The organism is Thomasclavelia spiroformis DSM 1552 (assembly GCF_025149465.1).
Classification (GTDB): domain Bacteria; phylum Bacillota_I; class Bacilli_A; order Erysipelotrichales; family Coprobacillaceae; genus Thomasclavelia; species Thomasclavelia spiroformis.
In genome coordinates this window covers 346029-461371 of sequence record NZ_CP102275.1, presented here as the reverse complement: position 1 = coordinate 461371, position 115343 = coordinate 346029, and the positions used below count along the sequence as shown (strand labels likewise).

Below are 115343 nucleotides of genomic sequence, written 5' to 3'. Positions count from 1 at the left end.
ATTTTTCTTTCAATTGATCAAGTTCAGGTAAAACAATACAATCATTATCTTTTATTCGTCCGCGTAATGTTTCACTAATTACATAAGGCTGTTCATGAATTTCTTTTAACATAAAAGTATCATAACCACCTTTTTTAGCAGACTCATTATCATAAGGAATATGAGTAGGTTTTTTACTAATTTCTATTCCCTCTTGATTATAAAAAGTAAGATTATTCTTACACAATTTAACTATTTCATAATCTTCAATAAAATAAACATCTTTAGTATAATCAAGCAAAGCGGGAATATCACTAGCTCCAAAACTAGCATGATTATTTTTTCCTAAAACAAGTGGACTATCTTTTTTTGTAACATAAATACAATCAGGTTCTAAAGTTGAAACAATGCATAATGCATAACTTCCTTGAATTCGTTTAATTACTTTTTTTAATGACTCAATCATATTACCATCATAATAAAAATCAAGTAAATGCACTACAACTTCACTATCAGTTTCACTATGAAAAAAATAACCATTATCTATTAGTTCCTTTTTTAAATCTCGATAATTTTCAATAATTCCATTATGAACCAAAGAAATTGTATTATCATTATTCGTATGAGGATGTGAATTAAGATTGGATGGGATTCCATGAGTTGCCCAACGAGTATGCCCAATTCCAACGCACCCTCTTGGTTTAGCCTGATCAAGACGCTCAATTAGGTTTTGCAATCTTCCTTTTGTTTTAATAGTAAAAAGTTTATCTTTATCTACAAGTGTAACTCCTGCTGAATCATATCCTCGATATTCAAGCCTAGAAAGCCCTTGAAGTAAAAATGGTAAAGCTTCTTCTTTACCAGAAAACGCAGTAATTCCGCACATAAAAATTCCTCCATAATATATTCAATTTTCTATTATGTTATTAATGGAGGATACCAAATGAATTTGTTTAATGATCACTCATTATTTTTGTTCATCGTTTAGGTAGTATCATACCTCTAGACCACCCGCCGAATATTTCGAAAAGTCTAGTCCTCGTCAACTAATAAATTAGTCCTGGCGCTATTTTATAAATCAATCTCCACAATAACTTGTTGCCATTATATACAAATAAAAATAAAAATGCAACTACTTTAATATATGAAAAAAACATTCTTTTGATTCAATTTTCTAATAATTTTTAAACTTATCATGATTACATGTATTTAATTAGTAATTAATAATATATATAAAAACAGGACAAATTACCCATATAAAAAGTAATTTATCCAGCTTTTAATGATGCTCTCTATCTTTTAATCTTGGTATAAATCTACTTACAAAATTTCCTTTCCCACGATTCACTACATAAAAATAACCAAAAACAGAAAATACTATTGCTCCAATAAAATTAACAAACAAATCATACATCGTATCAATTAAACCTATATCTATATATCCCCCAACTCCTAACGCTTTTCCGTTAATAATAACTTCTTTAATTCCATCAATAGTTATTGGTACATTTGTTTTAGTGGGATCAAGTGTCACCGATGTAATGTGGTTAATAATAGTATCTTTTTGCATATCTAATCCAGCAAAAGTATCCATCGCAAATTCAAAAAATTCCCAAATCACTCCAATAGTCATCGAAAAACAAAAGGCTACAATAGCCATAAATAACGGAGACAATTGAAACTTAATTCTCGTATCTTTATTCATTAAATCAACAAGTGAAAAACCAATAGCTGCAGCTAAAAAACCATTTAAAGTGTGCAAAATTGTATCCCACATTGGAAATTTAATATAAAAAGATTGAATTTCACCAAGAATTTCTGCACTAAATATAAATAATAAAATAATTATTTCTAATGTCGATGGCAATTCTATTTTGAATTCTACTTGAATAAAGCTTGGTATTATCATTAAAAATAATGTAAGTATACATAAAAATGCATTTTCATAATTTTGATTAAAGATTTGTAAAACCATAGTAATCAATACTAATGTTCTTAAAAATATATATACGAAAAATGAAGATCTATGTTCTCTAATTTCTTTTTTTATTGCCTCTTTTGAAGCTCTTAATCTTCTCATTGACATCCCCCTTTGATTACAATAATTTTTTATACCTTTAAATATCAATATTCGATTTATAATCATACCACAATATTTTTATTTTATCTAGTATTCTATTTATTTCATTTATAATAAAGAAGACAAAATAAAAATATTGTCTTCTTTAACTAATATTTTATTCCAAAATCATTTTCATATTTTAAAACTTTTAAATTTTCACATTCAATTTTATTAATATTAATAAATTGGGTATGCTTTAACTCATTAATTAAATAATCAATTACTTTCTCTTCTCCTTGAAAACAAGCCTCAACTGCACCATTTGATAAATTACAAACCCACCCTGTTAAACCTAACTTTTTAGCAAGATGATATGTTGTAAAGCGAAAACCAACTTCTTGTACTCGACCATAAAACAAATAATGTCTTCTAATCATTGTAATATCACTCCTTGTTATAGTAATTATATTATAAGTAATTTTAAACATCAATTTTATTATCTTTTAATCAAACTTATTGATAATTTGTTTAAAGCTTCATTATTTTTTCAAAACCTTACATATCTTGACAAATTTATCGAAATTAACTTGAAAAAATAATATATAGTGGTAAAATACATTCGTCAAAATAACCATAGGGGGAAAAGCAATGAAACCATTCACTAAATTAAACAAAAAAGAATTGTTAGAAATAAAAAATACATTAGATTTACAATATCAGGAATTTAAAAAACAAAAATTAAAACTTGACATGTCTCGTGGTAAACCATGTAGTGAACAATTAGACTTATCAATGTCTATTCTAGATATAAAACAATACTCAATTGATAATATTGACTGTCGTAATTATGGTGTTTTAGAAGGTTTACCATCAATCCGTAAACTATTTGCCCAGTTATTAGAAGTTAATGAAAAAAATATTATTATTGGTGGAACATCTAGTCTTACATTAATGTATGACTACCTTGCCCAAGCAATGTTATTTGGTGTTTGTGGAAGTAAGCCATGGTCTAAATTAGATAAAGTTAAATTTTTATGTCCAGTACCTGGTTATGATCGTCATTTTACTATTTGTGAACATTTTGGTATTGAAATGATTAATATTCCAATGAATGATGAAGGACCTGATCTTGATTTAATAAATGAACTAATTCAAGATGATAGTGTAAAAGGAATGTTCTGTGTTCCTAAATATTCTAACCCTCAAGGAATAACATATAGTGACAATACTGTTAAGGCATTGGCTGCATTAAAGCCAGCTGCTAGTGATTTTAGAATTATTTATGATAACGCATATTGTGTTCATGATTTATGCGATAATGGCGATATACTTTTAAATATTTTTGACGAGTTACCAAAATATAATAATGATGATTTAATTATTATGGTTGCTTCAACTTCAAAAATTACTTTTGCTGGTGGTGGTGTTTCTTGTATTGTTGCCAGTGATAATAACATTAACGATATTAAAAAACGTTTATCTGTTCAATCTATCTCAAAAGATAAAATGAATCAGTTACGTCATTTTAAGTTTTTTAATGATGTAAATGGAATTAAACAACATATGAAAAAACATGCTGCAATATTAAAACCGAAATTTAATTGTGTACTTGATATTTTAGATAATGAATTAAAAAGCAAAGATATTGCCTCATGGCATAATCCTAAAGGTGGATATTTTATTAGTTTAGATGTGATGCCAGGATGTGCTAAAAGAGTTGGTATGCTATGTAAAGAAGCTGGAGTTGTTTTAACAACTATTGGAGCTACTTTCCCTTATGGAAAAGATCCTCAAGATTCTAATATTAGAATTGCACCATCATATCCATCAATTGATGAATTATCTAAAGCTGCCAAATTATTATGTGTTTGTGTACAAATAGCTGCTATTGAATGCTTATTAAATAAAAATTAATATTAAAAAAGGTTTAATTCTTATAATAGAAATTAAACCTTTTTTAATGATTAACATAATTTATTGTTTCTTTGATTTAATATTATATTTCCTTAACTTAAATTCATGAAAATAAATTTATCTAACTATAATAGTTCATATATAAAAAGGGCTTTTAATATCATGCTTATTTCATAACTCTATTTTTACAATAAAAATTATTAGTGACATTCCGGTTATTTATAATATAATTCCTAAATATTTTAACAAATAAAGAAAGTTTTATTACTAACATATAAAACTAAGCTAAGAGACAACATACTTCCTGCAAATACATCACTAAAATAATGTACCCCAAGATAAACACGACTTAAATTAACCAAAATAATTACTAAAACACATAATATAATTAAAACATTTCTATAATTAGGCTTACTACGATATATATAACATATAATTAATGCATATAAACAAGTAATAGCCATTGCATGGCCACTTGGAAAACTATAATTACTTACTTCTACTAAATGCTCTACACTAGGTCTTGGTCTTTTAAAAATAATTTTCAATATGTTATTTAATATTTGTTGTAAAACAGATAAAGATAAACAACTTAAAGCAAATCTACGATTAAACAGAAAAATTAATATAATAACAGCCGTAATTCCAATAAAACCACCTAAATGAGTTATCGTTGTAAACATATTTGTCATAAACGGAGATTTAAAATAATGTAAAAATTGATATACATATAAATCAATAACTGCAATTAACCCTGTTTCAATCAATATATAATCAAGAATAAATAAACCTAAAGGGATTAAAAATAACCATTTCTTATAATTCTTTATTAACTCTAACACCATTTTCTTTTACAATAAACGCTGGTACACCAACTACAGTACAATTATCAGGAACATTTGCTAAAACAACCGTTTGTGCCCCTACAATACTATTATTACCAATCGTTACATCTCCTATAACCTTTGCTCCTGCAGAAATCATTACATTATTCAATAATGTAGGATGACGTTTTACTTTATGTTCTCCTGTCCCTACTCCTCCTAAAGTTACTCCTTGATACAATACACAATCGTCACCTATAATTGTTGTTTCACCAATTACAACTCCCATACCATGATCAATAAATAGTCTTTTACCAATCGTTGCACCAGGATGAATTTCAATACCAGTGAAAAATCTCGCAATTTGACTTAATAAACGTGCTAAAAATTTTAAATGCAATTTTTTCCATAGAAAATTATTAATTCGATAACAAAACATTGCATGCACACCAGGATAATTAATAATAACATTTAAAGCATATCTAGCAGCAGGGTCTGTTTCTAATACTTTTTTGATTAAGCTTTTTTCTTTCATACTTATCCCCATCCTTTCTAGTAAATATAGCGATTATTTTAAAATAATGCAACTAATATATTAATATTTTATGATTTAATCACCTTTTTGTTACAAAAGTAGTCAATTAGATAATTGAATAGGGGCTAAGAATTAAAATCTTTCGCCCCTTTCACAACACCGTGCGTAGGGTTCCCTACACGGCGTTTCATAAGTTTATAGAGTTGTAATAATCTAGTGCACTTATAAATCCGTATATTTTTAATACTTCATTTGTAAGTGTCCTTTTTAGTATGAAGCTATTGGCGATGTGCCAGTAGCTTTTTCTTGTGTTTGCCCATTCCCATGCCTTACTTTTATTAATACCTAGTTTTTGTAAATTTCTATACCTTGTTCTTACTAACTTCCATCTTTTCCAATATATCATTCGTATTCTTCTTCTCATCCATGAGTCTATTTCCCTTAGATGTTTACTCATATTCGCTATCCTATAGTAATTCACCCAACCTGTAATGTATTCTTTTAACTCTTTAGCTAATTCCTTACTTGATATTGGTCGGTTCCTTTTGGTGATTTCCTTTATTCTCTTTTTCATCTTTTCTTTAGATTTCTTGTGAACAGTGATTCGTACATTACCACTCTTCTCTATATAAAATCCAAAGCCCAAGAATTTTATATCAGTAATATAGGCTACCTTTGTCTTCTCTTGGTTCACTTTTACAAATAATTTCTCTTCTAAATATCTTGTCACTGTTTCTTTGACTCTCATTGCACTTCTTTTACTTTTGAATAGTATGACACAGTCATCTGCGTACCTTACAAATCGATTTCCTCTTCTTTCCATTTCTTTATCAAATTCATTAAGATATATATTTGATAATAATGGGCTGAGTGGCCCACCTTGGGGTACTCCTTTTGTAGTTTCTTCAAACTTATGTTTTACTATGACTCCTGCATTGAGATATTTATGTATGAGTGATATAACTCTTCCGTCTTTAATAGTTTGTGACAATATCTGTATAAGTCTTGAATGGTTGACTGTATCAAAGTACTTCTCTAAATCTAGGTCTACTGTATATCGATATCCTTCATTGGCGTATTCGACTACTTTTCTTACTGCTTGATGGGCATTTCTTCTTGGTCGGAACCCATAACTATTGTCACTGAATTGGGGTTCAAATATTGGTGTCAGTACCTGTACTATCGCCTGTTGTATGACCCTATCCGTCACTGTTGGAATTCCTAACTCTCTTTTCTTTCCGTTATCTTTTGGTATTTCTACTCTTTTAACGGCTTGTGGACTATAATGTCCCTCCATGATAAGTTTCTTTAGATAAGACCAGTGTTGTGCGAAATGCGTACGAACTTCTGCGACTTGCATTTTATCTACACCACCACTTCCCTTATTACTCATAACCCTTTGGATTGCCTTTTCTATATTGGCATCCTCCATAATTGTTTCAAGTAACTTCTCATGTACTACAAATCTATTGGTGTTCTTCGTATGTGATATCTCTTGTTTTGATGTAGGATACACTTCTCCACTATTGTCGTATTCCGTACTATCTTCATAGAGTAAGCCTAATGATAGTTGACAGTATCCTATTTTATCTTGAGTATCTTTCATTTCCAGTTCACCTCCTTATGTTCGGTCCTTCGCTAGATAACCATTACAGTTATCATCATCACTACTATGACCTCGGCTGACTTCCTAGGACAAACGTTTCCACCATGATTACATTTTCATCATGTTCCTAGGACCTCCCACGGTAAGACATAACACTTTCATCCTATGTACCCACTATCTTTACACTGCTTATTCCGTCGTACTATTGGACTTCGATTTGTTTAGCAATCTCATCCGATAAGCTTCTGCCTAAAATAGTTCGTATTCCTTGGGTCAGGACTTTGCCTCCAACTTCCTCCCGTTCACACCTTACGATGGATACCTTGTCTTCGGCTAGTGGTTGGTAGTACGAAACCCCCACAGTGGACTTTCACCACCTAGTCTTATGTCATGCGTGGCACACTAAAAATAAACAGAACTCTTCCCCATTGAGTTCTGTTTATTATATATTGATACATATAATGTGTACCACTCTTCCCCTTATAAACCATAAAAATGATTTATGAACATAATTATATATAATTTTATTAAATTGTCAATACTTATATTGAAATAAGCTAATTTTATATATATAATTTAGGATTAACGTAAATATTATGATGAATATATATTATTTGTATACAATTATAAATAATTTATTTGCTTCTAAATATAGATAATATTGCAATTAATATAAATTTATGTTATTTTATTATGGTAAACATAAAAGGAGATTGGCTATGTATTTTGTAATAAATTGTTTTATTAGTGCAGTATGTATAGCTTCTTTAATCCTATTTACTGAAGTTTTTCCTAAATGGATTAAATTGTTAGTTGGAGCAGTTCAAATAATTACTACTTCATATGCAATTGCTATTTTAATCAAAAAAATTGGTGAATGGACTTCAATTTGGTCAGGGGATCCTGCTTTAATTAGAACATATTTTCTATGTGCATTACCAATTATTGCAATAATAACAATTGCTATTGCATACATCTGCAACAAAAAATCTAAAAAAGCAAAATAAAAACATGAATTATATAATTCATGTTTTTATTTTATTTCTTTTTCTAATCCAATTTGTTTTAATACTTTAGCAATTCTATTTAAAGCATCAACTACTATTTGATTATCACGATATACCCCTAAAACAATTCTTAAATGACCTTCTCCGCCTGGTCCATAATTAATCCCATCATTAACTACTACCTTTGCATCCTCTTTTAATCTTTTGCATATCGATGAACTATCGCCTAACTTACTGACATCAATCCATCCTAAAAAACCAGATTCTGGTAATTTCATTTTAACCCCAGGTACAGCATTAATTATTTCATATGCTTTATGACGACGAAAATCATATGCTTCTTCAAATTCTTTCATAAATTCTGGATGTTTAAATGCTTCAATTGCGGCTACTTGACTAACTGTATTAGTTGCACCTATCACACTTACTGCACATCCGTATAATATATCCATAATCTTATCATCTGCAATAATATATCCAACTCGATATCCACTTAATCCCATTCCTTTGGATATTGAACAAACCGTTATAGTATGTTCAAACATTTCATCCATAGCCATAGGAGCTATAAATTCATTTTCATATGTAAAATCTTCAAATGCTTGATCACAAACTAATACTAAATTATATTTTAAAACAATCGTTTTAATTGCTTCTAAACTTTTACGGTTAAATACTGTGGTTGTTGGATTATTAGGATGCGTTAAAATAATCATTTTGGTTTTATCTGTAATTAGATTTTCTAAATCATCTAAATCTATCTGATAATTTTTTTTGCTATCTAATTGTAATATTATTGGTGTTGCTTGCATCATTTTAATATTCTGCATATTATTAGGATAACTTGGGCATGGAATAATTACTTCATCATCTTTTTCTAGAAATGGAAACATTGCAAAAAATAATGCACTATCACTCCCAGGTGTGATAATAATATTGCGACGGAAATCTAAATTCATCTTATATCGATCATTAATACGACGACAAATAATTTCTCTTAGCTCCATATTGCCTGTAGGCGCAGTATAATGGCTAGAAATAGGTGTACTAATAGTTTCTATCGTCTTTTCTAAAACATGGCTAGGAATCGAAAAATCAGGCATAAATGGATCAGCCCAGCCCATCAAAGAAAATCCTGATTCTTGCATCATAGTATAGCTATCACCTACATCAGCTTTTTCAACTTGGCTAAATAAGCCACCTTCAAAATTAATAAATTCTTTTTTCATTCTATTTTTCATATATTTATCCACCTATTTAATAAAATATATATGCTCGCGCCCAGGATATAAATATATTAATCCTTCTTTAGTAAAAGCAACTGTTTCTTCAGTATAGAAATAATAATCATATCCAAAAACTTTTGCCTTGGTATTTAATTCTAATGCATATGTAGTATCATATGACATTAAAACATCTCCTTTTATCAAAACTTTATCCTGATTATTCCATAATCCTATTGTTGGTCCCGGACCATGTCCATAAAAATTACATGGATGTGAATACAACATTGCTTCAATCCCTTCATCACGTGCTATTTTCAATGAATCCTTTAAAACATCATTTCCGCTTTTATTTTCTTGCATACAACTAGCAACTATATCTTGAAAACGGTTGTTAATCTTCATTCCTTCAATCAAATCAACGGGTAAGCAGTCTTCATCATCTTTTGCAACATACGCAAGTCTTTGCGTATCGCTGCAAATATTTAAATATCTAATTCCAAAATCACAATGAAGCAAGTCACCTTTTTCAATAACTCCAAAATGTCGTGGATTATTTAATCCTGGTCTTTGTAAATCAACCGTTGGCTCAAACCAATAATCCAAACCTAAATCTTTTACTTTTTGCATCATTAACCACTGTAAATCTTCACAAGTTGTTTTACCAGGTATAATATTCTTTTTACTAAAAACATCTTCAATAATAGAAAATGCAACTTTCATAACTTCAGGATGTAATTTTAATTCAGTTGGTGTTCTAAGCTCCATTAATTTAATTGCAAGTAAATCATTTCTTATAATTCTATCAGTATATCTTTGATCCATTTTACTAGTTATCATTTCATATAACCCCTGAGTTAAACCATCACTAAATGCAAAATTATCAGAAACATTAATTGCAATATTTTTAGGGTCATATTCAAAACATAAACGATTTAAACATGCCATTTGATCTTCATGATTAAAATCAATCCAGTAACTAGTATAATATGGATCAAGTTCCTCACTTGGCATACATAATGAATAACGATGAATATTACCATTTTCTCTTACAAATACAAAAATTGAAATTCTTCTTGCAGTAGGATAATTTGCAGGTGTGATTGCATGAAATAGAGGATCTTCATTATACTCTTTAGAAGCACAAATCCACATATCAACATCATTATCAGACATAACTCTAGGTAAAATCATTTCTAATCGTTCTTTTAAACAAATATCTTTTAGTTCGTATTGTTCTTTTATCAACTTAATATTACTCATATTAAACCTCCTATCAAAATAAGGTACACTAATAATGTGTACCTTATTAATTAAATTTTATTTTTCAATTTTAGCATATGCCAATTGATAATGACCTTCTGGTGAATGAGTAACACCACTTACTTTAGATGATAATAAATATGGTTCAGTATATCCAAATAATGGAATAATATAATGTTGTTCACCTACTAAATAGTTTTCAGCTTCATGTAAAGCATTCATACGAGCAGTTTTATCATCAATAGCATTAGCTGCTGCAACCATTTCTTCAAATTTAGCATCATCAACAGTATTACCTAAAGTAGTTTTACCAACATACATTGATAAATAAGCCATCGGATCAATAAAATCAGCAGTCATTGCATGACGGCATAATTCAAAATCACCTTTATCACGTTCTGCAAAGAAAGCTTCACCTTCATTAGCTTGTAATTCAAGATTGATATATGCTTCTTTCATTGAAGCTTGAATAGATTGAGCTACATTTTTATGCATTATACTATCGTTATATTTATATGTTAAATTTAACATATTATCTTTACTATAACCTTTAGATTCCATAATTGCTTTAGCTTCATCTAAATTATATTCAGCTAATTTTTTAACTGCATCTTGTTCTTCACGGAAATCTCCAGTTGACCCTGGAATACCTTTTGGAATTAATCCACTTAATTCATAAGCGTTTTCACCATATCCAAGTGCCTTTAATACATCTTTACGATTGATTGATAATCCAATTGCATTACGAATATCAGGATCTTTTAATACTTCATTTGTATTTTCATCACCAGCATTTACTAAAATATAGTAATTACATACAAATGGATCAATTTTCCAAGATTGTTTCTTTAAATCAGCTTTTGCATTAATTGTATCAATGTTACATGAAGTTGCAAAATCGATATCTCCACTTTCAAAAGCACTAGTTTGAGAATCCATATCAGCCATTACTTTAAATGAAATAGAATTTAATGACACTTCTTTTGCATTATAGAATTCTTCATTTTTAACCATAAATACTTCGTCTTTAGTATTTACAGAAGTAACTTTAAATGGACCATTATAAGGTACATCATCATTATTTCCCCAGTTAGGATCAGTAATATCTCCATCTTTAGCATTTTCTTTTAAGTAATCTTCTCTAATTGGATAGAAAACTGTGTTAGTTAATAAAGATGTGAAATATGAGCATTTAGCTTTTAAAGTAATTTGAATAGTAGTATCGTCTAAAGCTACAGCTCCAAAGTCTTTTAATTCACTCATTTTAGTAAATGGTGTATCTTCTTCGACACCAGTTTTCTTATTTTTTACCATGTGAGAAGTACCAGTGATATATTGCCAGATAAATTGAGTGTAATAACCACCAGTAGTTATCGCACGTTTCCAAGCATATACAAAGTCAGAAGCTTTTACAGGTTTACCATCACTCCATTTTGTATCCCCACGCATTTTAATTGTGTAAGTTAACCCATCTTCACTGATTTCAGGCATATCAGTAGCTATATTAGGTAAAACATTACCATCAGTATCAAGTTTATATAATCCATCATAAACTTGTGCTAAAATATTTGCAGTTACAGAGTCATCGACAATAGCAGGATCTAGATTTTCTGTGTCTTTTCCAACTGCAACTCTTAAATCGGCCTGTTCTCCCCCGCCACAACCTGTTAAACAAGTTAATGCCATAAGGAAAGAAAGACCATAAGCCATTAATTTTTTCATGTTTTTTCCCCTTTCAATTATTTATCATATAAGAAACATGCAACTTGACGATTTCCAACATTTTTCAATGTAGGTTTTTCTTTCGCACATCTCTCAGTTGCCTTTGGACAACGTGTCCTGAATACGCAGCCACTAGGCGGATTTATCGGACTAGGAAGCTCTCCTTCCAGTACGATACGTTCTTTAACACGAGCAGTTTTAGGATCCGGAATTGGAACCGAAGATAACAACGCTTGTGTATATGGGTGTAACGGATCATGATAAACATCATCAGCTTCCCCAACTTCAACAATATTTCCTAAATACATTACCCCAATACGATCTGAAATATGTTTAACCATACTTAAATCGTGAGCAATGAACAAATATGCAATTCCCATTTCTTCTTGGATTTTTTCAAGAAGATTAATAACTTGTGCTTGAATCGAAACATCAAGAGCTGAAATCGGTTCATCACAAACAATAAATTTAGGATTTAATGCAAGAGTTCTTGCAATTCCAATTCTTTGTCTTTGCCCTCCAGAAAACTCATGAGGGTAACGACGAATATGATCTGGCTTTAACCCTACAATTTCCAATAATTCACGAACTCTTGCTTCACGTTCTTCTTTAGTATTTAAAATACCATGAATATCCATTGGTTCACGAATAATTTCACCAACAGTCATTCTTGGATTTAAACTTGCATATGGATCTTGAAAGATCATTTGCATATCTTGTCTAAATTTCTTTAATTTTGCACCTTTGATTTTAGTAATATCTTCACCTTCAAAGATTATACTACCAGCAGTTGGCTCATAAATTTTAACTAAAGCTCTTCCTGTAGTACTTTTCCCACATCCAGATTCACCAACTAAACCAAATGTTTCACCTTCAGCAATTTCAAAATCAACGCCATCTACAGCTTTAACAATTTGTTTTTTAGCAAGAAATCCTCCTGAAACTGGGAAATGTACTTTAAGACCCTTTACTTTTAAAATTGGTTCACTCATCTTTTATTCCCCTTTCTTTAATGCCATTGGATTTCCTAACCAACATGAGCAAATATGTGTAGCTGAATATTCACGATATTCATCCATTTTTAATGGACAAATATTCATTGCATCTTCACAACGATCTACAAATGGACATCCATCAGAAATATTTAATAAATCAGGTGGTGACCCTGGAATTGGATGTAATTCTTTTCTTTCCGTATCTTCAGGATTTGAAATACAAGATAATAAACCTTTTGTATATGGATGTTTTGGACTATAGAAAATTTCATCTGTTGTTCCCATTTCTACAATCTTACCACCATACATAATTGCAATTCGATCACAAATACTTGCAACAACACCAAGATCATGAGTAATCATAATAATTCCTGAATCAATTTCATCTTTTAAACTACTAATCAATTCTAACACTTGTGCTTGAATAGTTACGTCTAATGCTGTCGTAGGTTCATCAGCAATAATAATTTTAGGATCACAAGCAAGTGCAATTGCGATAATAATTCTTTGTCTCATTCCACCAGAAAATTGATGTGGATACTGACTAATACGTTTTTCTGGAGAAGGAATTCCTACTTTTTTCATCAAATCAATTGCTTTATTACGAGCATCTGTTTTTGAAATTCCTGGATTATGATTAATAATTGGTTCAATTAATTGAGTTTCAATTTTAAGAGTTGGATTTAAGAAAGTCATTGGATCTTGAAAAATCATCGCCATATCATTTCCACGAATATCATCCATTGTAGTTTCATATTTTTTATTCGAATCAAAGCTTAATGGCGAAATTTCTTTACCATCAATTTTAATAGAACCATTAGTTACTTTACCATTAGCGGCAAGTAACCCCATGACTGAAAACATTGTTTGTGATTTACCTGATCCAGATTCACCAACAATTCCTAAAACTTCACCTTTGTCTACATAAAAAGACACATCACGAACAGCTTTAACTGTTCCGTTTTCTGTACTAAATTCAGTAGTAAGGTTATTAACTTCTAACATCTTCATTTTACGACTACCCTCCTACTTCTTTTTAGGGTCAAGGGCATCCCCTAAACCATCACCAATAAAATTCAACGCTAACATTGTTAAACAGATTGCAAGAACTGGCCATACAACTTGTAACGGTTGTGAGCTAATCATTGCTCTTGCATCGTTAGCCAACGTACCCCAACTTGCCTGTGGAGCTGAAAGACCAATTCCTAAGAAACCTAATGTTGCTTCATAGAAAATTGAACTAGGCACTAGCATTGAAAATGATACAATGATAGGTCCCATACTATTTATAATCAAGTGTTTTAATAAAATACGTGATTTACTAGCGCCTAAAACAAATGCAGCTAATGAAAACTCTTGTTCTTTTAAAGTCATAACTTGAGCACGTACCTGTCTTGCCATCCCCATCCATGAAGAAATACAGATTCCAATAATAATTGATTGGAAATTTGAACCTAATACTACTGTAATCATAATTAAATACAACATGTCAGGAATTGAATATAAAGCATCAACAATACGCATCATTACCATATCGATTTTACCACCAAAATATCCGGCAATAGCACCATAAGTAACTCCTACTAATAATGAAATACTAGCAGCAGAAAAACCTACAGCTAATGAAATTCTACCACCATACATAATTCTAACTAAGACATCACGGCCAAAGCGATCTGTCCCTAAAAAATGTTCAGCTGATGGTTTAGCAAATGTATTTGCCATATCTTGTCCATCATAAGTATATTGAGAAAACATTGGAATCAAAATACATGCAAGTGCCATAATCGCTAAAAAGCATAAACCTACTAACGCTAACTTATTTGATTTAAAACGATTCCAAGCATCAGCTAAATATGTTTTACTCTCATATGAAATTTTTTCACTATTCTTTTTTGAATCATCTAACTTCTCAAACATTTCAGGAGTAAGTTCGATGTCCATAACATTATTTCTTTCCATCTTGCCCCTCCTTATTTCAATTTAATACGTGGATCAACTATTGCTGATAACACATCTGTAATAATATTAAATGTAATAACTAAAAATCCTAAGAAAATAGTAAGTCCCATAATCATCGGATAATCACGCGTTTGAATACTAGAAACCATTTCACGTCCAATTCCTGGAATTGCAAACAATGATTCAATTACGAAACTTCCTGTAAGCATATATGCAAATGCTGGACCTGCATAAGTAATAACAGGTATCATTGCATTTTTAAGTGCATGTTTAATTATTACCTTTTTATATGGTGTTCCTTTTGAACGAGCTAAAATAATGTAATCTTGTTTCATAACTTCAAGCATACTGCTTCGAGTTAAACGACAAATCATCGAAATCGGATAAAAAGCAAGTGCCATTACTGGCAATACATAATTCGCTGGTGTATCTAATCCTACAAAAGGCAGGACTTTCAAATTGACCCCCAAAATTATAATTAGTAAAATTCCTATCAAAAACGATGGTACAGATACCCCAATTGTTGCAATAAACATACAAACATTACTAACCCATTTTTGCTTTGACAGTGCCGCAGCGGTTCCTAAAGAAATTCCCACAATTATTGCTGTTGCAAAAGCAATAGAACCTAATTTAGCAGTAACTGGAAAGCTTTGTGTGATTGTATCTGATACTTCACGTCCAGAACGTACTATACTTTCACCCAAATCACCATGTACTAAATCAGTCATATAAATTTTATACTGTTCAAATAATGGCTTATCTAAATTATACTTTTTCATCATCAATTCACGCTGTGCAGCGTTTTTAAATTTTTCACCACTAATTGGCGACCCTGGTGTTGCTTTCATCAAGAAAAATGTTGCAGATGAAAGTAAAAACAGAGTAACAATTCCAATTAGCACCCTTTTTAAAACATACCTTAACATTTAATCACCTATTCCTTTACTATATATTTAAAAGAATACCTTAAAATTGCCCAAATTTCAAACATTTTTTTACATTTAGCTTCCTGATTAAACGATTAAAATTCCAAAAAAACCGCTAATTGTATACGATTATACAGAATTTTATTAGTAAAAAAATTTTTTAAAAATTTTATTTTTTTCTTTATAACTATCCAATATTTTTTAAAAACACTAAATTTATAACTAAAAAGTGCAACTTAATTTTCACTATAAATTCCCCTATTCTCCATCCTTGCTTCCTTATCTGCATTAATAATAAGCTCACTATAAGTATAATCATAGCCATAATCATAAAACTTTTCAGCTAGGCCTTCTTGAGCCAATTTTTTCTGTAACAATTCACCATCAACAAATACCCAAGCTAATAATCTTCCATATTTATCTTCACTATCTCCATCGTTATTTAACTCTAATTCAATCGTGTTTGCGTTAGATAATTGTTCTTTTGTATAATCACTTGCTTCCTTTCCATATGGTTCAATTTGATTCGTTGATTCAGGTGTGTCAATATATAAAAATCTTACTTTAGTTTTTTTTCCATCAATATCAAACCATGCCGTATCTCCATCAACACATTGATTCAATGTCACTTCAAAGCGCTCTGAACCTGATACTGGTTTATATTCCTGATAAAAATTAAAACCTAAAATACCTAAAATTACAATTATTCCTAACCATGATTTAGATAATTTACGATATTGTCCTTTTGTCATTTTTATTTTTTTAACCATTAATCCCTACCGCCTTTTTAGCCAACATATCTGCCTTTTCATTATAAAAATCTCCACTATGAGCTAGTACTTTGACAAAGATAATTTCTAAATTTTCACGATATTTAGAAACTTTTTTTTGATATTCTTGAGTTCCTTTTTTATTAGCTTTCCACGTAGCATTAGCCCATTTTTCAATTCCTTCATAATCATAATAAATGCAAATTTGTTTATATCCATTACTATTAGCATACTCCATAGCACAGATGCTTCCTAAAATTTCTCCAGCCACATTACGCATAGAAACGTAATTTTCATCATTGCCTTTACCATACATTTCTTTTATAACCTGTTGTCCTTCAATAATCACACAACCAAATCCATATTCTTTAGTTTTAACATTATAACTACCATCAACATATGCAATTAATCCATTATTAAAATGTACTTTCTTTTCTTCAATAAACATAAGAGCATCTTCTTTATTACTAAATGATTTATAAACAGCCCCTTTAAACTTATCTACTTGCATTTTACATTCATCCCAAGAATTGTAAATTCCAGGTTTTCTCCCTATTTTTACCGCATAAAATTTTGCCATTACATTCTCCATTTCACTATTTAATAATATTTAAAAAAACTTAATTTTTAGGATAATTATAATATCACTATCAAAATATTTAGTGTTTTTTTAAATATACATTATTTTAAACTAGAAAAATTAAATAGTAAAGAGTCAAGGTTGTTTAATCAATAATATTGAGTATAATTAAAGTATTAGAGTTAAAGGAGAAAAAATATGAATATTGAAGAAAGATTTTTAAAATATGTCAGCTATGACACACAATCTGATGAGTACTCAAACACTACTCCATCAACATTAAAACAATTAGAATTAGGAAAAGCGTTAGTCAAAGAAATGTTAGAAATTGGAATTGATGATGCTCATTTAGATGAATATGGTATTGTTTATGGAACTATTAAAGGTAATGGAGGTACAGGTGATATTATTGGATTTATTGCCCATATGGACACATCACCAGATGCTAGCGGTAAAGATATCAAACCACAAAAAATAACTAACTATGATGGTTCAATTATTGAATTAAATAAAGAATTAGGATTATTATTAAATCCTGAAGAATTTACAAGTTTAAAAAAAATGATTGGACATGATCTAATAACAACTGATGGTACTACATTATTAGGTGCTGATGATAAAGCCGGTGTAGCAATAATTATGGATCTTGCTGATTACTTATATCATCATCCTGAAATCAAACATAACGATATTAAAATCGCTTTTACACCTGATGAAGAAGTTGGACGTGGAACAGATAATTTTAATGTAAAAAAATTCAATGCTAAATACGCCTATACTGTAGATGGTGGAGATATAGCTGAATATAATTATGAAAATTTTAATGCATATAGTGCTGATGTTGAAATTACTGGTAAATCAATTCATCCTGGTAATGCTAAAAATAAAATGGTAAGTGCAATCAATTTAGCAATCGAATTTGAAAATATGTTACCAGAAGACAAAAAACCTTACTATACTGATGGTTATGATGGTTTCAATCATTTACATCATCTAGAAGGTAACTGCGAAAAAGCTAAATTAGAATATATTATTAGAAATCATGATTTACAATTAGCTAAAAAGCAAATTGCAGATTTTGAAAGAATTAAAACATATTTAAATGATAAATATGGTTATGATGCAATTAAATTAACCATTAATGAATCATATTTAAATATGGCTGAAATAATCAAAGAAAATTACTATATCATTGAAAAACTACAAACAGCAATGAAAAAAGTAGGAATAGACGGCTATGCTAGTCCAATTAGAGGCGGAACCGATGGAGCACGTTTAACATTTATGGGATTACCTTGTCCAAATATTGGTACAGGTGGTGAAAATTATCATGGTCCTTTTGAATTTGTATCACTTACAATGATGAAACAAGCAGTAGAGATTATTAAAGAATTAGTTAAAGAATAAAAATATGAAACGTTGTCTATTTATTATTAATCCATCATCTGGTCAACGATCAATACAAAATAATTTAGATAAATTAATTGGTCAATTAACCTTAAAAAAAATAGTTAATCACATTGATGTTTTTTTCACTGCAAAAAAGGATGATGGTTATTATAAAGCCTTAAAATGCAAAGAAACAAATTATGATTTTATCACTGTAGTAGGTGGAGATGGAACTATCAATGAAGTTGTAAGTGGCATGGTAGAAAGCAATAAAACTATTCCACTTTGTATTTTAGCCGCTGGCACTGTTAATGATTTTGCAAATTATTTAAACCTTCCTACTAATATTGATGATATATGTAATTTAATTAATAATTTTAATACTATATGCTGTGATGTGGGTAAAATTGATAATCATTATTTCATGAATGTAGCTGCAGGAGGAATGTTTAGTGATATTTCTTTTACTGTTAGTAAAAATGAAAAGAAAAGATTAGGTCCTTTAGCATATTATCTTAATGGACTTGCAAACTTACCTAATCAATTAAATACAAATATTAATCTTAAAATTGTACTTGATGATGTAAATGTAATCAAAGAGGAAGCTAAGATGTTTATGATTACAAACACTAATCGTGTAGGTGGTTTTGAAAATATCATTCCTTTAGCTGATATTCAAGATGGTTTATTGGATTTAATTATTATAAAAAAATGTTCCATCACTGATCTAGTAGCACTTTCTAAAGATTATATTTTAAAAAAACATGCTAACAGCCCTTTTATTTCATATTATCAGGCTAAAAAAATAGAAATTTCTAGTAAACAAGATGTGATAATTGATATAGATGGTGAAGAAGGTTCATTATTGCCAGTAACTATTCAAGTTATTCATAAAGCAATTAATATTTTAATTCCATAAAATATCAATTAAAGTAAAATAGCTTTTTATAAGTTATTTTACTTTTTTTATTAATAAAATTATTTAATAAACACATCTCCTTTTTACTCTAAAATTTCTACATTAAATTAATTCTTTAAAAAAAAATAATATTTTTATAAGAATTTGTTAATTATTTTAATTTATTCAATAATTTTCACATAAATGTATATAATAATTTATTTATAGGAAAGTAAGTGTGAAAATAAAATTTGTTATTAATCGAAAAAATAAAGAAATAGTAGATATTACTTGTGAAAAAAACAAATTGAATAGTAATATCCTAAAATTATTTAGATTAATGATAAATTAAAATTTTTATCACATGTTTGTGTCCTACCGACGAAAGTGGACGGAAATGGAGGAAAATATGAAAAAAATAAAATACTTAATTATAACATTATCAATAATTAGTTTAATTCTTATCTATTTTTATAATAATAATAATAGAATGATTACAAAAGCTTCTAGTAACGATAAAAACAGTATACTTTATCTAGAAATGAACGATACAACAACCGAACCAAAAACAATCTATAGCGAAAAATATCAAAATAAAATCCAACAACAAATAGATAGAGCCAAACAAAAGAATAATTATACATTCAAAGAACCATTATTAATCGAAAACCCTTATGGAACAAATACTACAGGGGTATATATGTACTTTACAACCGATAAAGATTATCAAGCAACTTATACAATTAGTTGCAATGGCTATGAAGACTTCACACAAACTTTAAACACCAATACATCTAGTGGATATACTAAAGAACATGAATACCTATTAGTTGGTTCAATTCCTAGTGAAAAAAACATAATTACTGTTACATTACATGATACCCAAGGCAATGAAGTTGATACATTAACTTGGTCGTATCAAGCACCTGATTTATTAGGAGGTAATGAATATATAACTGTTGAAACTGAAACATATGATACTAATGCTTCTCTTACAAATGGTCTATATACAGTATTAGGTAATGATGTAACAGAAGATAGTGATACTCTTGCATACATGCGTCTTTATGATAACTATGGAATTATTCGAAGTGAAATTCCAATTATTTCATATCGTAGTCATCGTTGTCTTTTTGATGATAATACGATGTATATAAGTGTTTCGAGTACAAAGATTGTTGGAATTAATCAAACTGGTTATGTCTCTACTATTTATGATACTGGTGATTATAAATTGCATCATGACTATATTTTTGACGACAATAAAAATCTAATTGTATTAGCTTCAAAGAAAGATACCGAAACAAGTGAAGATAAAATTATCATGATTGATCATGATAGTGGCGAAATATCTGAATTAATTAATTTAATTGATTTATTCCCAGATTATTATAAATTAACATCAAAACCTAAATCTGCTGATAATCTTGATTGGATGCATATTAATTCATTAGAATTAATCAATAACGATAGTTTAATTATTAGTTCGAGAGAAACATCTACTATTATTAAAATTAATGATATTTATAGTGAGCCATCTGTTGATTATATGATTGGATCAGATAATTTCTGGCAAGAAAGTGGATATGATAATCTTCTATTAACAAATGCTAATGATTTTTCACTCCAAGCAGGTCAACATTGTGTCACTTACGCAACTGATAGTTCTTTAAGTGATGGTCAATATTATTTATACTTATACAATAATAATATTGCTGTTAGTACAACAAGACCCGACTATAATTGGAAAGAAGATCCTAATTATACAAATGTATCTTATGATTCTAAAGATGGTGTTTCTCATTACTATAAATATTTAATCGATGAAAATACTAAAACTTTTGAGCTTATTGCCGATATTCCAGCTGAATATTCTGGATATGTTAGTAGTGTTCAAGAAATAGATAATAATGTTATTATTGATAGTGGTATGGCAATGACATGGTTTGAATACGATAAATCTGGTTCATTAATCAAAAAATTTACAACAACTGGAGGTAAATTTCTCTATCGTGTTTTTAAATATACTTATAATGACTATTGGTTTCAATAACCAATAGTTTTTTAAATAAAAAAGTTCCTACTTTTATTAAAGTAAGAACTATTCAAATTATTTATAATTATCTACATGTAATAATTTATTTGCGTTATCTACTCTTTCTTGAGAAGGTGGATTGACACCTTCTAATTGATATGGAATATTTAACTCCTCCCATTTAAATGTACCTAAAGTATGATATGGTAAAACTTCAACCTTTTTAACATTGTTTAAACTACTAATAAATTTATCAAGTTCAATCAAATATTCATCAACATCACTTATTCCTGGAACAAGTACATGACGAATCCATACAGATTTATTTATATCAGAAAGATATTTTGCCATATCTAAGATATTATCATTTGGTTTTCCTGTTAACTCTTTATGTTTTTGACTATCAATATGTTTAATATCTAATAATAACAAATCAGTGTATTTCATTAATTCATTAAATTTATTAAAAAATGGTTCTTCACGAGTAAAATTAGCACCACTAGTATCAATACAAGTATTAACACCTTCTTTTTTAGCTAATTTAAATAACTCAATTAGAAAATCAATTTGTAATAATGGTTCTCCACCACTAATTGTAATTCCACCTTCATTACCCCAATAGGTCTTATACTTTAATGCTTTTTCTAATGCTTCTTGTGGCGTCATTTCCATCGTTTCTTTACTATTTGCCCAAGTATCTGGATTATGGCAATATTTACAACGCAATGGACAACCATGTAAAAATAAAATGTAACGAACACCAGGCCCATCTACCGATCCAAAACTTTCAATTGAGTGGATGGCACCTACAACTTTATTTTCCATATTTTTCACTCCTTTTATAATTTGATAAAATATTTATTTTCATTAAAACAGCCTCTTGATTAAAGAGGCTGTTTGATTAATTCAAGAAATTATTACATTGATTTATGGCAAGTTCTTGAAATAACATCTAATTGTTGTTCACGAGTTAAATCGATAAATTTAACAGCATATCCAGATACACGAATTGTAAAGTTTGCATATTCTTCTTTTTCTGGATGTTCCATAGCATCGATTAATTTTTCAGTTCCAAATACGTTAACGTTTAAGTGATGTGCACCTTGATCAAAGTATCCGTCTAATACTCTTGCTAAAGTATTTTTACGTTCTTCATCATCATGACCTAAAGTATCAGGACTAATTGTTTGTGTATTTGAAATACCATCTAATGCCCATTCATATGGTAATTTAGCAACAGAGTTTAATGAAGCTAATAAACCAGATTGTTCAGCACCATAAGCTGGGTTAGCACCTGGTGATAATGGTTCACCAGCTTTACGTCCATCAGGTAATGAACCAGTAGCTTTACCATAAACAACGTTAGAAGTAATTGTTAAGATAGAAGTAGTTGGTTCTGAATTACGATAAGTATGATGTTTTTTGATTTTTTCTAAGAATGTTTGTAATAACCATACTGCAATATCATCAGCACGATCATCATCATTACCATAACGTGGGAAATCTCCTTCAGTTTCATAATCAACTACAACGCCATCTTCATCACGAATTGTTTTAACTTTTGCATATTTAATTGCACTTAATGAGTCAACAACATGAGAGAATCCAGCAATACCTGTAGCAAATGTACGTCTTACATCAGTATCAATTAATGCCATTTCAGCTGCTTCATAGTAATATTTATCATGCATATATTGAATTAAGTTAAGTGTATTTACATAAATATCAGCTAACCAATCCATCATTTGATCATAAGCTCTCATTACTTCATCATAATCTAAATATTCAGAAGTGATTGGACGATATTCTGGAGCAACTTGTGTCTTAGTTTTTTCATCGATACCACCATTGATAGCATATAATAAGCATTTAGCTAAGTTAGCACGAGCTCCAAAGAATTGCATTTCTTTACCAGTTTGAGTTGCAGATACACAACAGCAAATTGAATAATCATCTCCCCATACTGGACGCATTACACAGTCATTTTCATATTGTACTGAACTTGTATCAATTGAAATTTTTGAAGTATATTTCTTAAAGTTTTCTGGTAATCTAGAAGAATATAATACTGTTAAGTTTGGTTCAGGAGAAGGTCCCATATTTTCTAATGTGTGTAAGAAACGGAAATCGTTTTTAGTTACCATTGAACGACCATCAGAACCAATACCAGCTACTTCCAATGTTGCCCAAACTGGATCGCCTGAGAATAATTGATTATATGATGGAATACGTGCAAATTTAACCATTCTACATTTCATTACAAAATGATCGATTAATTCTTGAGCTTCTTCTTCTGTAATAACTCCAGCTTCTAAATCTCTTTCAATATAGATATCTAAGAAAGTAGAAACACGTCCAACTGACATAGCCGCACCATTTTGAGTTTTAATTGCAGCTAAATAACCAAAATATAACCATTGAACTGCTTCATGAGCATTTTTTGCAGGTTCAGAAATATCATAGCCATAGATTTCAGCCATTTTTTTCATACCATTTAATGCTCTAATTTGTTCAGCGATTTCTTCACGACGACGAATGATATCTTCTGTCATTGAACCACTACCACAAACAGCTAAATCATGTTGTTTAAATGCGATTAATTCATCAATACCATATAAAGCAACACGACGATAATCACCAACGATACGTCCACGTCCATAAGTATCTGGTAAACCAGTAATAATTTTATTACGACGAGCTAATCTAATTTCAGGTGTATAAACATCGAAAACTCCTTGGTTATGAGTTTTATGATATTCAGTAAAAATCTTGTGTAATTCAGGATCTGGTGTATATCCATATGTTTCACAAGCTTGTTCAGCCATTTTGATTCCACCAAAAGGCATAAATGCTCTTTTTAATGGTTTGTCAGTTTGTAATCCAACTACCTTTTCTAAATCTTTAAGTTCTTCATCAATATATCCAGGACCATAAGAAGTTAACCCAGAAACAACATGTGTTTCCATATCAAGAACTCCACCTTTAGCACGTTCTTCTTTTTGAAGTTCTTGTAATTTCCCCCATAATTTATTTGTAGCTTCTGTAGGACCAGCTAAGAATGATTCATCACCATAGTATGGTTTATAGTTATTTTGGATAAAATCACGAACATTGATTTCTTCTTTCCAAAGTCTACCTTTAAAACCATTCCATTGTTCTTTTTTTAACATGTCTTTTTTTCCTCCTCGAAATTTTAAATAACTGTTAGTTAAGCTTTTACAAAGTTTTAAATAATAGTCAATCGTTTTGCAAGGGATATCATTTAAACTATTATTGCCACTCGTCACAAAGCATTAATATTTTAAGAATAACACACACTATATAGGAAAAATATATCTTCCTCTGTTATCCACGCTTGCATTATATTATATTTTGTTTTTACAATTCAAGTAGTTTGCACCAAAAAAACAAATTATTTTCTACAAATTTAATTTACCTCATAACAAGCATTAAAATCGATACCTGATTAACGCTTACAAAAAAGATTTTATTGCATCATAATTTTAAATATTATTGCTAATTAACTTAGCTTTTTAAAAAAATAAATAAATTTAATAGTAGATTTTTTTTTAAAAATATTATATAGTTATAGCTAAGTTATCAGGAGGAATAAAAATGACTTCAACATCCAATACAAATATTGATTTTGAACAAATTCAAACAATTATTTCAAATATTATAAAAAATACTATAGATGACCTTAAATTGACACTTTCTACTAATTCAATAAAAAATTTAGCTGTTCATTTAAGCATTGCTATTATCAGATTACAATCTGATAGTTATATACCTTTAAGCAATGGACAAATTGCTTCATATAAACAAGAAGATAGCTATACTTGTGCAAAAAAAATATGTAATCACCTTTCAAAACAATTCAATATCGAATTCCCAGAAGATGAGATATCTCTAGTATCGATGTATTTAACTAAAAATCAAAAATTAGATTTAGAAATAAACTCTGGATATGATTTATTAGATGATAGTATCTATAAAATCATTGATGAAACAATGACTTGTATTTATAAAGAATATAATAAAGACTTTAGAAAAGATGATAAACTATTTGTTGCTATTGGATTACATTTGGAACCTGCACTTGAAAGATTATCAAATGTCCAAACTATTAAGAATCCTTTGAAAGATGAAATTATTAGACGTCATCAAGAAGAATTTAATTATAGTAAGGTTTTAAATAAAATTATAAAACAAGAAACAAACTTATCATTTGATGATGATGAATTAGCATATATCACATTACACTTTGTAGTAGCTAATAATAAAATGAATAAACTTTATAAAACAAAAGAATAAGTGATAATATAAGGGCTGTAACGAATAAAGATTTTTAATCTTTAGACGTTACCCCTTTTTTTACCTAAAATAATATATTTAGATAACTTTTTTACTTTACATGTTTTTATTTAGCTTTTTAGAAAATTGATATTTCCTTCTTTTTCATCTTTTTAATGTAATCTGTAAATCATATTAAAGCCATAGCCTCTATCTCTATGATGGCAGTTAAAATACTTTGAAGTATTAATTCCTTTCATAATTTCTACGAATGATATCTTGAATCATCTATAAGAACAACTGTAAAAAATCTTGTGAAAATTTTTATTAAAATGTATTATAATAAGAATTTTTAATCAATTAATTTGGTTCCATTATTTTTATATTTTATATAATCTAATTATATCAAAAATAGCACTTATGCTCATTTGAGTTTAAGTGCTATTTTATATAAATCACTATATCCTTTTACTTACAAATAATAATCTTAATTTTCTTACTACCAATTTCAAATCATTAATATTATAAATACTGCCCAAAACATTTATCTTAACTTATTCTAGCTATCTTTTTCATTAATGTCACAATTTCAACTGTAATACTATTATCAATTACATTTTTTATTAAAAAGCTTTAACAATACCAGTATTAGTACCTAACGAAAAGCTAATAACGATGCATAGCTTAACATCAGAATCAAACACTTTTTATAATAACTAACCCATACCGGATCAATGTATATTCAAGCAATATTTTTTTGCATTATTAATGAGTTTACCAAGTATATGATCTTATTATTAATCATTTTCTCCATATATACGTTCAATTGCTTCTTTTACAATTGTACTATCTCCTGGATAATCGACATGACCTACTTCAAGTGAAATAAATTTTTCATGTCCTTTACCCAAAATCAAAATAATATCATCCTTACAAGCTATTTCGATTGCTTGTTCGATGGCAACTTGTCGTGAGGGAATAATAACACTACTAATATCAACTATTTCTGCTTGAATTGTTTTACAAATATCATAAACATTTTCACCTCGATCATCTAATTGTGTTAATATTACATGATCTAGATACTTATTTGCAACTTTACCTATTTCTCTACGCATTTTATAATTTCGTTTCCCTGGTGCCCCTAATACAGCTATTAAACGTCCTTTATTTTGTCTAACACTATCTACAAACTCAAAAATTTGTTCATAATTATTAATATGCTGACAATAATCAATAATTACCGAAAAATTCTGTTTAGCTTTAATTAATTCCATTCTTCCTTCTACCGGCTTTACTTCCTTTACTGCCTGTAAAACCATTTTTTCATCACATCCCATTGCGATTAAAGTACAAACTAAAGCTAAAACATTATAAATATTAAACTTTGCTAATACTGGTGAAGATACGTGATAAGTGTTTCCTTTAAAACTCAAATCAAATTCACTATGATCTAAAAATAGCCTAAAGCTTTTAGCCATCACATCACTTTGATTATTAATTCCATATGTTAATATCTTCCCTTTAGTACTATTTTTAATTCTTAAAAAATTTTCATCATCACTATTTAAAACTACCCATCCACTAGGTTTAATCATTTCAAATAATTTTTGTTTAGCTAAAATATATTGTTCTCTAGTACCATGAAAATCTAAGTGTTCAGCTCCAATATTAGTCATTACCGCAACACTAAAATTTACACTATCAACCCTTCCTAATGCTAAGCCATGACTCGATGCCTCCATTGCTACAACCTTTACACCACCACGATTCATCTTATACAATTTACGTTGCAAATATAAAGTCTCTGGTGTTGTATATGGACAATCTTCTTTAAAACCATTATACTCAAGCGAAATAGTACCGATATAGCCAGTATTACAATATCTAGACATTGCATCCTTAATCATAGAGGCTACCACTGTTTTCCCACTACTTCCAGTAACACCTATTATTTTCATTTTATTACTAGGATAGTCATAAAAAATATTAGATACACGATTTAACTCTTCTAAAGTATTTTCAACTAAAATATAGATAATCCCATTTTTCTTTTCTAATAATTCTTTAGAATGAACAATTACTTTAGCACCTTGAAAAATCGCATCATCAATATATCGATGACCATCTACACTTAATCCTTCTATACAAAAGAAAATTGAATAAGGTTTAACATAACGTGAATCACTATGAATTGAATAAATTTTCATATCATTATCAATATCATACAATTCATTCAAACGCTTCATTAAACTACACTTCCTTCCAATATCCCTTCATAATTATTAATTTTAACTTCAACAATTTCACCGATCAAATTATCAGTAGTTTTTACTTTAACTTTTAAATAATCACTAGCATGACCTACTAGATAATCACCATCTCTCTTTTCAAATAATACTTTTAAAATCTTACCTATTTGTTTTAAAGCAAAATCACGATTTAATTTCTTTGATAACTCTAACAATCTATTAACTCTTTCATGTTTAATTTTATCATCTACTTGATCTTTCATCTTAGCTGCAGGTGTATTTCTACGCAGTGAATAAGGGAATACATGTAATTCACTATAATTAACTTCTTTAATAAAATTATAAGTCTCTTCAAATTCCTCGTCACTTTCACCTGGAAATCCAACAATCACATCCGTAGTAAAAGCAATATTGGGTAGATAATTACGAATTTTATTAATTTTTTCTAAATATTGACTTGTTGTATATTTACGATTCATTCTCTTTAATGTAGCATCACAACCTGATTGTAATGGAATATGTAAATGATCAACAATTATATCATTAGAGCCAATCAAATTAATTATTTCATCACTAATCTGACTCGTCTCAATTGAAGATATTCTTAATCTTTTAAGACCATCTATTTTAACCAAATCAACTAATAAATCATAAAAACTATAATTATCCAAGTCTTCTCCATACCCTGCTGTATGAATTCCTGTCAAAACAATTTCAACATAACCATTAGCCACCAGGGTTTTGGCTTGATTTAAAACACTATCTTTATCCCTTGAGCGAACCCTACCCCGCGCATATGGGATAATACAATATGTACAAAAATTATTACACCCATCTTGGATCTTTAAAAAAGCTCTAGTATTTTTAAAACGATCAATATTTAAATCCTCAAACTTTTTCAAGTTCATAACATTATCAACTTTAATAACCGGTTTCCCTGTTTTCAAATATTCATCAACATATTTAACAATATCTTTTCGATGTTGAGTTCCTAAAACAACTCCAACCCCTTCAATTTGTTCAATTTCTTCTGGTGCTATTTGACTATAACACCCAGCTACACACACTGTAGCTTGAGGATTTTTACGAATTGCTTTACGAATCATCTGTCTTGATTTACTATCACCTGTATTAGTGACAGTACATGTATTTATTACATATACATCTGCAATTTCTTTAAAATCAACTTCTTGATAACCTGCTTCGTTAAATATTTTTAACATTGCATTTGATTCATATGTATTTACTTTACAACCTAATGTATGAAATGCTATTGTTTTCATTTACTCACCTATTTTAATTTTCTTTTTATTTTTTTATGGGTCTTTTCCCCAATTAATTCATGTTCATATAAATATTCTAAAATATTTTCATCATCTTCTTGCTTAATAATTTTATCAATTACATCTTTAATATTTTGTAAATCAGGATATTTTTTTGTATACTTATCAACTAAACATATTTCATTTACTATTTTATTATTCTTAAATTGATAAACCACTTTAAAATCATCATGATATAAATATTCATTTTCTTGATCTTTACCCACTAGCTGTAAAGAAGAAAAATCTGATTCATATGGTTGCATATCATATAATTTAATAAAAATATCAATATCTTTAGAAAAATCATTAATATATTGTATATGATGTTTTAATGTTACCAACATATAATCATTAAGATAATATTTATTTATAAATGGCTCTAAGTATGGTATATGGATAATTTCCTTACTATTACGATCAACAAAATTTATGAGATCTTTTGTAATCTTATTTATATCATACTTAAAAATACTTTGTCGTTGTTTATAATTGATATGTTCAAATAAATCATAGTTATTAGCTATAAAATTATTATAACATTGATCAATTTCTTTTTTTGCTCTAATACCTTTTAAAATAACTTCATAAGCAAATAAATCCCATGGATTTTTAACTTTATAAACGAAACCTTCTTGTTCAATTTCTTTACTACCATTATTAACAAATTCAAATAATTTCGTTTTATTTAATTTCACTTCATAACGATACTTATATAATAACTTTAATACTTTCATTTACCAATCTCCCTAGCAAAACCAATAACACTTAATAAGTACAATGGTGCAGTTTCGCTTCTTAAAATTCTTTTTCCTAAAGAACAAGCATTTATATTCATTGATTCCATCATACTAATTTCTTCATAATCAAAACCACCTTCACTGCCTACAATAATTGTTATTTTATCACCAGGATTCAATTGTTTCAAACATTCTTTTAATGCAAAATCGGTATCATTTTTTGCCTTTTCTTCATAGGCAACTAAATTATAGTCACCTAAATATTCTTTAAGTTCATCTAATTTTATTACATTAACTATTTCTGGAACTTTATTTCTTCTTGACTGTTGCGTAGCTTCTTTTAAGATTTTTTCATAACGAGTTAGTTTTTTAGAAAATTTTGCTTTATCACTTTTAACAACACATCGTCTTGTAATTAAAGGAACAATTCTACTAACTCCTAGTTCTGTTGTTTTTTGTAAAACCAATTCAAATTTATCACCTTTAGGTAAAGCATAAACTAAAGTAACCTCAACATCCAATTCATTATTTTCATCCAATTCCTCAACAATCTTGATCAATCCTTGATCCAAATCATCTAGTACACAAAGATAAACCATACCATTTATATCAATACAAATAATCTTTTCACCATTTTTACTTCTCATAACATTTTTCAAATGATGTAAATCATTACCTGTTAATATCAAACAATCTTTATCTTTTAAATCTTCATCTATAAAATATCGCTGCATAATATTCCTCCGCTACCATTCTAACATGTTTAATACACGGATAAAAGAATTTTAATCTATCAATAAAAAATAGACTTTATACTAAAGTCCATTTTTTAAACTATTTATAAATTTAATAACTTTTCTAATTACCCAACTACCACTATTATAATACCATGATCCCTTATATTCAGGTTTTTTTACATATTTAGTATATTCATGATTCAAACAATATCCAAAATAAATAATACTAGAAATTAAATAAATTGAAATTAATAAAACTACAATGCTAGCTAATGGTCCATACAAAACATCATATCTTGTATAATTATCTATAAAATATATAAATCCGATACCAACAATCATTATACCGATACATGTAAATAACGAACCAACTATTCCATAAGTAATAAATCTTTTTTCAAAAGATAAAAAACGATAAAAAAAATAAAACAATACCAAAAAACCTATTCCAATAACAATTATACTTCTTGTAAAATAATTAATAAATGCCAATAATATTAAGCCTATAATCAACGATATAAACATTATAATTGCTTTAATTCTAATCAAAATATTATAAGTATTAAAATCTTCATCATCCTTTGAAATCAACATAAATGAATAAATTGCATTACTAGCTAAATAAATTGATAATCCCATCGAGATTATTAACGATAAATACGTATCATAATGTTTTGATAAAACATATTCGATAAACGGAGAAATTAATTCTTTTGGTAAATACCAATATAAAAACTCAACTAATTTAGGATTATTTAATATTTCATTTTGAAAAATTCTCAATACAATAATCAAACCTGGTAACAATCCTAGTAACATACAAAAACTAGAAGAGTAACGAAATAAATTTCCTTGAGATGAAAAAAATTTTATAACAACCCGTTTAAATCTATGCATTATGACACCTCGATATCATTATTTATTTATATTTTAACCAGCTTATAAAAAAATAAACAAAGGCTAGAAAGTTACTTTCTAGCCATATTTTAACTAATTAATTTAAATCCATCATCATAATCAACAGTTACGGTACTTCCATTTTTTATTGTTCCTTTAATCATTTCACGAGCAATTAAAGTTTCAATATTAGATTGAATAAATCTCTTTAATGGACGAGCTCCAAATGTCACGTCATAACCATATTCACTAATAATTGCCTTAGCACGATCAGTTACATTAATAGTTATCTTTTTATCCTCTAAACGATGTGATAATTGATTAATGAATTTATTAATGATTTTGTTAACAACACTTTGATCAAGAGAATTGAAGTAAACAATTTCATCAATACGATTTAAAAATTCTGGTTTAAAATGATTTTTTAATTCATTATCGATTGCTGCTCTAGTTTCTTCATTATTTCCTTCTAATAAATAGTTGGAACCAATATTTGATGTCATAATAATGATAGTATTTTTAAAACTTACCAAATTACCTTTAGAATCAGTAATACGTCCATCATCTAAAACTTGTAATAAGATATTAAACACTTCTGGATGTGCTTTTTCAATTTCATCTAATAAAACAATACTATACGGATGACGACGTACCGCTTCAGTCAATTGCCCGCCTTCTTCGTAGCCTACATATCCTGGTGGAGCTCCTACTAAACGAGATACACTAAATTTTTCCATATATTCTGACATATCAATTCGAACAATATTTTTTTCAGTATCAAACAATTGTTCAGCAAGTGATTTTGCTACTTCTGTTTTACCTACTCCCGTAGGTCCTAAGAATAAGAAACTTCCAATTGGACGGTTTTCATCATTAATACCTGCACGTGATCTTAAAATTGCATCAGTAACTTTTTCAATTGCATCATCTTGTCCAATAACTCTAACTTTCAAAGCTTCATCTAGGTGTAATAATTTTTCACGTTCAGATTCCATAAGTTTATTTACAGGTATACCAGTCCAACGAGCAATTACTTCGCTAACTGTTTCTACAGTTACTTTTTCCTGTAATAAATCATCTTCTTTTTTAGATGCTTCAAATTGACTTATTTCTTTTTCAATTTGAGGTAATGTTTGATATTTGATCTTAGATGCTTCTTCTAAATTACCTTCTGTTTGATATTTTTCTTTTAACGCTTCTAAACGAACTTTTTGATCTTTTAATTCTTTAATATGATCCAAAGATTTCTTTTCTTCTTGCCATTTATCACTTAAACCTTTTACTTGTTCATCTAATGAAGCAATACGACTTTTTATTTCATTTAAACGCTTTTCATTATCTTCACTTTTATCCTCTTTTTCAATTGAAATACGTTCCATTTCCAAACGATTTTTCTCACGTGTAATCGTATCAAGTTCCTCTGGCAAAGAATCAATTTCCATACGAATTGAAGCACATGCTTCATCAATTAAATCAATTGCTTTATCGGGTAAAAAACGATCAGTAATATATCTTTGTGACATATTTACAGCACCAATGATCGCACTATCAGTTATTTGAACTCCATGATGTGATTCAAATGAATCTTTTAAACCACGTAAGATTGCAATTGTATCATCTTGATCAGGTTCATCAACTTGAACTTTTTGAAATCTTCTTTCTAACGCTACATCTTTTTCAATATACATACGATATTCATCTAAAGTTGTTGCACCAATACAGTGAAGTTCACCACGTGCTAACATCGGTTTCAATAAGTTTGCAGCATCCATTGCCCCATCAGTTTTACCAGCACCAACTAATTGATGAATTTCATCGATAAATAAGATAATATTTCCTTCTGCTTTTTTTATTTCATTTAAAACAGCTTTTAGACGTTCTTCAAATTCTCCACGATATTTAGCCCCTGCAACTAATGCACCTAAATCCAATTCATATAAAGTTTTATTTTGCAAAGAAACTGGTACATCGTTTTTAAAAATACGCCATGCTAATCCTTCTACAATCGCAGTTTTACCAACACCTGGTTCTCCAATTAAAATCGGATTATTCTTAGTTTTACGTGATAAAATCTGAATCACACGACGAATTTCTTCATCACGCCCAATGACTGGATCAAGTTTACCATCAGCTACATCTTTAGTTAAATCACGTCCATATTTTTCTAATACTTCATATTGATTTTCAGGATTTTGATTATTTACCATATTTCCACCCCGCATTTCATCAATAACTTTCTTTACATCTTTTCGATTTAAATGAAATTCATTTAATAAATCTTTGACCCATGAACTATTCAAATCAAATAAAGCCATGATCAAATGTTCTACACTTAAATACTCATCTTTAAACTTAGACATTTGCTTATCAGCCAAACCAAATAACTGATTTAAATCATAAGAAAGACGTATGCTATTTATATCCACATTATTTACAATCGGCTTATTTTGCAATCTTGCAGTTAAGCTATTTTGTAATCTAGCAATATCAACATTACATTTTACTAACACACGATACATAATACCCGCATTATCTTCTAGTAATGCTAATAAAAAATGTTCTACATCTACTACTTGATGATTCATTTCACTAGCCATTTTAATAGCTTTTTGAATCGCCTCTTGCATCTTAGTTGTCCACTTTTCAATGTTCATTGTCATCACTCCTTTAGCACTCTATCTATCCAAGTGCTAATTATATTATACACAAAATTCTAGCACTGTCAACACCTGAGTGCTAAAAATATTTTATTTTTATCTATCTACTAATATTTTGTTTACTTGATATTTTTTTACATTCAAAGTAAAATTAATATGACAACATTATTAAGGGGAGCTTGTTGTACAGGCTGAGAGGAAGGTATTACCTTCGACCCATAACCTGATTTGGATAATGCCAACGTAGGGATAAAATACACTATAATTTTAGTGAGTATATCTGTTTGGTATGCTCATTTTTATTTTATTGCTAACCCTTATATAATTTTGTCAAAAATAGATTATATGGAGGTAAAATATGCTTGGGGAAAAACTAGAAAATGTAAGAAAACTAAATCCGTTAGTACATAATATTACTAATTATGTAACTGTTAATGACTGTGCAAATATTTTAATTGCCTGTGGTGGAGCACCAATTATGTCAGATGAAATTGAAGATGTTAAAGAAATTACATCAATTTGCTCAGCACTAAATATTAATATTGGAACACTTAATCACCTTACTATCCCTTCAATGCTTGAAGCTGGAAAAATTTCTAATAAATTAAATCATCCTATTTTATTAGATCCCGTTGGAGCAGGTGCATCTACATATCGTACCAATACTGCCAAAAAATTAATTGAAGAAATTAAATTTTCTGTTATTCGTGGAAACATTTCAGAAATCAAAGCATTGGCAGGAAATAATTCTGCAACTAAAGGCGTTGATGCTAATGAAGATGATGCAATAACTCTTGATAATATTGATCAAATTGTATCTTTTGCTAAAGAATTCGCTAAAAAAACTAATTCCATAATAATTATTACTGGGGCTAAAGATATCATTGCAAATAATGAGATTGCTTATGTTGTATCGAATGGTCATCCTATGATGAGTAAAATTTCCGGTACGGGCTGTATGCTTAGTGCAATGACTAGTGCTTATATTGCTGCTAATCAAGACGATATGATTGGAGGATGTCTATCTGCAATTTGTGCTATGGGAATTTGTGGTCAAAGAGCTTTTGATAAATTACAAAAAAATGAAGGAAATCTTACTTATAAAAATAAAATTTTCGATGAAATTTTTAATTTAACTAGTGATATTTTAGAAAAGGAAGCTCAATATGAAATTAAATAATAAATCTCTTTTACTATATGCTGTTACTGATCGAAGATGGAGTTACAACGATACTTTTTACAAACACATCGAAGAATCTCTTGAAGGTGGAGTAACTTTTCTTCAACTTCGTGAAAAAAATTTAGACATAGATTCTTTTTTTAAAGAAGCTATTAAAATAAAAGAGCTTTGTAAAAAATATAACGTACCATTTATTATTAATGATAATGTTGAAATAGCTTTAAAATCTAATGCTGATGGTATTCATGTTGGGCAAGATGATATGGGTGTAGAAGAAGTACGAAAACTAATTGGAAAAGAAAAAATTCTCGGTGTTTCTGTTCAAACTGTAGAACAAGCACTTCTTGCACAAAGCCAAGGTGCTAATTATTTAGGAGTTGGATCAATCTTTACAACAACTTCAAAAGATGATGCAAAAAGCGTAAGTATTAATACATTAAAAGAAATTTGTAATGTTGTTAATATTCCTGTAGTTGCAATCGGTGGAATTGATGAAAATAATGCTAAACAACTCTCTAAAACTGGAATTAGCGGTATTGCTGTTATTAGTGCCATATATGCAAACAAAAATATAAAAAATGCAGCAATGAAACTTAAAGAACTTATTGAAGAGATAGTAAAATGATAATTACTGGTGCAATTTTTGATATTGATGGTACACTTATTGATTCCATGAAAATTTGGGATAATTTAGGTGAAAGGTACTTACTAAAACTTGGTATTCAACCTGAAAATAATCTTTCAAAAGTATTATATCCAATGACTTTAAATGAAAGTTGTCTTTATTTAAAAAATCATTACTCTTTAACTTATTCAACAGATAAAATAGAACAAGATCTTTTAAAAATCTTAAATGACTTTTATTATTTTGAGGTTCCCTCAAAAAAAGGAGTTAATAATTTTTTAGCAACACTAAAAAAATTAAATATACCCATGGTTTTAACCACTTCAGGCAACAAAGATTTAGCTATAGTAGCTTTAAAAAGGTTAAATCTTTTAAAATATTTTAAAGCCATTTTTACATGTGATGAAATGCAAACAACAAAAAAAGAGCCTTATATTTTCGATAAAGCTGCTCATTATATAAATAGTAAACCTCAACATACATTAGTTTTTGAGGATAATTTAGATGCGATAAATACCGCAAAAGAAAATGGATTTATCACTATCGCAATAGAAGATACATTTAATATTTATAATAAAGAAATTTTTCAAGCATCTGTAGATTATTATTTAGATGACTTTAGTAATAATGAAATTTTTACAAAATATTTTAAAAATAATATACGAGAGGAGTAAGAATATGAAAACAGCATTAACAATTGCTGGAAGCGATTGTTCCGGCGGTGCAGGAATCCAAGCGGATATTAAAACAATGTCAGCTCATTATATTTATGCAATGAGTGCAATTACGGCATTAACTGCTCAAAATACATTAGGAGTAACTGATATCCTAGAAGTTTCTCCATCATTTCTTTTAGCACAACTTGATGCGATATTTACAGACATCTTTCCTGATGCAGTTAAAATTGGTATGGTTTCTTCAGCTAAACTAATTGAAGTTATTGCAGAAAGATTATGCTGCTATAAAGCACAAAATATTGTAGTTGATCCTGTAATGGTTTCAACATCTGGTTCAAAGTTAATTCAAGATGATGCCTTAGATGTTCTAAAGGAAAAACTATTTCCTATTGCTACAGTCATTACACCTAATGTCTTAGAAGCAGAAATTCTTTCAGATATTAAAATAGATACTAACCTTGATATGGAAAACGCTGCAAAAAAAATTGCCAATAATTATAATTGCTCCGTTTTAATTAAAGGAGGGCATAATATCAATGATGCAAATGATTTCCTTTTTAAAAACGGAAAAGGATATTGGTTCTATGGTAATAAAATAGATAATCCTAACACACATGGTACAGGTTGTACACTATCTTCAGCTATTGCATCTAATCTTGCTAGTGGTATGGAACTTAAATTAGCTGTTGAAAATGCTAAAAAATATATCTCAGATGCTCTTTTAAGTCAACTTAATTTAGGAAAAGGATCAGGTCCATTAAATCACTTTTTCATTTTTGATAAATAAAAAATAAGAAATACTATCTACTATAAATGTAAATAGTATTTCTTTTTATTTATTAAACAATTATTATTTTCCAAAATATCTTTCAAGTAAACCTTGGAAAGCTTTACCATGTCTTGCTTCATCACGTGCCATTTCATGTACAGTATCATGAATAGCATCTAAGTTAGCAGCTTTAGCTTTTTTAGCTAATTCAGTTTTACCCATAGTAGCTCCATTTTCAGCTTCAACACGCATTTCAAGATTTTTCTTAGTAGAATCAGTTACTACTTCTCCTAATAATTCTGCAAATTTTGCAGCATGTTCAGCTTCTTCATAAGCTGCTTTTTCCCAATATAATCCAATTTCAGGATATCCTTCACGATGTGCAACACGTGCCATAGCTAAATACATACCAACTTCAGAGCATTCACCTTCAAAATTAGCTCTTAATTCTTTTTTAATTTCTTCATCTACATCTTTAGCTACACCAACAACATGTTCAGAAGCCCAAGTCATTTCTCCAGTTTGTTCTACAAACTTATCAGCACCTACTTTACATACTGGACATTGTTCAGGTGCTTTATCTCCTTCATAAACATATCCACATACAGAACATACAAATTTTGCCATTATAATTTCCTCCATTTTATATTTTTATCGTTATCGATAACGATTACTAATATTAGTATACTATTTTTTTTATAAAAGTCAATACAAATAAATAATTAAAATATCATTTTTTATGTCAAAAATAATCTTCATTTCGACAAAATATACCATATTTATAATTATACTCTCTCTAAATTTTATGTCCATTAAAGAATCAAAAAACGGTTATGAAAATTCATAACCGTATAGCGTATTAATCTTCTTTTTTTCTAAGTACTGTATATCCAGCTACACTTAATAATGCGATTGTTGCAAACATTCCCGCTAAGCTTTCATCTCCAGTTTTTACACTTGTAGTTGTATCACCATTATTTACTGGTGTACTTACTGTGTTATCAGTTGTTACTGTTTGTAATCCGGCAATTGCTTTGGCTAGAACATCTTTTGCATTGTCTACTTCTTCTTGTGTTGCATTTGGATTTTCATATACTGCTTTTGCTTCATTTAATGCTTTTGTTAATCCATCAAATGTTGCTTTTGTATAATTTGCACTATTTAATCCATTTGCTTGATTGATTAAGTCTTCTAATAAGCTCTTATCTGGAATTAATCTTAAGTTCAAGAATGCTGTTACTAATTCACTGTATGCACTGTTTACTTCTTCTTGCATTGCATTTTCATCGTTATATACAGCAATTGCTTCATTTAATTCTGTTTCAAATGCTGTCCATGTAGTTTCTGTATATTTAGCAGCTTCTAATCCGCTTACTTTATCGATGAATGCTTTTAATGCTGTTTTATCTCCTTTTACAAAGTCTAACATATGCATTGCATTTGCAAGTCGATCAAATGCATTATTTACTTCTTCTTGAGTTGCGCCTCTATCACCATAAATAGCATTAGCTTCATCTCTTGCTGCTTTGAATTCATCAGCTACTGCTGGTACAACATTAGTTAAATCTTCATCAGTGATTGCATTTGCTAGATCAATTGCAATTTTTAATGCTGTTTTATCAGCTTCAACACTAGGAACTAAGTTTTCTACAGCTGTTTGTAAATCAGCTAGTGCATTATCAATAGCTTTTTGATTACTGTTATTATTAGCTAATACTTCATTAGCAGCAGCTAATTTTTCAGCAAATACTTGATAAGATTCTGGTGTATATTCATCTTCATCAATATTTAAACCATTAATATATTCTTGTAATACACTACGATTTGGTAGTAATGCATCATCATTCATAAGGACAATTTCAGAAATTGCCGGAACACTATTTGCATCCCATTCAATTTTTAATTCATAAATATTTTCCCAGAATGGTAAATAAATTTCATTTAATGATTTATTTAAAGTACCTATTTGTACCCATTCTCTAGCACTTTCACCATCAACTAAAGCTAATAACTTAGCATTGCTAACAGTACCTGTTTGAATAATATTTATCTTAGTTACATCAAGTTTTTCAGAAAGTGTATAACTAATATATCCTGCTTTAATAGTATCAGGACGATAAGATGTTGATAAATTACCATCAAACATATCTTGGGGTTCAAATCCTTGTTTTTCAATAGCACTTGAACTAAATGTTGGATCGTTAATTACAGGTACATATTCACCATCATTAATAACGATTTCATTAAATAATACTGCACGTTCTGTATTAGGAGCAGTCATAACAATTTTAATATAACGTGCCTTAACACTATCAGCACTACCTTCAACATAAACTTTATTTGGATAAGTTGTAGAAGCTTTATAACCTGCATCAGAATTTATACAAGTAACATTCGCTTCATCAACATTTTCTATACCATCACCAATTGTAATAACTTTTGTCCATTCGTCTAAATTATCAGAAACAAAAATTTCAGCATCACGAATATAATTAACTGCACTATCTTGACAATACATTGCTAATTTATTAATAGTTCTTTCTTGACCTAAATCATAAATAATATATTGTCCTTTTTCAACAGTAGAACCAAACTCAGTAGAAGTGTCCATATCACCATCAAATGCAGCTCCATTTTCACGACTATCTTCAGCCACCCCCCAGCTTGGATCAACACCAATATCAGAATCTAATAATAATGGTGCAGAGATTTCATTTGAATATACTTCAAATTTTTCAATTCCAAATGTAATTGAATCTGCTGTTTTATTTATTAATCTTACATATCTAGCATCTGGTAAATCAGTACTACTTGCATCAACATCTACCCAATCAACATAATTTTTTGATACTTGTAATGTTAATGCATCTCCACCTACTAATTGTAAATTAATATTAGATAAATCTCTAATTCTTGGTAAAATAATTCCTAAATATTCATTTTGATTTAAAGTTGCTGATTCAACTGTTGCAACTGAAGCAACACTTGTATCAATCTTAGTTGCAATTTCTTTTAAACTATCGTTGTTTGTATCAACAAAAGTATCATTTGGTCGATTGACTCTAAAATCAGACATCTTTAACCATACATTCTTAGGTTGGGTATTTCTAACTCTTACATAACGAGCTTTAATACCTGTTAAATCAGCAGTCACTGTTTTCTTTTCAAGATTTTGTGTATAGCTTTCAAATACAGTATAACTTTGCCCGTCTGTTGAATATTCTAAGTCATAAGCATTCCAGTAATCGTTTCCACTATTACCCATGATAAATCTTACAACTCCTAGAGGTACAACTTCTCCTAAGTCAAGCCCTACATAATCTCCAACTTTAGTATTTTGGTTATACCATGTAAATGTATTATCATCATCATCAAGCATATTTGCTTCACCATATGATCCATAAATACCATAATTTGGTGATTTAATTACAGTACCTGAATATTTTTCGCCAGTACTTTCATCAACACCTTTTCCATTTACAACAATATCACGAATACCTAACCAAGTATTAGCTTTATCAGCAGTAGCAATCATTCTAATTCCTTTTACATCTTTTAAATCAAGATCACTTATAGTAACTTCTTGTGGTAATTCATATTCTTCACCATTAACATCTTGCCAAGTTTTTCCATCAGTTGTATATTCAACCTTCGCTTTAGCAAATGTATCTCTTAAGTTACCACTTTGTCCTAATCTAAAAGTAACACTGTTAACATCAATTGCCTTACTATAACTAATACCTACATATGTTCCAGTAGAAATAGTATTTGGACTCTTATATGTTAATTCAGTAGATGCATTATTATCTAATGCACTTTTAGTAGAACCAGTTGGTGTATCAGTACGATTTGTAATAAATGTAACAATTTGTTGATCTGGATTTACAATAGTACCTACTTTAACAGATAAAATTGTATCTAAGTTTTGCATAAATGGATAGATATATTTTCTACCTACTTTTGCATATTCAATATGATCAACGTAATTAAATCCATGTGTTCTAGATTTATCAAATTCTGCTTGACCTGTTGAGAATTTATCCCATATTTCATCATTATCAGCACCATTTTGTAATCCTTTTGCTGCTTCTAAATAATTGATAATTGCTTCTGTTGTATCTTGCCAGCAATCTAACCAATAGATAATTTGATCTCTTGTTCTTTCATTACCTGGATTTTCACGATATGTGTTAGCGCTATCTTGTAATAGTTTAAATTCACCAATTAAATCATCTGCGCTAGCAGTAATATCACTACCTGAATTCAAAGCATTGATGAAACTTGATAATCTATCTTTTAATTCAATTGATTCTTCATTACCAATTTGTTGAGAATTCATCATGTGTTTACTTAATTCACGTAATGCGATAGAAGCAGGTGTATCTTCGATAGTTCCATGATCCATATAATTAAATGAATCATGCCAAACTTTTTCGTAATGACTTGCCTCTTCCCAAATATTCCATGCATAATCTGCATTAGTAAATAATGCTTCTTTACTTGGTTCAGATTGTTGCATTGGATTTAAAACAATACCTTCTACAGTTTCTGGGCGAACATTTGGTTTTAAAACAGCTTCAGCTCCACCCATAATTAATCCATCTTTAGTATTATCACTACATGGCCAATTAATCCACATATAAGCTGGGCGTCCCATATTACTATAAAACTGTTCGTTGAAGTTTGGACCAACTTCTCCCCAAACTCTACCACCTGTTTGGATAATACTTACAGAATCTGGTAATTGTTTTAATGTTTGCATTTGTGCACTAGTACCAAATCCTGTGTAATCATTTGGACAGAAAATCATATCTGATTTTAACCCTGATACAGTTGCTTGTTTTTCAATTAACCAGTTTGTTAAATCTGTCATCAAACGCACATAGCATTGAGCACCTTGAGCAGGAACAGCTGCATCATCTGCTAAAATTGCAAATTGTTTAACTCCTGCACCCATCAATTGTTCAAATTTTGTTTTGATAACATTTAAATCATTTTGATAGTTTTCTTCAGTATCAAATCTGATTGGATTATACATAAATGTATGTAATGCATAAACATAGTAACATTTACTTTTATTACCAGCTTCAGCTAACTTACGAACTTCAACTAGTTCATCTTCAGTATATAAACCTCTCCAATTTGAATTATGTTTTGGATCATCTTTTGGAGCATAAATATATTGATTTAATTTATAATCTCCTCCAAAAGTCATTAAATCTGCACGATCTTCATTAGACCATGGATTACCATAATATCCTTCAATAAATCCACGTCCTTTTACATCGGCATAATCATTGATTTTTAATTCTAAAATGTTATTATCTTTAATTTGATTAAAGATATGTTTTAGAGATGTTATTCCGTGGAAAGCTGCATCAGTATCTCTACCTAATACTGCAATAACATTGTTATCAACATTTAGAATATAAGAATCGCTATGAGTGAATAAATCTTCACTATCAATTAAAGCATTGTCTTTAAAATATTTATCAGCATAATCATCTGAATTATAAGTCCCAACAATCAAGTTTGTTTTACTTTCATCAATTGCATCACTTACTGTATTTGTTTTTTCTAAAATATTTAAAACATCTACAGCATGATCTTTAGTAAAACTATCAATAGCATCACCATACACAACATTAACATCATCAGAAATTGCAAACTCACTATCATCATATACAACTTCATGAGGTGTTGGATAAATTGTGTATTCAGACACTTCATTTTCAGCATTTACTGGTTGTAAAATTACCAATGAACTAAATGTCATTGTTAAAGTTAAAACAGCAGCCAATACTTTTTTAAACGTTCTTTTCATTCTTTTCCCCTTTCCCGTAAATTTTAGATAAAATTAGTCCACGTTTACTAATCATCAAAACCCACGTATTATATAGGATTATCATAAAATTAACTACAAATTTTATATTTTTAGATATTTGTAAATTAAAAACAATCCTACCATATTTATTATATCATCATACATAGTCATGTCAAATAAGCACAAAATAAAAAAACGGTTCTTTACCGTTTAAATATTTTATAAAATTACTAATTATTAGTATTGGTATTCTTTTTTATATGAATACAAAGATATGTCTGTTCATCAGGTGATAAGTCATAATTATATCTTTCTTTAATCAATTTAACAATTCTATTAATGCACAAAGCTAACCTAGCATCTTCCTTAAGCATTTCACGAATATCAGAAGTAGTATCTACGACACTACTAGCATCATCCCGAAAAATTCTTTCTGCTAAAAATTTAAGATGCGTGGAAATACGAGTATAGCCAATTGAATCCTCTTCTAACTCCACTTTCATTGTCTTTTTTATCAAATTCAAAACTTCTTTTGTAAGAGTAACAATTTTCATAGCATTATTTGCATTATTACTAAGTGAAAAATTAACTAAATGTAATGCTAAATACCCTGCTTCATCTTCATCTAAGCGAATGCCTATTTTATTTTCTATATAATTCAATGCCCATAATCCTACTTTATATTCTTCTTTATATATTATTTTTGTTTCATTTAAAATAATGTTTGGTAAATAAATATTTTCTTTTTTTCTTTTAACTGCAAAAGAAAGATGATCACTTATAGCAATAAAAATCTCACCACTAAAATCAACTTTTAAATCTTTCACTGCTTTAGAAACAATTTTATGTGCTATTTCATAATAAACAGCAGGTACTTCTGCAATAGACTGTTCAAAACGCTTTTTTTGGTCATCTTTAAATAAATATGTTTTTTCTATTTTAGTTTGATCAACTAAATCACCCGCTTTTTTTTGAAAGCCTATTCCTGAACCTGTTAATATAATATCTCCCAAGTCATCAGAAATCGCTGCTACACTGTTATTGTTAAAAACTTTTAATATTTTCAACTCAATCACCTCTTACTACATTAAAATATCATTTATTGAATCAACAATAAAACCAACTTTAGTTCCAATAATAATCTGAATACTATTTTTTCCAACCTTTACTATTCCAGTTGCTCCAGTTGATAAAATTTGTTGTTCATTTACCAAATCAAGATTTTTTAATTCTACCCTTAACCGTGTAATACAGCTATCAACATACATAACATTACTACGCCCTCCCAATGCTTCCAATAAAATAATTGCCAGTTCATCATAATCATCACTAACTAAAATAACATTAGATTCATTTTTATTAATTTCTTCTACAGAGTCATCAATTTCTCTTCCTGGTGTCATAAGATTATAGCGAATAATCATAAATCTAAAAATACAATAATAAATAATCCCACATATAACTCCTAAAGGTATTAACATAAAAATATTATGTGCATAAGGTGAGCGAATGCTTAAAATATAATCGATTAACCCTGCTGAAAAACCAAATCCCGCTATCCATTGAAATAATGCAGCAATAAACATCATTATTCCTGTCATTAGAGCATGTATAACATATAAAATTGGCGCGACAAACATAAATGAAAACTCTAATGGTTCGGTTACTCCTGTCAAAAAAGATGCAAATCCTGCTGATAATAAAACAGCTACTACCTGTTTTTTCTTTTCTGGTCTTGCACAGTTATAAATTGCAATTGCTGCAGCCGGTAATCCAAACATCATCACAGGAAAAAATCCTGCTTGATACATGCCTGTTTCTCCTACTACACTTCCAGGTATTGTTCCCCAAAATTTTCCTATATCATTAATTCCTGCACTGTCAAACCAAAATACAGAATTCAATGCATGATGTAAACCTGTTGGAACTAATAATCGATTAAAAAATCCATATAATCCCGCACCAATCGGTCCTAAACCAGATATTGCTTCGCCAAAACTAATCGACATACTATATAAAGCTGGCCATACAACCATCAATATTCCTGATATCAAAAGCATCATTACTGTTGAAATAATTGGAACAAAACGCTTCCCTCCAAAAAATGATAAAGCCATTGGTAATTGAATTTTTGAAAAATGTGTATAATTAAATGCTACAACCAATCCCACTAATATACCAACCAAACTATTTGCAGAATTCTCAAAGGCTATCGGAACTTCTTCAATAGGAATATCTCTAATTAAAGAAACTGTTTCAACAGATAATAATCTAGCTACTACTAAATACGAAACAACTGCACATAAACTTAGAATCGTATCTTTTTCTTTTACCATCCCTACAGCTACACCAATCGCAAAAAAAAGTGGTAAATTATCTATTATTGCTGAACCCGACTCAATCAAAAAAGCAGAAATTAAATTATTGCTACCCCAACCAACAGGATCAATCCAATAACCAATTCCTTTTAATAAAGCTGCTATAGGCATTACAGAAACCGGCAACATTAAAGATTTTCCTAATCGTTGAACATAGCTCATAGTCTCCCTACCTTTCCAACTTATCATCTACTCTTATCTTTGAAAATTATACCCTTTAATATCAAAATATGTCAACAAAAACAATAATATCAAATAGATAGTTGACAGCAACAAAATTAAAAGATAAAATTTAAATATAATGTTACTATTAAATTAGGCATTAGCAGTTATTACTCATAACAGCTAATGCCTTTTATTCTAAAAGAGGTGGTTATCATGGATATATTATCAAAATTTATTTCTCATAATAAAACTAAATATATATGTGCTCCAGCAACCGGTAAAATAGTCCATTTACAATTCTTAAATGATAAAGCTTTTTCTAATAAATTGATCGGTGATGGTCTAGCTATCGAAATAAATTCAAACTGTATTTATTCTCCATGTAAAGGAAAAATAAACATAATTGCCCCGACTAAACATGCATTTGGTATCATTACTGCAGATGGTGTTGAGATTCTAGTACATATCGGTATACAAGCTTTAAAACCAGATCCTTCAAATTATATATATCACATAAAAGTCGGGGATGAAGTAAATATTGGTACACCAATTGTAAAATTGAGTGATAAATTATTAAAAAAATATAATTACAAAATAATAACTCCTGTTGTTATTTGTAATTATCACAATCACCCCATTAAAACAATGACCACTGCCTCATCAATTAAGAGTGGCAAAATCATCTATACATACAAATAACTGTTGAAAATCAACAGTTATTTGTATGTATCTTTAGTTCTAATTAAAATAACATTTTCACTATTTTTTATATATGCAAAACCATCAATCACTTGATTAGAAACACATAATGGATCATCATGCTTTAAATAATAATTATCTAATTGGTATTGAGCATGCTTAATATCAATATAACTACCATTACATGCAAATAAAGAAAAATATTTATATTCATCTCCATAAACTTTATGTCTTCCCGGCTTTAAAAGTTCAATAATATTTTGATTATCAATTATTCTAATTTTTATATCTGAATATTTTTCAAGTAAACACATAGCTCCAAAAAAATGATCTAATCGTCCTCCAGTAACACCATAAATATCAACTTCATCATAACCTTTATCAATTACATACTCAAGTGCTGCATGTGTATCTGTAACATCTTTTCTTGTTGGCAAACGCTCTATTTTTAAATTCGATAATAAATTTTCATCTCTAATTGAATCAAAATCACCAATTGCATAAATTGGTTTTATTCCTTGATCAATTAAAACTTCAATACCACGATCAACTCCAATATAATCTAAAGAAATATCAATTTCTTTAGCCATGGCACTACATATTCCTATTTTCATTTCAACGATTCAATTGCTTTAGTATAATCATCACTATTAAAAACATAGCTTCCAGCAACAAGTACATCAACACCTGCTTGTCTACATAACTTAGCAGTGGATTCATTTATTCCGCCATCTACTTCAATTAAATAATGATAATTATTTTCTTCTCTAAGCTTTGCAAGTTTTGAAATTTTTTCTATTGCACTGTGATTAAATGTTTGTCCACCAAAACCTGGTTCAACTGACATTACTAAAACTAAATCTAACTGAGATAAAAATGGTTTTAGTACATCCTGGCAAGTATCCGGTTTAATTGCGATTCCAACATCAATATTATTATTTTTAATATGTTTAATTAATTTATTTATCTCATTTTCTTCAACAGCTTCATAATGAAAAACAATTAACGAAGCATTACTTGCAATAAAATTATCAACATATTTAAATGGATCACTAATCATTAAATGAACATCTAAATATTTATCAGTAACCTTACTAACATCTTTTAAAATACTATAACCAAATGAAATATTTGGTACAAAATGACCATCCATTACATCATAATGAATCCATTCAGCTACTTTAATTTTATCAATTTCTTTTTTTAAACATGCAAAATCCGCTGATAACAACGAAGGCGCAATTTTAACCATATTTACGTTCCTCTTTCTTTTTAACTTCTTGTAAACTTAATAAATAATGCTCATATCTCTCTTTAGAAATCATCCCATCTTCAACTGCCTTTTTTATTGCACATCTAGGTTCACTATCATGAAGACAACCTCTAAATTTACAATTTTGACTATATTCTTCAAAATCATGATATGCAACTGCTAATTGCTCTGGTGTCATATCTAATTCTAATGAAGAAAAACCTGGTGTATCACCAATATACCCACCATACATCTTGATCAATTCAACATGTCTAGTAGTATGCTTACCTCGTCCTAATGCTTTTGAAATATTATTTGTTTCTAAATTCAAATTAATATCTAAAGCATTTAATAAACTGCTTTTACCCACTCCACTTTGTCCAGTAATTACAGTTACTTTATCTTCAAAAATAGATTTTATTTCATCAATTCCATAATTATCTTTAGAACTAATTTCATAAACTTTATATCCAGCTTTTCGATAATCATTAACATAACTTTCGATACTGCCATCATCTAAATCCATTTTAGATAAAACAATTATTGGTTCAATATTTAAATGTTCCACTACCAATAAAAATTTATCCAATAATGTTGATGAAAAATCAGGTTCTTTACATGCACTTACTATCAATGCCTGATCAATATTACATATTGGGGGACGAACCAAGAAATTATTTCTAGGAAGTAATTTCATAATATAACCATCTTGATATTCAACAAAATCTCCTACAAGAGGTTTTATTTCATCTTTACGAAATTTACCTCTTGCACGACATTCAATAATATTATCATTATCTTCGACATAATAAAATCCCGATAAAGCTTTAACTATTCTACCTTGAAACATCAATTACCTCCTATTCATCTTCAGGTATTTCCGGTTTTTTATCATAATAATCCAAAGTAACAGTTTCTCCATTTTTAGTAACGGTACTAAAGGCATCTGGACTTTGTCTTACAACTCTATTAACAACAATTTGATTTATCTCTTCTTCAGTTAAAGAATCAGTAGACAACTTATTAAGAACTACTACAAATCCTTTACTTTCCAAACGACTTTTAGCTGCATTTATATCCATTCCTACAACATTAGGTACTTCAATTTTAATCCCAGATGAAACTGTTAAAGTAATTGTTCGATTAGTTTCATCAGGATCAACTTTGTGACCACTTTGTAAACTCTGATCAATAACTGTTCCAACAGGCTTTTCTGATTCTTCTTCTTTAACAACTACCTCAAAGCCTAATTTTGCTAAAGCTTCTTTAGCTTTTTCTACATCCATACCTAAATAATCACCAATAATAGTATAGTTACCTTTAGATACTGTTAATGTTATCTTTAATTCTTTTTTCTTAGTTGGATCTAATTTTTCTCCCTCATCAATACTTTGATCAATAACTGTTCCTCTCGATTTTGAAGAAACCTCTTCTTCTATTTCTACTTCAAGACCAAGTTTTTCTAAAGCCTTTGTTGCTTTTTCTTCATCCATACCAATATAATCATCGATAACAATATACTTTCCTTTAGAAATTGTTAACTTAACAACATCACCCTCTTTAATAGTAGTACCCTTTTTAGGATCAGTTTCAAGAATTTTACCTTTATCATATTCATCTGATAATTTCTCAGTAACATCATCACTAATAGTAACGTTGTAATCTTTCAACAAAGCAATTGCCTGTTTTCTAGTTTTACCCTCTAAATCTGGCATTAAATTTGTATCTGGGCGAATATTTGCATAAAGAAAGAATGCAATTACTGCAACAACAAGAACTATTGCTGCAATAATTCCCACTTTTGCTTTGGTACTTAAACTCTTAAATTTATTAATTAACTTTTTAATACCTTTATCTTCCTTAGCATCGTCATCTTTAATTGCTTCCTTTGATGCAATATTTCCTGTATTTTCACCACTAAATACTTCACGTGAATCAAGTACAATTGTTGGTTCAGGTTCATTATCATAAGAAAAAACTAATTTTTCTTCATTTAAACGATCTAAACAAGTATTTAAGTCATCCAACATCTCAGTTGCATTATGATATCGGTCATTTAAATTCTTAGCTGTCGCTTTTATAATAATATTTTCAACTGATTGAGGAATAGATGGATTAAATTCCAATAAAGATGGTAAATCATCTTGCATATGTTTTAATGCAATATTAACAGGAGACTCCCCATTAAATGGAACTTCACCTCTTAATAACTCATAAAAAGCAATCCCTAAAGCATAAATATCACTTTGCACTGTGGCTTTTTCACCACGTGCTATTTCTGGGGCTAAATAATGTAATGACCCCATTATTACATCAGTTTGAGTAACTTGTTCTAGTGATTGCATCGATGCAATTCCAAAATCAGCAATCTTTGCAACACCACTATCAGTAACTAAAATATTTTGTGGTTTTAAATCTCGATGAATAATACCAAGTTGATGAGCTTTAGCAATCCCGCCAACTACCTGTTTCATAATATCAATGGCCTCTACATAATGAAGAGCTCCACGCTTTAAAATCAGTTCTTTTAATGTTGTTCCAGGAACATATTCCATTACAATATAATATTTATCTTCATCTTCACCTACGTCATATATTTCAACAATATTCTTATGTGAAAGTGCTGCAGCCGCACTAGCTTCACGCTGAAATCTAGTTACATAAATTGGATCTTTAGCTAAACTAGTACGTAATATTTTAATTGCAATTGTTCGATTTAATATAATATCTTTAGCTAAATAAACATCAGCCATTCCACCTTGTCCAATTAATTCCAATAACTCATAACGTTCTGCAATAATTTTTGACATTCTATTTACCTCCCCTATTATCAATAATAGCTACAGCAATATTGTCATATCCACCATTTTCATTGGCTAAATCAATTAATCCATTTACCATATCAGTAACTTTTACATCTTTTTTCAAAACACTAATTATCTTTTCATTATCAAGGGTATTATACAACCCATCACTACAAAGTAATAATAAACTATCCGCAAACTCTAACTCAATTAAAGAAGGGGTCAATTTAGTATCTGCGCCTATCGCTTGTGTCAAAACATGTTTTTGACTATGATTCTTACCTTCTTCTTCACTAATTACTCCACGTTCAATCAATTCATTAACCAACGTATGATCCATAGTTACTTGAATCAATTCATCATTTTTAAAAACATAGGCACGACTATCACCAACATGTGATATATACAACATTCCATTCATAAAAACTGCAATTACAATCGTTGTTCCCATACCACGATGTTCTTCATTTTGCATTGCCATCTTTTTTACAATAATATTAGCTTCTTCAATTGTATCTTGTAACCATTTTTTAACTTCTATATCATTATCAAAAGGCGGTATACAATTAAAACAGCTCATCACATGTTCTATCACTACCCTTGAAGCAATTTCTCCAGAGCGATGGCCACCCATACCATCACATACTACAGCAACAATTTGATCTTTTATATTAACAATCACCATTGCTTGATCTTGATTTTTACTTCTTACTCTTCCAATGTCAGTATTTGCATAATAGTTCATTATTTCACCCCACTTCTTTTAGCCCGTAGTTGCCCACAAGCGCCATCTATATCACGACCATGCTCTTTTCTCATTGTTACATTTATATGCAATCTAAGCAATTCACTTTTAAATAATTCTGCTTGTTCTTTTTTACTTGGCTGATAACCATGTTCATCAACACTGTTATATGGAATTAAATTTACATATGCATTTAATCCTCTTAAATAATGAGCCAACTGTCTTGCATAAATTATATCATCATTAATATCTTTTAATAATATATATTCAAATGTAACTCGTCGATTAGTTTTATCTATATAATCACTAACTACCTGTCTTAATTTATCCATTGGATAAATCTTATTAATTGGCATTAATTCATTTCGAATTTCGTCATTTGGTGCATGTAAAGAAATAGCTAAATTAGTCTGAATTCCTTCATCACTATATCTTTCAATTCCTTTTATTAAACCACATGTTGATATTGTAATATGTCTTGCCCCTATTGCTAATCCATTTGGATGATTAATAATTCTTACAAAATCCATTACATTATCATAATTATCAAATGGCTCACCAGTTCCCATAACAACAACATGACTAATCCGTTGATTGGTATCCTGTTGTATTTTAATAATTTGACTAACAATTTCGCCTGGTGATAGATCTCGTTGTTTATTAAGCAATCCACTTGCGCAAAATTTACATTTCATATTACATCCAACTTGGCTTGTAACACACAATGATTTACCATAATCATGAATCATTAATACCGATTCAATCAAGCTTCCATCTAATAATTCAAATAAATACTTAATCGTCCCATCTCTAGATACCTGTTTTTCTTTGATTTTTAATATATCAAAATTGAATTCATCTTTTAAACTGTTTCTAAGCTCTTTTGATAAATCTGACATATCATCAAATGAACGCGCATCTTTTTGATAAAGCCAACTAAAAACTTGTTTGGCTCTAAATGGCTTTTGCTTGATTGATTGAAAGTATTCAGTTAATTGTTCTAAAGAATAATCATATATATTTTTCATCTTATTTTCCTTTTTCTAATTTACACATATAAAAACCATCGCTATCATAAACAAATGGTAAAATTTTTCTTTCCTCAACTATCTTCATATCAGGATATTTATCAAGAAATTTTTTTATCATCTGTTCATTTTCTTTTTTATTTATAGTACAAGTACTATATACCATTTTACCATTATTTTTCAATAAATAGTAGGCATTGTCTAATAATTTTGCTTGTAATGGAATAATTGTATCCATTACACTAGAATCATGATATTTAATTTCTGGTTTCCTTTTCATTACTCCTAAGCCACTACAAGGAGCATCTAATAAAATTTTATCAAACGTTCCTTCTAGATATTTTTCTTTTAAAGTAGTTGCATCTATTGCATGTAATTCAACATTGCTAATATTCAAACGCTTTAAATTTTCTTTAACTAATTTAATTTTATGTTCAAACAAATCACATGCAATGATCTTTCCTTTATTATTCATCAATGCCGCTAGATGTGTTGTCTTACTTCCTGGAGCACAACACATATCTAAAACCAAATCATCTTCACTAGGCGATAATAAAGGTGCTACTAATTGACTCGACTCATCTTGAATCGTAACCAAACCTTCTTTAAAATACGTACTTTCAGCAATATTTCCAGCATTATATAAAAGGGCATCAGGTGCTAAATTTCCATTTTCAAAACATCCCTCTTTTAATAATGTATTTTTATTTGTCTTTAATGTGTTTACACGTGCCGTTCTACCTGGCGGTGTATTATCATGAATACAAATTTTTTTTGCTGTTTCATAGTCATATTGTTTAGTAAACATTTTTACTAACCATAATGGATGACTCGTTTCAATAGATAACTTTTCTAACTCATCTTTAGTTTCAATTTTTCTTTTTCCATTACGAAGGTAATTACGTAAAATTGCATTTACAAACTTTCCAGCATAAAAATTTTTCTTTTTAGCTAATTTCACTGCCTCATCAATGATTGCATATTCAGGTACTTTATCTAAAAATATCAATTGATACAAAGACATCAATAAAATCATTTTCTCTCTACTTTTTACCTTCTTATTTTTTATATACGGTTCTAATTGATATTCAAGATATATCATATTTTGAACTGTACCATATACGATTCGTGTAACTAAATCCTTATCATTCCTAGATAATGTACTATTTTTTAAATATTCATTTAAAGTTATATTTAAATAACTATGTTCATTATGATACTTCAATAATATTTCTAATGCAACTTCTCTTGCCATAATTTTTCCTGGTATATTGAAGTTACTCATACAAAGAGTAATAAATCTAATATACCAATTCTCCTTTCTACCTGAATTATTTGGTATCACTTCAGGTTGTGTTAAAATGTGTAATTGTGAATGTGGATTTGTATTTTTTTCCTTATTGCTTTGACTTTTCAGAAAGGATCTTACCACTTCTTTGTATCGCATTTATTATTAGTTGTATGAGTCTTTTGAATTCTGAACACACCAGGTTTTTGATACCTTTGAAGTGGATCTGATTTCACAATCACAAATCATCTTAAGAAAGGAATTGATAATTATGAAACTTGTTGGAATTGACATTGCCAAATATAAACATGCCGCTTTTATCATGGATGCTTCTACTGGCGAATCTTTATGTGATCCTTTTTTATTCAAAAACAATAAAGATGGATTTCAAAAATTTTATGACGAACTTAATAAATACACACAAGATGAACTTTTAATCGGTATGGAAGATACCGGACACTATAACTTTGCCATTGAAAGCTGCTTATTGGCTAAAGGTTATAAAGTTGCTTTAATCAATCCTATTACCACTAAGAACCTTAGAAAAGCTTCTTTAAAAACTGTTAAAAGCGATAAAGAAGATGCTATTTTAATTACCAAAGCTCTCCTAGATAAAGATTACTATCGCATCATCTCTATTCAAGATGAGAAATTAAAGGAGGCCAAAGAATTAACGCGCTATCGTACACAATTGACAATTGAAATGAATCGTAAGAAGAATATTCTTCAAAGACATATTGATATTGTTTTTCCTGAATTTAATACATTATTTAATAATGAATACACCATTACATATTTAAATATTTTAAGAAAATATGGTGATGCCTATACCATTGCACATACAGATATTCGTTCTTTAAGAAAATGTTTTAAATACTGTAATATCTTCTCAGCAGAAGACTTAAAAGAATTAGCTTCTAATTCTGTGGGTATTCATGATGTTTCTATTTCTTTTATCATTCAATCGGTTATTTCCAGTATTGATTTAATAAACTCTCAAATTGAAGAATTAGATAAAAAAATAGAAGAACTCGCCATCACACAAGATTCTTCTATCACATCAATACCAGGAATATCAATTATTACTGGTACTTCTATTTTAGCTGAACTTGGTGATATAAGTAAATACTCAAATGCAGGAAAATTAATTAAATTTGCAGGTGTGAATCCATATATCAGTGAATCTGGCGAATTTTCAGCTGATAAAACAGCCATAACCAAGAAAGGTTCTAAATATCTAAGGGCAACACTTTATCGAGTCATCATACCTGTAATACGCCACAACCCTGCATTTAATAACTACTATCATTTAAAACGAAGTCAAGGTAAAGGACATCTTTGCGCTTTAGGTCATTGTGTTAGAAAACTTTTAAGAATCATTTATCATCTTGAAATAAATCATATTACTTTTGATATAAATTCTCTTAAATAATCAAAATATTTATCGAACTAAATTCTATTAAAATAAGCTATTTTTACGATAGTTCTTTTTAACATTTTTTCATTCACAATTTCAAAGATCAAATACTATATTTTCAAGTAATTTATTTTCATACTATTTCATAATCTACTACTTGACTTTAATATAGTTGTCTTTCTATATTTGATTATATGGATTAAAATCACATACTACATTTACTTTATGTCCCGTTCTATTATAAAAATCATTTAATTTAAATAATACCGGATACAATGTTTTACTATTAGTAAATTTAATCAAAATTCGTTTACGATAAATATCATGCATGCGATAAATCAAACTATTAGCTGGCCCTAATATTAATACATCTTTTAACTGTTTTTGAAAATATGTTTTAATTTGTGTCGTACATTTTGATACTACATCCTCATCTTTACCTTGAATCAAAACACTTACTAAATGTACATAAGGAGGATATTTTGCTAATTTCCTAAATTCCATTTCTTCATTAAAAAATTTCAGATAATCATGTTTTTTTACGCATTGCAAAACAAAATGATTAGAATTATAAGTTTGAATCATTACCATTCCTTCTTTTTTACCCCGTCCACTTCTTCCTGAAACTTGTTCTAATAATTGAAATGTCCTTTCATTAGCTCTGAAATCAGGAATATTCAAACTTATATCAGCATTTAAAACACCAACAAAAGTAACATTTTCAAAATCTAACCCTTTAGCTATCATTTGTGTACCTAATAAAATATTAGCTTCTTTTCTTTCAAATTTTTCTAATAACTTTTGATGACCATCTTTTTGTTTAGTAGTATCTACATCATATCTAATTACCTTAGCACCATTAAAAATACTATTAATTTGTTCCTCTATCTTTTGGGTACCACTACCAACAAATTTCAAATTATGTCCATTACAGTTAGGACAACTTATAAACATATCCCTTTGATACTCACAATAATGACAGCGTAATTTATTATCATGTTTATGATAAGTTAAAGTAACATCACAATGAGGACACTTTATTACCTCACCACAATCAAGACAACGAACGTATGTAGCATAGCCACGCTTATTTAAAAACAAAATAATTTGTTCATCTTTATCAATGCAATCTTGTATCTTTGCTTTCATTGCTGTAGAAAATATTGAATAATTTTTATGCCTAATTTCATCAGCCATATCTATTAATTCAATTTTAGGTAAAGGAAATTTATTGATTCTGTTATTTAGTTCATATAAATCATATATCCCCTTTAACGCTCGACTATACGACTCTAATGAAGGAGTCGCACTTCCTAATACAACTGGACAATTATGATATTGACCACGTATTCGCGCAATTTGAATTGTTTGATAACGCGGTTTAGTTTCCTGTTTATAACTAGCATCATGTTCTTCATCTAAAATAATCAAACCTATTTTTTCTAATGGTGCAAAAACAGCACTACGCGCTCCAACAACAATCTTAACATCTTTATTTAAAATCCGGCGATATTCATCATATCTTTCACCAGGCGAAAGCTTAGAATGAAGAATTGCTACTTGATTTTTAAAACGATGTTTAAACACATTAACCATCATTGGGGTCAAAGAAATCTCTGGAACAAGTATTAAGACAGTTTTTCCTTGGTTGATCACATGTTTAGATAAATGCAAATACACCTCTGTTTTACCTGAGCCAGTTACTCCATGAATCAAAGCCGTATGAAATTTATCAATCTTTGCTCTAATTCCATTAACAACTTGTTGTTGATCATCTGTTAAAATAAATTCTTTTTCATCTTTACAATTATCTAAAAACGGATCACGATAAATTTCTTTTTCAATGATTTTAACTGCATTTTGTTCAATTAAATTATTAAGTAATCCCCGACTATATGGAAAATCTTTTAAAAATGCCTCATCATGATTTTTTAAATACTCAAGAGCTTCTTTTTGTTTGGATGTTTTTACTTGATTACTTAAAAACTTAATTGCTTTTTGATATTTAATTCCTGTACTTTTATTACTACTAGGCTTTAATTGTGGCGGCAACATTGCTTGAAAACAACTAATTCGAGGCGATAATGTTAATTTAGACAGCGTTAGCGATAATTCTTGTAATTCATGATTTAAGAGCGGTTTATCATCAATTATTTCACTAATATAACGATATTTAAAACCTGCCTCTTTTTCTAACTCATCTTTTGATAACTTACTATATTGACAATTAATTACATATCCTATGATTTTTTGATGTCCAAAATCAATTTTAACTCTTACACCTTTTAAAACTTCTTCATTAGATAAATAATCAAAAGCTGTATCTAAAGCATGAGTTGGATGCTCAACTAATACTTGTACAATATACACTACAATCATCTCCGTTTTTCCTATTTTATCATAAAATAAAATAGACTTCATTATTTAAATTTGTACAATCAATAATATCCCTTAAATAAATTAATATACATTATTAAATTAGTTTTAAGATATAAATATAATATCTTTAACTTATTAAATTCACTTGGATTATCAGCAACTACCATCGCATAATTTAATTTATTTTTTCTAGCATAATGATTAGCTTTACGTAAATGCCATCCATTTGTAACAACCAAACAACTATTAAAATTATGTTCATTCATTATTTCAGTACAATACAACAAATTATGAAAAGTACTTATTGCTTTGTTTTCTTTGATAATTATTTTTTTATCTAAACCTAATGATATTGCATATTTTTCCATAATCGCTGCTTCTTCATAAGTATTATGAACTTTGCCACCAGAAAAAATAATATAATCGATTTTATTATGACAATACAATTCTATTGCTTTTTCAACACGTGATTTCATAATTAATGAAGGACTCCCATCACTATTTGCAGGAAAACCACAGACTATTGCACAATCATATTTACTTTGTTTTTGTCTCTTTTGAGTTTTTTTAAATACCGTGATAAAAATCAAAACATTAATTAAAACAAAACACAAAACTACATATTTAAACATTTTATCACCTTCTTTCAATATTTCCTTGGAAATACGACAAGAGGGGAATACTCCCCTCTAAATTATTTTTGTTTCATATCTATAAAATAACAAATTCCAAATAAAACCAACCAAATAATAAAAACAATAATTAAATTAACACTAACATTATTATTTAAATAAAAATATACTTTTAAATCATCATATAAACTCATCAACAATACTAATAAAATAATAAAAATAAACATAAACGATAATTTATATCTACCATCATCTTTCTTTATTTTTTTAATCAATTTACTTTCAGAAATTTTATACATATCAAATATTACATATAAAATCAAAACAACTGCCATAAAAGCTAAATCAGTTGGACAAAAAATCAAATTAATTCCTAAATTTCCTTCAAGTATTTGTGAAAGATATAAAATAAAAACAATACCAGGATAAAAAATATATGTGAATAATTTCAAATAATCTTTTACTTTTTCCATTTTACCTCCTACTAAAAATCAGGGATATTTACCCCTGATTAGTACGATGATTTCTAATAATATCTGCAATTTTATTTTTAGCAGCAATTAAATCATCATTTTCAACAACATATTTATATTCATCCTTTGTTGCAATTTCTTTTCTTGCTTTAGCTAAACGTTGTTGAACAATTTCCTCATCCTCTGTACGACGACCACGTATTCTTCTTTCCAATTCTTCTAGACTAGGTGGTACAATAAAAATAGTTGTTGCATCAGGACATTTTTTCATAACCTGAAGAGCACCCTGAACTTCTATTTCCAATACCACATTTTTCCCTTCATTTAGTAATTGATCAACATAATCTTTAGGGGTTCCGTAGTAATTACCAACAAACTGAGCCCACTCCAAAAGTTTTCCTTCCTCAATTTTATTTTTAAACTCTTCCTCTTCTACAAAAAAATAATCAATTCCATCTCTTTCATTTGGTCGTGGTTTTCTGGTTGTCATTGAAATCGAATAAGCTAAATTTAAACTATCATCTTTAAACAATTCTTCTCTTACTGTTCCTTTACCAACACCACTAGGCCCACTAAGTATTATCAACATTCCTTTTTGCACACTCTACACCCCTTTTTTTGATATGTCCATCATACAAAATACTATCTATAATGTCAATTGTTTTCAAACTATATAATATCAATTATTTAGAATATATGTTATACTTACATCGGTGATAAAAAATGGCTTATGATGGAATAATGATGCATCAAGTAATCGATGCTTTAAATAAAACAATAACTGGTGGTAGAATCAACAAAATCTACCAAATCTCAAAATACGAATTATTAATCCAAATAAGAAATAATCGTATTAACTATAAACTTTTACTTTCTTGCCATCCAATGTACGCAAGAATTCAACTGACAAATTTAGATTATCCTACTCCTGAAAGTCCAAATCCTTTAACTATGTTATTTCGCAAACATTTAGAAGGAGGATATATTAGAGCAATTGAACAAATTGAATTAGATCGAATTTGTCATATTCTTTTTGGCTGTCACAATGAATTTGGTGATTATATTGAATATCATTGTTTTATAGAAATAATGGGCAAACATTCAAATATTATTCTTTGTAATCATGATAAAAAGATTATTGATTGTTTAAAACGAATTACCCCAAATATCAATAGTGAAAGATTTATTCAACCAGGAGCAATTTATCGATTACCTCCAATGGATAAAACAAAACTAAATCCTTTTACTAGTGATTTCATTGAAAATAATAATTTAACAAAAATATATCAAGGTATTTCTCCTATTCTTTCAAAAGAAATTCTTTTTAGACATGATAATGGTATATCATTTAAAAATATTATGACAGAGATTAAAAAAAGTTCTACATTATATTTATGTAAAACCGAAAACAAAGAATACTTTCATTTAATTCCTTTAACACATTTAAATGCTCAAATATCAAACTATTCACTATTTGATGGTTTAGATCAACATTTTAATTTGATTGATCAAAAAGAAAGAATAAAACAACAAACCTCAAACTTATTAAAATTCATTTCCAATGAACATCAAAAAAATGTTTCTAAATTAATTAAACTACAAGCAACATTAGAAGACTCTAAAAACAGCGAAGAATATCGTATTATTGGTGATTTACTATATTCAAACTTACATATAATAAAAAAAGGAATGAAGCATGTAGAATTAGATAATTATTATGATAATACTAAAATCATGATTGATTTAGATGAAAAATTAAGTCCTAAAGAAAATGCTCAAAAATATTATAATAAATATCAAAAAGCTAAAAATTCTATAAATATATTAAATGAACAAATTGAATTAACTAAAAAAGAAATTGAATATTTTGATAGTTTACTTACTTTAATGGATAATGCTTCATACTATGATGCATTAGAAATAAAAGAAGAGTTAGAAAACTTAGGTTATTTAAAAAAGAAAAAGAAAATTAATACAATTCGTAAAAACAAAAAGCCAGCATTTGAAACATATTATACAAAAGATAATATTGAAATATCAGTTGGTAAAAACAATCTTCAAAATGATTATTTAACTTTCAAACATGCTCACCGTTATGATACATGGTTCCATGTAAAAGATATGCCCGGTAGCCATGTTGTTGTAAAAGAGAATCAATTAGATGAATATACTATTCGATTAGCTAGTAATATTGCTGCTTGTTATTCTAAAGGAAAAAATAGTAGCAGTGTACCTGTAAATTATACATTGATCAAAACTTTAAAAAAACCACATGGTGCTAAACCTGGTCAAGTAATTTTGGACTCATATAAAACTATTTATATTGATCCTGATATTAATTGTCTAAATGAACTAAAGAAAAAATAGATGCTCAAGCATCTATTTTTCTAACGATTACATCCACAACCATTTTGCCAGTTAGACATTCCATCTGAATTATTACTGTATCCTCCCATTGAGTTATTACTATATTCTCCATTTACCATTGAATTATTTCCATTTACAAATGGATTACCATTACTTTGAGTCATACAAGTACGTTCATAACGAGGATAATAAGTTGGATAATAAACAATATTTCTAATATGTCTACATTCGATTGGACAAATAATTGGTTGTTCTACATATTGATTAGAACAAGTAGTACATACTTTTCTAGGTGCTACAATTGGTGTAGCACGGCAACTATTATTCCATCTTCCAAAACCATTTCCACAACATCCACATCCACAATTATTAAACATTCTTTTCACCTCCTCTAATATACTATATGTTTTATATAAATAATAGCTAAGACAAATAACACAGAAAGGATAAAAAAATGAAATTAATTAAATGGAATACTGACGATAATATTGAAGCATACACTGTAACCAAAGAATTTGGTGACATGTCTTTTAATAATCCTGATCAAGAATTAATTTTAAACAATCGAAAAAAGCTAGCTGAATATTTAAATACAGATTTAAATCATATGGTTGCCCCACATCAAGTACATTCTGCAAACTTTAAAGAAGTTTCGATTGCTGATGGTGGTAAAGGCATCTATGATCAAGAAAGTGCATTTGATAATACTGATGCTTTATATACAAAAGATGCTAATTTGTTTCTTTTATCATTTCATGCTGATTGTACACCTGTTCTATTATATAGTCCTGAAACAAATATTATTGCAGCAATTCATTCAGGCTGGTTAGGAACAACTAAACAAATTGTTTCTAAAGTTACTCAACATTTAATTGAAAACGAACACTGTAATCCTAAAACAATGCTTGCATATATTGGACCTTGTATTTGTAAAAATTGTCTTGAAGTAATGGATAATGTCATTGATCTAGTTAAAAAAATGGATTTTGATACCTCACCATATTATTATAAGACTGATGATAGCCATTATCTTATGGACAACCAAGGACTTAATAAACAAATGCTTTTAAATTTAGGACTTTTAAATACAAATATAACAGTGTCTAACTATTGCACAGTTGAAAATAGTGATTTATTTTATAGTTATCGAAAATATAAAGATAGTGCTAGAAATATTACTATTATCAAAAGAAAATCGTCTTCTAAATAAAAACTGGTTTATCAACTTGATAAACCAGTTTTTATTTCATTCTTTAATAATCTTATACATAACTTTAGGAATTAAATTAATCATTTTGCTTGGTATCACTGTATATGCGTTTTCAGCAATTACATCTCCACAACTACCATGAATATATGTTCCTAAAATAGCTGCATTTTTAGATGAATATCCTTGTCCAACAAAACTAGAAATCATTCCTGCTAAAACATCACCCATACCTGCTGTTGCCATTGCTTTATTTGCAGTAATATTACGATAAATTTCGCTACCATCAGTAATAATTGTATTTGGTCCTTTTAAAACAACAACTACTTCATATTCTAAAGCAAATTGATTTACTTTTTCTATCATATCTAATTCATCTTCATAATCACATAAACGTTTAAATTCACCATGATGAGGGGTCAAAATAACCGGATGTTTAAAGTCTTTTAATAAATCAAGATGTTTAGAAACAATTGTTAATGCATCTCCATCGATAACCAATGGACATGTTGCATTTTTAAGTACATCGATAACATACTGTTCACTTTGCTTATTTAAACCAAGTCCCGAACCAATTAAAATTACATCATATTTATCAAATAAATTTGTATCCAGCACATCATTTCTAATTAAAGAAGTACATTCTGGTATTGTTGTTGATAAAGCATCAATAACTTTATTACTTGAATAAACACAAACAATTCCACTTCCTGTATAAACAGCCGCACGCGCTGATAGTAGTGCAGCTCCTCGATAATGATTGCAACCTGTTATATGCAAAATTTTTCCATATACCCCTTTATGCCCATAATAATCACGTGGTTTAAGATGATTTTTAATTCTTAATGGATTAACTAATTTTGCTAATTTCAATTCACGTCTTAAATCTTTCACCTCTAATAACTCAACTGCAATTTCTCCAGTATACACATGACATTCATCATTTAAAAAAGCTTGTTTAACTGCTGTAAGAGTTACTGTTTTATTAGCACGGATAACTTCACCATATGGAATCCCTGTATCAGGATTTAATCCAGTAGGAATATCTATTGAAATTATATCAACATTATATAAATTATTAATTTCATTAACTAATGTTTTTGCAATTCCTCTGACTTCACTATTTAACCCAAATCCAAACATAGCATCTATTACCACATCTGCTTTTCTTGCATCATTAATAAATAGTTGAATATCATCATCATCCATAAAAGTAATTGGAACCCCAATTTCTTGTGCTTGACCTATATAGTAATCATTAGCCTTAGATAATTTGTTAGGATTACCAAAGCAATATAATTTAATCTTTCGAGCTCTTAAATGCAATTTAATCCCTAAGCTCAACCCATCTGCACCATTATTACCAGGACCGCAGACAATTACAATTTTATCATAATCACGACAATGAGGTAAAATAGCATCACTAGCTTTATCTACTAATTCCTCTATCTTATACCCTTTATTTAACAAAGCTTGATCATAAGCTTTCATCTGTTTACTTGTTGCAACATACATATCTTTCACCAATACTTTCTAATATTTTATATATTATCATTATAAAACAAACACTAAAAAAAACCTATACATTTTTAATCGTCTAATTTATAAAAATCAATAAATTTACTATCATATCAAACAAAAAAGGAATCTGTAAGAAGATTCCTCTTTAAATATATTCAATTGTTATTTAACTCTTACTGCGCAAACAAATCCCGAACCAGAAACCGATGAAATTTTAACAACATCTCCAGTATTTGGTGCATGGATATATTTACCGCCACCAATATATATTCCTACATGTCCCGATTTCCACAAAATATCTCCAGGTTGAGCAGCAGAAACACTAATTTGTGTACCTGCATTTTTCTGTCCTGATGATGAATGCGGTAAAGAAATTCCAGCTTTTGCATAACACCATTTTACAAATCCTGAACAGTCAAAAGCATTAGGCCCTTCAGCGCCCCATTTATATGGTGTTCCTAATTTAGAATATGCTGCTGATAAAATTGTATTTGCATAGGGATTACTTCCAGCTTCAACACTATATACTTTATTAATTTTAACATTTAGTGAAGCACTTGCTCTATTACCCGCTTCATCAATTACAGTGTATGTAGCCGTTTTATTTCCTGCTTTACTTGTATCTGGTGCATCAATTGATACTTTTGCTCTTACATCACCATCTTTATTATCGATTGCAGAAACAATATAAGAACTAAAATCAACACTGTCACCAGCACTGATAGTAATACTTGTTTCTTTTAATGTAATTACTGGTGCTGATAAATCTTTTACAACAACATTTAATGTACCTTCAACAATATTGCCAGAACTATCTTTAACCGATAATTTTAACGGTTGAACTTCATCTAATTTTAAAGTATCGATACTTCCTTCAACACTAGGTATCATTTCTCCATCAAGATTATCAACAACTTTTATATAGTTATTTATATCAAAAGTACTACCATAATCAACAGTTACAGTTTCTCCTTGTAAAAAGTTAATTACAGGAGCTTCTAAATCACTTACTGCAAATGTAAAAGTTTCACTTTTTTCATTTCCAGAACTATCACTTACTGTTAAAGTAATATCCTGAAAACTTGGTACATCAGTATTTAATGATGCACTTGCTTCAATAAATGGTGTTACATCACCATCTACATTATCAAAAGCTTTTATATAACTTGAAAAATCTGTACTACCTTTTACTGGAACTTCTACAGTATAACCTCCATTAGTTCCTAACATTTCAAATTCAGGTTCTTTATTATCCACAACAACTACTTCAATCGTTTTTCTTGCTTCATTTGAACCTTGATCAATAGCAGTTACTTCAACATCATATGTTCCTAATTGATTTACATTTAATGTATCAGTGTCTACATCAACGTGAATTAAATCACGGCTATCTTTATTGTCAGTAATGTTAATACTATTTAAATCTAATTTTTCTCCATACGGGACTTCAATTTGATTAGATTTAATATCGGGCTTTTCTTTATCAGTTGCAGCATAACCAACAAACATAAAACTTGCTACAGCTACAATTGGAATAAACATAGCTTTACGGTTAACAATATACTCATCAAACAAATCTTTAAACTTTGTCTTAATATTTATATCCATTCGTTACCTCCTTTCAATAATATATCCATCTATTATTATATTACTATTCTATTTAAAATTCCACCCTTTGAAAGCTGTTTACATTTTATCATTTGCTATAACTTAAGCCAGGCTTACGTTATAGCAAAATGTTTTTTTTAGATTTTTTTAATATTTCTTTAATATTTTATTAACTCCTAAAAATATATTCCTATATTCATAAATAAAATTTAACTATTCTACACTCTTTAACGACTCAACCATATCAATTTTATCTAATACTTTACGCATTACAAAATTAATAAGAGACGTAAAAAATAAAGTAATCAAAACAGCATAAACATAACTTAATATATTAACATTTCTTACAAACATTGCAATTTCTACTTCAACAGTTCTGATAATAAACATGTGAAGAATTTTACCAAGAACAAGTCCAACCATAGCCCCAATTAATCCCAAAATACGATTTTCTCTAAATACATAATCATAAACCTCTTTTGGATAAAAGCCAAGTACCTTAACTGTAGCTATTTCACTTTTACGTTCTTGAATATTAATATTTGTTAGATTATATAATACTATAAACGCTAATGCTCCAGCACAAGCAATTAATATTATAACAACACTATCAATACTTCCCATTTGATCTCTAAAACCTTGAGAAATACCCATTATATAATTTACAGAATTAATTTTTTCATTATTATTACAATAATCACTAATTACCTGCTCATTAGCATTTTTAGTTAAATCAAAGTAAGCATAATTATCAAGTACTTCTTTACCAGTTAATTGATGATAAAATTCCTTAGTCATATAAATGTGGTGTTGGAAATGCAACATCATAACTCCATTAACTTTAACTTGATAACTATCATTATTAATTTTTATCTTAATTTGATCTCCAGCTTGAACCCTTAATAATTCTGAAAGCTTTGCTGAAATAATTACTCCATTATTACTTAATTTTAAGCGATCATGTGTTTTATAATCTTCTAATTTAATATATTTACTTAATTCTTGATCATTATCAAATATTTCTAACGTTGTATAATGTTCCTTATCTCCAGAAACCGTCACTGTTTGCCGATAAAAAGCATCACTATTTTTAATTCCCTTAACGTCGTTAAACTTACTTTGTTCTAATAATAAATCTTCTTGACTTAAATTTTTATCAAACACCACAACTCCATCATAAGTCCATATTTCACCATATTGCTTATCTGCAAGTGTGGAAACTGAATTCTTAATTCCAAACCCTACTACGATCAACCCTGTGCATCCTGCAATTCCCACAATAGACATAAAAAATCGCTTCTTATATCTAAAAATATTACGCATAGTTACTTTCTGATTAAATGACAATCTTTTCCAAATAAAAGTTATTCTCTCCAATACAATTCTTTTGCCCATTTTAGGTGGTTTTGGACGAAGTAGACTAGCTGGAGTTTCGCTTAATTCTTGTCTTACTACGATATATGTTACTAATATTGTTATTGCTACAGAAATAACAAATGTCTGAATACAGATAAACATATCAAAGGTTATATTTATCGGTGCACCAACATTAAATAATATCATACGATACAAATAGTAAATAATATTTGGGAAAAAATATACTCCTGCAACTACTCCTATAATACTTGCAAAAAAAGTGGCTGAAAAAGCATAAAATATATACTGATTAATGACATCTTTTTTATCGTATCCTAGCGCCCTAAATGTTCCGCTTTGAACTCGTTGCTCTTCAACCATTCTAGTCATAGTTGTAAGACTAACAAGCGCTGCTACTAAAAAGAAAATCAAAGGGAAAACAAGAGCTAAAGCTCTCATTGAATCACAAGTTGAAATATAACTTATGATACTTGCATTTTCTTCTCTTGTAATAGTAACTAACTCGCCTTCAGGAATATCTTTTATCCCATCATACCCTTGGTTCAATTTTGCTCTAGCATCATCTAATTGTATTTTCGCATTATCTAAATCAATTTTTGTTTGATCCAAAATTTTTTTAGATTCTTCTAATTTTATTTTTGTATCATCTAATTGTTGTTTAGATGCAATTAATTTTGCATTACTATTATCAAGCTCTATTTTAGATTTATCTAATTTACTTTTAGTATTTTCTAATAAAATTTTATTTTCATTTAAAACAATACCTTTTTCATCTAAAATAGCTTTATTATTATCTAATTCACTTTTTAAATTAGAATACGTGGTTTGTAATATACTCATTTTCTCACTAGTTTCCCTTAAAAATTCTTTAAGTTCTATCAATTCACTTTCAGGAATACCAGCTTCAATATATTGATTATATTCATCAAGTTTTTGATTATATACTTGACTTAATTGATTATACTGATTTACTAATTCTTGATATTGCTTAAAACCTTCTTGCCATTTACTTAAACCTTGATTATATTGACTTTCACCATCAAGATATTGTTGCAAACCTGTTTGATACTGCGCTAAACCATCATTATATTGTTTTAATCCATCACTATATTGATCATAACCTTTATTATATTCACTAACTCCATCAAGATATTGACTATACCCATTTTGATATTGAACTAACCCTTCATTATATTGATTAACACCATCTTCATACTTTGCTTTAGCATCCTCATAATCTTTTTCACCTTGTGCAAGTTCATCATTAGCATTCATGACTAAACTATCATTTACTAAATCAATTTCACTATTCAATATCTTTTCAATTTGTTTATTTACATCATCACTATACCTCAAATACTCATCACTAAAAATACTATAGTCATTAGGATTTTTTAATGTTACTCTAAGTTCATTAAAAACAATTTTTCCACGTAAATCATATAACTCTTTTGGTAGTGCAAATTCTTCATTTCCATTAGATAAAATCATAATAAATGCTTCATTAGTTCCATCACCTAGCGTATTAGTCCCGCGCTCAACCGTACTAAAATACCTTGTATCATTAACTAAGCCACTTACAGCAAACTCTTTAACACCATTATCATTTGATAAAACTATTTTATCACCAACATTGACCTTATTTCTTGTCGTGAAATTATAGTCAATCACACATTCATTATCTTTCGTAGGAAAACTTCCTTCCACTAACTCTAATTTATCAACGCTATTTTTAAAATCATTGTTAGTATAAACAGTTACACCTTTTCGACTATCTTCAAAATCCATTAAAGCATCAAATCTATTTCCATACTCAATATTTTCAACTTCATCTACTTTAGCTATCTTATCAACAATACTTTCATCAAAACCTAAAGTACTTATATAATTCAAATCATTATACTCATACTTCTTCAAATAATCATCCATAGTTATTTCCATAATCGAAGAAGTATGACGTAATCCCGCAAAAAATGCAGCACCTAAAAATACAATACAAAAAATAGACAAAAATCTCGCTTTAGTTTTACGAATAATTTGAATTTGATTTTTTACATAAGCTCTTTTTTTCATATCTACCACTCAATTTCTTCTATCGGTTTAGGATTTTCATTAATAGCTGATGAAGCAACGCGACCATTTTTTAAATGAATAATACGATCTGCCATTGGAGCCAAAGCACTATTATGAGTAATTACAATAACTGTCATTTTATATTTATTACACATTTCTCTAAGTAAAGCTAAAATCGCTTTACCAGTTTGATAATCTAAAGCACCAGTTGGTTCATCACATAGTAATAATTTAGGATTTTTAGCAATTGCTCTAGCTATTGCTACACGTTGTTGTTCCCCTCCTGATAGTTGAGCAGGAAAATTATTCATTCTATTTTCTAACCCTACTCGTTTTAAAACCATCTTTACATCTAAGGGATTTTTTGATATTTGTGTTGCCAATTCAACATTTTCTAAAGCTGTTAAATTCTGAACTAAATTATAAAATTGAAAAACAAAACCAATATCATTTCTACGATATTGAGTTAATTGTCTTTCACTATATTTTGCAACATCTTTACCATCAACTAATATCCTTCCACTAGTTGCTTTATCCATACCTCCAAGGAGATTTAAGATTGTAGTTTTACCTGCCCCAGAAGGTCCTACTATTACTACAAATTCTCCTTTTTGAATATTAAAATCAACACCATCAGATGCATTAATTTCTATATCTCCGACTTTATATGTTTTTTTAACATTATCAAAAACTATAAAGCTATTCATTATTGCCACTACCTTTCTATACCATATTATAATTATACCATGAAACAATTATCTCTTAAAGAAGTCACATTTTTACATTGGTATTATTATACAAATTCTATCATTAAAATGTTAAAATTATATTACAAGGAGGGTTAGAAATGAAAGTAATGATTTTATCTGATTCACATCATATTTCAAAAACCGATTTACTGACATTATTAAAAAACAATCATGTTGACTACTATATTCATTGTGGTGATATATATAAAAGTTTTGACAAAATTACTTTACCAAATTTTTACTTAGTTAAAGGAAATAACGATTATAATACTAAAATTCCAGATGAATTACTCATATCAATTGATAATCAATTATTTTTTGTCACGCATGGTCATCGCTATACTTTCAATCAGTTAATTACTATTGCTAAACAAAAAAAGGCTAATGCAGTTTGCTTTGGTCATAGTCATCAGCCCTTATCATTAGTAATCGATGATATGATAGTTATTAATCCTGGAAGTATTTGTTTACCACGAGGACATTATCATTTCCCAACATATTGTATATATGATACAAAAACCAAAAAAGTAACATTTTATAATATTAAAACTCATCAACCATGTAATCCATTTAATAAATAAATTAAATTATTTATCAATACTATACTCATTCAATTCCTTTTTCAAATCCTCGATATATCGTTTTTCAAATTTATCTACATTTATAAACTTACCTAAAAATGAAACTGATTCAAAATAAAATAATAAATACATAACACATCCTCCATCTTTTAATGGTGCAAATTGTCCACACCAATGTCCTTTATAATATTCATTTTGAATATCATATTCAAATTGGATATTTTTTAAATACTCAGTAACTAAAATCTTAGTAGGATGATTTTTACGGTTATATTCGATATATTTTCCATCATCTATACATTCTACTTTAGAAAGATCACTACGCCAAGAACAATCTTTCATATTTGTAATTACATTAAAAACTTTTTCAATATCATTTTTGAAATAAACCTTCATCTCTACTTTTTTCATAGCTATTCCTCCAAATATATAAAATCTATTTATATTATAGCATAATAAAAAACCGTTGGAATAATCCAACAGTTTACAAATAATTATTTTTCTAATGCTTTTTTTGCTGTATTTACAATTTCAGTAAATCCTTTAGGATCACAAATTGCAATTTCAGATAACATTTTACGGTTAATTTCAACATTAGCTAATTTTAACCCATGCATTAATTTAGAATATGAGATATCATTTAATCTAGCTGCCGCATTAATACGAGCAATCCACAATTTTCTCATATCTCTTTTTACTTGTCTTCTATCTCTATATGAATAAGCTAATGAGTGCATAACTTGTTCATGAGCTGTTTTATATAATCTATGTTTAGCACCAAAATAACCTTTGGCTAATTTTAATATTTTTTTTCTTCTACGTCTTGTAGTATATCCACCTTTTACTCTTGCCATTTATATATTCCTCCTATTTAAACTATTTACATAATCTTGACTTGATTCTCTTATAATCAGAAGCATGAACTAAAGTTGCTTTAGCTAAATGTTTCTTTTGTTTATGAGTTTTGTTATGTGATAAATGTGAAACATAAGCATGACTACGTTTTAATTTTCCACTACCTGTTCTTTTTAAACGTTTTTTAAGACCGCTATGTGATTTCATTTTTGGCATAATAAGTTCCTCCTAAATTATTTTTTCTTTGGTGCAATTATTGCAGTTAGAGTTCTACCTTCTAGCTTGGCTGGTTTTTCAATTTGTCCAACTTCTGCACATTCAGCTACGAAGTCATCAATAACTTTTTTACCAAGATCCATATGAGCTAACTGACGTCCTCTAAATCTAATTGCTACTTTAACTTTATTACCTTCTTCTAACCATTTTAATGTTCTTTTTAATTTTACATTTTTATCATGAACATCAATAGTTACAGATAATTGTGTTTCTTTGACTGCAACAACTTTAGAATTACGCTTCATTTCTTTAGCTTTCTTTTGTTGTTCAAAACGATACTTACCGAAGTCCATAATACGACATACTGGAGGTTTTGCATTAGGTGCAACACACACTAAATCTAAACCTTCGTTATATGCAATATCAATTGCTTGATTACGAGACTTCACTCCCAATTGATCTCCATTTTGATCAATTACCAATACTTCTTTAAAACGAATTTTTTCATTTACTAACTCATCTGGTTGTTTTGGTTTTTTGTTATCAAATCTGCTAATAAAAGCCACCTCCATTTTAGTAGTTTAAATAAAAAGTGAGCACATTAAGTACCCACATATTGACAATAAGATAACTATCTTAGTGACATTTGCCTATCGATATTATCAATCAGGCGAGAAGTAGGCACTTCTTCTTTCCACTACTTTTCATTTACTTTCGTATGATATCATTTTACTTTTTTAAAGTCAAGCTTTTTTACTTATTTATCTTCTTTTATTCGTAAATATTTAAATAATCCCATCATCAAAAAAATTAATAAAACAATAATTGTAAACATTCCATCACCATCACATTATATGAAATATTTATAACTATATTACTATTTCACTAAAATATTTTTTTAAACTCCTCAGGATATTTAGCTTCAAAAATCATTTTTTTCTTAGTATCAGGATGAACAAATGCAAAAACATGACTATGAAGTGCCATTCTTTTTATTGGATTAGTCGTTGCCCCATATTTTTTATCGCCTATTATACTATGTCCTAATGATTGCATATGTACTCTAATTTGATTTTTACGACCTGTATCTAAAAATATTTCAACTAAAGAATTATATTTTGTCTCTTTTAAAACCCGATAATTAGTAATCGCTAATTTCCCTTTTTTATTATTAGTAATATAAACCATCTGTGTCTTACTTTCATCTAAATAATTTTTAATTGTACCACTTTTTTCTTTCAATCTGCCTTCTATAATTGCAAGATAACCTCGTTTATATACAATTTTATTCCAATTATTTTGAAGTTTATTTTTTATCTCTTCATTTTTAGCAAACATTAAAACTCCTGAAGTATCCTTATCTAAACGATGAATTACAAATACTTTAGCCTTTTTATTTTTATTTTTTAAATATTCACCAACTAAATGATATGCTGTTTTTTCTTTTTCATTCCCTCCTGAGATACTCAATAAACCTGAAGGCTTATTAATTACAATTAATTCTTTATCTTCATAAATTATTTCTAAATTATGCTTATTATCTTCTTTTTTATTAACAATAACCACATCTCCAATTTTTAACGGAAAATCAAATTGACTAATAACATTTTCATTAACCATAACTAACTTATATTTCAATAAATTCTTAACATTTTTTTTATTATAATAATTCAATAAAAAATCCATTAATAAAATATCTTTTTTCACCTGATATTTATTCATTAACTTATCTCCTCTTACTATTATTAAATTCTATACCTAATCTTTATAATAAAAGCCAGTTAAAATAACTGACTTTTATTTCATATCAAGAATTCTATGAGTATTTAATAAAACAATTATTTCTTCAGTCAAATAAATAACCAAAGCTACCCACCATGGTAAAATACCACCTAATGCTGCAAGCATCATAATAAAATTAATAGCTAATCCAGCAAAGATATTTTCAAATGTAACATTTTTTTGTTTCTTTGATATCTTAAATGTTTCTATGACCGTATTTAAATCTGAATTCATCAACATAATATCACTATTTTCAATAACTTTTTTATTTTTTATTCCACCTCGACTAATAGCAACATATGCTTTTTGCAATAACGCAATATCTTTAGAATTATCCCCAATATAAGCAACCGGCCCATTAATATTAGCTTCATTCATTATTTTTAATTTCTCATCAACAGATAAATTATTATGAATTCGATATTGATCATCCTCTAAATCAACTGGACCATCATTAAAAATAATCAAATTGCGATTTAATTTAGAAAGTTCATGGAATAAATCCATTTCCTCTTCAGTAACTTCTACACCATCAAAACGATCATATATTATTGTTTTACATAAATTCAATGCATCTAACCCACTATTTTCCTTAATGATAATATTTCTAGAAAAAGCCTTAGCCACACCTGATAAAATCGCGAATGATGAAACTTGCTTATAAGCAAATGATCCTGAAATAGTTAATAAAATAGCTCCTAAATATACATATTTAAAATTATTAGTAAAATCTACCCAAGGTACAAGTATTGCACAAAAAATTCCAGCAACAACCAAAAAGATGGTATAAATCTTACAAATCAACTCTACTAATTTATGCGTTCTAGAAGAATTAACTGGTGCCATCATTGCAATTTCTAAAACTTTATTCATTGCACTATAATCATAAGTATACAAAACCTCAATTTTCAATGTATTACCAACATTCACGCTACCGCTTTGTACTTCTACACCTTCTTTAACGTTTTCTAAAATATCACTACCATTAATTGCAAACATATCAAGATCACTACTTCCAGAAACAACTTTTCCACCAAGAGGAATCGTTTCACCTGGCATAACCACAATAATATCACCAATATCAATATCTTCTAAAGAAACCATTTCATATTCATTATCTTTAATTTCCTTTCGCCCTAATTTTACCGGTGAAATCATCTTGTCAATTTTATCCATCGTTAAATTAATTAAATATATTTGAAAACGTTCACTAGCTTGAAAAATCAAAGATACAATTAATGCCTCAACATATGCACCATAAACCCAACCAAATAAACAAGCTAAATTAATCGTAACATTTTCACTTAAAAAATTCCTCACTTTTAAATCTTTATATGCACGGCGAATAATCTCTTCATTTACGATAACAAGGGCTACAAACCATGCAATATTTGTAAGAATACTTGGATCTTTACCTGTTACTAATCCTAATGCTATTGCAACTAATAAAATTGCAATTATTAACATGTTTTTTAAATATTTTTCTTGAAATAAATCCTGTGATTTAAATGGCTTTTTCCATTGTTCAACATCAATATTAGGATTAACTTTATCAACTAAACGATTTAATCTAACCAAAACATTTTTTTGACTAGTAGTAACTTTCAATAATTTATTAGTAAAATCTAAGCTTACATTTTCATAATCAGAATAATGAGAAATAACTTCCTCTATTTCTTTTGCATCTTCTTCTGATTCAAGATTTGTAAACATAAAAATATATTCAATTTTCTTTTTTGTTGCAACATATTCACGTTTACGTGAATTAATTTCTTCTTTTAAAATCAAATCAGGATAACGTTCTTTTAAAAGTTCATCAACATTTTCTGGATGTTCGCTATAAAAAGATATCCCATTTTTATTTATTTTTATTCTCGACACTTCTTCCATGTCATTTAACAATATACTAATTTCATTTAATTTATCATTATCATTTATATTATCAATATAGAAATTACGAGCCATAAAAACCTCCTTTCTAATCTTTTTCATTTTATCATATCTTCACCAAAATGCCAAATCTACTTTTCTATTCCAGATATAAGTTTAAAAATCACACCATATAATCAAATAAATTTATCTTCACTTATCCTTTTAGGATATGACATTAAATACATTTCTTCTAAAAAATAACTTTCAAATTAAAAAACACTTTTATGTCTAATTACATTTCTTATTACAATTAGTAGCTATAATAAAATAATTTATAAACCCAATTTCCTACTATATAATAATATTATTATTCCATTATTTTAATATCTCTTCTAGACATCAAGCTTTAAAATCACCACGAACAAATTATTTCTTTTTATCAATCAATATAAAATTCTCATCAAATTCATCTTTAGTACATGAAAGATCAAATTCATCACCATAAATCTTGTAATAAATTTGTAGCTGACCACTATCCCTAATTACGCAATCATAAATATGCCCTTTAGTAAATAAATCTCTTTGCTGTTTACCAATGACAATATTCATAGTTTTAATACAACGACATTTCCGTCTCTTTCCAATATTTGCGATAGTACCCACCTCTTTTCAAATAATATTATAACATGTCTAATAAAATAGAAAAAGCCCAGTATCCCTAGGCTTTTTAAGAACATCTAATTTTTACTAAATTCTAATAATTCTAAATTTGGATTTTTTTCACTAGCCCAGCGAACTCCCCAGTCATTAGTAAACAATAATAAATATTGTCCTTTTAAATCCTGAACTTTCTTAGTATCACTAGACAAATTCAATGAATTTAAATCACAACCTTCTTTAACCCATCTAATATACTGATAAGGAAGTGGTTGTTTTATAATATCAACATTATATTCATTTTTTAAACGATGTTCTAACACTTCAAATTGCAACACCCCAACAACACCAACAATAATTTCTTCCATTCCACCGCCTAATTCAGTAAAAATCTGAATAGCGCCTTCTTTTGCAATTTGTTCAACACCTTTGACAAATTGTTTTCTTTTCATAGTATCTTTATTACGAATCAAAGAAAAATGTTCAGGTGCAAAAGTTGGAATACCTTCAAACGCAAATTTTTCTTTACCTGTAGTTATTGTATCACCAATAGAAAAAATTCCTGGATCAAATACCCCAATAATATCACCTGCATACGCTTCATCAACTTCTTGACGCTCATCAGCCATTAATTGTTTTGACTGATTTAATTTTATCTTACGTCCACCTTGATAATGATAAACCTCCATACCTTTAGTAAATTTACCAGAACAAATTCTAAAAAAGGCCATTCTATCACGATGTGCTTTATTCATATTGGCTTGAATCTTAAATACAAACGCACTAAAATCTTCACTAAATGGATCGATTACTTTATCTTTAGTACGACGTGGTAATGGTGATGTAGTCATTTGTAAGAAGTGTTTTAAAAATGGTTCAATTCCAAAATTTGTTAATGCCGAACCAAAACAAACCGGTGAAAGTTTACCTTGACGTACTTTTTCCAAATCAAAATTATTTCCTGCCATATCTAATAATTCAATATCTTCTTGAAGTTTATTATATAACTCTTCATCCAATTCATTAATAAGTTCAGGATCATCAAATTTCATGATTTTAGTATCTACTTCTTTACGCCCACCATCAACTGGAATAAAACGAATTACCTCTTTATCATTACGTTCATAAACACCTTTAAACTCTTTTCCAGAACCAATTGGCCAGTTAATTGCACAAGTATCGATTCCTAATTCCTGTTCTATTTCTTCCATTAATTGATATGGATCTTGAGCTTCACGATCCATCTTATTAATAAAAGTAAAAATCGGGATATTTCGCATCGTACAAACTTTAAACAGTTTACGTGTTTGATCTTCGACCCCTTTACTTGCATCAATTACCATTACTGCACAATCAGCAGCCATTAAAGTACGATAAGTATCTTCAGAAAAGTCTTGATGTCCTGGTGTATCTAAAATATTGATACAAAATCCATTGTAATTAAATTGTAATACAGAAGAAGTAACTGAAATTCCTCTTTGTTTTTCTATTTCCATCCAGTCGCTTGTAGCATGTTTACTATTTTTTTTACCTTTTACAGTTCCAGCTTGTTGAATTGCTCCACCATATAATAAAAATTTTTCTGTTAATGTTGTTTTACCAGCATCGGGATGCGAGATGATGGCAAATGTTCTTCTTTTTTCTACCTCTTTAATAAATTCGCTCATTTTAATGTCTCCTTGCAATGGTAAATGATATAGATTAATCATGAATTTGTCAACTAAAATCTAATTTTTAAAACATAATATAAAAAGGGGTTATCCCCTTTTTATATGTATCTAAAATACAAAATTACCATTATCAAAAATGACTACTTCTTGATTATCTACTGTTTTTCCAACAATACGTAAATCAGCAGTTCCAATCATGAAATCAACATGTGTCAAAGAATCATTAATCCCATGTTCCAACAACTCTTCTTTAGTCATCTTCAAACCATCTTTAATACACTCACTAAATCCCTTACCAATCGCTAAATGACAAGAAGCATTTTCATCAAATAGTGTATTATAAAATAATGTTTTCATATTTGATATTGGAGAATTATATGGAACTAATGCTATTTCACCTAAATAACGACTACCTTCATCAATACTAATCATTTCTTTTAAAATATCTTTACCTACTTTAGCATCATAATCTACAATTTTTCCATCTTTAAATACCAATTTAAATTCATCAATTATATTACCATGATAATTTAATGGCAAAGAACTGTAAACCACACCATTTGTTCCTTTATAATTAGGACTTGTAAAAATCTCTTCTGTAGGAATATTTGCAAAGAAATAAATATTATTTGTAGTATAAGATCCTCCACCTGCAAATAAATAATCTTTATTTAAAGTCACTGTCAAATCTGTTCCTAAAGAATTTGTATATTTCAACTCTTTTAAATCAAGACTATTTAAATATTCAACACGTTTTTCAAAACTCTTACGATGTTGATCCCACGCAGCAATTGGATCATCACTATCAACTTTAGTCGCCTTAAAAATGGCATTCCATAAAGCCTCTACTGCCTCATCATCAGACATATCAGGATATACTTTATTCGCCCATTTTAACGAACTACTAGCAACAATACACCATGTATTAACACCTAAATCCAGACTATCATAAAAAGGTTTACATGCTAAAGAAACACTTTTTGACCATAATGCCATTTTAGCTGGATCAATTCCTTTAAATCCTTCAGGATCATCACTATGAATAGTTAAAAATGATGCATTTTTACTAGCATATCCATTTCTAAACTCACTAAACCAAGATGGTACATTACCAAATTCATCTTTATCAACATATTCATATTTATAACGTGAAACAACTTCATCATTGTATTTAACTACAACTTCTTTTGCACCAACTTCATAAGCTTCTTTTGTAATCAAACGCACTAACTCAACGCTTTCTATCGGTGCATCAATTACTACAATTTGATCAGTTTGTACATTCAATCCTGATTTTACAATCAATTTTGCATATTTAGATAACTTTTCTTTAAATGACATAAATTCTCCTTTATTTATTTTTTTCAATCATTTCTCGACAAATAATCTTAAAACCTTGTTCAAGATCATCAACATCTAAAACACTAGCTTCTAATGAACACATTCTGTTTTTATCACGATTTGTGATATAAGGCACCAAGTAATCATAACTATAATCAATATGATATTGTTCTAATAAATCTTTTGCTGGTTCACTTAAAATAAATCCATGAATATATTTAACTTTAGAACGAATCAATAAAAGTGCTGCAGCGCGACCAATCACTCTATCAATAACAATATAATCTTTAAAATAGTCATTACTTACAAAAATCTTACTCATCAGTGGTTTAATTCCATGCAAAGTAGAACTATATATCTCATCTTTTTTTAAAGCAACAAAAGTATATCCATTTTCCACCAATATTCTTCTGCCTTTTTTTATTAAATTCATTTAATCCTCCAAACAAACAACAAATTTATAGTATTATTTTACCACTTTTTTTCACTTTAACAAAACAATCATTCACTTTTTAATAAAAACAATCATTCACTTTTTAATAAAAAAGGCTAATGAATTTTCATTAACCCAATTTATCTAGTTCATCTTTTGCTTCTTTCATTCCCAACTTTGCAGCTTTTTGATAAAATTTCTTAGCTTTATTTACATCCTTACTAACACCATCTCCATAATAACACATATATCCTGCCATAAAACTTGCTTCACGATAATTTGAATCACTTGCTTTACAAAACAATTCAAATGCAAGTTCTTTATCAATTTCGATTCCTATCCCATAAAAATAACATCTTCCTAAATTATAAACCGCTGGTGCATATCCCGCTCTAGCTGCTTTTAAAAAACATCTATACGCCTCTTCCATATCTTTATTTCCAGCCAGTCCATTTTCTAAATAAATCCCATACATATTCAAAGCTGGACTATATGCTTGATTTGCCGAAGATTGTATATAATCAAAAGCTTTTTGAAGATCTCTTTTAATTACTTGACCTTCATCTAAATATAAAGCCATGCGATACATTGCTCTTGCATCGTTATATTCAATTGCTGCTTGATAATATTCAATTGCTTTTAAATCATCATGATAATCAATGTTATTTTCATAAATCAAACCTAAATTATACATTGCTGCACTATAATTTAAATCAGTAGCTTTTTGATAATATTCAATTGCTTTATCAATATCAACATTTACTGCATTTCCTTCTTCATACGCTAATCCAGTATAATATAATCCTGGAGCATAATTCATCTTTGCTGCTTGTAAATACAAATCAAAAGCTTTTTGATGATCTACTTCTACTCCTTGACCATGAGTATATAAATATCCTAAATTACACATCGCTCTTGGATAATTTGCTTTACTTGCAAGATGATAATAATAAATTGCTTTATTTAAATCAACTTCAACACCTATTCCAATTTCATAACAATATGCTAAATTACATTGACCAGGTGCATAATTCATCTTTGCTGCTTGTAAATACAAATCAACCGCTTTTTTTAAATTCTTTTTAACTCCAAAACCACTTTCATAACAATATCCAAGAGCAACAAGCGCTTGAACATCATTTTGTTTACTAGCTTGACGATACCAATATGTACAACGATATGCAGCATTTTTTATTTCTGGATGATTCTCATAAAAATATCCAAACCAAAATTGTCCACGAGCATAACCTAAATGAGCAGCTTTTTGATAATATTTACGTGCTTGTTTTAAATCCTTTTCTATTCCTTGTCCAAGTTCATAGCATGTCGCTAATGAAATTAGTGCTGGAGGATATTCTTTTATACTTGCTTGTTTATACCAATAAAATGCTTTAATAAAATCTTTTGGTGTACCTATTCCATTTTCATAACAATTAGCTAAGCGATATTGTGAACGTTCATGACCTTGGTTTGCTGCTTCTTCATAGCATTTAAATGCTCTTTCATCATTTTGCTCAATTCCCTCACCAAATTCAAAACATGTTCCCAAACTATATATAGCTTCGCTATAGCCTAATTTTGCAGCTTCAATATAGTATTCTACAGCTTGATATATATCAGCTTCAACACCATAACCATATTCATAACAATATCCTAAATTACAAATAGCACGAGGGAAACCCGCTTTAGCTCCTTTTAAATATAATTCATATGCTTTTTGATAATCTTGTTCAACACCAATACCCATTTCATAAAAATAAGCCAAATTACAACTCGCTACCACGTTTTTCAAATCAGTAGCTTTTTGATAATAATGTGCTGCCATTATATCACTTTGTTCAACTCCAAGTCCTCGTTCATATAAATAACCAATAACACAAATACAATCACTATTACCTATCTCTTCGCCTTTTTTAAAATAAATAAGTGCCTCATCATATTCATGGCGATCAAATAACTTTAATCCCAATTCATATAGTAGCTCACCGTTTAAATTATTAATATTTTCTATTTTATATTCATGATTTTTCATCAATAAACAAAGATCAATTCCAATAACATCACTTTGATTATTTTCAATTAAATATTGTTCACAATCAATAAATTCACTTTTTAATAAACCTATTTCCAAATCACTTTTAATACTTTCAACCCGTTGTTCCAAACATTTTAAATCATCATCTTGATCATATATAGTAATTACTTTCAAATAAGCAAATTGATTACTACCATAACTTTGATCTTTAATTCTAACAATACTTTCTTGATCATATACATCTATTATCTCATCTAAAACCCATTTATCAAAAAGTGGCTCATAACTTATTATCCGATCTTTAATATTCATATTCTTTAACCCCATTATACAAATAAGCAGATATACTAATCTGCTTATCTATTATTAATCATATTAGATATCTCTTTAGAATATTTCCCAAAAATTGCACTCACTTTATTTGTCGTTTGAACAATTCCCGATGCTCCTAAAGTTTTTAAATCCTCTAAACTAACAAGACTATCATCTTTTACAAAAAAAGTTATTCTAGAAGAACTAGCTGTAGTTTCCTTAATATTATTTGTTCCACCAACTGCATTTATTAGCATATTTATATCTAGAGGAATATCACCAGCTTTGATTTGTTTTGGATGTCTGTTTTTTATAATATAAGTAAAAACAATCGCTAATACAATTATAACAATTAATGCAACTATTCCATATAATAAATAATCATTCATTAACATCTACCCCCTATTAATTATTATATAATTATAGTATACTATACCAAGATAGAAAAAACTATCTTTTTTATAAAGGAGGGATTTTGTGGAAGAAAAAGAAAAATCTTTAATCTGTTGGTCTTTGATTAGCTTATTATTGTTATTTTGCTTTATTAGTTGTCTTGGAATAAAAAGCGCTACTCCGTTAATCACAAAAGGAAACCCTAGTACATATTGGATAAAACAGTTAGCATTTTACGGAATATCATTTACATTGATGTTTATTGTTTTTAAAATTTCAAATGATCGAATATACTCATCTATGTGGATTATTTATGGTATCTTAATGGTTTTACTTGTCGGCTTGGCAGTAGAACACTTTCTACATACACGTTTTGGTATCCAAATAGTACCGTTAGCAAAATTTGCCGGAGGAGCAACGTCCTGGTATACATTACCCGGTTTTGACTTTCAACCTTCAGAATTTATGAAAATTATCATGGTTGTAGTAATGGCAGATACGATTGATAAACATAACAATAAATATCTTACTCATAATTTTCATAACGACTGCTTGTTAATTGGTAAAATTTTAGCAGTATCAATACCACCATGTATTTTAGTTTATTTACAAAACGATGCTGGAGTAACAATGATTATGTTAGCATCAATTGTGTTTATTATCTTTATGTCTGGTATTCAAGCTGGATGGTTTATTATTGGTGGAATAATTGTTGCGATTATCTTAGGAACATTAGTATATATATTTATATATGAACACGATTTATTTGTTAGTATTATTGGTGGTGATCATAAACTTGATCGTTTCTATGGATGGATTGACCCTGAAGGAACTTATGGAAAACAAGGATATCAATTATTCAATGCTTTATTATCATATGGTACAGCTGGTTTATGGGGACATGGAATGGAAACCGCATTAATCAACTTACCAGAAGCACAAACTGACTTTATCTTTGCTGTAATTGCTTTAAGTTTTGGATTTATTGGTGGTGGATTTACAATCCTAGCTATATGTGTTTTTGATATATTATTAATTAGGATTGGATTTAAATCACAAAATAATCGTGATAAATATTTTACTGCCGGCATTTTTGGACTTTTGATTTTTCAACAAGTTTGGAATATTGGAATGGTTCTTGGTCTCTTTCCAATAACCGGTATAACCTTACCATTTTTATCATATGGAGGTTCATCATTACTTTCATATATGATTGCCATGGGTATCTTTTTAGATATGGAAAAACAAACACGAATTATTGAACGTAAAAAAAGATATTAAATTTTAATATCTTTTTTTATTTGTATTAATTTATTAGTAAAAGGTGAAACAAATTCCAAATATACACTATCTAAATAATATGTTTTTGTTTCCATTGATCCATACAAACCATCTCCTACTAAAGGATGACCAATCGAACTTAAATGAACTCTAATCTGATGTGTTCTTCCTGTTTTTAAATCACATTCAATCAGACTTTTATTGTCAAATATTTTCAAGCTACGATAAACTGTAATTGCCTTTTTTCCACTTGCATCAATTAACCTTTTAACACTATTTTTATCTTTAATAATCGGTTTATCGATTATGCCTTCACCTTTTAATATTCCTTCTACAAGACAATGATAAACTCTTTTTACTTGTTTAATATCTTTTGATAATAAATAATGGGCTTGCCTATTTTTAGCTATTAACATCAATCCTTGAGTATCTTTATCTAAACGATTTACTAAATGTACCGTCGCCTTAAGATTACACATTTGAAAATAATAAATTATTGCATTTGCAATCGTTTTATTTGGATAGCGTTTAGTTGGCATACATGGGATACCTGCTGGTTTATCAATTATTAAATAATTTTCATCTTCATATATAATTTTTAAAGAATATTCATAAGGTTCCATTGTTGATATTTCATCTGGCCAAATCAACTCAATCACATCATTTTTTTTTAAACGATACCTGACTGTTTGATGGTTACCATTTACTAAAATATCGCCATTCATCTTAATAGCCTTAATTGCTTTTTTACTTAAATTCTGTTTAAACAAAAAATCTTTCAATAAAACTTCATCATCTTCTATTCCTATAATAAATTTATTCATTAATAAATGCCCTTCTTATTCTTTGAATAAATGACTTACCTTTATATTCAATAAAATTAATTGTCTCTTTTGCAATTTTAATCTCAATACTTTCAACATCTTCAATTCGATAAGACAGATGATCAATTCCTAAATAAACTTGCTCAAAATTATGACCAACTAATTTAACAACATTACTTGCATCTAAAATCAAACTTGAACCTAAGCTACGATACGCATTATGTTGAATTCCAGCCACCTCAGTTAACTGCATCAATGGCGTACCTGGATAAATGACTGCCCCTCCAATAGATTTATTATAAGCAGTAGAGCCAGAAGGTGTTGAAACACACAAACCATTTCCTCTAAACACTTCCAACAATTCATCATTAATATAAACATCTATCACTTGTGTTGTATAACCATAATCAATGCGCATTTCATTTAAAGCAAAATAAGTATCTTCTTTTTTTCCATGTTTAACCTTTACTTCCAATAAATTACGAGGCATAAGATGATAACATTCACTTTTAATTGCTTCAACCAATTCCATTACTTCATCTTTTTGAAAATCAGTAAAAAATCCTAATGTTCCGGTATGAACCCCTACAAAATTAACATTTTGATTTAAATACTGATGGACAGATAACAACATAGTCCCATCTCCACCAACACTAATTACTAAATCCGGGTTTTCTTGATTATATTCCATTATACCATTTAACTGTGCTTTAATTTCTTTTGCAATTTGATGAGATAATTGATCTTGTTTTATTACTAATGCATATTGTTTCATTGTTTTCACCAACCTTAAAGTATATACTATAGTATATACTAATGGAGGTAACTATGGAAGAAAACTTAGAAATAGAATTTAAAATATTATTAGATAAAAAAGTTTATGATCAAATTATTAACGATTATTCAATTGATACATCATATACACAAACAAATTATTATTTAATGCACCCTATTTTAAGTAAATTAAAATACTCACTTAGAATTAGAGAAAAAAACAATCAGTATGAATTAACATTAAAACAACCACAAACTACAGGTACCCTAGAAACAAATTTAATTATAAACAAAGATGCCAAAGATAAAATTTTAAATAATAAATTAGTTCATAATAAAGTATTTGATTTATTAACTGAATATAATCTAGACAGTACAATGTTCAATACAAACCATTCATTAAAAACGCTTCGAAAAGAAATACATACTCCCCACGGATTAATCTGTCTTGATTATAATTGTTATAACAATCTTGAAGATTATGAATTAGAATACGAAGTCATTGATTATAAACAAGGTAAAAAAGCTTTTTTAAATTTTATCAAACAATATAATTTATCATATGAGCATAACTGTATCAGTAAAATTAATCGACTTATTAATTCATTATCAAAATAAATTTATAATTACAAAATAAAAAGTATCGATTTAAAATCATCAAATTCTAATCGATACTTTTTCTTATCTAAATATTTAATTAACTAAAAACACATCTTTATAAATCAAAAGATAACTGTGTAATTAAAACAAATATCTAAATTATTCGAATACAAAAATTATTTTGATTTAAAATACGCTTCCTTCATATTGCACGGATTGCCTATGAACTGTGGACAGTTATCTTTGCTAGGACATTCTGCCAATTTACGAAGTTCTCTTGGAATAAAGACTCTAATTTCCTCTGCATTATAACCAACTTGAAATCTTCTTTCATCAATCATAATTGGTCTTTTTAATACAGATGGATTATCTTGAATAAACTTAATCAATTCATTAATTGACATACTATCAATATCAATATCATTTTCTTTGATTATCTTACTCCGTTTGGAAATGATATCATCTGTTCCATTTTCACTTCGTTCCAATAATTCTTTCAATTCAATTTCTCTAAGTAGGGTTGAAAAAATATTCTTTTCCACATACGGAATATTATGTTCTTTCAGCCATGATTTCACCTTTCTACATGATGCGCAACTAGGTGCCGTATATATTCGAATCATAATATCATCTCCCTTACTTATTCATTATACATTATTTTTATTATTTTGCTATCATTTTCCGTTAAAACCTAGTTAAATACTATTATTTCTTAAAATATCGCTAATTACTTTTTAACAAACTCATTATACAATAATTCATGAATAAATGAATAACCATGTTCCAACTTCTTTTTTAATCTTAAATACATACCGATGCTTTTTTCATCTTTAATTTCTAATTCATTACAAATCTTTAAAAACTTATCATAATCTTCGACATATAACTTATCTATCATATTATCAACATACTGCTTTTTTATTCGTTCGTTTCTTGTTAAACCATATTCTTTAGCTAATCCTTCATCATACATGTAATAATTAAATATTGTTAAGCTTTGTGTTTTTAAATAATCATTAATTAATGCACGCTGATTTATCATTGGTAATGATCGATAAGCCAATTTGCCTATATTATTAATCTCAACTACCACACTATAATTTCCATTACCTACAATAAATATACTGCTAAAATATTGTTTATCAAATAAATTAATACATCCATATATAAAATCATGCAATGTTTTATCATCTACTAAATAAGCATTTAAAACGGAAATAATTTCTAAATCATCGCTTTCATCCCATTCATATGATTCTAATAACTCTTCGTCTTCTTTAACCCAATTAACAATTATATCTTTCATATATCCTCCCATATAATTATATGTATACTTTATTAAATCATGTTTTACTATATTTTTATTTTTAATTAAGTTATAATGTGACCGAGGTGATTACATGGAATTAATTAAAAATATTATAATCTATGGTATTTTAGGTGCAATTTGTGGATTCGCTGTGCCCATACCTATTTCCAGTAATGGTCATTTAATTATTTTTCAAAATATTTTTGACAAAATGAATCTTACAGCACCTCAAATTAACGATATAACATTTGAAATAATCATTAGTTTCGGTTCATTAATTGCAATCACGTATTATTATCGCCGATAAATTATTGAATTATTCACAATGTTTATTAACTATATTAAAAAAAGCAACCCTCAAAATAATTATATTTATGGGTTTCGTTATTGTATTTTACTCCTTATAGCTACGCTTCCCACTGTTATTGGAAGTTATTTATTCATTGATAAAATCGAGACATTATTCCACGAACCAAAATTAGTTGGATGTTCATTACTCGTAACAGCAATATTTATATTATTACTTCATAAATTTGGATATCACAAAAAAAGACGTTCTGGAAAAAAAATAAATCTTTTTGATGCTTTAAAAATGGGGATAGTTCAACTTTTTTCACTATTGCCAGGTATTTCTCGTAGCGGTGTAACTTTAAGTGTAGGTATGTTAAGTGGTTTAACACCAAAAACAGCTCAAGATTTTTCTTTTCTTATGTTCATTCCCGTTGGCATTATTAATATTATTTTAAAATTAAATGAACTTTTTAATACAAATGTATCTCAAGTATCATGGTCACTATATCTAACTATTTTTTTAGTTAGTACAGTTACAACATATTTTTCTTTGAAATTATTATTTAAATTATTAAAAAAGAGAAAATTAATTTTCTTTTCTAGATATTGTTTAATTGCAGGTATCTTAACAGTATTATTCCTATAACTTAAAAAATAAAATAATTGGTATAGTTAATTAACTATACCAATTATTTTATTTAACTGCGATAACTTCCACTTCAATCAAAGCTCCTTTTGGAAGCTTTGCCACTTCAACTGCACTACGAGCTGGAAATGGTTCAACAAAATATGTAGCATAAATATCATTTACTGTCACAAAATCATCCATGTTATCTAAAAATACAGTTGTTTTAACAACATTAGAAAAATCTAATCCTTGACTATCTAATAATCCTTTTACATTTTTTAAAGCTTGATGAGCTTGTGCTTCTATTCCTTCAGGCATTAAACCAGTTTCTGGATTTAAAGGAATTTGTCCAGAGAAAAAATACATATTGCCAACATTAATTCCTTGACTATATGGTCCAATTGCACCTGGTGCTTTATCAGTTTTTACTACGTTTTTCATCTTATTACCTCCTTTTTAATCCATTATAGCAAAATTAATCCAGCAAAACAAACTTTGACTTTATAATAAAAAAGCAAAATTTTGTACTACTATTTATAAAAAATACATAATTTATATTAGGTGATAAATTTGAAACAAGCATTAGTATTGGCTGGTGGCGGTTCTAAAGGCGCCTATCAATCAGGATGCATCAAAGCATTAATAAAATTAGGCTATAACTTTAATATTGTTACTGGTACATCAGTTGGTGCTTTAAACGCCTTGCTTGTAGTACAAAAAGATTATGAAGCACTATATAAACTATGGGATGAAATAAAAATAAGTGATGTATTAAAAGATCCCATTAATCTTAATTTTTCAATTGAGTCAATGATTTCACAAACCAATCTTATTGAACCATTTTTTAAATCATATATTAACGAAAAAGGTGCAGATATAACTCCCCTAAAGAAAAAAATTCGTTCTTTATATAATGATAAAAAATTGTTTGATAGTAACATTGACTATGGCATTGTAACTGTTAAATATCCTAGTCTATCTCCATTACAAATCACAAAAAAAGATATGAAACCAAACGAACCAGTAGAGTATGCAATTGCTTCTGCTTCTTGTTTTCCAGCATTTCCCATCCATTATATAAATAAACAAGGATATATTGATGGTGGTTATTATGATAACCTTCCCATTTCACTAGCTTTAAAAATGAAAGCTGATGAAATTATTGCTATTGAACTTTCAAAAGAAATTACTCACAATCACTTTAATAATCGCCCATATATTAAATTAATTTGTCCTAGCTATGATCTAGGTAGTTTCCTTGATTTTAATCGTGAATTACTTGATTGGCGAATTAAACTAGGTTACTATGATACATTAAAAACATTTAATAAATTAATGGGTTATCGCTTTATTTTCTATAATTGTGATATTGATATAAATATTTTAAATAAGTTTTATTGGTCGGTTATAAGTTTTGAAGCAGCTATTAATAAAAATATTATCAATAAAACATTATTTTCCTCAAATTTACCATTAACAGATTTATTAAAAACCGATACTTATCTCAATAATTTAGATTTAAAAGATTATTTTATTCGCGGAATTGAAATAACTATGGAATATTTTCATTTTCAAAGTGATTTAGTATATGATTTTAATAAAATATATTTGGAAATATCAAATACATTTTTAAAAAAATATTATTCAAATTATACTCGCAAAGATAATTTAAAAAATATTTATATTAAAGAAATTTTTTCTTCAATAAAAAAGCTAACTAGTTTAGAAATAATATGTACATTCTACCGTTCTATAAAAGATAAAGAAAAAATTGAACCTAAATTAATAAATAACATATTTTTAAATGAATATTTAATTGCTCTTGTTCTATCTTGTATAAATTAAATCATTTTGTTATAGTAGAACTGAGGTGATGGTTTGAATCCTAGAGTTAAAAATATGATTTATTGTTCAATGTTTGCATGCATTATTGCAATCTTAGCACAAATTAAAATCGATTTACCTAGTCTAGTTCCAATAACTTTACAAACATTAGGAATATATCTAATTTCATGTTATTTAAAACCTAAATTAGCTTTTATAAGTACGGTTGTTTATTTATTCATGGGAATTATTGGTTTGCCAGTATTTACTGGTTTTAAAGGTGGAATCGGTGTTCTTTTAGGTCCTACAGGTGGTTACATTTTTAGCTTTCCAATTATGGTGTCAATTACTAGTTTAATTATAAATAAGAATAAAACACTATTTTTTAAAATACTTGCTATGATTATTGGTACTATTGTCTGTTATTTAATCGGAACATTATGGTTTATTTTTATTACAAATAATTCATTTGTACTAGCACTATCTATGTGTGTAATCCCTTTTATCCCTGGTGATATTTTTAAAATAGCTATAACATTAATTCTATCAAACAAAATCAAGATATAAAAAAGACTCCGTTCGAGTCTTTTCTATTTTTGTTTATCCAAATGTTTATATGTTCGATAAAACAATGATGCTGTTATTATTACTGCACATGTATCAGCAATCGGTTCAGCTAAGAAAACTGCAAATGTTTGATTAGAAATAAATAATGGTAAGATAAAGATTAATGGAATCAATAAAATAATTTTTCGTAACACCGCAAGAAATACAGATGTTTTAGCATTTCCTATCGCAATAAAAGTTTGTTGACAAGCAATTTGAATTCCAAAAATACCTGAAGCTGCCATATATACTCTCATTGCCCAGCGTGTATGTTCAACTAAATTACTATCATTAGTAAAAATATAAATAAATACATCAGGTAAAAAAACAGCTACCGCCCACAATAACATTGAGTATGTTAAAGCACATTTTAATAAAAGTCTAAATGTTTTTTTAACTCTATCAATATTATTTGCACCAAAATTATAACTAACAATTGGTTGTGATCCTTGTGTCAACCCTTGTAAAGGTAACATTGAAAATTGCATTACACTAGTAAGAATTGTCATTGATCCTACTGCAATATCACCACCATATTTTAGTAATGATGTATTAAAACAAACAGAAATTACACTTTCAGTAAATTGCATAATAAATGGTGAAAGACCTAAAGCTAAACAAGGCACAATTACTTTTCGATCTGGTTTTAAATTCTTTAACTTAATTTTTAATGTACTTCTTTTACTAATTAAAAAATAAACCACCCATACAGATGAAATTCCTTGTGAAATTATTGTTGCCAATGCTGCTCCTTTAACCCCCATTGAAAATTGAAAGATAAAAATTGGATCTAAAATAATATTACATATAGCTCCAATAGCTACTGTAAACATTCCCATTTTTGCATATCCTTGAGCATTAATAAACGCATTAAGACCCAATGCCAATTGCACAAAAATTGTACCCAATGAATAAATTCGCATATATTCAAGAGCATATCCTATTGTTTTTGAACTAGCGCCAAAAACCAATAAAATATCTTCTCCCCAAATAAAAAACACACATGTTAAAATAGCGGCCATGATTACAAGCATCAAAGTACAGTTACCTAAAATCTTTTCAGCAGCACTTTTATCATTCTTTCCCATCATTATAGAAGCTCTTGGGGCTCCACCCATTGATACCAGTGCCGCAAAAGCTGATATAGCCATAATTACAGGCATTGTTACCCCTACACCGGTTAGAGCATCCGAACCAACTTTAGGAATATGCCCTATATACATCCTGTCAATCATATTATATAAAACATTTATTATTTGAGCTAAAATTGCCGGTAACGCTAATTTTAAAAGTAATCCTCCTATACTATCTTTTCCCAAGTCAGTGACTTTTTTTTCTTTCATAAATTTCCACCTCTTTTGTATATTTATCAAAACATAAAAATATAGACTAGTTACTAGATTATATTATAATTTCTTATTTAATCTTATATCTTTAGCAATTTGCTAACTAGTTACTTTTCTTTTTTTTTACAATGAGACATTATAACACTTTTTATACAAAAGTAAAACTAGTAGCATTTAGCTACTAGTTTTACATATCGGGGAAAGGGAAACTGTTTGTAGTCTATAATATATTAAGAGAAAGGAATGAAAAACATAATTTATCTTGACTACACTTATAATATAGCCAATAATTGTAAAATTAATTCATTTAAATATTATAAAAAATCAATAAAATCATGGTATATTGTGTTATAAAACCTTCGATAATCTTACATTATACAATTTATTTGAAAATAAAAAATGATGTCTATGGGTTAACATCATTTTTTATTAAAAATTTAATTTTTAATATTAGGGAAAGGAAAATTGTTTGTAGTCCATAATATTTTTAGAGAAAGGAATGAAAAACATAATTTATCTTGACTACACTTATAATATAGCCAATAATTGTAAAATTAATTTTAGTAAATTATATATGTCTTTTTGGCTATCTTTTTATATCTTCTCAAATGTCCGCAAAGCCTTATTTTATCGGCTCTACGGGCATTTTTCTTTTGTGGTAAACCTCACATATCTAGGTCTATCTTCTTATATTTTCGCTATCAAGCGTGGTTAAAATCGTGGTAAATACTTCTTATGCGATTAGACGCTGAACCTCTGATTTTGCGGTATCTATGGACGCATGAGCATACCAGTTCATTGTGATACTGATATTTGAATGACCCATGATATACTGTAAATCTTTCGGGTTCATGTTCTTGCTTGCCAGCCTTGTGCAGAATGTATGGCGTAGCGTATGTGGTGTGATATGTGGCAAGGGGTTATCCTTATGGTGCTTGTTGTATTTCTTTACCATACGGACAAATAAGGCGTTGTAATCAATCGCAACTTTGGGCTTGCCTTTATGATTGACAAATAGGAAATTGCTCCGTCCGTCTATCACAAATGGTTCTGATTTTGGGCGTTTCTTCATAACCCGTTGAAATGCCTGTATTGTTTCTCTGCTTAATGGCACTTGCCTTATTCCGCTCTTTGTTTTAGGCGTTTCAATGTAATAGCCCTGTTCCTTGCTCTTTAGTAACTGGTGGTCGATAATCACAACTTCATTCTTGAAATCAATATCGGCTACTGTCAGTCCGCACAGTTCCGAGATACGAAGTCCTGTTTTTAATAATATCAGCACATCATCATAATGCTTGTGATACACATTGTCCGTCTTGATAAATGAGAGTAAGGCTTGTTCCTGTTCCTCTGTCAATGCGACTTTCTCTTTGGTATCATTTTCTAGGACTTCACTTAACTTGAAATCAAAAGGGTTTTTCCTTACACAATCGTCTTGAATGGCGATATAGAATGACGCTTTTAACGAGCGTTTATGGTTGTTAATGGTATTGTAGGAAAAGCCTTTGTCTTTCATGCGTAACGCCCATTCTTTAGCGTCAGAGGGTTTTATCGTATCAATGCTCCTAGCACCTAACTTGTCCTCTTTCAATAACCGCATGAGTTGTTCCCGTTGTTTCATTGTGCTTTTCTTCACATTTGCCCTCTGTGCGTTCTGTTTGGAATAGAGTTGACAAAGCGTCATTTTCTTGCCTGTGCTGTCGATACCGTCCTCAATATCCCGTCTTATCTGTTGTTCCAGTTCTCGAAGTGAGAGTTTTTCCCGTTTTCCCTTTGGTGTCGGGTCTGTGGGTGTCAATCTCCAAGCATACACATATTTTGTGTTTCCAAATGCGTCTACATATTTATATAAGTATTTCCCGTCTGTTCGTTGGCTCTCTCCAGTATGCAGGATACGACCTTTGTTATCCCGTCTTTTTTCTCTCATGGTGTCTGCTCCTTTCCTTGTTGGAAAGAGCCTTGATATGACTTGTGTTCATCATAACACATACAAGGCTCATTTGCATTAGATTGCGTCCAATTTATCAATAACCTGTTCAAACTGTCGGCGTTTAATCTGTATGCGGTTGCCATTCATAATGAGCCAGCCAGCGTCCTTGTTTTCCTCTGCCAATCGTCTTAATTTGTTTTCTCCAATACGGAAATACTTTGACGCTTCTTCAATGGTAAGGGTATATTTTTCCCATACGGGAATATCCTGTGCATTACTCATAAAACACCCCCTCACTTTCGATTACATCTGCTATATCCGTACACATCTGTTCTACAAGCATTTCCTGTTTTTCGGAAAGGTGGGTACATTTATCAATCATTTTCATGTAGTTTGAGCCTGTCAGCCTGTCGATTTCCTCTATCATCACGATTGACGGCATGACCTGTCTTTCCAGCCATTGCAGAGTGCGTTCCATATTGACAGGTACGGGGTTCATTTCAAAAGGTAAACTGTCATGGGAAATGAATATCTCCCACAACGGATAGTCAGGAAATTGCACAAAATCAGTAATAAGGTAAAACACCAGCCCATGAGGGTTATACGTCAATAACAGTTCCTCAACCGCCTGTACTGCCTTTTTATCACGCAGACGAATTTCAAAACGGTTGATAATATCGGTATGTTTCTTTTTAGTTGCCTGTTCCTTTTGTTTTTCATACAGGCAGAAAGATTTTGTGCTTGCCTTTGAGCCGATATAAAGGGTGCTTGCTAAATTACGGTTTTTTCCGCTTAATTTTCCACCTTGTACATTTTCATAGTTTTTACAGCGACAATCCGCACCGCCATTTTTGTATTTTTCAGACAAAACGGGAATATCCAGCAGACCGCACATATCATTGATTGCCAAGTCAAAACGTCGGATAACACCGCCACAGTCAAGACAGCGGTTTAAAAATGAATACCAATCTCTATTCTGTGCCTGTAAGACATATTCCATGTTGCGTGAGCCTGCTCCTTTTAATTCCAAGAATACGCCCATGTGTTCATCATCAGAAGCCATAACCTTGATTTCCCCATAAGCATAATGCTCTTTATAGCCATAATACCCATAGTCATAATGGATAAAATAATCTGCTTTCATGCCAAGCACCTTTCGGATAATTTCCAATGCGTCAGTCGTTGGAAAACGGACAGACAGATAATCAACGAGCAGATAAAAAGGCTTATCGCAGATATAGTAATTCAGACAACGCAGGATAATATTTTGTGTTTCCTTGCTGGCGTTGGCTTTTCCGTTCTCAAAACGGTTGATACTATATCTTGATACATGGGTAAGACTTGCAAGTTCTCCTTGTGAAAGACCGCTGGCAAGACGTTTGTTCTTCATTTCAAGTGCAAATTCTAAATTGTTCATTGTATTCCTCCAATCCCACAATAGCCTTGAAATACCTGTAAACCACTATTCAAAAGAATGTGAAGTTACTATCTTCTTAAAACTTCTTATTACTCCTTACAGCTTTGGGGCTGTATGGTTTTTGACTTGTCTTTTGTGAAATAGTACCCCCCTGTTAGATAACGGGGGCACAGACAAGGCTCGCAGGCTCGCCAGCCGACAAAGCATTTCCGTCCTTTGACGGCAAGCCGTCATGGCGTTGTTGCTGACGCACGCCAGCAGTCCTGCAATGCTCTGTCGGCAAGTCCTGTTTTACCCTTTTTAAACAAGTTCCATTTCAACCGATATTCATATCTACGGGTTTAATCAGATAGGTATTTCTTTTTGAATGTTTTTGTATTTCATTCTATTGTGCTTATTCAATTACAAGAACATAGTAATTCCTATATGCTTATTTGTCAATATCTTTTTTTGCCTTTACAAATCATATTAAGCATGATAGACTTATAAAAGTGAAGATATAACAAGATATGGAGGGTTATGCAATGAAAATAAGCCATTTAGGAAATAATATACAGACCATAAGAAAATTTAGGGGAATGAAACAACAGGAGCTTGCGGACAAAATCGGTATCAATATGCAGAGCCTTTCCAAGATTGAAAGAGGGTTGAACTATCCTGCTTATGAAACGCTGGAAAAGATAATGGAAGTGCTGGACGTAACGCCCAATGAATTGTTATCGGGAGAATGGAAGTATGTTAATCAGTCCGAAAAAGAAGTCTGTAAGTTTTTAAGAGCAGAGGAACGATTAAATGCAGAATTAAAGCACGGACATTATGACAATTTCTTTGACAGCGAAGAAGAATGGCTGGAATATGAGTTAGAAAAGTTACGGGAATACATTATCGACTACATCAACGGAACAAGTATTGAAGCGTCAGACCTTTACCCAATCAAAGAATTTATCCAGCATTTGAAATTCCAAAAACTACTAGACCGCTATGATGATTTATACAGCGTGGATATGTTTGGAGAAAGCATAGAGGGACATAAGTATAAAACACCTTATCAAGTTGTAAAAATGATAAACCCAAACTCAAAAGAGGATATGGAACTATTATCGAAATTAACGTGGGTAACGGGTAATTTTGATGATGAGGACGAATAACCTTTTTCCTCTTACGAGAAAATACAGTAAACAAAAAGCCCGATCAAGAGTGCATAGCACCACCAATGGTGGCAAGCTCTTGACAGGGCTTTTTCTTTGCAGTGGTAGGTAATCAAGAGGAAGAAAGGGATAAAATCTGATTTGTGTTAAATCAGCAAAAAGGATATCACAGTATGAGTTTGTACTACATAAGGATAGCAACTTAGAAATTATAAGATAACAAAAATGGGGAGTGAATAACCACTCCCCTGAGTTACACCTAAAAAGTAATGTAACATTGTTATCGTTAAAATGATGAATTTTTTATAAGAAAATGCCCAGTACTGACATAATTACATCTGCCCAAATTTCAGCAGTACTTTGCTTTAATCCCATTATTTCTGTAAAGAAACGAACAAGTGCCGCTTCAGCACCACCATTAACTTTCTCAAGGAAGTTAATCAAAGACCCCATATGTTTTTCTAAGAAGTTACCTATAGCAGTACCAACTCCCGGTATCTTTTTGATAGCTTTGATTATTGCACTTCCTTTTTCTTTAAGAAGTTTAAGTAATACCTTTGCTGTGACGCTAACAGCACCTTTTTCCTCTTTTGGAGAAGTTGATATGTCTAATGATTGATTTACTACTTCTGTTATTCCTTCTTTCCCATACTGCTCTACAAAAGCATTAGTAATTTTATCATATTCAGCTAATTCACTTGCAGATAGATTTAGTGTTTGAACAATTTCTCTTACAGATGAATTTTCATGAGCAAAAACTGGTGTTGCTGTTCCTAAAGTAGTTGCTGTAATAGCCATAGCTAATCCTCCAGCAATATATTTTTTGTAAGTTTTTTTCATTGTTATATCCTCCGTTTTATTTTTTGTTTTAATTCAATGTTAGAATATCCTGTTCAAAAGGAATGTCAATGTTAATCAATTCTTTAGAATTGTTGTTCATGGCTTTGTTTAAATCCACACAGCAAATTCTGCAATTTGTTGATGTTGAAAAGTAATATTTTAAACTTTCAGAACACATTACAGATGTGCAAAGAGTTTTTTCGTGATAAGGTGTCCTTAGCGGTGGCGTATAAATTACTCCTTCTGGTACATCAACAGTCTCAAAAATATTAAACATCTTATTAACTGCGTCAATTTCGTTTTGAGGTTCTGGCATATAATTTTTAGAAAATGCTAATCTAACAAAACGAGAAACTGGTGTATAATCACCGGGAATACCCAAATAGCCAGTTCCCTCACCTAACTCTTCAATTTTATAGCCGTTTACTACTTGAGTTTCTTTTGCTAAGTTTGAAATTCCTAAATAATTTCTCAAATTGATTTTATGCCATTCATATGTTGGGGAATTGGTAAGAACCCCCATTTCATTGCGATAAATTTTTAGTCCGTCAGCAAGTGGTTCGACCACTATCGACTCACCTGTTTTATCAGAAATCAAATAATGGCATGGCAATTCCATTTGACTTTCAGGTTCATCAACGGGATTGATTTTTTGTAAAAGGGCAACTGCTTCTTCAATATTTTTGCACTTTCCTAAAACAAAGGGCAATAATAATCCTAAGTTTACGTCATATTCTGCATTTGACTTAGAATTATATTGAGTGAAATGTGGAAAAAAGAGTAATGAAATCATCAATCCATGTTCATTCATTCCCTCTGTGAGAAAAGGTGTATCAAACATATCGACATTCATACCTACAATTGCATACTTAACGATTTGCTTGTTATTCTCTTTGTTTCCCATGAAAGTTAAAGAAATTTCATAACCACGGGGAATAATGGAAACTTTATTTGCACTTATATCCCCATATTCATCATAGGTTCGACCTAGAAAATGTTTCCCATCTGCCGATTGGCAGGTAAAACTACTACAACTAGCTTTCATAAAACCTCCTCCTTAATCTAATTTATGATAATAGCATAAACTATACACTAGGTGTAAAGTCAAGAGGTTATATTCTGATAATCATAAATAAAAAAATTCATTACTGCTTGTTGTCCTTTGATGTTAAATATGTGTTTCTTTTCTAAGCGTCTTTTCATTCCTTGATGTTCATAAAAACCATAATTACAGCTTGTATCTGTAAATAAATAAAAATTTTTCAGTTTTTCCTGCTTCATATAATCGAGTGTTGATTGAAAAAGCATTTTTCCAATTCCTTTTCCTCTGCATGAAGAACTTACGGCAAATAAGGCAAGTTCTGCCTGATAAATATTGTTATTTTCATTTAGTAATTGTTTATCTATTCCATTGACATTACCAAAAATTTTTGAAACACTACGTCCCTCTTTTGAACTGTATAGGGATATAATCGACTTTACCTGTAATAGTCGATTAGAAAGTGGACATTTATGTTTCGCAATATTGTTAGCCAATATAACGCCTACTACATTTCCGTCAACTACTGCTACTCTTGAAAAAGTATAGTTCGTTAAACAACTGCTTAAAAATACTCTTGCTAATTTAATTGCTGTTCTGGGACTGGTAAAAGCATCATAATGCCACGTCTCCCTGATAATAGTTTCTAAAGCTTTAAAATCTTTTTTTTGATATTCTCGTAATTCTAGTTGCACTATTCTTCTCCTTGTTTTCATCATCTATATCATGTATGATAAAATATACAGTAACTGTAATGTCAATAAGGAGATATAAGAAAATGAAAAAAGAAATCAAAAGACTAACAACTGCACAATTCGCAAAACTACATGAAGTAAATAAGCGTACATTACACTACTATGATAAAATTGGTTTTTTTCGTCCGCTTACTAAGGCAGAAAATGGTTATCGTTACTATGATATTTCACAAAGTATAGATTTTGAATATATACGTATGCTGAAAGAATTAAATATGAGTATCGAGGAAATCGAAACTTATAGAAAAAATCCTACACCCGCGGCTTTCTTAAAAATTGTGAATGAAAAAGGAAAAGAAATTGATAAACAAATTCAAAAGCTGAAAGATGTTAAAAATGTAATGAAGAGAAAAAAGGAAAAAATCGTTTTTTGTGAAACCTTACAGGAACAGGAGATTAGAATTGAAGAATGTAAATCAGAAAGGCTTTTAGTCTATCCTTATGATTTCTCAGAAGATGACATATCGCAAATTTTTTCTCACTTGAAAGATATATGGGGAATAGAACAAATACGAATGGGAATGGGAAGTTTTATTTCGCTTGATAATGTATATAAAATGAACTTTGATGAATATGCTGGAATATATACGATTGCCTTAAACAAAAAATCTGTTGCAAATAGTTTTTTTAAACCAAAAGGAAAATATCTTTGTGGTTATCAAAAAGGTACATGGAACAAATTGCCCGACTTATATCAACAGATGTTGGATTATGCCACTAAAAATGATTTACAACTTACTGGATACGCTTATGAAGTCGGTTTGAACGATTTTGTTATTTCTAATGAAGCTGATTATATTACAAAAATTATGATTAAGATTGATGAACACCCTTGACTTTACAGTTAGTGTATAGTTTATACTCTTTTGTATCAAGATATAAGGAGTGAAATGTTAATGATGAAATTATTACTACTGGCAGGAATTGTCCTTGCAAAAATTTTAATAGCAAAAGGTGTAGCATTACTGCTTATTATATTGTCATTTATGTTCAAAGGTAAGCAATTACATAAATCAACATTTGAATGGAACGAATATTTCTTATCTCTGAACGATAATTTGGTATATAGATACACGAAAATTATTTATATAATATCCACTGTTTTATCTTCTTGTGTAATGTTTTTGCTGTTTAAATTTTTTGATTTCAAATATCCAATCTCTTTAACGTTCATCATCTTCATAGTTTGTGGTTTGGTTTCATGGTATAAGTATCAAAAAGACGAAAAAGGTTATATAAAATCAAAAATTTATGAGATTAAAGAGTCAATAAAATCTGATAGTGCAAATGAAGATGTTACTCCTTAAACGCTCCACATAAAATTGAATACTTAAATATATTAGCTCGTACAAGCATTTTGTGCGGGCTTTTTTCTTATTCTTTTTCTTGTACTTCTAAAAAGTATAGACGGTATTCCCGTTTATATAATTCCAGCATATGCGGAAAGGAGGTGAGATTATGAACACATCTTCTTTCGAGCATATCGTCAGAATACAGTTTAATGCTTTGATGATGACTGTTATTAAATGCACAGTAAAAAATAGAAACAGACAGTTTGCAAGACGTTCCAAGCGTGAAATTTTATTCTGTGAATTATCAGATACGAAAAATCTGGAATGTATAACAGAGGATAAATATTCTTGTGATTACATTTCTTTTAAAGTCTTAAATTTCACAATTCAAATATCAAATGAGAAACTTGCTGTTGCTTTATATAAGTTATCGAGTAAAGAGCGTGATGTAATTCTATTACGCTATTTTCAAGGCATGAGCGACCAAGAAATAGCAGAATTATATCATGTATCACGTTCTGCTATTTATCGCAGAAGAAGTAACGGATTGAAGAAGTTAAAAACAGTATTGAAAGAAAGGAATTGAACCAATGAAAAAAGAATATGGCTACCCTACATTAAAAGTAATATGTCAAGCGTCTGCTGGAAACGAAACTGCCATAAGAGAGATTTTGAAGTTTTATGACGCTTATATTTGTAAATTATGCTTGCGTCCGTTTTACCACTTTGAAAGTGGTAAAATCACTATGCAGGTTGATGAAGAATTAAAAGGTCAAATTCATATAGAAATGATGAAAGCAATCTTGAAATTTGAAATTAGAGTGAAGTAATCATATTACATGAATAAAAAACGGGAGATACACAGATATTTGTGCTATCTCCCATGTTGTTTTTTGTGTCATATCAAGGCTCATTCAATCGTGGTAAATTCGTGGTAAAATGAATGGTTTTCTATACTTCAAAATGTTTAAAAGTATAGTGTTTATGCGGATAATCGAAAATCAGATATAAAATTTCATTTAAATATTATAAAAAATTAATAAAATCATGGTATATTATGTTATAAAATACATATCTTTAATTATTAATACCTTGATGTGGTACAAAAGAGTTATCGTTAATTGCTTCAAAACGATATCCTCTAGCCAAATAATTTTCAATTATTGTAGGTAAAGCCTCAACCGTAGTAGACTTAGCTTTAGTATCATGAAAAAGAATATTAATATTATTAGCTTTACTAGATGTTGCATTAGCAATCAATTTACTAACCGGAACATTATTACCAGAAGCATCTGTAGAATCTCCATTCCAATCATAATATTGATATCCTCGATTGATAACTTCCTTAGATAATATCGTCATAATACCTTGCGAATATTTACGTGAAATTGTATTTGATGAGCCACCAGGAAAACGAATATATCTTGGAACAAAACCAATTAGATCTTTTACCATATTTCCAATCTTATTTAAATCATCAAAATATGCATCTACTGACGTATAAACTGTCTTATAATCATGACAATAAGTATGTAATCCAATAGTATGTCCTCGTTTATGAGCTTCTTGAATCAAGTAATTATATTTTTGATTTTCTCCTGTAACAAAAAATGTCGCCTTAACATTATAACGATCTAATATATCCAAAATCTTTTGAGTATTTTCTGAAGGACCATCATCAAATGTTAAATAAACAATTTTTTCATTACTTTGTTGTAAAGTTCCAATATTCTTCTTTTCAACTACTTTAATTATTCTTTCTTTAACAACCTTATTTCCAGACCGATCTTTAGCAGTATAAATAACTTTATACCTCCCTAGTTTATCAACATTAACTTTTGAATCGTCAATATTCAATGTAGGATTAGGATCTCGATTATCACTAACACTAATTCCTAACTTATAATCTACCTTTTCACCTTTAACTATTGTCATTTCTTCAATTCCATTAATTTCAGGACCAATATCATCTTTAAACAATTTCACTTTACCCTTTTTTTCACTAACATTACCAGCTTCATCAATAACTTGGACAACTACACTTATTTCACCTTCATGATTAAATTTATATTTCTTTTTAAATTTAATCTTTGTTTTTGTTGCATCATCTATATTGGTTACCATGTCTTTTGCTTTGACCTTCATTCCTAAATCAATATCTAAGTCAACAATATCAAATTTAGGTTTTTTAGTATCAACAACTTCTAATGGTATTTCATAATCTTTATCATTAAATGTATAAATAACTTTATACTTTCCTAATTTATCAAATTTTACATTCTTAGTATTTACTTTAATATCCTTTATATTACCATTTTTAACTTTCTCAACATTTTTCAAAGCATCAAATTCTTCATTTATTTCTACTTTAATATTTTCTTGTTTAAAAACAATTGGACATCTAAACATAAAGTAGCAAACAATTACAGATACAATCAAAACTACTAATAATGCAACTATTGTTATTTTTCCCTTTATAGTAATATTTTTTAATTTTAAATTCATCAATATCCCTTCCTAACATTCTATATACTACAATAAAATGCACAATTAAACAACATAAACTAAAAAAATAGGCATGAATTATTCAATAATAATTCATGCTTATTCAAGTTACATATCAAACTATTTTTCAATAATACTTCTTACACTAATAATTCCTTTACTAGTTTCAATCTTTTCAATAATATCTTTGCAAACATCATCATTAGTATCAATTAAAGTATAAGCATATTCCCCACGTGAACGATTAACCATATTTTCAATATTTAAATTATAATCAGCAAATAATTTAGAAATACTTGCTAAAATATTTGGTACATTTTTATTAATAATACACAATCTAACTTTAGAAACACGTGCTTGATTTACTCCAGGAAAATTAACAGAATTAATAATATTTCCATTTTCTAAATATTCTTTAATTTCATTAACTGCCATTTTTGCACAATTATCTTCTGATTCAGGAGTACTTGCTCCTAAATGAGGTAAAATAATAATATTTTCCCTACCAATCAATTCAGGAGCAGCAAAATCACTAATATACTTACTTATTTTTCCACTAGCAACATTTACTAATAAATCCTTATTATTAACTAGATCACCACGAGCAAAATTCAATATTCTAACTCCATTTTTCATTAAAGCAAATGCTTCTTCATTCATAAATCCTTTTGTTTCTTCATTACTTGGTACATGAATAGTAATATAATCACATTCTCTATAAATTTCTTCCAATGTTTTTGCTTGTTTTGCATGTTTAGATAATGCCCACGCTGCATTTACACCAATATATGGATCATAACCCATAACTGTCATTCCTAATTTAATTGCAGCATTAGCAACATTAACACCAATCGCTCCTAATCCAATAACACCAAGTTTTTTTCCTTCAATTTCCGGTCCAACAAAATTACTCTTACCTTTTTCTGCTGTTTTAGCAATATTTTCATCATCTTTTAAAGTATCAACCCAACGAATACTTTCAACTATCTTACGTGATGATAAAAATAAAGCACATAATACCAATTCCTTAACTGCATTAGCATTAGCTCCAGGTGTATTAAAAACCACGATTCCATTTTCACTACACTTATCAATTGGAATATTATTTACTCCGGCTCCTGCTCGTGCAATTGCTTTTAGATTTTTACCAAAATCATAATCATGTAATGAAGCTGATCTAACAAGTATCGCATCTTCATTAGTCATATCTTCACTATATGTGTAATTTTCATCAAAATCATCTAATCCAACTTTTGATATTTTATTTAATAATTTTATATTATACATACCCATTCTCCTATTTATTAGCAATTTCAAAATCCTTCATAAACGCAATCAATTTTTCAACACCTTCAATTGGCATTGCATTATAAATAGATGCTCTAATTCCCCCAACAGAACGATGTCCTTTTAAATTCGTCATTCCTGCTTCAATGCTTTCCTTAACAAATTTAGCATCTAAATCTTTATTTGGTGTAGTAAATGTAACATTCATTAAAGATCGATTATCTTTATCACTATGACAAATATAAAAATTACTACTATCAAGATAATCATACAATAATTTTGCCTTCTTAATATTTCTTTGTTCCATAACTTCTAATCCGCCTAAGTTATCAATCCATTCTAATACTAAACCTAAAACATAAATTGCATAAGCTGGAGGTGTATTATACATAGAATCATTATCAATCATTAACTGATAATCTAATAACACTGGTGTTTTAGCTGGTACTTTTTGCAATAACTCTTCTTTAATAATTGCTACCCCTAGACCAGCAATCCCCATATTTTTTTGTGCTCCTGCATAAATCATACCATATTTAGAAACATCAATTGGCTTTGATAAAATATTCGAAGACATATCAGCAATAATTGGTACTCCATTAGTTTCCGGTACATACTTCCATTCTGTTCCATAAATTGTATTATTAGAACACAAATGCACATATGAAGCTTCTGGATCTAATTTTAACTCATCTTGAGTAGGGATATGTTTAAAATTATTAACACTACCATCATAAGCAATATTAATTTCACCATATTTTTTAGCTTCATTAGCTGCTTTTTTACTGAATGATCCCGTAATAATATAATCAGCTTTTCCATTTTTTAACAAGTTCAATGGTACCATTGAAAATTGTTGTGTAGCTCCCCCTTGAATAAATACAATTTTATAATCATCTGGTACATTCATAACTTTTTTTAATAAATCTTTTGTTTTTTTAAAAATATCTAAGTAGGAAGAGGATCTATGACTCATCTCCATTACACTCATCCCACTATTTTCATAGTTCAACATTTGTTTTGCTGCTTTTTCTAAAACAGGCACAGGTAACGTTGAAGGACCTGCAGAAAAATTAAATACTCTTTTTTCAGTCATATAAATACCTTCCTTTTCATATATTATCTTTTATTATATTGTATACAATCTTGTTTGTAAAGCGATTTAATAATAATTGTATACAATTATTCAATCTCTTTATAAACAAAAGAAATAGACAAGTAGGTCTATTTCATCGTTTTTTCATAAATATCAATAATATTAGTTCCTACATGCTCAGGATGATGGGCATCACTAGCTACAATCAACTTAACATTATGTTCCTTAAATATCTTTAACAATTCATCACTCAATCCAATATCTCTATGATTATAACGATAATGACAACCTGTGTTATTTTCAGCAATGACATTATGTTCAATTAATAACTTCGCTAACTGATGATATGTTTCGGTTAAATCATACTTAGGATAATAATTAAACATCTTAATTGTATCTGGATGAGCTAATTGTGTAAATAAATCAGATTTAACTAAATCAAATACTAATTCATAATATCTTTTATAAATATCATCAACATCATATTTATTCCATAAAATTTCTTTTGAAAAATTCATATCATATAATTTTCCATCAATTGAATGAATTGCGCCCACAATAAAATCATATTCATGATTTTTTAAAATATTACGAATATATTCTTTGTATTTAGGCACATAACATACTTCTAAACCAAAAGATACATCTATTGGTAAATCTATATCTTTCATTTCTTTAATTAAACGATCATAATCATCTAAACTATCTTTAAATTTCATCGTTTTATTTTCTAACCATTTTTTTTGTAACGGTTCTTTTTTTAACTCTTCATATATTGGTTCAAATTCAACAAAACGATGAGTATGATCTAATATTTGAATTTTTTTTAAACCTTTATTTACTGCAGCATTTACAAACTCCAATACATATTCTTTAGTCAAATCCCCATATTCTAAATGCATATGTCCATCTATCATTATAATTACCCCCTTTTTACTTGATTATATGTAAAAAAAATATACTAGTACAGTAAAATGATAAAAATTTATTATTTAAAAATGGCACATCATAAAGTGCCATTTTCTAAATTAATTTTGTTTTCTTCTTAATACTACATATCCAGCTACACTTAATAATGCAAGTCCTGCTAATGTTCCTACTAGTGCATCATCACCTGTTTTTACACTTGCAGTTGTATCACCATTATTTACTGGTGTTTTTGCAGTATTGTCTACTGGTGTTGTTGTATTTGCTTCTAAGCTATTGATTGCTTTTTCTAATACATCTTTTGCACTATTTACTTCTTCTTGTGTTGCATTTGGATTTTCATATACTACTTTTGCTGTTAATAAAGCATTTTCTACTACAGCATATGATGCTTTTGTATAGTTTGCACTGTCTAATCCTTCTGCTTGATTGATTAAATCTTCTAATAAACTCTTATCTGGAATTAATCTTAAATTCAAGAATGCTGTTACTAACTCACTGTAAGCTGTGTTTACTTCTTCTTGCATTGCATTTAAATCTTCGTATACAGCAATTGCTTCATTTAATTCTGTTTCAAATGCTGTCCATGTATCCTCAGTATAATTATCAGCTTCTAATCCGCTAACTTTATCGATAAATGCTTTTAATGCTGTTTTATCGCCTTGTTTAAAGTCTAACATATGCATAGCGTTAGCAAGCCTATCAAATGCATTATTTACTTCTTCTTGTGAAGCTGTTAAATCATTATAAACTGCGTTAGCTTCATCTCTTGCCACTTTGAATTCATCAGCTACTGCTGATACAACATTAGCTAAATCTTCATCAGTAATTGCATTAGCTAGATCTACTGCAATCTTTAATGCTGTTTTGTCACTACCACCAACTACTTTTACTAAAGCATCTTTTGCAGCTTGTAATGTTTTAACTGCATTATCCACTTCTTCTTGTGTTGCATCTTGTTTATCTATGATCGCTTTTGCCTCATCCATTGCAGTTTTAAAACTTGACCAACTTTCGTTTGTATATTCATCCTCTTTTAATGTTAAACATTCATCATATAATGTTTGCAATGTTGTTTTGTCTATTTCTTTATCAAATAAAATGTCTGTTTTATATTCATCTAACCACAAATCATTTTTATAATCTCTCGGTCTAATTTCTACTCTATCTTCAAAAACATTTACTTGATATCCAATTTGAGCTATTGAATCACCATAAGATTGATATTTAAATGCTGGAACATCTACGACATAACCATATTCTTCTTGGTATACTTTTGCTAAATCGATTCCATTATGGACATGTCCGGTAAAAATAATTGACTGTGGATAATCTTTTAGAATTTCTTTTAATGCTTCTTCTTGTTCACCAATTAAATCTAATGATTCATGATCAGCAGTGTTTGTAAATGTTTGATGTATTTGAATAAATATTGGTTTATCTTTATGAGCACCTTCCTTAATCACATCTTTTAACCAATTTAATTGTTCATTAGATAAATAAGCATTATCTTTTAAATCTTTTTCAGTATTTAATGTAATAAAATGATAATTATTAATCCATGTATCAAAATATAATTGATCTGTTGTTCCATCCATATACGGTGTATTGTATTTTAAATAACGTTCTTTAAATGGAGATGTGCCATATTTACACGTTGGAATATTAGCACCTGGTTCATTTCTATCGTCACCAGAACATAGCCAACGCACATCATGATTTCCTAATGCGATTATACTTTTAGTAAAATTATATTTTTCAATAATATTATAAAATGATTTATATTGAGCTTCAGAACCACTATCAGTAATATCTCCTGGAAACATGATTGCTGAACTTGTAGGATCAAGAACTGAAATATCTTCTAAAGCGTCAATTAAGTTTTGTCTTGATTTATTATTATCATCACTTCCATCAATATGAACATCTGAAAGAACTTGGAAACTCATAATTGGTGTTTCAGTAATTTGGAAACGATCAAATGCAAGAGTTAATTTTTTAATTAACTTGCGCATTGTTGTACTATCAGCACTATCTTTTGCTTCGTTTACCTCATTAATCACTTTTTCAAATTCATTTATTTTTTCTTGTTCATAACCAGATTCTTTAGCTTCATTTAAAATTTGAGTATATTCAGCTAGTTTCATCTTTAAACGATACGGTAAATAATAATTATCAATTTCTGTTTCTGTAAATAACCTCTTCATTACTCGAACTTCATCAAGATAAGCATTGTTAATTCCCTGTGTTTTATTACCATCTGCACCAATTACAAAATCAGTTGCATCAATTGTTTTACCATATGTATCTTTAATACTAACTGTTTTTTCTAAATTACCATCAATATACGCACTAATTTGATTATCACGATCAAAATTAACTACAATATAATGCCAATTATCATCATTAGCACTTAAACCATAAATATCATCTCGACTACAATCTTCTCCAGTATAATTAACACGGATACTATCACCAAAATTACCAATATTCACTCCAACATTGCCACCAGTTGACCAATCTTTATTTGAGATAATTGCTGCTTCTTTTCCACCACCATCAACTGTTTTATACCAAAATGAAATTGCAAAATCTTCTGTTTTAAATTTTAAATCATCTGGTTGTCCAAAATTAATATATTGTTTTGCAGTTTGCATAGTACTACCATTTTCATTTTGAATATGAATTGCTTTACCAATAACTCCATTTTCATAACTTAGATCACCAACACCAGCTCCATGATTTTCACGACCTGAATCATCATTAGTATTTTCATTATCAAAACTTAAATATAAAACTTGTCCATTAATAACGCCTTCAACACCTTCTTTAGCATCGTTAATTTTATCATTAATATCATTTACTAAAATAGTTATATTACTATAATCATTATTTTCAATTGCAACTTTAGCCTTATTAATTACCTCTTTAAGAGCCGCTAATTTTGCTTGATCATATTTAATATTTTCACTTGCTTCTTGATAAAATTTATCAGCTTCATTTACTATATATTGTAAATATGTTCTATCGTATTGTAATTTAATTTCATTAATATCCATCAAACGATTATATACATCTAACTCATCAAGATAAGCATTGTTTAAACCATTTTTAAAATATCCATCAGCACCGACAACAAAATTCGCAACATCAATATCCTTATCGACTGCATTTGAAATGTCTGTTTTGCCTGTTGACTTACCATCTAAATAAGTTTCAATATAACCATCGCGATCAAAATTAACTGCAACATGATGCCAGATTCCATCAATTGGTGCAAAGTTATAAACATCATATCGATTACTACTTTCTGGTGTAAAATTAACCCTAAGCCCAGTATCAAAATCTCCAATATTTAATCCTTTATTAGCACCACTATTAAAATCTTTATTTGATATTAATGCACCCCCAGCATTAACACCATTATCACTCTTATACCAAAAAGAAATTGCAAAATCCTGATTTGTAAATTTAATATTTTTTCCAAAATCAATATATTGTTCAGCTTTAGCACTAGTGCTTCCGTTACTATTAGTAATGTGTACTGCTTTTCCTTTTACACCATCTACATATTCAACATTTCCTTGAATTTTTCCATTATTATGATTTCCACTAGCATCTTCAACATTACCATCAAAAGAAGCAGAAAGTAATCTATCGCCAATTACTGTTTTAAATTCTTGATATAATTTTTCTACCTCATAACCAGATTTGACCGAAGTAAAAACTTTAACCTCATCTAAATAACTATCTAATAAACCATAACATTTATCACGATCTGCACCTATAACTAAATCTCCAAGATTAATGTTATCATTTGCATATTTAGAAATATCAGCTTCTCCACTTTTTGCACCATCGGTATAAGTAATCATTTTACCATCTCGATCAAATGTTATAACATTGTGATGCCACAAACCATCAATAGGTGTAAATTTAATATCTTTACGGCTTCCACCAAAAGCAAAATTAGCACGTATTTCTTTTGTAAAACTTCCAATCGCAAATCCATCATTTACACCACTATCATAATCTTTATTAGAAATAATAGTTCCGCCATTTTCATTACCAACATTACTTTTATACCAAAAACTAATTGTGAAATCATTTGTACTAAAATCAATCTGATCACCTAAATTGATATATGATGACGCCTTTTTACTTGAACTTCCGTTAGCATTTACTATATGTGCTGCTTTTCCATCCACACCTTGTTCATATGTCACATCAAATGCTTCACCGTGATTTCCATTACCACTCACATCATTAGCATTTTCATCATTAAAGCTTAAATGTAAAATTTCATCATCATTAAGCTCATAATCAGCTAGAATCTCTTCTTTACTCATTAATTTAGAATATACTTTTAACTCATCAAGATAAGCATTGTTTAAACCATTTTTTAAATATCCATCAGCACCGACAACAAAATTCGCAACATCAATATCCTTATCGACTGCATTTGAAATGTCTGTTTTGCCTGTTGACTTACCATCTAAATAAGTTTCAATATAACCATCGCGATCAAAATTAACTGCAACATGATGCCAGATTCCATCAATTGGTGCAAAGTTATAAACATCATATCGATTACTACTTTCTGGTGTAAAATTAACCCTAAGCCCAGTATCAAAATCTCCAATATTTAATCCTTTATTAGCACCACTATTAAAATCTTTATTTGATATTAATGCACCCCCAGCACTAACACCATTATCACTCTTATACCAAAAAGAAATTGCAAAATCCTGATTTGTAAATTTAATATTTTTTCCAAAATCAATATATTGTTCAGCTTTAGCACTAGTGCTTCCATTACTATTAGTAATGTGTACTGCTTTTCCTTTTACACCATCTACATACTCAATATCCCCTTTAATTTTTCCATGATTTTCATTTCCTGATAAATCTTGAACATTTTCATCAAAGTTTACTTGTAATAATAAATCTTCATCTATAGCATAACTATACACATTACTAGATGAAAAAATCATTATCAATACAAGTAATAAGAGACTAAATTTTTTTAATTTTTTCATAACCTTTCCCCTTTCTTTAAATATTCTCTTATATATTTTCTTTAATAAAGATATACGTTCATTATAACAAAATAAGCGCTTACATTAATTACACATTTTATTTAAAAGTTTATAATTTTTATAATGTAAATACAAACTAAGTTATAAAAAAATCAGTGTAAATGAAAAAAAGAAGCCTAACGGCTTCTTTTTTCATGATGGATGCAATTTATGGGAGAGGGAAACATCCATCATTATGGGTTGTAAAACATATATGAGGGGATTAATATATTTTACAAATTATTATAGTTGTCTTTCGACATGATTATCCTATCATTGATGTATGAATTAAATATGAACTAACTAAATATATTTAGTTTAATAATTCTTTTTTATCTAAATTATCATCTAATCGAATTTCAACTTCTTCATCTTCAAATTCCTCGAATAACTCATTTAACGATATATCATCAATTTCATCATTAATTCCAAATGCATCTGCAACTGCCATACTAATTTCTAAATCAATATTTTCCTCATTTATTTTAATTCCATTATCCATTAAAAAACTATAAATCATAAAATAAATATTTAAATTATTAACAGTTATTTCCTTAACTACTCCATTATGATTAAAAAATTCAATCATAATATCTATTAAAGTTTCCATCATCAAGTTTTTATCAGGTAAAAATACTTCTCTAATAATATAATCACTTTCCGATGCAATAACAGCATATATTTGTAATTCACCTGTATTACATGTTTCTAATGATGGTAAAGTGACAATATCCAAACAAGTTCGTTCATTTGAAATCAGTGATGAAATTATTTTTTCATTTCCACGATATCCATTATCAAAATCATTTATTTTAACTTTTGGTTCATGTACATATATATTACTATCAATAAATTTAAAATCTTTTATATTAATTTCAATAATTTCATCTACTTCACTAATATTACTATCGTTCTTTAAAGCAACTACTAAATCTTTTAACCAATTTAATATATCTTCGCTTACTTTCATTTCAATTAAACTCGGTATAAATCCTGGTTCATTATAAAATGCTAATATTTTTCCATCATTATCTAGTGCATCAGCAATTTCTGTTTTTTCATTATTTAAAATAAATGTATAAAAATGTCCAAAAGCACGGTTAATCTCTCCAACATACAAATTATAAAAACCTTCTAACATTTCATCATAATCATCAAACATTTCAATAACATAACCTTTTATCGTCTTAATAATTACCCAATAGATTGTTGCATTAGAATTAATTTTATATTTTAAACAACCTTCAAAATTTTTACAATCAATTAAATCTTTTATTTCACTTATTACATCAATATAATCATATTTAATTTCATTATTATTGATCACATCTTCAATTTGATAGCGAAGCAATATATTATTAATAAAATTCAAATCAAATCTATCAAGATTATTTTCATCACATAGTTTTTCAAACTCTTTAACTCCACTATAATCTTCACATAAATTGTCTCCTTTAAAATCGATTACTTTTGGAATATCGTCAAAATCATCTAATTGCATAACACTAATTTCAAAGCTCCAACAATAATCAAATCCATATAAATATTCAAAAACCATTTTATTAACTAATTTTGATTCCAAAATCTCATTATTATCATTTAAATCTAAATTAAACATATATTCAAAAATATTTTCAAACCCAAACATTTCTTGAATAATAAAATGCAAATCATGAAATGATAATTTACTAGGTAGCTCTACTACCCTATAAATTGCCTTACTACTATTTTTTAATCTTATTGTTAATCTATATCCCCTCATAAAATTCTCCTTTATAATCATCTTACTTTAAACTTTCCTTTTCTTTATAAAATAACATTACAAAAACAATTGCAATTATACCAGCAGCAAGTTTACTTAATATAAATATCAAAACTCCCTGATTATCAACAACACTAGAAATAAAACCTAATTGTCCACCAAACACATATGCGCCTGCAACACTAAAAGCTGCATTCATCATCTTCCCTTTACGATCCATTTGACTAAACAATGGAACCATTGCAATACTAGTTCCTAAACTTAATAAAAGTCCCATTACACTAGTACTATTAATTCCTAATTTTTGTCCAACCATAAAGATAACTTTAGAAAATCTTTTGATAATAAAATCGCTTAAAATCACAGAACCACATACTACAATGCACATCCTTAAAACAATTACCATTGCCTCGCTAATTAGCTTTTCACTAGTAAAAGGCAGCTTATTAAAAAATAATTGTAATACTACCATTCCAAATAAAACAATACTTAATATTCTAATGATATAACCAAATAAAGTTAATATAAAAATTGTTTTTTCATAAGAGAAATATAAACCAATTACTAATACAATACACAAAACTAAAATTGGCAATAAATTAATCAATAAATGTGGAATATTTAAATACAATGCAACTACTATTAAAACAAACGGTAAACTTAATATCCCATATACAAGCCCATTAATAAAAGGATGTAAATCATCTTTTTTTAAAGAAGCTAAAAAAATAGGCAATTGAAAACTAATTGTTTGTCCTAATGTTGATGTTAAAATCACGCCAGAAAATATTAAAAATGCTTCATTATGTAAACCAGATACGATTGAAAAACCACCCATATCTGGTGCTAAAATACTACCAATAATAATACTAGGATCAAGCAAAGAATTTTTACTAATATTTGTAATTACATCAACATTATTTTGAATCAACGTAATTGCAATACAATAAAAACCTATCATACTCATTGCAATACTTCCCATTGAGTTAATTCCCCTATCAAATGATTCTACTAATCCTAATCGATTATTTAATATCTTATCTAATAAACCAATTAAACATATAAACAACATAATTAAAATAAAAAAATTCATAGTTTCCCTCATCTTTCAATATTCTGATAGTATTTTATCATTCTTATAAACAAGAAAAAAGCCCTCATGGGCTTTTATTTAAAATATTCAGTTATACTATCTTGACTATCGAAATAATTGATTTTCATTGCTTCCTTAGTTCTTTTTAAAGTATTATTTGCTTTTTCATTAGCCTTTATACAACCTTCTTCTAATACTTTCATAACATAAGTTATATTTTGTTCTAATTCACTACGTTTAGCTCTAATTGGGTTTAATGTTTCTTCTAAAACATTAAATAAGAATTTTTTGATCTTGACATCACCTAAACCACCTCTACGGTAATGATCTTTTAATTCATCAAGATTTTTATAATCAGGTAAATATTTTTCAAAATACTCATCTTTACAAAAACAATCTAAATATGTAAATACCGTATTTCCCTCAACTGTTCCTGGATCTGAAACTTTTAAATGATTAGGATCAGTATACATACTCATAACTTTCTTTTTAACTTCTTCACTAGAATCAGATAAATAAATACAGTTACCGATCGATTTAGACATTTTTGCTTTACCATCAATTCCTGGTAATCTTTGACAAACTTCATTTTCTGAAAGCATGATTTTTGGTTCAACCAAAACATCACCATAAATACGATTAAAACTATGAACAATTTCTTTAGTTTGTTCAATCAATGGCATTTGATCTTCCCCTACTGGTACACATGTTGCATCAAAAGCAGTAATATCTGCTGCTTGAGATACCGGATAGTTTAAAAATCCTACTGGTATACTAGTTTCAAATCCACGTTGTTTAATTTCTTCTTTAATAGTTGGATTTCTTTGTAATCTTGAAACAGTTACTAAATTCATATAATAAGCTGTAAATTCAAACAATGCTGGAACTTGTGATTGAATAAACATTGTTGATTTTTCAGGATCTAATCCAACTGACATATAATCTAAAGCTACTTCTAAAATATTACGACGTACTTTTTCTGGATTATCTGCATTATCAGTTAATGCTTGTGAATCAGCTATCATTATATAAATTTCATCAAAATTTCCTGAATTTTGTAATTCAACCCTTCTTCTAAGAGAGCCTACATAATGTCCTAAGTGTAATCTACCTGTAGGACGATCACCTGTTAAAATAATATTTTTCATCTCTAAAACTCCTTTAAATAAAAAGGTTTTTATCCTCAAGGATAAAAACCGCTATGCCACCTTGTAAGACACCATCATGTCTGTTTTTCTTAACGCGAAAAGCACGGCGCCACTACTTCCAATGGGTTCATTTTGCTTCTAGCCAGGTCCATTCATTAACTGTTTTATCTTGATTTTCACCACCCATCAAGTCTCTTAAATTAAAACATTGTTAACTACTATTCCTAGATAATCGAATTTACTAACATTTTTATGATAAAACTTAATAACTTTGAAGTCAATACTATTTTTAATAATCCATCACTTTACTTTAAATAATTATCCAATAATTGTTTTGTATGATTGACAACATAACCACTGCCACCTCTATTTTTTACATCTTCTACCATTGATGTAATAAGAGTTGGATTATCACTATCAACTGTCATAACTGTAAACCATCCAATTTCAGTGCCAGTTGTATCATCTTGTGATGCTTTAATTTCACCAGTTCCTGTTTTACCTGCTAATTGATATTTACTGCTATTCATTGCATAAGCAGTTCCATTTGGATCGTTAATAACACCTT

General features: G+C 28.9%; 100 protein-coding genes, 1 pseudogene, 1 riboswitch and 1 other annotated feature (2 of these 103 cut by a window edge). Of the genes and pseudogenes, 25 read left to right on the top strand and 76 right to left on the bottom strand.

The genetic code is table 11. From position 1 onward, the window contains the following. The 3 genes from glmS to NQ543_RS01930 form a co-directional block, all read right to left on the bottom strand. A protein-coding gene (glmS, locus tag NQ543_RS01940) for a glutamine--fructose-6-phosphate transaminase (isomerizing) (protein ID WP_004609044.1) crosses the window boundary here: on the bottom strand, nt 1-865 show its beginning. It extends 953 nt beyond the left edge of the window; only the first 865 of its 1818 coding nucleotides appear in the window; its start codon is at nt 863-865; the stop codon falls past the left edge of the window. A gap of 393 nt (nt 866-1258) precedes the next feature. Next, nucleotides 1259-2059, bottom strand: a complete 801-nt coding sequence (locus tag NQ543_RS01935) for a DUF2238 domain-containing protein (RefSeq protein ID WP_181972571.1) — start codon at nt 2057-2059, stop codon at nt 1259-1261. A 149-nt stretch (nt 2060-2208) separates the two neighbouring features. Beyond that, on the bottom strand, nt 2209-2478 hold the full coding sequence (locus tag NQ543_RS01930; RefSeq protein ID WP_039903628.1) for an acylphosphatase: 270 nt from the start codon (nt 2476-2478) through the stop codon (nt 2209-2211). Between the two features lie 211 nt (nt 2479-2689). Here NQ543_RS01930 and NQ543_RS01925 point away from each other — a divergent pair, with 211 nt between their 5' ends. Next, nucleotides 2690-3955, top strand: coding sequence for an aspartate aminotransferase type Ic (locus NQ543_RS01925; protein ID WP_004609041.1), 1266 nt, complete (start codon nt 2690-2692; stop codon nt 3953-3955). 242 nt (nt 3956-4197) lie between these two features. Here NQ543_RS01925 and NQ543_RS01920 read toward each other — a convergent pair whose 3' ends face one another. The 3 genes from NQ543_RS01920 to ltrA all read right to left on the bottom strand — a co-directional run bounded on the left by NQ543_RS01920 (nt 4198) and on the right by ltrA (nt 6920). After that, nucleotides 4198-4800, bottom strand: a complete 603-nt coding sequence (locus tag NQ543_RS01920) for a phosphatase PAP2 family protein (protein WP_039903626.1) — start codon at nt 4798-4800, stop codon at nt 4198-4200. Further along, nucleotides 4772-5314, bottom strand: coding sequence for a serine O-acetyltransferase EpsC (gene epsC / locus NQ543_RS01915; protein ID WP_039903623.1), 543 nt, complete (start codon nt 5312-5314; stop codon nt 4772-4774). Before epsC ends, NQ543_RS01920 begins: the two co-directional genes overlap by 29 nt. 187 nt (nt 5315-5501) lie before the next feature. Beyond that, nucleotides 5502-6920, bottom strand: a complete 1419-nt coding sequence (gene ltrA, locus NQ543_RS01910; RefSeq protein ID WP_004608658.1) for a group II intron reverse transcriptase/maturase — start codon at nt 6918-6920, stop codon at nt 5502-5504. A gap of 719 nt (nt 6921-7639) precedes the next feature. On the opposite strand from ltrA, the gene NQ543_RS01905 reads away from it, so the two are divergent. Further along, nucleotides 7640-7927, top strand: coding sequence for a hypothetical protein (locus NQ543_RS01905; RefSeq protein ID WP_039903622.1), 288 nt, complete (start codon nt 7640-7642; stop codon nt 7925-7927). A gap of 26 nt (nt 7928-7953) precedes the next feature. Here NQ543_RS01905 and NQ543_RS01900 read toward each other — a convergent pair whose 3' ends face one another. From NQ543_RS01900 to NQ543_RS01860, 9 genes are all read right to left on the bottom strand, one after another. Further along, nucleotides 7954-9168 carry a pyridoxal phosphate-dependent aminotransferase gene (locus NQ543_RS01900; RefSeq protein ID WP_039903621.1) on the bottom strand — a complete coding sequence of 405 codons (1215 nt, stop codon included), beginning with the start codon at nt 9166-9168 and terminating at the stop codon, nt 7954-7956. A 12-nt stretch (nt 9169-9180) separates the two neighbouring features. After that, nucleotides 9181-10413 (bottom strand): M24 family metallopeptidase, encoded by a 1233-nt coding sequence (locus NQ543_RS01895; RefSeq protein ID WP_004609036.1) that lies wholly within the window; start codon nt 10411-10413, stop codon nt 9181-9183. 57 nt (nt 10414-10470) lie between these two features. Next, complete coding sequence (locus tag NQ543_RS01890) at nt 10471-12135, bottom strand: peptide ABC transporter substrate-binding protein (protein WP_004609035.1); 1665 nt, start codon at nt 12133-12135, stop codon at nt 10471-10473. Between the two features lie 17 nt (nt 12136-12152). Beyond that, nucleotides 12153-13127 carry an ABC transporter ATP-binding protein gene (locus NQ543_RS01885; RefSeq protein WP_004609034.1) on the bottom strand — a complete coding sequence of 325 codons (975 nt, stop codon included), beginning with the start codon at nt 13125-13127 and terminating at the stop codon, nt 12153-12155. A 3-nt stretch (nt 13128-13130) separates the two neighbouring features. Further along, nucleotides 13131-14141 carry an ABC transporter ATP-binding protein gene (locus NQ543_RS01880; protein ID WP_004609033.1) on the bottom strand — a complete coding sequence of 337 codons (1011 nt, stop codon included), beginning with the start codon at nt 14139-14141 and terminating at the stop codon, nt 13131-13133. Between the two features lie 15 nt (nt 14142-14156). Then, nucleotides 14157-15092, bottom strand: coding sequence for an ABC transporter permease (locus tag NQ543_RS01875; protein WP_004609032.1), 936 nt, complete (start codon nt 15090-15092; stop codon nt 14157-14159). A gap of 11 nt (nt 15093-15103) precedes the next feature. Then, nucleotides 15104-16021 (bottom strand): ABC transporter permease, encoded by a 918-nt coding sequence (locus tag NQ543_RS01870; RefSeq protein WP_004609031.1) that lies wholly within the window; start codon nt 16019-16021, stop codon nt 15104-15106. A 236-nt stretch (nt 16022-16257) separates the two neighbouring features. Next, the gene (locus NQ543_RS01865) at nt 16258-16791 is read right to left on the bottom strand and encodes a thermonuclease family protein (protein ID WP_004609030.1); all 534 of its coding nucleotides are present in this window, start codon (nt 16789-16791) and stop codon (nt 16258-16260) included. Continuing rightward, on the bottom strand, nt 16784-17371 hold the full coding sequence (locus NQ543_RS01860; protein WP_039903620.1) for a ribonuclease H1 domain-containing protein: 588 nt from the start codon (nt 17369-17371) through the stop codon (nt 16784-16786). The genes NQ543_RS01865 and NQ543_RS01860 overlap by 8 nt, the downstream gene beginning before the upstream one ends. Nucleotides 17372-17569: 198 nt before the next feature. Here NQ543_RS01860 and pepT point away from each other — a divergent pair, with 198 nt between their 5' ends. From pepT to NQ543_RS01845, 3 genes are all read left to right on the top strand, one after another. Then, complete coding sequence (pepT, locus tag NQ543_RS01855) at nt 17570-18778, top strand: peptidase T (RefSeq protein WP_004609028.1); 1209 nt, start codon at nt 17570-17572, stop codon at nt 18776-18778. 4 nt (nt 18779-18782) lie between these two features. Continuing rightward, nucleotides 18783-19679, top strand: a complete 897-nt coding sequence (locus NQ543_RS01850) for a diacylglycerol/lipid kinase family protein (RefSeq protein ID WP_004609027.1) — start codon at nt 18783-18785, stop codon at nt 19677-19679. Between the two features lie 388 nt (nt 19680-20067). After that, nucleotides 20068-21711, top strand: a complete 1644-nt coding sequence (locus NQ543_RS01845; protein ID WP_039903618.1) for an aryl-sulfate sulfotransferase — start codon at nt 20068-20070, stop codon at nt 21709-21711. A 57-nt stretch (nt 21712-21768) separates the two neighbouring features. On the opposite strand, the gene pflA is transcribed toward NQ543_RS01845, so the two are convergent. Both pflA and pflB read right to left on the bottom strand, forming a co-directional pair. After that, nucleotides 21769-22518: a pyruvate formate-lyase-activating protein gene (gene pflA, locus NQ543_RS01840; RefSeq protein WP_004609025.1), complete on the bottom strand. Its 750-nt coding sequence runs from the start codon at nt 22516-22518 to the stop codon at nt 21769-21771. Between the two features lie 92 nt (nt 22519-22610). Beyond that, nucleotides 22611-24863, bottom strand: a complete 2253-nt coding sequence (pflB, locus tag NQ543_RS01835; RefSeq protein ID WP_039903616.1) for a formate C-acetyltransferase — start codon at nt 24861-24863, stop codon at nt 22611-22613. Between the two features lie 445 nt (nt 24864-25308). Here pflB and NQ543_RS01830 point away from each other — a divergent pair, with 445 nt between their 5' ends. Beyond that, on the top strand, nt 25309-26007 hold the full coding sequence (locus NQ543_RS01830; RefSeq protein ID WP_004609023.1) for a BglG family transcription antiterminator: 699 nt from the start codon (nt 25309-25311) through the stop codon (nt 26005-26007). Nucleotides 26008-26783: 776 nt separating this feature from the next. Here NQ543_RS01830 and NQ543_RS01825 read toward each other — a convergent pair. The 6 genes from NQ543_RS01825 to clpB form a co-directional block, all read right to left on the bottom strand. Further along, nucleotides 26784-28235, bottom strand: coding sequence for a UDP-N-acetylmuramoyl-L-alanyl-D-glutamate--2,6-diaminopimelate ligase (locus NQ543_RS01825; protein WP_004609022.1), 1452 nt, complete (start codon nt 28233-28235; stop codon nt 26784-26786). After that, the gene (gene mtaB / locus NQ543_RS01820; RefSeq protein WP_004609021.1) at nt 28235-29521 is read right to left on the bottom strand and encodes a tRNA (N(6)-L-threonylcarbamoyladenosine(37)-C(2))-methylthiotransferase MtaB; all 1287 of its coding nucleotides are present in this window, start codon (nt 29519-29521) and stop codon (nt 28235-28237) included. The genes NQ543_RS01825 and mtaB overlap by 1 nt, the downstream gene beginning before the upstream one ends. Nucleotides 29522-29529: 8 nt before the next feature. Further along, nucleotides 29530-30297 (bottom strand): hypothetical protein, encoded by a 768-nt coding sequence (locus NQ543_RS01815; protein WP_004609020.1) that lies wholly within the window; start codon nt 30295-30297, stop codon nt 29530-29532. Beyond that, nucleotides 30294-31034, bottom strand: a complete 741-nt coding sequence (locus tag NQ543_RS01810) for an RsmE family RNA methyltransferase (protein WP_004609019.1) — start codon at nt 31032-31034, stop codon at nt 30294-30296. The genes NQ543_RS01815 and NQ543_RS01810 overlap by 4 nt, the downstream gene beginning before the upstream one ends. Nucleotides 31035-31115: 81 nt before the next feature. After that, nucleotides 31116-31934 (bottom strand): YhjD/YihY/BrkB family envelope integrity protein, encoded by an 819-nt coding sequence (locus NQ543_RS01805; RefSeq protein ID WP_039903615.1) that lies wholly within the window; start codon nt 31932-31934, stop codon nt 31116-31118. 89 nt (nt 31935-32023) lie between these two features. After that, nucleotides 32024-34588 carry an ATP-dependent chaperone ClpB gene (gene clpB, locus NQ543_RS01800; protein ID WP_004609017.1) on the bottom strand — a complete coding sequence of 855 codons (2565 nt, stop codon included), beginning with the start codon at nt 34586-34588 and terminating at the stop codon, nt 32024-32026. Between the two features lie 164 nt (nt 34589-34752). After that, nucleotides 34753-34858: riboswitch (TPP riboswitch) on the top strand. A 91-nt stretch (nt 34859-34949) separates the two neighbouring features. On the opposite strand from clpB, the gene thiM reads away from it, so the two are divergent. The 4 genes from thiM to thiD are packed head-to-tail and all read left to right on the top strand — an operon-like array spanning nt 34950 to nt 37860. Beyond that, the gene (gene thiM / locus NQ543_RS01795) at nt 34950-35771 is read left to right on the top strand and encodes a hydroxyethylthiazole kinase (RefSeq protein WP_004609016.1); all 822 of its coding nucleotides are present in this window, start codon (nt 34950-34952) and stop codon (nt 35769-35771) included. Next, nucleotides 35758-36396 (top strand): thiamine phosphate synthase, encoded by a 639-nt coding sequence (gene thiE, locus NQ543_RS01790; RefSeq protein WP_004609015.1) that lies wholly within the window; start codon nt 35758-35760, stop codon nt 36394-36396. Before thiM ends, thiE begins: the two co-directional genes overlap by 14 nt. After that, nucleotides 36393-37070 (top strand): HAD family hydrolase, encoded by a 678-nt coding sequence (locus NQ543_RS01785; protein ID WP_004609014.1) that lies wholly within the window; start codon nt 36393-36395, stop codon nt 37068-37070. The genes thiE and NQ543_RS01785 overlap by 4 nt, the downstream gene beginning before the upstream one ends. A gap of 4 nt (nt 37071-37074) precedes the next feature. Continuing rightward, nucleotides 37075-37860, top strand: a complete 786-nt coding sequence (gene thiD, locus NQ543_RS01780) for a bifunctional hydroxymethylpyrimidine kinase/phosphomethylpyrimidine kinase (protein WP_039903614.1) — start codon at nt 37075-37077, stop codon at nt 37858-37860. Between the two features lie 63 nt (nt 37861-37923). Here the strand turns inward: thiD and NQ543_RS01775 are convergent, their stop codons facing one another. The 4 genes from NQ543_RS01775 to nagE form a co-directional block, all read right to left on the bottom strand. Continuing rightward, nucleotides 37924-38469, bottom strand: coding sequence for a rubredoxin-like domain-containing protein (locus tag NQ543_RS01775; protein ID WP_039903613.1), 546 nt, complete (start codon nt 38467-38469; stop codon nt 37924-37926). A gap of 232 nt (nt 38470-38701) precedes the next feature. Further along, the gene (locus NQ543_RS01770; protein WP_004609011.1) at nt 38702-43666 is read right to left on the bottom strand and encodes a beta-N-acetylglucosaminidase domain-containing protein; all 4965 of its coding nucleotides are present in this window, start codon (nt 43664-43666) and stop codon (nt 38702-38704) included. A 230-nt stretch (nt 43667-43896) separates the two neighbouring features. Further along, entirely contained in the window at nt 43897-44742 is an 846-nt protein-coding gene (locus NQ543_RS01765) for a PRD domain-containing protein (RefSeq protein WP_004609010.1), read from the bottom strand. A gap of 6 nt (nt 44743-44748) precedes the next feature. Next, nucleotides 44749-46206 carry an N-acetylglucosamine-specific PTS transporter subunit IIBC gene (nagE, locus tag NQ543_RS01760; RefSeq protein ID WP_039903609.1) on the bottom strand — a complete coding sequence of 486 codons (1458 nt, stop codon included), beginning with the start codon at nt 46204-46206 and terminating at the stop codon, nt 44749-44751. Between the two features lie 216 nt (nt 46207-46422). Here nagE and NQ543_RS01755 point away from each other — a divergent pair, with 216 nt between their 5' ends. After that, nucleotides 46423-46908, top strand: a complete 486-nt coding sequence (locus NQ543_RS01755) for a PTS sugar transporter subunit IIA (protein WP_039903607.1) — start codon at nt 46423-46425, stop codon at nt 46906-46908. Between the two features lie 17 nt (nt 46909-46925). Here the strand turns inward: NQ543_RS01755 and NQ543_RS01750 are convergent, their stop codons facing one another. Genes NQ543_RS01750 through rsmB form a run of 7 tightly spaced genes read right to left on the bottom strand, consistent with a single transcriptional unit; the run spans nt 46926 to nt 53992 of the window. Then, nucleotides 46926-47522: a thiamine diphosphokinase gene (locus tag NQ543_RS01750; RefSeq protein ID WP_004609007.1), complete on the bottom strand. Its 597-nt coding sequence runs from the start codon at nt 47520-47522 to the stop codon at nt 46926-46928. Beyond that, on the bottom strand, nt 47519-48160 hold the full coding sequence (gene rpe / locus NQ543_RS01745) for a ribulose-phosphate 3-epimerase (protein ID WP_004609006.1): 642 nt from the start codon (nt 48158-48160) through the stop codon (nt 47519-47521). Before rpe ends, NQ543_RS01750 begins: the two co-directional genes overlap by 4 nt. After that, nucleotides 48153-49010 (bottom strand): ribosome small subunit-dependent GTPase A, encoded by an 858-nt coding sequence (rsgA, locus tag NQ543_RS01740; protein ID WP_004609005.1) that lies wholly within the window; start codon nt 49008-49010, stop codon nt 48153-48155. Before rsgA ends, rpe begins: the two co-directional genes overlap by 8 nt. Before the next feature lie 10 nt (nt 49011-49020). Continuing rightward, entirely contained in the window at nt 49021-50970 is a 1950-nt protein-coding gene (gene pknB, locus NQ543_RS01735) for a Stk1 family PASTA domain-containing Ser/Thr kinase (protein ID WP_004609004.1), read from the bottom strand. Nucleotide 50971: 1 nt separating this feature from the next. Then, nucleotides 50972-51709 (bottom strand): Stp1/IreP family PP2C-type Ser/Thr phosphatase, encoded by a 738-nt coding sequence (locus NQ543_RS01730; RefSeq protein ID WP_004609003.1) that lies wholly within the window; start codon nt 51707-51709, stop codon nt 50972-50974. Beyond that, a complete protein-coding gene (rlmN, locus tag NQ543_RS01725; RefSeq protein ID WP_004609002.1) occupies nt 51709-52737 on the bottom strand; it encodes a dual-specificity RNA methyltransferase RlmN in 1029 nt (342 codons plus the stop codon). Before rlmN ends, NQ543_RS01730 begins: the two co-directional genes overlap by 1 nt. A gap of 1 nt (nt 52738) precedes the next feature. Beyond that, nucleotides 52739-53992 carry a 16S rRNA (cytosine(967)-C(5))-methyltransferase RsmB gene (gene rsmB / locus NQ543_RS01720; RefSeq protein ID WP_039903703.1) on the bottom strand — a complete coding sequence of 418 codons (1254 nt, stop codon included), beginning with the start codon at nt 53990-53992 and terminating at the stop codon, nt 52739-52741. Between the two features lie 304 nt (nt 53993-54296). Between rsmB and NQ543_RS01715 the strand changes: the two genes are divergently transcribed. Further along, the gene (locus NQ543_RS01715; protein WP_004609000.1) at nt 54297-55457 is read left to right on the top strand and encodes an IS110 family RNA-guided transposase; all 1161 of its coding nucleotides are present in this window, start codon (nt 54297-54299) and stop codon (nt 55455-55457) included. Nucleotides 55458-55622: 165 nt separating this feature from the next. On the opposite strand, the gene priA is transcribed toward NQ543_RS01715, so the two are convergent. The 4 genes from priA to gmk form a co-directional block, all read right to left on the bottom strand. Further along, nucleotides 55623-57821 (bottom strand): replication restart helicase PriA, encoded by a 2199-nt coding sequence (gene priA / locus NQ543_RS01710; protein WP_039903602.1) that lies wholly within the window; start codon nt 57819-57821, stop codon nt 55623-55625. 59 nt (nt 57822-57880) lie between these two features. After that, nucleotides 57881-58453, bottom strand: coding sequence for a YdcF family protein (locus NQ543_RS01705; RefSeq protein WP_039903700.1), 573 nt, complete (start codon nt 58451-58453; stop codon nt 57881-57883). 62 nt (nt 58454-58515) lie between these two features. Next, on the bottom strand, nt 58516-58926 hold the full coding sequence (locus NQ543_RS01700; protein WP_004608997.1) for a hypothetical protein: 411 nt from the start codon (nt 58924-58926) through the stop codon (nt 58516-58518). Between the two features lie 28 nt (nt 58927-58954). Continuing rightward, complete coding sequence (gene gmk / locus NQ543_RS01695; RefSeq protein WP_004608996.1) at nt 58955-59527, bottom strand: guanylate kinase; 573 nt, start codon at nt 59525-59527, stop codon at nt 58955-58957. A gap of 122 nt (nt 59528-59649) precedes the next feature. Between gmk and NQ543_RS01690 the strand changes: the two genes are divergently transcribed. Beyond that, nucleotides 59650-61293 carry an Rqc2 family fibronectin-binding protein gene (locus NQ543_RS01690; protein ID WP_004608995.1) on the top strand — a complete coding sequence of 548 codons (1644 nt, stop codon included), beginning with the start codon at nt 59650-59652 and terminating at the stop codon, nt 61291-61293. A gap of 20 nt (nt 61294-61313) precedes the next feature. On the opposite strand, the gene NQ543_RS01685 is transcribed toward NQ543_RS01690, so the two are convergent. Continuing rightward, entirely contained in the window at nt 61314-61670 is a 357-nt protein-coding gene (locus tag NQ543_RS01685; RefSeq protein WP_004608994.1) for a hypothetical protein, read from the bottom strand. Between the two features lie 77 nt (nt 61671-61747). Between NQ543_RS01685 and pgeF the strand changes: the two genes are divergently transcribed. Next, nucleotides 61748-62503 (top strand): peptidoglycan editing factor PgeF, encoded by a 756-nt coding sequence (gene pgeF / locus NQ543_RS01680; RefSeq protein ID WP_004608993.1) that lies wholly within the window; start codon nt 61748-61750, stop codon nt 62501-62503. Nucleotides 62504-62539: 36 nt separating this feature from the next. Here pgeF and NQ543_RS01675 read toward each other — a convergent pair whose 3' ends face one another. From NQ543_RS01675 to NQ543_RS01660, 4 genes are all read right to left on the bottom strand, one after another. Further along, entirely contained in the window at nt 62540-64015 is a 1476-nt protein-coding gene (locus NQ543_RS01675; protein ID WP_039903599.1) for a bifunctional ADP-dependent NAD(P)H-hydrate dehydratase/NAD(P)H-hydrate epimerase, read from the bottom strand. Between the two features lie 168 nt (nt 64016-64183). Continuing rightward, a complete protein-coding gene (locus NQ543_RS01670; protein WP_004608991.1) occupies nt 64184-65629 on the bottom strand; it encodes a C40 family peptidase in 1446 nt (481 codons plus the stop codon). A gap of 213 nt (nt 65630-65842) precedes the next feature. Then, nucleotides 65843-69079, bottom strand: coding sequence for an FtsX-like permease family protein (locus NQ543_RS01665; RefSeq protein ID WP_004608990.1), 3237 nt, complete (start codon nt 69077-69079; stop codon nt 65843-65845). Nucleotides 69080-69081: 2 nt separating this feature from the next. Then, entirely contained in the window at nt 69082-69786 is a 705-nt protein-coding gene (locus NQ543_RS01660; protein WP_004608989.1) for an ABC transporter ATP-binding protein, read from the bottom strand. A 140-nt stretch (nt 69787-69926) separates the two neighbouring features. Here NQ543_RS01660 and NQ543_RS01655 point away from each other — a divergent pair, with 140 nt between their 5' ends. Next, the gene (locus NQ543_RS01655; RefSeq protein ID WP_004608988.1) at nt 69927-70409 is read left to right on the top strand and encodes a YfcE family phosphodiesterase; all 483 of its coding nucleotides are present in this window, start codon (nt 69927-69929) and stop codon (nt 70407-70409) included. A gap of 6 nt (nt 70410-70415) precedes the next feature. Here NQ543_RS01655 and NQ543_RS01650 read toward each other — a convergent pair whose 3' ends face one another. The 12 genes from NQ543_RS01650 to NQ543_RS01595 all read right to left on the bottom strand — a co-directional run bounded on the left by NQ543_RS01650 (nt 70416) and on the right by NQ543_RS01595 (nt 81971). Further along, nucleotides 70416-70820, bottom strand: a complete 405-nt coding sequence (locus tag NQ543_RS01650; RefSeq protein ID WP_004608987.1) for a hypothetical protein — start codon at nt 70818-70820, stop codon at nt 70416-70418. 83 nt (nt 70821-70903) lie between these two features. Then, entirely contained in the window at nt 70904-71263 is a 360-nt protein-coding gene (gene rplT / locus NQ543_RS01645; RefSeq protein ID WP_004608986.1) for a 50S ribosomal protein L20, read from the bottom strand. A 22-nt stretch (nt 71264-71285) separates the two neighbouring features. Further along, nucleotides 71286-71480 carry a 50S ribosomal protein L35 gene (gene rpmI, locus NQ543_RS01640; protein WP_004608985.1) on the bottom strand — a complete coding sequence of 65 codons (195 nt, stop codon included), beginning with the start codon at nt 71478-71480 and terminating at the stop codon, nt 71286-71288. A 17-nt stretch (nt 71481-71497) separates the two neighbouring features. Further along, a complete protein-coding gene (infC, locus tag NQ543_RS01635) occupies nt 71498-72052 on the bottom strand; it encodes a translation initiation factor IF-3 (RefSeq protein ID WP_004608984.1) in 555 nt (184 codons plus the stop codon). Nucleotides 72053-72058: 6 nt separating this feature from the next. Continuing rightward, nucleotides 72059-72179, bottom strand: a sequence feature (ribosomal protein L20 leader region). Nucleotides 72180-72365: 186 nt separating this feature from the next. Beyond that, nucleotides 72366-73202 carry an RluA family pseudouridine synthase gene (locus NQ543_RS01630; RefSeq protein ID WP_004608983.1) on the bottom strand — a complete coding sequence of 279 codons (837 nt, stop codon included), beginning with the start codon at nt 73200-73202 and terminating at the stop codon, nt 72366-72368. A 75-nt stretch (nt 73203-73277) separates the two neighbouring features. Continuing rightward, complete coding sequence (locus tag NQ543_RS01625) at nt 73278-75227, bottom strand: P-type ATPase actuator domain-containing protein (protein ID WP_039903596.1); 1950 nt, start codon at nt 75225-75227, stop codon at nt 73278-73280. Between the two features lie 333 nt (nt 75228-75560). After that, on the bottom strand, nt 75561-75743 hold the full coding sequence (locus NQ543_RS01620; protein ID WP_004608981.1) for a hypothetical protein: 183 nt from the start codon (nt 75741-75743) through the stop codon (nt 75561-75563). A 128-nt stretch (nt 75744-75871) separates the two neighbouring features. After that, nucleotides 75872-77458 (bottom strand): peptide chain release factor 3, encoded by a 1587-nt coding sequence (locus NQ543_RS01615; protein ID WP_039903594.1) that lies wholly within the window; start codon nt 77456-77458, stop codon nt 75872-75874. A 111-nt stretch (nt 77459-77569) separates the two neighbouring features. Further along, on the bottom strand, nt 77570-78802 hold the full coding sequence (locus NQ543_RS01610; protein ID WP_039903591.1) for an aminopeptidase: 1233 nt from the start codon (nt 78800-78802) through the stop codon (nt 77570-77572). 10 nt (nt 78803-78812) lie between these two features. Further along, the gene (locus tag NQ543_RS01605; RefSeq protein ID WP_004608977.1) at nt 78813-79235 is read right to left on the bottom strand and encodes a DUF1893 domain-containing protein; all 423 of its coding nucleotides are present in this window, start codon (nt 79233-79235) and stop codon (nt 78813-78815) included. 130 nt (nt 79236-79365) lie between these two features. Further along, entirely contained in the window at nt 79366-81582 is a 2217-nt protein-coding gene (locus NQ543_RS01600) for a tetratricopeptide repeat protein (RefSeq protein WP_039903587.1), read from the bottom strand. Nucleotides 81583-81626: 44 nt separating this feature from the next. After that, entirely contained in the window at nt 81627-81971 is a 345-nt protein-coding gene (locus tag NQ543_RS01595; RefSeq protein ID WP_039903584.1) for a PTS sugar transporter subunit IIB, read from the bottom strand. A gap of 88 nt (nt 81972-82059) precedes the next feature. Here NQ543_RS01595 and NQ543_RS01590 point away from each other — a divergent pair, with 88 nt between their 5' ends. Then, nucleotides 82060-83256, top strand: a complete 1197-nt coding sequence (locus NQ543_RS01590; protein WP_004608974.1) for an FtsW/RodA/SpoVE family cell cycle protein — start codon at nt 82060-82062, stop codon at nt 83254-83256. On the opposite strand, the gene NQ543_RS01585 is transcribed toward NQ543_RS01590, so the two are convergent. Together NQ543_RS01585 and NQ543_RS01580 are read right to left on the bottom strand one after the other, a co-directional pair. Further along, complete coding sequence (locus NQ543_RS01585; protein ID WP_004608973.1) at nt 83253-84080, bottom strand: RluA family pseudouridine synthase; 828 nt, start codon at nt 84078-84080, stop codon at nt 83253-83255. The two genes, NQ543_RS01590 and NQ543_RS01585, sit on opposite strands and share 4 nt — an antisense overlap. Then, on the bottom strand, nt 84073-84855 hold the full coding sequence (locus NQ543_RS01580; RefSeq protein ID WP_004608972.1) for an NAD kinase: 783 nt from the start codon (nt 84853-84855) through the stop codon (nt 84073-84075). The genes NQ543_RS01585 and NQ543_RS01580 overlap by 8 nt, the downstream gene beginning before the upstream one ends. Nucleotides 84856-84908: 53 nt before the next feature. Between NQ543_RS01580 and NQ543_RS01575 the strand changes: the two genes are divergently transcribed. Beyond that, nucleotides 84909-85472 carry a CYTH domain-containing protein gene (locus tag NQ543_RS01575; RefSeq protein ID WP_039903581.1) on the top strand — a complete coding sequence of 188 codons (564 nt, stop codon included), beginning with the start codon at nt 84909-84911 and terminating at the stop codon, nt 85470-85472. A 158-nt stretch (nt 85473-85630) separates the two neighbouring features. On the opposite strand, the gene spx is transcribed toward NQ543_RS01575, so the two are convergent. Together spx and NQ543_RS01565 are read right to left on the bottom strand one after the other, a co-directional pair. Further along, on the bottom strand, nt 85631-86077 hold the full coding sequence (gene spx / locus NQ543_RS01570) for a transcriptional regulator Spx (RefSeq protein WP_004608970.1): 447 nt from the start codon (nt 86075-86077) through the stop codon (nt 85631-85633). 104 nt (nt 86078-86181) lie between these two features. Beyond that, complete coding sequence (locus NQ543_RS01565; RefSeq protein ID WP_039903578.1) at nt 86182-86760, bottom strand: hypothetical protein; 579 nt, start codon at nt 86758-86760, stop codon at nt 86182-86184. A gap of 94 nt (nt 86761-86854) precedes the next feature. Between NQ543_RS01565 and NQ543_RS01560 the strand changes: the two are divergent. Further along, nucleotides 86855-87700, top strand: a pseudogene (locus NQ543_RS01560) (undecaprenyl-diphosphate phosphatase). A 48-nt stretch (nt 87701-87748) separates the two neighbouring features. On the opposite strand, the gene NQ543_RS01555 reads toward NQ543_RS01560, so the two are convergent. Further along, a complete protein-coding gene (locus NQ543_RS01555) occupies nt 87749-88123 on the bottom strand; it encodes a RidA family protein (RefSeq protein ID WP_004608966.1) in 375 nt (124 codons plus the stop codon). 120 nt (nt 88124-88243) lie between these two features. Here NQ543_RS01555 and NQ543_RS01550 point away from each other — a divergent pair, with 120 nt between their 5' ends. Next, on the top strand, nt 88244-89527 hold the full coding sequence (locus tag NQ543_RS01550) for a patatin-like phospholipase family protein (protein ID WP_004608965.1): 1284 nt from the start codon (nt 88244-88246) through the stop codon (nt 89525-89527). Nucleotides 89528-89560: 33 nt separating this feature from the next. After that, entirely contained in the window at nt 89561-90073 is a 513-nt protein-coding gene (locus NQ543_RS01545; protein WP_083784265.1) for a biotin transporter BioY, read from the top strand. Nucleotides 90074-90096: 23 nt separating this feature from the next. Here the strand turns inward: NQ543_RS01545 and NQ543_RS01540 are convergent, their stop codons facing one another. The 4 genes from NQ543_RS01540 to NQ543_RS01525 all read right to left on the bottom strand — a co-directional run bounded on the left by NQ543_RS01540 (nt 90097) and on the right by NQ543_RS01525 (nt 94805). After that, nucleotides 90097-91455: an MATE family efflux transporter gene (locus NQ543_RS01540; RefSeq protein WP_004608963.1), complete on the bottom strand. Its 1359-nt coding sequence runs from the start codon at nt 91453-91455 to the stop codon at nt 90097-90099. A 736-nt stretch (nt 91456-92191) separates the two neighbouring features. Continuing rightward, entirely contained in the window at nt 92192-93385 is a 1194-nt protein-coding gene (locus tag NQ543_RS01535) for a site-specific integrase (RefSeq protein WP_259935446.1), read from the bottom strand. Between the two features lie 78 nt (nt 93386-93463). Further along, nucleotides 93464-93670, bottom strand: coding sequence for an excisionase (locus NQ543_RS01530; protein WP_002341493.1), 207 nt, complete (start codon nt 93668-93670; stop codon nt 93464-93466). After that, nucleotides 93663-94805, bottom strand: coding sequence for an XRE family transcriptional regulator (locus NQ543_RS01525; RefSeq protein WP_004610564.1), 1143 nt, complete (start codon nt 94803-94805; stop codon nt 93663-93665). The genes NQ543_RS01530 and NQ543_RS01525 overlap by 8 nt, the downstream gene beginning before the upstream one ends. A 509-nt stretch (nt 94806-95314) precedes the next feature. Here NQ543_RS01525 and NQ543_RS01520 point away from each other — a divergent pair. Further along, nucleotides 95315-95953: a helix-turn-helix domain-containing protein gene (locus NQ543_RS01520; protein WP_004610565.1), complete on the top strand. Its 639-nt coding sequence runs from the start codon at nt 95315-95317 to the stop codon at nt 95951-95953. A gap of 303 nt (nt 95954-96256) precedes the next feature. Here the strand turns inward: NQ543_RS01520 and NQ543_RS01515 are convergent, their stop codons facing one another. The 3 genes from NQ543_RS01515 to NQ543_RS01505 are packed head-to-tail and all read right to left on the bottom strand — an operon-like array spanning nt 96257 to nt 98527. Then, complete coding sequence (locus NQ543_RS01515) at nt 96257-96793, bottom strand: hypothetical protein (RefSeq protein ID WP_004610566.1); 537 nt, start codon at nt 96791-96793, stop codon at nt 96257-96259. 28 nt (nt 96794-96821) lie between these two features. Beyond that, nucleotides 96822-97838, bottom strand: a complete 1017-nt coding sequence (locus NQ543_RS01510) for a linear amide C-N hydrolase (protein WP_004610567.1) — start codon at nt 97836-97838, stop codon at nt 96822-96824. Nucleotides 97839-97897: 59 nt separating this feature from the next. Further along, complete coding sequence (locus NQ543_RS01505) at nt 97898-98527, bottom strand: GNAT family N-acetyltransferase (protein ID WP_039904703.1); 630 nt, start codon at nt 98525-98527, stop codon at nt 97898-97900. Between the two features lie 83 nt (nt 98528-98610). On the opposite strand from NQ543_RS01505, the gene NQ543_RS01500 reads away from it, so the two are divergent. The 4 genes from NQ543_RS01500 (at nt 98611) to NQ543_RS01485 (ending at nt 100709) form a co-directional block, all read left to right on the top strand. Next, nucleotides 98611-99423 (top strand): MerR family transcriptional regulator, encoded by an 813-nt coding sequence (locus tag NQ543_RS01500; protein ID WP_039904705.1) that lies wholly within the window; start codon nt 98611-98613, stop codon nt 99421-99423. Between the two features lie 60 nt (nt 99424-99483). Beyond that, entirely contained in the window at nt 99484-99894 is a 411-nt protein-coding gene (locus NQ543_RS01495) for a hypothetical protein (RefSeq protein WP_004610570.1), read from the top strand. Nucleotides 99895-100045: 151 nt separating this feature from the next. Further along, nucleotides 100046-100465 (top strand): RNA polymerase sigma factor, encoded by a 420-nt coding sequence (locus tag NQ543_RS01490; RefSeq protein WP_187362829.1) that lies wholly within the window; start codon nt 100046-100048, stop codon nt 100463-100465. Nucleotides 100466-100469: 4 nt separating this feature from the next. Next, the gene (locus NQ543_RS01485) at nt 100470-100709 is read left to right on the top strand and encodes a helix-turn-helix domain-containing protein (protein ID WP_004610572.1); all 240 of its coding nucleotides are present in this window, start codon (nt 100470-100472) and stop codon (nt 100707-100709) included. 247 nt (nt 100710-100956) lie between these two features. Here the strand turns inward: NQ543_RS01485 and NQ543_RS01480 are convergent, their stop codons facing one another. The 9 genes from NQ543_RS01480 to NQ543_RS01440 form a co-directional block, all read right to left on the bottom strand. Further along, on the bottom strand, nt 100957-102384 hold the full coding sequence (locus tag NQ543_RS01480) for a polysaccharide deacetylase family protein (RefSeq protein WP_004610573.1): 1428 nt from the start codon (nt 102382-102384) through the stop codon (nt 100957-100959). Nucleotides 102385-102504: 120 nt separating this feature from the next. Further along, nucleotides 102505-103671, bottom strand: a complete 1167-nt coding sequence (locus NQ543_RS01475; protein ID WP_039904708.1) for a phosphoglycerate dehydrogenase — start codon at nt 103669-103671, stop codon at nt 102505-102507. A 10-nt stretch (nt 103672-103681) separates the two neighbouring features. Further along, entirely contained in the window at nt 103682-104767 is a 1086-nt protein-coding gene (serC, locus tag NQ543_RS01470; RefSeq protein WP_004610575.1) for a 3-phosphoserine/phosphohydroxythreonine transaminase, read from the bottom strand. A gap of 128 nt (nt 104768-104895) precedes the next feature. Next, complete coding sequence (locus NQ543_RS01465) at nt 104896-105684, bottom strand: PHP domain-containing protein (protein WP_004610576.1); 789 nt, start codon at nt 105682-105684, stop codon at nt 104896-104898. Nucleotides 105685-105795: 111 nt separating this feature from the next. Further along, the gene (locus tag NQ543_RS01460; protein ID WP_004610577.1) at nt 105796-110733 is read right to left on the bottom strand and encodes a LamG-like jellyroll fold domain-containing protein; all 4938 of its coding nucleotides are present in this window, start codon (nt 110731-110733) and stop codon (nt 105796-105798) included. A 352-nt stretch (nt 110734-111085) separates the two neighbouring features. Further along, a complete protein-coding gene (locus tag NQ543_RS01455; protein WP_039904710.1) occupies nt 111086-112534 on the bottom strand; it encodes an IS1096 element passenger TnpR family protein in 1449 nt (482 codons plus the stop codon). Between the two features lie 22 nt (nt 112535-112556). After that, entirely contained in the window at nt 112557-113627 is a 1071-nt protein-coding gene (gene eutH, locus NQ543_RS01450) for an ethanolamine utilization protein EutH (protein ID WP_039904713.1), read from the bottom strand. Nucleotides 113628-113701: 74 nt separating this feature from the next. After that, nucleotides 113702-114775: a tryptophan--tRNA ligase gene (trpS, locus tag NQ543_RS01445; protein WP_004610580.1), complete on the bottom strand. Its 1074-nt coding sequence runs from the start codon at nt 114773-114775 to the stop codon at nt 113702-113704. 305 nt (nt 114776-115080) lie between these two features. Then, nucleotides 115081-115343, bottom strand: the final stretch of a protein-coding gene (locus NQ543_RS01440; protein ID WP_004610581.1) for a penicillin-binding transpeptidase domain-containing protein. The gene runs 1738 nt beyond the window's last position; the window shows 263 of its 2001 coding nt (coding positions 1739-2001); its start codon lies beyond the right edge, outside the window; its stop codon occupies nt 115081-115083.

Coding starts and splice junctions, on each gene's coding strand:
- NQ543_RS01935 (WP_181972571.1), bottom strand. CDS start 2,059: ATGAGAAGATTAAGAGCTTCAAAAGAGGCAATAAAAAAAGAAATTAGA.
- NQ543_RS01930 (WP_039903628.1), bottom strand. CDS start 2,478: ATGATTAGAAGACATTATTTGTTTTATGGTCGAGTACAAGAAGTTGGT.
- NQ543_RS01925 (WP_004609041.1), top strand. CDS start 2,690: ATGAAACCATTCACTAAATTAAACAAAAAAGAATTGTTAGAAATAAAA.
- NQ543_RS01920 (WP_039903626.1), bottom strand. CDS start 4,800: ATGGTGTTAGAGTTAATAAAGAATTATAAGAAATGGTTATTTTTAATC.
- epsC (WP_039903623.1), bottom strand. CDS start 5,314: ATGAAAGAAAAAAGCTTAATCAAAAAAGTATTAGAAACAGACCCTGCT.
- ltrA (WP_004608658.1), bottom strand. CDS start 6,920: ATGAAAGATACTCAAGATAAAATAGGATACTGTCAACTATCATTAGGC.
- NQ543_RS01905 (WP_039903622.1), top strand. CDS start 7,640: ATGTATTTTGTAATAAATTGTTTTATTAGTGCAGTATGTATAGCTTCT.
- NQ543_RS01900 (WP_039903621.1), bottom strand. CDS start 9,168: ATGAAAAATAGAATGAAAAAAGAATTTATTAATTTTGAAGGTGGCTTA.
- NQ543_RS01895 (WP_004609036.1), bottom strand. CDS start 10,413: ATGAGTAATATTAAGTTGATAAAAGAACAATACGAACTAAAAGATATT.
- NQ543_RS01890 (WP_004609035.1), bottom strand. CDS start 12,135: ATGAAAAAATTAATGGCTTATGGTCTTTCTTTCCTTATGGCATTAACT.
- NQ543_RS01885 (WP_004609034.1), bottom strand. CDS start 13,127: ATGAGTGAACCAATTTTAAAAGTAAAGGGTCTTAAAGTACATTTCCCA.
- NQ543_RS01880 (WP_004609033.1), bottom strand. CDS start 14,141: ATGAAGATGTTAGAAGTTAATAACCTTACTACTGAATTTAGTACAGAA.
- NQ543_RS01875 (WP_004609032.1), bottom strand. CDS start 15,092: ATGGAAAGAAATAATGTTATGGACATCGAACTTACTCCTGAAATGTTT.
- NQ543_RS01870 (WP_004609031.1), bottom strand. CDS start 16,021: ATGTTAAGGTATGTTTTAAAAAGGGTGCTAATTGGAATTGTTACTCTG.
- NQ543_RS01865 (WP_004609030.1), bottom strand. CDS start 16,791: ATGGTTAAAAAAATAAAAATGACAAAAGGACAATATCGTAAATTATCT.
- NQ543_RS01860 (WP_039903620.1), bottom strand. CDS start 17,371: ATGGCAAAATTTTATGCGGTAAAAATAGGGAGAAAACCTGGAATTTAC.
- pepT (WP_004609028.1), top strand. CDS start 17,570: ATGAATATTGAAGAAAGATTTTTAAAATATGTCAGCTATGACACACAA.
- NQ543_RS01850 (WP_004609027.1), top strand. CDS start 18,783: ATGAAACGTTGTCTATTTATTATTAATCCATCATCTGGTCAACGATCA.
- NQ543_RS01845 (WP_039903618.1), top strand. CDS start 20,068: ATGAAAAAAATAAAATACTTAATTATAACATTATCAATAATTAGTTTA.
- pflA (WP_004609025.1), bottom strand. CDS start 22,518: ATGGAAAATAAAGTTGTAGGTGCCATCCACTCAATTGAAAGTTTTGGA.
- pflB (WP_039903616.1), bottom strand. CDS start 24,863: ATGTTAAAAAAAGAACAATGGAATGGTTTTAAAGGTAGACTTTGGAAA.
- NQ543_RS01830 (WP_004609023.1), top strand. CDS start 25,309: ATGACTTCAACATCCAATACAAATATTGATTTTGAACAAATTCAAACA.
- NQ543_RS01825 (WP_004609022.1), bottom strand. CDS start 28,235: ATGAAGCGTTTGAATGAATTGTATGATATTGATAATGATATGAAAATT.
- mtaB (WP_004609021.1), bottom strand. CDS start 29,521: ATGAAAACAATAGCATTTCATACATTAGGTTGTAAAGTAAATACATAT.
- NQ543_RS01815 (WP_004609020.1), bottom strand. CDS start 30,297: ATGAAAGTATTAAAGTTATTATATAAGTATCGTTATGAAGTGAAATTA.
- NQ543_RS01810 (WP_004609019.1), bottom strand. CDS start 31,034: ATGCAGCGATATTTTATAGATGAAGATTTAAAAGATAAAGATTGTTTG.
- NQ543_RS01805 (WP_039903615.1), bottom strand. CDS start 31,934: ATGCATAGATTTAAACGGGTTGTTATAAAATTTTTTTCATCTCAAGGA.
- clpB (WP_004609017.1), bottom strand. CDS start 34,588: ATGAACATTGAAAAGTGGACAACTAAGATGCAAGAGGCGATTCAAAAA.
- thiM (WP_004609016.1), top strand. CDS start 34,950: ATGCTTGGGGAAAAACTAGAAAATGTAAGAAAACTAAATCCGTTAGTA.
- thiE (WP_004609015.1), top strand. CDS start 35,758: ATGAAATTAAATAATAAATCTCTTTTACTATATGCTGTTACTGATCGA.
- NQ543_RS01785 (WP_004609014.1), top strand. CDS start 36,393: ATGATAATTACTGGTGCAATTTTTGATATTGATGGTACACTTATTGAT.
- thiD (WP_039903614.1), top strand. CDS start 37,075: ATGAAAACAGCATTAACAATTGCTGGAAGCGATTGTTCCGGCGGTGCA.
- NQ543_RS01775 (WP_039903613.1), bottom strand. CDS start 38,469: ATGGCAAAATTTGTATGTTCTGTATGTGGATATGTTTATGAAGGAGAT.
- NQ543_RS01770 (WP_004609011.1), bottom strand. CDS start 43,666: ATGAAAAGAACGTTTAAAAAAGTATTGGCTGCTGTTTTAACTTTAACA.
- nagE (WP_039903609.1), bottom strand. CDS start 46,206: ATGAGCTATGTTCAACGATTAGGAAAATCTTTAATGTTGCCGGTTTCT.
- NQ543_RS01755 (WP_039903607.1), top strand. CDS start 46,423: ATGGATATATTATCAAAATTTATTTCTCATAATAAAACTAAATATATA.
- NQ543_RS01750 (WP_004609007.1), bottom strand. CDS start 47,522: ATGAAAATAGGAATATGTAGTGCCATGGCTAAAGAAATTGATATTTCT.
- rpe (WP_004609006.1), bottom strand. CDS start 48,160: ATGGTTAAAATTGCGCCTTCGTTGTTATCAGCGGATTTTGCATGTTTA.
- rsgA (WP_004609005.1), bottom strand. CDS start 49,010: ATGTTTCAAGGTAGAATAGTTAAAGCTTTATCGGGATTTTATTATGTC.
- pknB (WP_004609004.1), bottom strand. CDS start 50,970: ATGTCAAAAATTATTGCAGAACGTTATGAGTTATTGGAATTAATTGGA.
- NQ543_RS01730 (WP_004609003.1), bottom strand. CDS start 51,709: ATGAACTATTATGCAAATACTGACATTGGAAGAGTAAGAAGTAAAAAT.
- rlmN (WP_004609002.1), bottom strand. CDS start 52,737: ATGAAAAATATATATGATTATTCTTTAGAACAATTAACTGAATACTTT.
- rsmB (WP_039903703.1), bottom strand. CDS start 53,992: ATGGCAAGAGAAGTTGCATTAGAAATATTATTGAAGTATCATAATGAA.
- NQ543_RS01715 (WP_004609000.1), top strand. CDS start 54,297: ATGAAACTTGTTGGAATTGACATTGCCAAATATAAACATGCCGCTTTT.
- priA (WP_039903602.1), bottom strand. CDS start 57,821: ATGATTGTAGTGTATATTGTACAAGTATTAGTTGAGCATCCAACTCAT.
- NQ543_RS01705 (WP_039903700.1), bottom strand. CDS start 58,453: ATGTTTAAATATGTAGTTTTGTGTTTTGTTTTAATTAATGTTTTGATT.
- NQ543_RS01700 (WP_004608997.1), bottom strand. CDS start 58,926: ATGGAAAAAGTAAAAGATTATTTGAAATTATTCACATATATTTTTTAT.
- NQ543_RS01690 (WP_004608995.1), top strand. CDS start 59,650: ATGGCTTATGATGGAATAATGATGCATCAAGTAATCGATGCTTTAAAT.
- NQ543_RS01685 (WP_004608994.1), bottom strand. CDS start 61,670: ATGTTTAATAATTGTGGATGTGGATGTTGTGGAAATGGTTTTGGAAGA.
- pgeF (WP_004608993.1), top strand. CDS start 61,748: ATGAAATTAATTAAATGGAATACTGACGATAATATTGAAGCATACACT.
- NQ543_RS01675 (WP_039903599.1), bottom strand. CDS start 64,015: ATGTATGTTGCAACAAGTAAACAGATGAAAGCTTATGATCAAGCTTTG.
- NQ543_RS01670 (WP_004608991.1), bottom strand. CDS start 65,629: ATGGATATAAATATTAAGACAAAGTTTAAAGATTTGTTTGATGAGTAT.
- NQ543_RS01665 (WP_004608990.1), bottom strand. CDS start 69,079: ATGAAAAAAAGAGCTTATGTAAAAAATCAAATTCAAATTATTCGTAAA.
- NQ543_RS01660 (WP_004608989.1), bottom strand. CDS start 69,786: ATGAATAGCTTTATAGTTTTTGATAATGTTAAAAAAACATATAAAGTC.
- NQ543_RS01655 (WP_004608988.1), top strand. CDS start 69,927: ATGAAAGTAATGATTTTATCTGATTCACATCATATTTCAAAAACCGAT.
- NQ543_RS01650 (WP_004608987.1), bottom strand. CDS start 70,820: ATGAAAAAAGTAGAGATGAAGGTTTATTTCAAAAATGATATTGAAAAA.
- rplT (WP_004608986.1), bottom strand. CDS start 71,263: ATGGCAAGAGTAAAAGGTGGATATACTACAAGACGTAGAAGAAAAAAA.
- rpmI (WP_004608985.1), bottom strand. CDS start 71,480: ATGCCAAAAATGAAATCACATAGCGGTCTTAAAAAACGTTTAAAAAGA.
- infC (WP_004608984.1), bottom strand. CDS start 72,052: ATGGAGGTGGCTTTTATTAGCAGATTTGATAACAAAAAACCAAAACAA.
- NQ543_RS01630 (WP_004608983.1), bottom strand. CDS start 73,202: ATGAATAAATATCAGGTGAAAAAAGATATTTTATTAATGGATTTTTTA.
- NQ543_RS01625 (WP_039903596.1), bottom strand. CDS start 75,227: ATGGCTCGTAATTTCTATATTGATAATATAAATGATAATGATAAATTA.
- NQ543_RS01620 (WP_004608981.1), bottom strand. CDS start 75,743: ATGAATATTGTCATTGGTAAACAGCAAAGAGATTTATTTACTAAAGGG.
- NQ543_RS01615 (WP_039903594.1), bottom strand. CDS start 77,458: ATGAGCGAATTTATTAAAGAGGTAGAAAAAAGAAGAACATTTGCCATC.
- NQ543_RS01610 (WP_039903591.1), bottom strand. CDS start 78,802: ATGTCATTTAAAGAAAAGTTATCTAAATATGCAAAATTGATTGTAAAA.
- NQ543_RS01605 (WP_004608977.1), bottom strand. CDS start 79,235: ATGAATTTAATAAAAAAAGGCAGAAGAATATTGGTGGAAAATGGATAT.
- NQ543_RS01600 (WP_039903587.1), bottom strand. CDS start 81,582: ATGAATATTAAAGATCGGATAATAAGTTATGAGCCACTTTTTGATAAA.
- NQ543_RS01595 (WP_039903584.1), bottom strand. CDS start 81,971: ATGAATGATTATTTATTATATGGAATAGTTGCATTAATTGTTATAATT.
- NQ543_RS01585 (WP_004608973.1), bottom strand. CDS start 84,080: ATGAATAAATTTATTATAGGAATAGAAGATGATGAAGTTTTATTGAAA.
- NQ543_RS01580 (WP_004608972.1), bottom strand. CDS start 84,855: ATGAAACAATATGCATTAGTAATAAAACAAGATCAATTATCTCATCAA.
- NQ543_RS01575 (WP_039903581.1), top strand. CDS start 84,909: ATGGAAGAAAACTTAGAAATAGAATTTAAAATATTATTAGATAAAAAA.
- spx (WP_004608970.1), bottom strand. CDS start 86,077: ATGATTCGAATATATACGGCACCTAGTTGCGCATCATGTAGAAAGGTG.
- NQ543_RS01565 (WP_039903578.1), bottom strand. CDS start 86,760: ATGAAAGATATAATTGTTAATTGGGTTAAAGAAGACGAAGAGTTATTA.
- NQ543_RS01555 (WP_004608966.1), bottom strand. CDS start 88,123: ATGAAAAACGTAGTAAAAACTGATAAAGCACCAGGTGCAATTGGACCA.
- NQ543_RS01540 (WP_004608963.1), bottom strand. CDS start 91,455: ATGAAAGAAAAAAAAGTCACTGACTTGGGAAAAGATAGTATAGGAGGA.
- NQ543_RS01535 (WP_259935446.1), bottom strand. CDS start 93,385: ATGAGAGAAAAAAGACGGGATAACAAAGGTCGTATCCTGCATACTGGA.
- NQ543_RS01530 (WP_002341493.1), bottom strand. CDS start 93,670: ATGAGTAATGCACAGGATATTCCCGTATGGGAAAAATATACCCTTACC.
- NQ543_RS01525 (WP_004610564.1), bottom strand. CDS start 94,805: ATGAACAATTTAGAATTTGCACTTGAAATGAAGAACAAACGTCTTGCC.
- NQ543_RS01520 (WP_004610565.1), top strand. CDS start 95,315: ATGGAGGGTTATGCAATGAAAATAAGCCATTTAGGAAATAATATACAG.
- NQ543_RS01515 (WP_004610566.1), bottom strand. CDS start 96,793: ATGAAAAAAACTTACAAAAAATATATTGCTGGAGGATTAGCTATGGCT.
- NQ543_RS01510 (WP_004610567.1), bottom strand. CDS start 97,838: ATGAAAGCTAGTTGTAGTAGTTTTACCTGCCAATCGGCAGATGGGAAA.
- NQ543_RS01500 (WP_039904705.1), top strand. CDS start 98,611: ATGAAAAAAGAAATCAAAAGACTAACAACTGCACAATTCGCAAAACTA.
- NQ543_RS01495 (WP_004610570.1), top strand. CDS start 99,484: ATGATGAAATTATTACTACTGGCAGGAATTGTCCTTGCAAAAATTTTA.
- NQ543_RS01490 (WP_187362829.1), top strand. CDS start 100,046: ATGAACACATCTTCTTTCGAGCATATCGTCAGAATACAGTTTAATGCT.
- NQ543_RS01485 (WP_004610572.1), top strand. CDS start 100,470: ATGAAAAAAGAATATGGCTACCCTACATTAAAAGTAATATGTCAAGCG.
- NQ543_RS01480 (WP_004610573.1), bottom strand. CDS start 102,384: ATGAATTTAAAATTAAAAAATATTACTATAAAGGGAAAAATAACAATA.
- NQ543_RS01475 (WP_039904708.1), bottom strand. CDS start 103,671: ATGTATAATATAAAATTATTAAATAAAATATCAAAAGTTGGATTAGAT.
- serC (WP_004610575.1), bottom strand. CDS start 104,767: ATGACTGAAAAAAGAGTATTTAATTTTTCTGCAGGTCCTTCAACGTTA.
- NQ543_RS01465 (WP_004610576.1), bottom strand. CDS start 105,684: ATGATAGATGGACATATGCATTTAGAATATGGGGATTTGACTAAAGAA.
- NQ543_RS01460 (WP_004610577.1), bottom strand. CDS start 110,733: ATGAAAAAATTAAAAAAATTTAGTCTCTTATTACTTGTATTGATAATG.
- NQ543_RS01455 (WP_039904710.1), bottom strand. CDS start 112,534: ATGAGGGGATATAGATTAACAATAAGATTAAAAAATAGTAGTAAGGCA.
- eutH (WP_039904713.1), bottom strand. CDS start 113,627: ATGAATTTTTTTATTTTAATTATGTTGTTTATATGTTTAATTGGTTTA.
- trpS (WP_004610580.1), bottom strand. CDS start 114,775: ATGAAAAATATTATTTTAACAGGTGATCGTCCTACAGGTAGATTACAC.